At 55.5% G+C, this 113,749-nt stretch carries 111 protein-coding genes and 6 pseudogenes (1 of these 117 cut by a window edge); 67 read left to right on the forward strand and 50 right to left on the reverse strand.

The annotated features are described in order from the left end of the window. Together H9L05_RS17995 and H9L05_RS18000 are read right to left on the reverse strand one after the other, a co-directional pair. On the reverse strand, window positions 1–358 hold the beginning of the coding sequence (locus H9L05_RS17995; protein WP_187732087.1) for a diacylglycerol/lipid kinase family protein. 554 nt of this gene lie to the left of the window's left edge; 358 of the gene's 912 nt are visible here — the first part of the coding sequence; its start codon is at window positions 356–358; the stop codon falls past the left edge of the window. A gap of 99 nt (window positions 359–457) precedes the next feature. After that, window positions 458–1,216, reverse strand: a complete 759-nt coding sequence (locus tag H9L05_RS18000; protein WP_223284546.1) for a M48 family metalloprotease — start codon at window positions 1,214–1,216, stop codon at window positions 458–460. Window positions 1,217–1,456: 240 nt separating this feature from the next. On the opposite strand from H9L05_RS18000, the gene H9L05_RS18005 reads away from it, so the two are divergent. Continuing rightward, complete coding sequence (locus H9L05_RS18005; RefSeq protein WP_187732089.1) at window positions 1,457–1,651, forward strand: hypothetical protein; 195 nt, start codon at window positions 1,457–1,459, stop codon at window positions 1,649–1,651. 88 nt (window positions 1,652–1,739) lie between these two features. Here the strand turns inward: H9L05_RS18005 and H9L05_RS18010 are convergent, their stop codons facing one another. After that, complete coding sequence (locus H9L05_RS18010) at window positions 1,740–2,420, reverse strand: murein L,D-transpeptidase catalytic domain family protein (RefSeq protein WP_187732090.1); 681 nt, start codon at window positions 2,418–2,420, stop codon at window positions 1,740–1,742. A 577-nt stretch (window positions 2,421–2,997) separates the two neighbouring features. Between H9L05_RS18010 and H9L05_RS18015 the strand changes: the two genes are divergently transcribed. The 3 genes from H9L05_RS18015 to H9L05_RS18025 all read left to right on the forward strand — a co-directional run bounded on the left by H9L05_RS18015 (window position 2,998) and on the right by H9L05_RS18025 (window position 4,652). After that, window positions 2,998–3,327, forward strand: a complete 330-nt coding sequence (locus tag H9L05_RS18015; protein WP_187732091.1) for a hypothetical protein — start codon at window positions 2,998–3,000, stop codon at window positions 3,325–3,327. A gap of 495 nt (window positions 3,328–3,822) precedes the next feature. Beyond that, window positions 3,823–4,140: a hypothetical protein gene (locus H9L05_RS18020; protein ID WP_187732092.1), complete on the forward strand. Its 318-nt coding sequence runs from the start codon at window positions 3,823–3,825 to the stop codon at window positions 4,138–4,140. A 110-nt stretch (window positions 4,141–4,250) separates the two neighbouring features. Further along, the gene (locus H9L05_RS18025) at window positions 4,251–4,652 is read left to right on the forward strand and encodes a hypothetical protein (protein WP_187732093.1); all 402 of its coding nucleotides are present in this window, start codon (window positions 4,251–4,253) and stop codon (window positions 4,650–4,652) included. A 131-nt stretch (window positions 4,653–4,783) separates the two neighbouring features. Here the strand turns inward: H9L05_RS18025 and H9L05_RS18030 are convergent, their stop codons facing one another. Together H9L05_RS18030 and H9L05_RS18035 are read right to left on the reverse strand one after the other, a co-directional pair. Continuing rightward, window positions 4,784–5,089, reverse strand: coding sequence for a hypothetical protein (locus H9L05_RS18030; RefSeq protein ID WP_187732094.1), 306 nt, complete (start codon window positions 5,087–5,089; stop codon window positions 4,784–4,786). Between the two features lie 377 nt (window positions 5,090–5,466). Then, window positions 5,467–5,934 carry a DUF4199 domain-containing protein gene (locus tag H9L05_RS18035; protein ID WP_187732095.1) on the reverse strand — a complete coding sequence of 156 codons (468 nt, stop codon included), beginning with the start codon at window positions 5,932–5,934 and terminating at the stop codon, window positions 5,467–5,469. Between the two features lie 358 nt (window positions 5,935–6,292). Between H9L05_RS18035 and H9L05_RS18040 the strand changes: the two genes are divergently transcribed. Both H9L05_RS18040 and H9L05_RS18045 read left to right on the forward strand, forming a co-directional pair. Continuing rightward, window positions 6,293–7,915, forward strand: coding sequence for an ABC-F family ATP-binding cassette domain-containing protein (locus H9L05_RS18040; protein WP_187732096.1), 1,623 nt, complete (start codon window positions 6,293–6,295; stop codon window positions 7,913–7,915). Between the two features lie 17 nt (window positions 7,916–7,932). Further along, window positions 7,933–8,751, forward strand: a complete 819-nt coding sequence (locus H9L05_RS18045) for a hypothetical protein (protein ID WP_187732097.1) — start codon at window positions 7,933–7,935, stop codon at window positions 8,749–8,751. A 126-nt stretch (window positions 8,752–8,877) separates the two neighbouring features. Here H9L05_RS18045 and H9L05_RS18050 read toward each other — a convergent pair whose 3' ends face one another. Further along, a complete protein-coding gene (locus tag H9L05_RS18050; protein WP_133272977.1) occupies window positions 8,878–9,039 on the reverse strand; it encodes a lmo0937 family membrane protein in 162 nt (53 codons plus the stop codon). Window positions 9,040–9,412: 373 nt separating this feature from the next. Between H9L05_RS18050 and H9L05_RS18055 the strand changes: the two genes are divergently transcribed. From H9L05_RS18055 to H9L05_RS18065, 3 genes are all read left to right on the forward strand, one after another. After that, a complete protein-coding gene (locus H9L05_RS18055; RefSeq protein WP_187732098.1) occupies window positions 9,413–10,303 on the forward strand; it encodes a 3-hydroxyacyl-CoA dehydrogenase family protein in 891 nt (296 codons plus the stop codon). A gap of 276 nt (window positions 10,304–10,579) precedes the next feature. Further along, on the forward strand, window positions 10,580–11,119 hold the full coding sequence (gene msrA, locus H9L05_RS18060) for a peptide-methionine (S)-S-oxide reductase MsrA (RefSeq protein WP_187732099.1): 540 nt from the start codon (window positions 10,580–10,582) through the stop codon (window positions 11,117–11,119). A 206-nt stretch (window positions 11,120–11,325) separates the two neighbouring features. Next, complete coding sequence (locus H9L05_RS18065; RefSeq protein WP_223284547.1) at window positions 11,326–11,736, forward strand: DUF983 domain-containing protein; 411 nt, start codon at window positions 11,326–11,328, stop codon at window positions 11,734–11,736. A 10-nt stretch (window positions 11,737–11,746) separates the two neighbouring features. On the opposite strand, the gene H9L05_RS24140 is transcribed toward H9L05_RS18065, so the two are convergent. From H9L05_RS24140 to H9L05_RS18075, 4 genes are all read right to left on the reverse strand, one after another. Next, on the reverse strand, window positions 11,747–12,949 hold the full coding sequence (locus tag H9L05_RS24140) for an HAD-IC family P-type ATPase (protein WP_223284548.1): 1,203 nt from the start codon (window positions 12,947–12,949) through the stop codon (window positions 11,747–11,749). Between the two features lie 23 nt (window positions 12,950–12,972). Then, on the reverse strand, window positions 12,973–13,701 hold the full coding sequence (locus H9L05_RS25265) for an HAD-IC family P-type ATPase (protein WP_262892569.1): 729 nt from the start codon (window positions 13,699–13,701) through the stop codon (window positions 12,973–12,975). 8 nt (window positions 13,702–13,709) lie between these two features. Continuing rightward, the gene (locus H9L05_RS25270) at window positions 13,710–14,345 is read right to left on the reverse strand and encodes a P-type ATPase (RefSeq protein ID WP_262892570.1); all 636 of its coding nucleotides are present in this window, start codon (window positions 14,343–14,345) and stop codon (window positions 13,710–13,712) included. Window positions 14,346–14,558: 213 nt separating this feature from the next. After that, window positions 14,559–15,377 carry a 2,3,4,5-tetrahydropyridine-2,6-dicarboxylate N-succinyltransferase gene (locus H9L05_RS18075; protein ID WP_187732100.1) on the reverse strand — a complete coding sequence of 273 codons (819 nt, stop codon included), beginning with the start codon at window positions 15,375–15,377 and terminating at the stop codon, window positions 14,559–14,561. 108 nt (window positions 15,378–15,485) lie between these two features. Between H9L05_RS18075 and H9L05_RS18080 the strand changes: the two genes are divergently transcribed. The 8 genes from H9L05_RS18080 to H9L05_RS18115 all read left to right on the forward strand — a co-directional run bounded on the left by H9L05_RS18080 (window position 15,486) and on the right by H9L05_RS18115 (window position 22,329). Continuing rightward, window positions 15,486–16,355: a glycerophosphodiester phosphodiesterase family protein gene (locus tag H9L05_RS18080; RefSeq protein WP_187732101.1), complete on the forward strand. Its 870-nt coding sequence runs from the start codon at window positions 15,486–15,488 to the stop codon at window positions 16,353–16,355. Next, window positions 16,355–16,561, forward strand: coding sequence for a hypothetical protein (locus H9L05_RS18085; protein WP_187732102.1), 207 nt, complete (start codon window positions 16,355–16,357; stop codon window positions 16,559–16,561). The genes H9L05_RS18080 and H9L05_RS18085 overlap by 1 nt, the downstream gene beginning before the upstream one ends. Then, window positions 16,540–17,007, forward strand: a complete 468-nt coding sequence (locus H9L05_RS18090) for a glycosyltransferase family protein (protein ID WP_187732103.1) — start codon at window positions 16,540–16,542, stop codon at window positions 17,005–17,007. The genes H9L05_RS18085 and H9L05_RS18090 overlap by 22 nt, the downstream gene beginning before the upstream one ends. Continuing rightward, on the forward strand, window positions 17,004–17,513 hold the full coding sequence (locus tag H9L05_RS18095; protein WP_394368500.1) for a glycosyltransferase: 510 nt from the start codon (window positions 17,004–17,006) through the stop codon (window positions 17,511–17,513). Before H9L05_RS18090 ends, H9L05_RS18095 begins: the two co-directional genes overlap by 4 nt. A gap of 97 nt (window positions 17,514–17,610) precedes the next feature. Then, complete coding sequence (locus tag H9L05_RS18100; RefSeq protein WP_187732104.1) at window positions 17,611–18,621, forward strand: 3-oxoacyl-ACP synthase III family protein; 1,011 nt, start codon at window positions 17,611–17,613, stop codon at window positions 18,619–18,621. A 117-nt stretch (window positions 18,622–18,738) separates the two neighbouring features. Continuing rightward, window positions 18,739–19,398, forward strand: coding sequence for a metal-dependent transcriptional regulator (locus H9L05_RS18105; protein ID WP_187732105.1), 660 nt, complete (start codon window positions 18,739–18,741; stop codon window positions 19,396–19,398). A gap of 63 nt (window positions 19,399–19,461) precedes the next feature. After that, window positions 19,462–20,850: a tRNA uridine-5-carboxymethylaminomethyl(34) synthesis GTPase MnmE gene (mnmE, locus tag H9L05_RS18110; protein ID WP_187732106.1), complete on the forward strand. Its 1,389-nt coding sequence runs from the start codon at window positions 19,462–19,464 to the stop codon at window positions 20,848–20,850. 192 nt (window positions 20,851–21,042) lie between these two features. Next, complete coding sequence (locus tag H9L05_RS18115; RefSeq protein ID WP_133272990.1) at window positions 21,043–22,329, forward strand: citrate synthase; 1,287 nt, start codon at window positions 21,043–21,045, stop codon at window positions 22,327–22,329. 89 nt (window positions 22,330–22,418) lie between these two features. On the opposite strand, the gene H9L05_RS18120 is transcribed toward H9L05_RS18115, so the two are convergent. The 7 genes and pseudogenes from H9L05_RS18120 to lepA form a co-directional block, all read right to left on the reverse strand. Continuing rightward, window positions 22,419–22,778: a hypothetical protein gene (locus H9L05_RS18120; RefSeq protein WP_187732107.1), complete on the reverse strand. Its 360-nt coding sequence runs from the start codon at window positions 22,776–22,778 to the stop codon at window positions 22,419–22,421. Between the two features lie 321 nt (window positions 22,779–23,099). Further along, entirely contained in the window at window positions 23,100–23,468 is a 369-nt protein-coding gene (locus H9L05_RS18125) for a hypothetical protein (RefSeq protein WP_187732108.1), read from the reverse strand. A gap of 292 nt (window positions 23,469–23,760) precedes the next feature. Beyond that, a complete protein-coding gene (locus H9L05_RS18130) occupies window positions 23,761–25,719 on the reverse strand; it encodes an OmpA family protein (protein WP_187732109.1) in 1,959 nt (652 codons plus the stop codon). 16 nt (window positions 25,720–25,735) lie between these two features. Beyond that, window positions 25,736–26,338: a 7-carboxy-7-deazaguanine synthase QueE gene (locus tag H9L05_RS18135; protein ID WP_223284980.1), complete on the reverse strand. Its 603-nt coding sequence runs from the start codon at window positions 26,336–26,338 to the stop codon at window positions 25,736–25,738. Window positions 26,339–26,536: 198 nt separating this feature from the next. Then, window positions 26,537–27,447, reverse strand: a pseudogene (locus tag H9L05_RS18140) (bifunctional 5,10-methylenetetrahydrofolate dehydrogenase/5,10-methenyltetrahydrofolate cyclohydrolase). A gap of 16 nt (window positions 27,448–27,463) precedes the next feature. Next, window positions 27,464–27,652, reverse strand: coding sequence for a hypothetical protein (locus H9L05_RS18145; RefSeq protein ID WP_187732110.1), 189 nt, complete (start codon window positions 27,650–27,652; stop codon window positions 27,464–27,466). Between the two features lie 104 nt (window positions 27,653–27,756). Continuing rightward, window positions 27,757–29,544 (reverse strand): translation elongation factor 4, encoded by a 1,788-nt coding sequence (lepA, locus tag H9L05_RS18150; RefSeq protein WP_187732111.1) that lies wholly within the window; start codon window positions 29,542–29,544, stop codon window positions 27,757–27,759. A 309-nt stretch (window positions 29,545–29,853) separates the two neighbouring features. On the opposite strand from lepA, the gene H9L05_RS18155 reads away from it, so the two are divergent. The 13 genes and pseudogenes from H9L05_RS18155 to H9L05_RS18215 all read left to right on the forward strand — a co-directional run bounded on the left by H9L05_RS18155 (window position 29,854) and on the right by H9L05_RS18215 (window position 42,259). Then, the gene (locus H9L05_RS18155; RefSeq protein WP_187732112.1) at window positions 29,854–30,267 is read left to right on the forward strand and encodes a GlcG/HbpS family heme-binding protein; all 414 of its coding nucleotides are present in this window, start codon (window positions 29,854–29,856) and stop codon (window positions 30,265–30,267) included. Between the two features lie 155 nt (window positions 30,268–30,422). Then, window positions 30,423–31,616, forward strand: a complete 1,194-nt coding sequence (gene fdhA, locus H9L05_RS18160; RefSeq protein WP_187732113.1) for a formaldehyde dehydrogenase, glutathione-independent — start codon at window positions 30,423–30,425, stop codon at window positions 31,614–31,616. 186 nt (window positions 31,617–31,802) lie between these two features. Beyond that, window positions 31,803–32,156 (forward strand): hypothetical protein, encoded by a 354-nt coding sequence (locus H9L05_RS18165; RefSeq protein ID WP_187732114.1) that lies wholly within the window; start codon window positions 31,803–31,805, stop codon window positions 32,154–32,156. Between the two features lie 41 nt (window positions 32,157–32,197). Continuing rightward, window positions 32,198–32,800 carry a Uma2 family endonuclease gene (locus tag H9L05_RS18170; RefSeq protein ID WP_223284549.1) on the forward strand — a complete coding sequence of 201 codons (603 nt, stop codon included), beginning with the start codon at window positions 32,198–32,200 and terminating at the stop codon, window positions 32,798–32,800. Window positions 32,801–32,842: 42 nt separating this feature from the next. After that, window positions 32,843–33,217 carry an SMI1/KNR4 family protein gene (locus H9L05_RS18175; protein ID WP_187732115.1) on the forward strand — a complete coding sequence of 125 codons (375 nt, stop codon included), beginning with the start codon at window positions 32,843–32,845 and terminating at the stop codon, window positions 33,215–33,217. Between the two features lie 74 nt (window positions 33,218–33,291). Continuing rightward, window positions 33,292–36,789: a methylmalonyl-CoA mutase family protein gene (locus H9L05_RS18180; RefSeq protein ID WP_187732116.1), complete on the forward strand. Its 3,498-nt coding sequence runs from the start codon at window positions 33,292–33,294 to the stop codon at window positions 36,787–36,789. An 88-nt stretch (window positions 36,790–36,877) separates the two neighbouring features. Beyond that, window positions 36,878–37,903 (forward strand): HEPN domain-containing protein, encoded by a 1,026-nt coding sequence (locus H9L05_RS18185; RefSeq protein ID WP_187732117.1) that lies wholly within the window; start codon window positions 36,878–36,880, stop codon window positions 37,901–37,903. A 48-nt stretch (window positions 37,904–37,951) separates the two neighbouring features. Next, window positions 37,952–38,275 carry a transposase gene (locus H9L05_RS18190; protein WP_187732118.1) on the forward strand — a complete coding sequence of 108 codons (324 nt, stop codon included), beginning with the start codon at window positions 37,952–37,954 and terminating at the stop codon, window positions 38,273–38,275. A gap of 29 nt (window positions 38,276–38,304) precedes the next feature. Continuing rightward, the gene (locus H9L05_RS18195; RefSeq protein WP_317175007.1) at window positions 38,305–39,126 is read left to right on the forward strand and encodes an MFS transporter; all 822 of its coding nucleotides are present in this window, start codon (window positions 38,305–38,307) and stop codon (window positions 39,124–39,126) included. A gap of 17 nt (window positions 39,127–39,143) precedes the next feature. Beyond that, window positions 39,144–39,479, forward strand: coding sequence for a hypothetical protein (locus H9L05_RS26420; RefSeq protein WP_317175008.1), 336 nt, complete (start codon window positions 39,144–39,146; stop codon window positions 39,477–39,479). 389 nt (window positions 39,480–39,868) lie between these two features. Then, on the forward strand, window positions 39,869–40,099 hold the full coding sequence (locus H9L05_RS18200; RefSeq protein ID WP_187732119.1) for a hypothetical protein: 231 nt from the start codon (window positions 39,869–39,871) through the stop codon (window positions 40,097–40,099). A gap of 74 nt (window positions 40,100–40,173) precedes the next feature. Beyond that, window positions 40,174–41,705: pseudogene (locus H9L05_RS24155) on the forward strand (peptidoglycan D,D-transpeptidase FtsI family protein). Between the two features lie 149 nt (window positions 41,706–41,854). Continuing rightward, window positions 41,855–42,259, forward strand: coding sequence for a hypothetical protein (locus tag H9L05_RS18215; protein WP_187732122.1), 405 nt, complete (start codon window positions 41,855–41,857; stop codon window positions 42,257–42,259). Between the two features lie 356 nt (window positions 42,260–42,615). Here the strand turns inward: H9L05_RS18215 and H9L05_RS18220 are convergent, their stop codons facing one another. Then, window positions 42,616–43,392 (reverse strand): cupin domain-containing protein, encoded by a 777-nt coding sequence (locus H9L05_RS18220; protein ID WP_187732123.1) that lies wholly within the window; start codon window positions 43,390–43,392, stop codon window positions 42,616–42,618. Between the two features lie 39 nt (window positions 43,393–43,431). Beyond that, the gene (locus H9L05_RS18225; RefSeq protein ID WP_223284550.1) at window positions 43,432–44,673 is read right to left on the reverse strand and encodes a DUF6807 domain-containing protein; all 1,242 of its coding nucleotides are present in this window, start codon (window positions 44,671–44,673) and stop codon (window positions 43,432–43,434) included. A 218-nt stretch (window positions 44,674–44,891) separates the two neighbouring features. Here H9L05_RS18225 and H9L05_RS18230 point away from each other — a divergent pair, with 218 nt between their 5' ends. From H9L05_RS18230 to H9L05_RS18255, 6 genes and pseudogenes are all read left to right on the forward strand, one after another. Further along, window positions 44,892–45,950 (forward strand): OmpA family protein, encoded by a 1,059-nt coding sequence (locus H9L05_RS18230; protein WP_187732124.1) that lies wholly within the window; start codon window positions 44,892–44,894, stop codon window positions 45,948–45,950. A gap of 25 nt (window positions 45,951–45,975) precedes the next feature. Then, window positions 45,976–46,887, forward strand: coding sequence for a polysaccharide deacetylase family protein (locus H9L05_RS18235; protein ID WP_223284551.1), 912 nt, complete (start codon window positions 45,976–45,978; stop codon window positions 46,885–46,887). Between the two features lie 111 nt (window positions 46,888–46,998). Beyond that, window positions 46,999–47,136, forward strand: coding sequence for a hypothetical protein (locus H9L05_RS18240; protein ID WP_187732125.1), 138 nt, complete (start codon window positions 46,999–47,001; stop codon window positions 47,134–47,136). 282 nt (window positions 47,137–47,418) lie between these two features. Then, entirely contained in the window at window positions 47,419–48,063 is a 645-nt protein-coding gene (locus H9L05_RS18245) for an FKBP-type peptidyl-prolyl cis-trans isomerase (protein ID WP_187732126.1), read from the forward strand. Window positions 48,064–48,309: 246 nt separating this feature from the next. Beyond that, window positions 48,310–48,822 (forward strand): hypothetical protein, encoded by a 513-nt coding sequence (locus H9L05_RS18250; RefSeq protein WP_187732127.1) that lies wholly within the window; start codon window positions 48,310–48,312, stop codon window positions 48,820–48,822. 60 nt (window positions 48,823–48,882) lie between these two features. Continuing rightward, window positions 48,883–50,822, forward strand: a pseudogene (locus H9L05_RS18255) (KUP/HAK/KT family potassium transporter). 249 nt (window positions 50,823–51,071) lie between these two features. On the opposite strand, the gene H9L05_RS18260 reads toward H9L05_RS18255, so the two are convergent. Then, window positions 51,072–52,880, reverse strand: coding sequence for a M61 family metallopeptidase (locus H9L05_RS18260; RefSeq protein ID WP_223284552.1), 1,809 nt, complete (start codon window positions 52,878–52,880; stop codon window positions 51,072–51,074). A 203-nt stretch (window positions 52,881–53,083) separates the two neighbouring features. Here H9L05_RS18260 and H9L05_RS18265 point away from each other — a divergent pair, with 203 nt between their 5' ends. The 3 genes from H9L05_RS18265 (at window position 53,084) to H9L05_RS18275 (ending at window position 55,443) form a co-directional block, all read left to right on the forward strand. Next, on the forward strand, window positions 53,084–53,665 hold the full coding sequence (locus tag H9L05_RS18265) for a C40 family peptidase (protein WP_187732128.1): 582 nt from the start codon (window positions 53,084–53,086) through the stop codon (window positions 53,663–53,665). Between the two features lie 708 nt (window positions 53,666–54,373). After that, complete coding sequence (locus tag H9L05_RS18270; protein ID WP_187732129.1) at window positions 54,374–54,817, forward strand: DUF2147 domain-containing protein; 444 nt, start codon at window positions 54,374–54,376, stop codon at window positions 54,815–54,817. 155 nt (window positions 54,818–54,972) lie between these two features. Then, window positions 54,973–55,443, forward strand: a complete 471-nt coding sequence (locus H9L05_RS18275; RefSeq protein WP_187732130.1) for a DUF2147 domain-containing protein — start codon at window positions 54,973–54,975, stop codon at window positions 55,441–55,443. On the opposite strand, the gene H9L05_RS18280 is transcribed toward H9L05_RS18275, so the two are convergent. Then, on the reverse strand, window positions 55,440–55,907 hold the full coding sequence (locus tag H9L05_RS18280) for a hypothetical protein (RefSeq protein WP_187732131.1): 468 nt from the start codon (window positions 55,905–55,907) through the stop codon (window positions 55,440–55,442). The two genes, H9L05_RS18275 and H9L05_RS18280, sit on opposite strands and share 4 nt — an antisense overlap. Before the next feature lie 123 nt (window positions 55,908–56,030). On the opposite strand from H9L05_RS18280, the gene H9L05_RS18285 reads away from it, so the two are divergent. After that, complete coding sequence (locus H9L05_RS18285) at window positions 56,031–56,729, forward strand: hypothetical protein (RefSeq protein WP_187732132.1); 699 nt, start codon at window positions 56,031–56,033, stop codon at window positions 56,727–56,729. Here H9L05_RS18285 and H9L05_RS18290 read toward each other — a convergent pair whose 3' ends face one another. Both H9L05_RS18290 and H9L05_RS18295 read right to left on the reverse strand, forming a co-directional pair. Further along, complete coding sequence (locus H9L05_RS18290) at window positions 56,730–57,230, reverse strand: T9SS type A sorting domain-containing protein (protein WP_187732133.1); 501 nt, start codon at window positions 57,228–57,230, stop codon at window positions 56,730–56,732. It abuts the gene before it with no gap. Continuing rightward, window positions 57,188–58,771, reverse strand: coding sequence for a M1 family metallopeptidase (locus tag H9L05_RS18295; RefSeq protein ID WP_187732134.1), 1,584 nt, complete (start codon window positions 58,769–58,771; stop codon window positions 57,188–57,190). Before H9L05_RS18295 ends, H9L05_RS18290 begins: the two co-directional genes overlap by 43 nt. Window positions 58,772–58,933: 162 nt before the next feature. On the opposite strand from H9L05_RS18295, the gene H9L05_RS18300 reads away from it, so the two are divergent. From H9L05_RS18300 to H9L05_RS18310, 3 genes are all read left to right on the forward strand, one after another. Beyond that, on the forward strand, window positions 58,934–60,694 hold the full coding sequence (locus H9L05_RS18300; protein ID WP_187732135.1) for a hypothetical protein: 1,761 nt from the start codon (window positions 58,934–58,936) through the stop codon (window positions 60,692–60,694). A 38-nt stretch (window positions 60,695–60,732) separates the two neighbouring features. Next, complete coding sequence (locus H9L05_RS18305) at window positions 60,733–61,176, forward strand: T9SS type B sorting domain-containing protein (RefSeq protein ID WP_187732136.1); 444 nt, start codon at window positions 60,733–60,735, stop codon at window positions 61,174–61,176. Between the two features lie 83 nt (window positions 61,177–61,259). Beyond that, a complete protein-coding gene (locus H9L05_RS18310) occupies window positions 61,260–61,670 on the forward strand; it encodes a TonB family protein (RefSeq protein WP_187732137.1) in 411 nt (136 codons plus the stop codon). A gap of 77 nt (window positions 61,671–61,747) precedes the next feature. Here H9L05_RS18310 and H9L05_RS24160 read toward each other — a convergent pair whose 3' ends face one another. From H9L05_RS24160 to H9L05_RS18330, 5 genes are all read right to left on the reverse strand, one after another. Next, entirely contained in the window at window positions 61,748–61,915 is a 168-nt protein-coding gene (locus tag H9L05_RS24160) for a hypothetical protein (RefSeq protein ID WP_223284553.1), read from the reverse strand. Beyond that, window positions 61,915–62,391, reverse strand: a complete 477-nt coding sequence (locus tag H9L05_RS18315; RefSeq protein ID WP_223284554.1) for a cytochrome c oxidase subunit 3 — start codon at window positions 62,389–62,391, stop codon at window positions 61,915–61,917. The genes H9L05_RS24160 and H9L05_RS18315 overlap by 1 nt, the downstream gene beginning before the upstream one ends. A 231-nt stretch (window positions 62,392–62,622) precedes the next feature. Next, window positions 62,623–63,147, reverse strand: coding sequence for a GNAT family N-acetyltransferase (locus H9L05_RS18320; RefSeq protein WP_187732138.1), 525 nt, complete (start codon window positions 63,145–63,147; stop codon window positions 62,623–62,625). Between the two features lie 3 nt (window positions 63,148–63,150). Continuing rightward, a complete protein-coding gene (locus tag H9L05_RS18325; protein ID WP_187732139.1) occupies window positions 63,151–63,483 on the reverse strand; it encodes a hypothetical protein in 333 nt (110 codons plus the stop codon). Continuing rightward, on the reverse strand, window positions 63,476–63,727 hold the full coding sequence (locus H9L05_RS18330; protein WP_187732140.1) for a hypothetical protein: 252 nt from the start codon (window positions 63,725–63,727) through the stop codon (window positions 63,476–63,478). Before H9L05_RS18330 ends, H9L05_RS18325 begins: the two co-directional genes overlap by 8 nt. A 212-nt stretch (window positions 63,728–63,939) precedes the next feature. Between H9L05_RS18330 and H9L05_RS18335 the strand changes: the two genes are divergently transcribed. From H9L05_RS18335 to H9L05_RS18350, 4 genes are all read left to right on the forward strand, one after another. Next, on the forward strand, window positions 63,940–64,725 hold the full coding sequence (locus H9L05_RS18335) for a TapB family protein (RefSeq protein ID WP_187732141.1): 786 nt from the start codon (window positions 63,940–63,942) through the stop codon (window positions 64,723–64,725). Between the two features lie 44 nt (window positions 64,726–64,769). Next, the gene (locus H9L05_RS18340) at window positions 64,770–65,303 is read left to right on the forward strand and encodes a DUF4920 domain-containing protein (protein WP_223284555.1); all 534 of its coding nucleotides are present in this window, start codon (window positions 64,770–64,772) and stop codon (window positions 65,301–65,303) included. A 157-nt stretch (window positions 65,304–65,460) separates the two neighbouring features. Next, window positions 65,461–67,626 (forward strand): NAD-dependent DNA ligase LigA, encoded by a 2,166-nt coding sequence (gene ligA, locus H9L05_RS18345; protein WP_187732142.1) that lies wholly within the window; start codon window positions 65,461–65,463, stop codon window positions 67,624–67,626. 173 nt (window positions 67,627–67,799) lie between these two features. Then, window positions 67,800–68,210, forward strand: a complete 411-nt coding sequence (locus H9L05_RS18350; protein ID WP_187732143.1) for a rhodanese-like domain-containing protein — start codon at window positions 67,800–67,802, stop codon at window positions 68,208–68,210. An 86-nt stretch (window positions 68,211–68,296) separates the two neighbouring features. Here H9L05_RS18350 and H9L05_RS18355 read toward each other — a convergent pair whose 3' ends face one another. Continuing rightward, on the reverse strand, window positions 68,297–68,869 hold the full coding sequence (locus tag H9L05_RS18355) for a hypothetical protein (RefSeq protein WP_187732144.1): 573 nt from the start codon (window positions 68,867–68,869) through the stop codon (window positions 68,297–68,299). Continuing rightward, window positions 68,863–69,477, reverse strand: a complete 615-nt coding sequence (locus H9L05_RS18360) for a glycoside hydrolase family 2 TIM barrel-domain containing protein (protein WP_187732145.1) — start codon at window positions 69,475–69,477, stop codon at window positions 68,863–68,865. Before H9L05_RS18360 ends, H9L05_RS18355 begins: the two co-directional genes overlap by 7 nt. 517 nt (window positions 69,478–69,994) lie before the next feature. Between H9L05_RS18360 and H9L05_RS18365 the strand changes: the two genes are divergently transcribed. Then, the gene (locus H9L05_RS18365; protein ID WP_223284556.1) at window positions 69,995–72,379 is read left to right on the forward strand and encodes a glycosyltransferase family 2 protein; all 2,385 of its coding nucleotides are present in this window, start codon (window positions 69,995–69,997) and stop codon (window positions 72,377–72,379) included. A gap of 109 nt (window positions 72,380–72,488) precedes the next feature. Here H9L05_RS18365 and H9L05_RS18370 read toward each other — a convergent pair whose 3' ends face one another. Then, entirely contained in the window at window positions 72,489–73,397 is a 909-nt protein-coding gene (locus H9L05_RS18370) for a polysaccharide deacetylase family protein (protein WP_187732147.1), read from the reverse strand. 126 nt (window positions 73,398–73,523) lie between these two features. On the opposite strand from H9L05_RS18370, the gene dapA reads away from it, so the two are divergent. After that, on the forward strand, window positions 73,524–74,414 hold the full coding sequence (gene dapA, locus H9L05_RS18375; protein ID WP_187732148.1) for a 4-hydroxy-tetrahydrodipicolinate synthase: 891 nt from the start codon (window positions 73,524–73,526) through the stop codon (window positions 74,412–74,414). A 78-nt stretch (window positions 74,415–74,492) separates the two neighbouring features. Here the strand turns inward: dapA and H9L05_RS18380 are convergent, their stop codons facing one another. Continuing rightward, window positions 74,493–75,227, reverse strand: coding sequence for a (Fe-S)-binding protein (locus H9L05_RS18380; RefSeq protein ID WP_187732149.1), 735 nt, complete (start codon window positions 75,225–75,227; stop codon window positions 74,493–74,495). A 116-nt stretch (window positions 75,228–75,343) separates the two neighbouring features. After that, complete coding sequence (locus H9L05_RS18385) at window positions 75,344–76,219, reverse strand: hydroxymethylglutaryl-CoA lyase (RefSeq protein WP_187732150.1); 876 nt, start codon at window positions 76,217–76,219, stop codon at window positions 75,344–75,346. A gap of 283 nt (window positions 76,220–76,502) precedes the next feature. Between H9L05_RS18385 and H9L05_RS18390 the strand changes: the two genes are divergently transcribed. Next, window positions 76,503–77,837, forward strand: coding sequence for a M23 family metallopeptidase (locus tag H9L05_RS18390; protein ID WP_223284557.1), 1,335 nt, complete (start codon window positions 76,503–76,505; stop codon window positions 77,835–77,837). An 87-nt stretch (window positions 77,838–77,924) separates the two neighbouring features. Here H9L05_RS18390 and H9L05_RS18395 read toward each other — a convergent pair whose 3' ends face one another. The 3 genes from H9L05_RS18395 to H9L05_RS18405 all read right to left on the reverse strand — a co-directional run bounded on the left by H9L05_RS18395 (window position 77,925) and on the right by H9L05_RS18405 (window position 81,206). Beyond that, complete coding sequence (locus tag H9L05_RS18395) at window positions 77,925–78,524, reverse strand: hypothetical protein (protein ID WP_187732151.1); 600 nt, start codon at window positions 78,522–78,524, stop codon at window positions 77,925–77,927. 179 nt (window positions 78,525–78,703) lie between these two features. Next, window positions 78,704–79,312, reverse strand: coding sequence for a hypothetical protein (locus H9L05_RS18400; RefSeq protein WP_187732152.1), 609 nt, complete (start codon window positions 79,310–79,312; stop codon window positions 78,704–78,706). Next, complete coding sequence (locus H9L05_RS18405; protein WP_187732153.1) at window positions 79,218–81,206, reverse strand: S8 family serine peptidase; 1,989 nt, start codon at window positions 81,204–81,206, stop codon at window positions 79,218–79,220. Before H9L05_RS18405 ends, H9L05_RS18400 begins: the two co-directional genes overlap by 95 nt. A 235-nt stretch (window positions 81,207–81,441) precedes the next feature. Here H9L05_RS18405 and H9L05_RS18410 point away from each other — a divergent pair, with 235 nt between their 5' ends. After that, window positions 81,442–82,248 carry an OmpA/MotB family protein gene (locus H9L05_RS18410; protein WP_187732154.1) on the forward strand — a complete coding sequence of 269 codons (807 nt, stop codon included), beginning with the start codon at window positions 81,442–81,444 and terminating at the stop codon, window positions 82,246–82,248. A 259-nt stretch (window positions 82,249–82,507) separates the two neighbouring features. Here H9L05_RS18410 and H9L05_RS18415 read toward each other — a convergent pair whose 3' ends face one another. The 4 genes from H9L05_RS18415 to H9L05_RS18430 all read right to left on the reverse strand — a co-directional run bounded on the left by H9L05_RS18415 (window position 82,508) and on the right by H9L05_RS18430 (window position 86,438). Further along, on the reverse strand, window positions 82,508–83,053 hold the full coding sequence (locus H9L05_RS18415; protein ID WP_187732155.1) for a 2'-5' RNA ligase family protein: 546 nt from the start codon (window positions 83,051–83,053) through the stop codon (window positions 82,508–82,510). Between the two features lie 231 nt (window positions 83,054–83,284). Beyond that, window positions 83,285–83,437, reverse strand: coding sequence for a hypothetical protein (locus tag H9L05_RS26425; RefSeq protein WP_317175009.1), 153 nt, complete (start codon window positions 83,435–83,437; stop codon window positions 83,285–83,287). Window positions 83,438–83,451: 14 nt separating this feature from the next. Continuing rightward, entirely contained in the window at window positions 83,452–85,419 is a 1,968-nt protein-coding gene (locus tag H9L05_RS26430) for a M28 family peptidase (RefSeq protein ID WP_317175010.1), read from the reverse strand. A 53-nt stretch (window positions 85,420–85,472) separates the two neighbouring features. After that, on the reverse strand, window positions 85,473–86,438 hold the full coding sequence (locus tag H9L05_RS18430; RefSeq protein ID WP_223284558.1) for a DUF1028 domain-containing protein: 966 nt from the start codon (window positions 86,436–86,438) through the stop codon (window positions 85,473–85,475). 154 nt (window positions 86,439–86,592) lie between these two features. Between H9L05_RS18430 and H9L05_RS18435 the strand changes: the two genes are divergently transcribed. The 6 genes and pseudogenes from H9L05_RS18435 (at window position 86,593) to H9L05_RS24175 (ending at window position 93,095) form a co-directional block, all read left to right on the forward strand. Next, window positions 86,593–87,414 carry an ABC transporter ATP-binding protein gene (locus H9L05_RS18435; RefSeq protein WP_223284559.1) on the forward strand — a complete coding sequence of 274 codons (822 nt, stop codon included), beginning with the start codon at window positions 86,593–86,595 and terminating at the stop codon, window positions 87,412–87,414. Between the two features lie 255 nt (window positions 87,415–87,669). After that, window positions 87,670–88,721: pseudogene (locus tag H9L05_RS18440) on the forward strand (ABC transporter permease/substrate-binding protein); the annotation flags it as partial. Further along, entirely contained in the window at window positions 88,710–89,234 is a 525-nt protein-coding gene (locus H9L05_RS26435) for a glycine betaine ABC transporter substrate-binding protein (RefSeq protein ID WP_317175200.1), read from the forward strand. The pseudogene H9L05_RS18440 and the gene H9L05_RS26435, both read left to right, overlap by 12 nt. Window positions 89,235–89,595: 361 nt before the next feature. Then, entirely contained in the window at window positions 89,596–91,182 is a 1,587-nt protein-coding gene (locus tag H9L05_RS18445) for a DUF4394 domain-containing protein (RefSeq protein WP_187732157.1), read from the forward strand. A gap of 228 nt (window positions 91,183–91,410) precedes the next feature. Then, window positions 91,411–92,186: pseudogene (locus H9L05_RS24170) on the forward strand (DUF4394 domain-containing protein); the annotation flags it as partial. Window positions 92,187–92,312: 126 nt separating this feature from the next. Further along, window positions 92,313–93,095 (forward strand): DUF4394 domain-containing protein, encoded by a 783-nt coding sequence (locus H9L05_RS24175; protein ID WP_223284982.1) that lies wholly within the window; start codon window positions 92,313–92,315, stop codon window positions 93,093–93,095. An 89-nt stretch (window positions 93,096–93,184) separates the two neighbouring features. Here H9L05_RS24175 and surE read toward each other — a convergent pair whose 3' ends face one another. Beyond that, window positions 93,185–94,039 carry a 5'/3'-nucleotidase SurE gene (gene surE / locus H9L05_RS18455; RefSeq protein WP_187734335.1) on the reverse strand — a complete coding sequence of 285 codons (855 nt, stop codon included), beginning with the start codon at window positions 94,037–94,039 and terminating at the stop codon, window positions 93,185–93,187. Between the two features lie 140 nt (window positions 94,040–94,179). Between surE and H9L05_RS18460 the strand changes: the two genes are divergently transcribed. The 8 genes and pseudogenes from H9L05_RS18460 (at window position 94,180) to H9L05_RS18490 (ending at window position 101,321) form a co-directional block, all read left to right on the forward strand. Then, on the forward strand, window positions 94,180–94,881 hold the full coding sequence (locus H9L05_RS18460) for a hypothetical protein (protein ID WP_187732159.1): 702 nt from the start codon (window positions 94,180–94,182) through the stop codon (window positions 94,879–94,881). A gap of 114 nt (window positions 94,882–94,995) precedes the next feature. Beyond that, window positions 94,996–95,433, forward strand: coding sequence for a DoxX family protein (locus H9L05_RS18465; RefSeq protein WP_187732160.1), 438 nt, complete (start codon window positions 94,996–94,998; stop codon window positions 95,431–95,433). A gap of 240 nt (window positions 95,434–95,673) precedes the next feature. Beyond that, window positions 95,674–97,377, forward strand: coding sequence for a DUF4394 domain-containing protein (locus H9L05_RS18470; protein WP_187732161.1), 1,704 nt, complete (start codon window positions 95,674–95,676; stop codon window positions 97,375–97,377). A 267-nt stretch (window positions 97,378–97,644) separates the two neighbouring features. Beyond that, entirely contained in the window at window positions 97,645–99,387 is a 1,743-nt protein-coding gene (locus H9L05_RS18475) for a M14 family metallopeptidase (protein WP_187732162.1), read from the forward strand. Window positions 99,388–99,605: 218 nt separating this feature from the next. After that, window positions 99,606–100,012: pseudogene (locus tag H9L05_RS25275) on the forward strand (ATP-binding cassette domain-containing protein); the annotation flags it as partial. Next, window positions 99,998–100,501 carry an AAA family ATPase gene (locus H9L05_RS18480; protein ID WP_394368501.1) on the forward strand — a complete coding sequence of 168 codons (504 nt, stop codon included), beginning with the start codon at window positions 99,998–100,000 and terminating at the stop codon, window positions 100,499–100,501. The pseudogene H9L05_RS25275 and the gene H9L05_RS18480, both read left to right, overlap by 15 nt. A 53-nt stretch (window positions 100,502–100,554) precedes the next feature. Beyond that, window positions 100,555–101,049: an ABC transporter permease gene (locus H9L05_RS18485; RefSeq protein WP_187732163.1), complete on the forward strand. Its 495-nt coding sequence runs from the start codon at window positions 100,555–100,557 to the stop codon at window positions 101,047–101,049. Next, window positions 101,001–101,321 carry a hypothetical protein gene (locus tag H9L05_RS18490; protein WP_187732164.1) on the forward strand — a complete coding sequence of 107 codons (321 nt, stop codon included), beginning with the start codon at window positions 101,001–101,003 and terminating at the stop codon, window positions 101,319–101,321. Before H9L05_RS18485 ends, H9L05_RS18490 begins: the two co-directional genes overlap by 49 nt. Before the next feature lie 297 nt (window positions 101,322–101,618). On the opposite strand, the gene H9L05_RS18495 is transcribed toward H9L05_RS18490, so the two are convergent. The 8 genes from H9L05_RS18495 to H9L05_RS18530 form a co-directional block, all read right to left on the reverse strand. Continuing rightward, the gene (locus H9L05_RS18495; RefSeq protein WP_187732165.1) at window positions 101,619–102,437 is read right to left on the reverse strand and encodes a hypothetical protein; all 819 of its coding nucleotides are present in this window, start codon (window positions 102,435–102,437) and stop codon (window positions 101,619–101,621) included. Window positions 102,438–102,481: 44 nt separating this feature from the next. Further along, window positions 102,482–103,726 carry a bifunctional 3,4-dihydroxy-2-butanone-4-phosphate synthase/GTP cyclohydrolase II gene (locus H9L05_RS18500; RefSeq protein WP_187732166.1) on the reverse strand — a complete coding sequence of 415 codons (1,245 nt, stop codon included), beginning with the start codon at window positions 103,724–103,726 and terminating at the stop codon, window positions 102,482–102,484. 200 nt (window positions 103,727–103,926) lie between these two features. After that, complete coding sequence (proC, locus tag H9L05_RS18505; protein WP_187732167.1) at window positions 103,927–104,742, reverse strand: pyrroline-5-carboxylate reductase; 816 nt, start codon at window positions 104,740–104,742, stop codon at window positions 103,927–103,929. Window positions 104,743–104,848: 106 nt separating this feature from the next. Next, on the reverse strand, window positions 104,849–105,529 hold the full coding sequence (locus tag H9L05_RS18510) for a glycosyltransferase (protein WP_187732168.1): 681 nt from the start codon (window positions 105,527–105,529) through the stop codon (window positions 104,849–104,851). Continuing rightward, window positions 105,415–106,020: a hypothetical protein gene (locus H9L05_RS18515; protein ID WP_187732169.1), complete on the reverse strand. Its 606-nt coding sequence runs from the start codon at window positions 106,018–106,020 to the stop codon at window positions 105,415–105,417. The genes H9L05_RS18510 and H9L05_RS18515 overlap by 115 nt, the downstream gene beginning before the upstream one ends. A gap of 11 nt (window positions 106,021–106,031) precedes the next feature. Then, complete coding sequence (locus H9L05_RS24180; RefSeq protein WP_262892574.1) at window positions 106,032–106,820, reverse strand: glycosyltransferase family 4 protein; 789 nt, start codon at window positions 106,818–106,820, stop codon at window positions 106,032–106,034. Further along, window positions 106,733–107,242 (reverse strand): glycosyltransferase, encoded by a 510-nt coding sequence (locus tag H9L05_RS18525; protein ID WP_187732171.1) that lies wholly within the window; start codon window positions 107,240–107,242, stop codon window positions 106,733–106,735. The genes H9L05_RS24180 and H9L05_RS18525 overlap by 88 nt, the downstream gene beginning before the upstream one ends. 81 nt (window positions 107,243–107,323) lie before the next feature. Beyond that, window positions 107,324–108,343, reverse strand: coding sequence for a potassium channel family protein (locus tag H9L05_RS18530; protein WP_223284560.1), 1,020 nt, complete (start codon window positions 108,341–108,343; stop codon window positions 107,324–107,326). Between the two features lie 976 nt (window positions 108,344–109,319). Between H9L05_RS18530 and H9L05_RS18535 the strand changes: the two genes are divergently transcribed. Beyond that, the gene (locus H9L05_RS18535) at window positions 109,320–110,780 is read left to right on the forward strand and encodes an IS1182 family transposase (protein ID WP_187732172.1); all 1,461 of its coding nucleotides are present in this window, start codon (window positions 109,320–109,322) and stop codon (window positions 110,778–110,780) included. 92 nt (window positions 110,781–110,872) lie between these two features. Here H9L05_RS18535 and dnaG read toward each other — a convergent pair whose 3' ends face one another. After that, entirely contained in the window at window positions 110,873–112,930 is a 2,058-nt protein-coding gene (gene dnaG, locus H9L05_RS18540; RefSeq protein ID WP_187732173.1) for a DNA primase, read from the reverse strand. Between the two features lie 193 nt (window positions 112,931–113,123). Here dnaG and H9L05_RS18545 point away from each other — a divergent pair, with 193 nt between their 5' ends. Beyond that, complete coding sequence (locus tag H9L05_RS18545; protein ID WP_187732174.1) at window positions 113,124–113,744, forward strand: hypothetical protein; 621 nt, start codon at window positions 113,124–113,126, stop codon at window positions 113,742–113,744. The last annotated feature ends 5 nt before the right edge of the window (window positions 113,745–113,749 follow it).

The following is a 113,749-nucleotide window of genomic DNA, read 5'->3' on the forward strand; positions in this document are numbered from 1 at the left end:
TCACCTCCAAAGCACCGTTTATATCCTGCGGAATGCTCAGGTCTTTGGACAGCCCGTTGCCCGACCCCAACGGTAGGATTCCGAGCGGAATTTTGCCCCCCAGCAGCGCTTCACCCACTAAGTTCACGGTGCCATCGCCACCGGCGGCAAACACGGCATCGTAGGCGTTGGCGGCTAGGTGCGCCTTGAGTTTGTCGAGGTCGTTTTCGCCAGACGTATGAAAAAACCCGGCATGGCGGCCGCGCTGCGAGCAGAAATCAGTGATGGTGCTTTCTATGCTCTGCTTATCGATGTCGCCGGAAATCGGATTGAGGACAAACAGCAGCGAGTGCAGGTTGGGCGTTGATTCAGCGGCCATTGTTAAAATGTTTTAAGAATAAAAAAGAGGAGAACGAAGGCGGATAATGAGTTTCCTGAACTCCACCTTAGTTCTCCTCTCCTGTTCAGGATCAGGCAATTACTGCTTCAGTCCGCTGGGCACGCCACCGGGGAAGCGCTCCGCGATTTCCGTCTCCAGCACGCCCACGCGGTTGCCCGGGTCGGGGTGCGTGCTCATAAACTCAGGGCCGCGGCTCTGGCCACCAGCCTGCGCCAGAATCTGCATTACCTGAATCATAGCGCGGGGGTCGTAGCCGGCGTCGGCGGTGTATTGCACGGCCAGGCGGTCCGATTCGAGCTCATCTTCACGTCCGAAGCGCAAGGACACCACCTTGGCAATAGCCGCCGCTACGGCCGCTTTGCCAATAGAGCTGCCGGGGCTGTCGGGGTCGTAGGCGGCGATGGTGGCGGCACCGGCCAAGCCTTGCGTCAGCTGCGATTTAGCTAACTGCTCAGCCGAATGGCGGCCGATAACGTGGCCAATCTCGTGGGCCAGCACGCCGGCCACTTGCCCTTCCGTCTTCATGTTTTTCAGCAATCCGGCCGTGATAAATACCTGCCCGCCGGGCAAGGCAAACGCATTGATAGTCTGCTCATCGGCCAGCAGATGAAAATCGAATTTGTAGGGCGACTGGTCGGCCTTGGACGACTGCACCAGCGTGGCGCCAATGCGCTTTATGGCAGCGCTAGCCTGCTGATCGGGGTGCAGACCACCGTATTGCTGGGCCATTTGGGGAGCAGCCTGTAACCCGAGCGCAATTTCCTGCTCAGTGGTCATGTTTACGTGCTGCACCTCACCGGTCACGGGGTTCGTCTGGCGGTTACAGTAATAGGTCACAAAAGAAAAGGCTGCGACGGCCAGGGCAATCAAATAACGAAGGCTTCCTCTCATGGTAGTAGGGAGAATTAAGGGAGGGAAAAGGCGGCTTCAAAGTGGGCCGACGGGCTTCTAACGCGCACTCCGCAGTAGGGTTGCTTGCAGTGAGGCACCCTATTTGCCACGATTAGCGTATCAGGCGCAAAACTGGTCCGCAACCGGTTCCTGTTGTCCTCTTGTACCTTCTAATCTCCCTCTTCCTTGAATCAAAAACGCACCTTCGGCGCCATCCTCACCATCCTAGGTATCATCGGCATTATTTACGCCGCCCTTGGCTTTTTAGGAATAGCTGGCATAAATCTCAGCAAAATCAATAGCCTGGTGCCCTTCATTGTGGGCCTTATTTTCTTCTTCGCGGGCATCAACCTGGTCAAAACCACCAGCGACAGGGCCTAGCCGAAATTCTACTTTCGGAAAGTAACACTTCACAAAAAAAGCCCCCAGAGCAGTTCTGGGGGCTTTTTTTTATGGCTTGCATTCTTTGCTAGTTCAGGCCTTTCACCTGGGCAAAAGCCTGTAGAGCCGGATCTAGCTCGAGCCAGTCGGAATCGTAGCGGACGCCGGAAGGTGCGTGCGCAAACAGTACAGTGCCATCTTTTATGGTTCGGATGATAGCGCTGCTTTCCTTCATCGGCAGGGCGGGGCAGCCCTGGCTGCGCCCCAGACGCCCGTGCCGCTGCACAAATTCCTCACACACATATTCAGCTCCGTGCACTACCACGGCCCGGCTGGCCGCATTCGTATTATAGCTCGGGTCCACGCCGCGCAGACGCAGCGACAAGCCGTGCTTACCGGTGTAGGTGTGGCTCGTTACGTAAAAGCCCAGGCTGCTCATCTCCGAACCTACCCGATTGGAAAAAGCCTGCGCAAACTCCTGACCCGTGTTTATGCCGTGGGCAACCAGTGTATGATGCACCACCCGTGATTTCTGCAAATCAATGACCCACAGACGCTTAAGACGACTAGAGCGGTTGAAATCGATGATAGTAAGGGTATTTTTGGAAGGATTTGCCAAGCCGCGCTTTTGAAGCTGGTAATAGCCCATCAGCGCCTGCCGATACACATCAAGGGGAAGTCCGGAGGCAGGGAGGCCCGCCAAAGCGTACGTATGCAGCGTATGCTGCTCAAAAGCCGCCAAGTAAGTAGCCCGCCGATTTTCGCTCAAAACCGATTCCGGGGCGTTATCGGCAGCTGAGTTAGGTTTCGCGGCAGGAACGGCTTCTGGGGGGCAAAAAAGGGATAAAAGACTCAAGGAAAGGCAAGCGAAGGCAGTCGGTGTACGCATTATCGGCTGGAACTTGTGTTGCGGAAATAGGGTAAAACAGGGCTTACGCAAAAGTCGGGCCCTTCAACCCTAACAGCATGATGCATTAATTATTGCCTAAAGAACTCAAAAATCGCTTTGTGCCTGCTGATACTCAATTACCTGAATAGCAGAAAATCGTGTTTGATTTCAGTATCCGGAAGTCGTCAACTCGCATTTAAGCATGACTGATTACCATTTAAGGCACAAATTGCTACTACAAAAATTAATGAAATACAATGAAACATTCTATTTTTTTCACTGTATTATACAATATAGTTGCTTTCGCGTTATAAAATTCTCTTACCCTCCGCCCCTCCCACCTACTGCATCTGATTCGCTTGAGTAAGCGGGTTCATGATTTACTCTTGTCATACAGCCTCTTATGACAACGTTTAGCATTTTATCGAAACAACTGCACTGTGAGTTGCGGCCGCTGATGCATGCGGCTGAAATTTCACCCCAGATTCAGCAGCAGCTGTTGGCTCGTCTGACATTGTTCCTGCTTTTCACTTCGCGCCAGCCACCAGCTACGCTCAGTGTTCGAGTGCCCCAACCTCTGGAAGGTGCTGAGTTGACGCTTTATTACACCAACGGCCAGCAGATCACGCTGCTTACGCGCCATACCCGAGCATTAGCGCCCGCGACCGAAAAACTTTATGATACGATGGTAACCTTGCAGCAGCGTGGTCGGCAATTAATACAAAAAGCTTGTTACAGCTGGGAAATGGGACGCGTGTTTGATACTTACTGCAACCGTAGCGCTTAGAAGAACACGCAGCATAGTTTAATCTTGCCTTATCAAGCCACCAATCAGGTTTTATACTTAGAGCTTTTACCCTATTGTATGCTTGAAAGCATCAATAAGAATTATAAGCGAAACCTATTAGCAGAATGTAATCTGACTTAAAGAATTACATTTTAAAGCGGCGTCACGTATAAGATGGTCTGCTTGTTGTTTATGTAGAAATTATCCTTAAATTTAGGCGTTAAATTGTCTTTTGCTAAGCAACAATAAAGCAAATAGATACTTGCATATTGGTTTTCTTTCGCATCAAAACTAACTCTCTGACCTTTAGAAGTAGCATTTGAGCAGAATTAGGGTGTAATTTCAGCAGATTAGACGGCAAGTTATTTCCAGCCTACTGATCAGCTTCAATTATTTCTTACTTCTGACCCCTCCATCTGGCCCCCATTCGCTTACGATTACGCTTACCAGTACCTCGCCCCGCTCCCTGCTTCCGCCTTTGCATTTCTCTTATTCATGTCTTCCTTGCCGCACTTAATCGCGCGTGCTACGGCTGCCTATTACCGACAGGCCCGTGAGCTTTATCCTACTGAAACTGACTTTAACGACTGGCTCGATACGCTGGACGCAGACAACCGTCGCCGATACAAACAGCAAGGTCTGGATATGACCTGTCTGCTTCCGCAGTTTCAGCTTTTTTGTCTGGAGCGGCGTGGTATCTATCTACGCGAGTTTATGGCGGCTCGCCTTACTGCCGATCAGTTTGAGTATTGGGAGCAGGAGAAAGCTATTTCGGATTTTAAGCCGTCTGCCCCGCCCACTGACTTATTCTAAGCAACTAATTTTCTTTCGACCGGTTTCAAACAAGTAGCTTAGCGGCTTAGCGTCGAAAACCCAGTCCGTCAACGGCCGACCTATTGCCTTATCTTGGCGCTTGGCAGTATATGCACCTATTTCGATTTTTTGCAGCCGGAGCGGCTACCTTTCTGCTGACTGCCTGTGGGCATGCGTTGCCCAAAATAGAAGGGTTTGATGATGCGGCATGGCGCAGCGACCCCTACGCCTGCCAAAATAAGCGAGCCGCGCAGCTGCCCGCTCTGAATCGCTACCGCGACCAGCTCTATGGCGCGCGCATCGCCAGCATTGACAACTTACTCGGCCGCCCCGATGAGGAAGAACTGAGCGCTCAGACGGAGAAAACTTACTTCTATTATGTGGAGCCCGGTACGCAGTGCGAGCCAAGCCATCAGCGTTCCTCGGCCAATAAGCTTACCTTACGCTTCGGCCCCTTGGGAGTAGTAACAGAGGTTTTGTATGAACGTCCCTTAGCAGTGCCGGCATCATAGAATACCGTGAAAGGATATTTATGGCAGCAAGGCAATAAGCGGAAAACCAACCACAAAAAAGCCCCCGGAGATGTTTCCGGGGGGCTTTTTTGTGGTTGAAAATATCTTGTTCAATAAATAGTTAAAGCTGTTTAGCCTAATCCGCCTTCGTTGGAATCGTTTTTATTGGGTTGATCGGGCTGTTGGTTTTGCTCAGCGCGGAAGACACTTAACTGAGTGGGAGTTAGAATGCGGCTACACTCAGCTTCGTATTGCGCCTCCAGCTCAGCGGCTTTCTGACGGCGCTGCTCAGCATCCGTGTATTCGTACTCAATCTCATCCAGACGGGCAAGCTTAATCTGATTGACGGAGCGTAACCGGATGTACTGATCTTCATTCAGGCGAAGGTTGCTGCTCATACCACGCGTAAGATCATCGACGCGAGTTAAAGAAGGCATCAGGCTGCCCGGACGCTCTGCATAAACGTCACGCTTTTGGGCGGTGGCAGTACCGCAAAAACAACCTAAAATAAGTGCGAGTAAAAGTATTGATTTCATAAAAAGTGAAGGAGTCATGAATGGTAAGCTTATCCTGAAAACTAACGCTGTAACGAGTGGATAATAAAAAGGTTTTGTTTATCCCCTCTTACTTATAGTACAAATATATATGCCATTAGTATAACAAACAAAAGATTTGCAATTTTTTGTTTGCTGAGTCCAAATGAGCTTACCAGAACCAGTTATTTATTCTTTACAACCAGCTACGGTCAGACAGAAAAAGCCCCCCAGAATAGTTCTGAGGGGCTTTTTTATGTGCCTTTTTGTATAGGCATCTATTATTCAATTCCCTTCATGGGCTTATGATCAGGGCTTTTAAAGTACTGCATGGCGATGAGCGAGACAATCATGCCGCCCATTGCACCTTGCAATACAATGGCGAGGAAGGCAATGGTAACCGATAAGTCAAAGCCAAACAGATCTTGCGCCTGCGTCTGCTCCATAAAATCGCGATTAATGGAGGAATAGATAATAAAGAACAAACCGAAAGCGACGGAGGCCACGAGCGCAGTTACGATGCCCGTACCAAAACCCTGTAAATACGGCAGCTTGTCGCCTTTCTCACGCTTGAGGCGCGCAATTGCCACGCAGGCACCTATGGCCAGAATACCGGCATTCAGGAAGCTGTATTCGATGCGAACAAAGCCCAGCAGATTGGCGATCAGGAAGTAAGCCATCATCGCAACGCCCGTGATCAGGCCTACGCGAACTCCATTGTTTTCAGCGGTTAGTCGAAACGCACCCATACAGGTAAAGGGGAAAATGTGAAAAGGTGAATCAGTGATGTAGAGGAACTGCCAGGGCAACGATAACTGTTAGTCAGTCGCCTAAGATTAGCATTTCCATTTGCTTTTTATACTCTTTTACCCGGTGGGATGTTGTGCAAGCCATATATTTTTTTGGTTTCTGGCACCGCAAGGGGCTTTTTTTCGAGCCAAATTATTGAGTATGAGCAGTCCGCTGTCTTCACCTGATTGTCTAATTTACCTTATAAGGTAATCCGGACAGCACGTGCGCGGGGCATTTTGCGTACTTTTGCGCGCCGAATTGTCCTTATTCCAAGGTTGGCACCAACGATTTTTCGTTTTCAGCATCTACACCTCTATGATTAGTACCTCCAATGTAAGTCTGCGCTACGGTAAGCGCATATTGTTTGAAGATGTTACCATTAAGTTCATGCCCGGCAACGTGTATGGCCTCATTGGAGCGAATGGAGCCGGCAAATCCACGTTTCTAAAGATATTATCGGGCGAAATTGAGCCTAACACGGGCTCGGTGAACATGCCTGCCGGCGCCCGCCTCTCAGTGCTGCGCCAGGATCAGTTTGCTTACGACCAATACCCCGTTCTCCAAACCGTTATCATGGGCCACACGCGCCTGTGGAAGGTAATGGAGGAGAAAGACGCACTCTATGCCAAGGCCGACTTCACAGACGCTGATGGCGAACGGGCTGCGCAGCTGGAAGGCGAATTTGCTGACCTAGAAGGCTGGAATGCTGAGTACGAAGCGGCTGAATTGCTGTCGGGCCTGGGTATTGGCGAAGACAAGCACTATACAATGATGGCCGACCTCGGCGGCTCCGACAAAGTGCGGGTGCTGCTGGCCCAAGCCTTATTCGGTAACCCCGATGTGCTGCTGCTTGACGAGCCTACCAACGGCCTGGATGCCGAAACGGTGCTGTGGCTGGAAAACTTCCTCGACTCGTTTCAGAATACAGTGATTGTGGTCAGCCACGACCGCCACTTCCTCGATGCCGTGTGTAACTACATGGCCGATCTGGATTTCTCGAAACTCACGATGTTTCCCGGCAACTACTCCTTCTGGTACGAAAGCTCCCAGCTGGTGATGAAGCAGAAGCAGGATGCCAACAAGAAGACCGACGACAAGCGCAAAGAGCTCGAAGAGTTCGTGCGTCGCTTCTCGGCCAACGCCAGCAAAAGCAAGCAAGCTACGTCGCGCCAGAAGCTGCTGCAAAAGCTGACGCTGGAAGACATTAAGCCTAGCTCGCGTCGCTATCCGTATATCGCTTTCAAAGCGGATCGTGAGGCCGGCAACCAGTTGCTAACGGTAGAGAATCTGAGCAAAAAGGTGGACGGCCAAACGGTATTCCGCAACGTTACCTTCTCGCTGGATAAAAAGGATAAAGTAGCCATCATCAGCCGCGACGACCGCGCGCCTTCCCTCCTATTTGATATCCTGTTCGAGCAGATCCGGCCGGACACGGGCAACTTCAAATGGGGCACCACCATTACGCCATCCTACTTTCCGCGCGAAAACCACGAGTTCTTCGATACCGACCTGAACCTGGTGGATTGGCTGCGTCAGTACTCTACGGAGAAGGATGAGAGCTTTATTCGCGGCTTTTTGGGCCGCATGCTGTTCTCGGGTGAAGAGTCGCTGAAGAAGTCGAACGTGCTAAGCGGGGGCGAAAAGGTGCGCTGCATGTTGTCCAAAATGATGTTGGAGAGCGGCAACGTACTCGTGCTCGACGACCCAACGAACCACCTCGATCTGGAAAGCATTACGGCGCTCAACAACAGCCTGCGTGATTATACCGGCTCGATGATGTTCGTATCCCACGACTTACAGTTTATTGAAACGATTGCCAATCGCATTATCGAGCTTACGCCCGACGGCATCATCGACCGGCGTATGAGCTACGAAGAATACCTGGCCGACGAGACCATTAAGGCTCAACGCCAACGTATGTACCAACTTGTGTCTTAAGCTCGTTGTAGCTATCTATGAAACGCACCTTGCTCCCGTGGGCCCTGGCTGGGGCCGCCCTGTTTATGGCTCCGGCCGCTGCTTTGGCCCAAACTGACACTACGGCCCGGCCTGCTCCGGCCAAGCCGCAGTTGAATACGGCTCCTCCAGCCGCACCGGTACCTACTACGCCCACGCCTGCTCCACAGAAAGAGTACGAGGCGCGCCCCAGCGTACCCGTACCGGCCCCGCCACCCGTAGATCAGCCCTTGCCTACTCAGACTCGCCCCAACCCGGACAGCCCATCGGGGTTGGAGTTTCCGGAAGGTAGCCGGGCTTCGGAGCAGCCGAAGCCACTACGTAAGTACTTTTTGTACGCCAACTTTGGCCTCGGCTACAATGGCAGCTCAGCTTACGGCAGCCAGTTCAGCGCCAGCATAGCGCCCGCTATTGGCTACCGTATCAATGAGCGATTTGCGGTGGGCCCGGGCATATCGTATGCTTTCAACAACTACTCTATTCCGGCTCAGTTTCGGGCTCCGGGCACGCCTTCAAGCTATCAAACCAATAATATTGGGTTGAAGGGCTTTGCTCAGTTCATCTTCTACAAAGACTTTTTTGTGCACGGTGAATATGAAGTAACACGTGCGGAAGTGCTATTTCAGGACCAGAATACGGGCGTTATTTCGACCGGCAAAATAACCGTGAATACACCGCTGGCAGGCGTTGGCTACCGCAGCCGCTTCAGCGACCGGGCTGCCGCCGATATTGTAGTGCTCTACAACTTCAACGACGGCCTCGACGATATCTATGGTCAGCCTGTTATTCGTTTCAGCTTCCTGTTCGACCTGAAGTAAGCTAAAAAGCCCCCCAGCGGGGCTTGAACGCAAAAGAGCCGCTGTTCCATCTGGAACAGCGGCTCTTTTTGTTTTTAGATACTTATCAAGCTGAGCAGCACCTAACAGCTACTCACGTAGGGGCATTTAAACTGTGCCGCCCCGAACCAAACGCAATACTACAGCGATGATGGCAATGACTAGCAAAATGTGAATCAAGTTGCCTAAGCCAAAGCTATTGAAGCCCAGGAAGCCGAGCAGCCAAATAATAACGAGGATGACGGCAATGATGTACAGGAGATTTCCCATGGTATTAGGGTTGAGGTGTAGGGTGAGGGAAAAACAAATTCATCGGAAGCTAGTTGATTGTGGTTAGGAAACCAATTAGCAAGCGATTTGCGGTTTTGTACGCGCCGCTTTTCAAAAAAGATATATCTCAATAGCGCAATTAATTTATTAGGACACTTAAATATCAACTAAAAGCGCCCTCACAGGCTGTAATGCGCATTTATTAGTTCGGTTTATTTTTTTCAGATTGTACTTAATTGACTTATTAGGTAGCGAATAGTATTCTCTAGGCTGACCATTAGCGCTTACAGTTGGGGCTGGCTGCATTTCAGATTAGTTTTGCGCGTCGGCCTATTGGCTTGCACATCCATCTTCCCACCCACTTCTCTTTCGTATGCTCCACGTCGCCGTTATTGGCTCGGGCACTATGGGCAATGGCATTGCCCACGTTTTTGCCCAGCACGGATTTCCCGTTACCCTTATTGATATTTCGCAGCCCGCTCTGGATAAAGCTTTAGGTACGATTGGCAAAAATCTGGACCGCCAGGTAGCCAAAGGCAGCCTCAGCGAAGACGATAAAACGGCCACTTTAAGCCGCATCACTACTCACACCAGCATTGCTGAAGGTGTCACCAACGCCCAGCTTGTGGTGGAAGCGGCCACTGAAAACGTGGATTTGAAGCTGCAAATTTTCCGCGACCTCGACCTGTACGCGCCCGAGGGAGCCATTCTGGCTTCGAACACCTCTTCCATTTCCATTACGCGCATTGCCGCCGTCACCAAGCGTGCCGAGCAGGTAATCGGGATGCACTTTATGAATCCGGTGCCGGTAATGAAGCTCGTGGAAGTCATTCGCGGGTACGCCACCTCCGATGCCGTGACCCAGCAGGTGATGGACATTTCGCGCCAGCTCGGCAAAACACCCACGGAAGTCAATGATTACCCTGGCTTCGTGGCCAACCGCATTCTGATGCCCATGATCAATGAAGCTATCTATAGCCTGTTTGAGGGCGTGGCCGGTGTGGAGGAAATCGACACGGTAATGAAACTAGGTATGGCCCACCCCATGGGCCCTTTGCAGCTTGCCGACTTTATTGGCCTTGATGTGTGCCTTGCTATTCTGCGGGTACTGCACGATGGTCTGGGTAATCCTAAATACGCTCCGTGTCCGCTGCTGGTGAATATGGTAATGGCCGGCCGCCTGGGCGTAAAATCGGGCGAAGGCTTCTACACGCACACACCGGGCAGCAAGGACCTTGTGGTAGCTTCTCGGTTTCAGAAATAAGTTTTTGTTGTAAAAAAGCCCCCAGAAAGTGCCTGGGGGCTTTTTCTGCGCCTAAACTCAGCGGCTTCTGCGCTAACCTTCAGGGCCCTCTGCGGGCTAATTTCGTTGAACGACAGTTCCCGCAGAAGCCGCTGAGTTGTTCTTTAGAGGTGACAGGTAGGGTTTTAAACTTTTCGGGCCCGGATTCCCTTTTTAGCGTAGAACAAATCTGCTGATGGCAATTGGGCCTTCATTGCTAAATAACCGTCAGTACTTAACCTAGACCAACCCTTGATAATGGAACAAGCAACATTTGGCGCCGGCTGCTTCTGGTGCGTAGAGGCCGTTTTTCAGAACCTGGAAGGCGTGGAGAAAGTCGTGTCGGGCTACACCGGCGGACGCATTGCCAACCCGACCTACAAAGAAGTTTGCAGCGGCCTGACGGGTCATAACGAGGTAACGCAAATCACCTTCGATCCGCAGAAGATAACGTTTGAAGAGCTGCTCGAAGTATTCTGGAAAACCCACGACCCGACGACCCTCAACCGCCAGGGCAACGACGTAGGCGACCAGTACCGCTCCGGCATTTATTACCACAACGAGGAGCAAAAGCGCTTGGCTGAGGAGTACAAACAGAAGCTCAACGATGCCCACGCTTTCCCCAAGCCCATCGTGACGGAAATTCTGCCTTTAGGCACGTTTTATCGGGCCGAAGACTACCACCAGAACTACTTTAACCTGAACGGCAGCCAGCCTTACTGCCAGTTTGTAGTGAAGCCGAAAGTAGACAAGGTGAAAGCGGTATTTGGCGAAAAGCTCAAAAAAGCAACTGCTTAAAGAGCGCGTTTTCAGCACTGAACAAAAAAGCCCCCAGAACAGTTCTGGGGGGCTTTTTTAGGCCAACACGACAAAAAACTATTATTTTAAGCCTACCAACTGATAACCGGGCGCTGCACCACCAATTCCGGGGTTAGCCTTACATTCGGTTTCACTTGGCGGGCGTTGGTCTACCGCCTCTTTTTCACCTGATTTCTACTCCCAATATGGCCGCCAACGACTCAGCCCTCCTAGCCTTGCTGGCCCAAAAATGTCCGCGCTGTCATCGGGGCAACCTTTTTACGCACTCGGCTTTCAACCTGAGCAAGTTCACGGACATGCCCGCCAGCTGCCCGGTCTGCGGGCTGCAATACGAGCCCGAAACCGGTTTTTACTGGGGCGCCATGTACATCAGCTACGCCTTCTCAACGGGCATTGTGATTATGGTTGGGGTGCTGCTCTACAACTTTTTCGGCGACCCGGATACGTGGGTGTACATTGTGACGGTGTCTATTGCTGTGCTGCTGTTTACGCCTGTGCTGCTGCGCTACTCCCGCGCCGTGATGCTGTACTTCTTCGGCGGCACCCACTACGACCCCGAGAGGGCTAAGCGCCCATTCCCTGCTTCAAACGACTAAAGCCAGTTACTCATTTATTCGCAGTTGCCGGGTGGTCGGTGGGTGTGGTTTGTTGCGGCTCATTAGTCATACCCTTGCTCTCAGGGCTTCTAAGTGCTTTATAAACCTCAAACCAGCCCGTGCTCAGAGCCGCAACGCCGGCGCATGTTACTAATTGCAGCCAGGTAAGCGATTGTAGCTGAAACAGTTGCTGAAGAGCAGGCACCGTGAGGCAAAGCGCCAACAATACCAGCGTGAGGGCCAGCATAGCAGGCAGAAGCGGATTATGATAATGCAGCGAGCGGCGCAGCGTGTGGTGGCGCGAGCGGCTGACGAGCGTGAGCAGCACATTGGCCAGCACCAGGGTGGTAAAGGTGAGGGTGCGGGTCAGCGGCTCGGAATAGCCCTGCATCAGGGCGTAAGCGGCCACACCCAGCACTCCTGCGGCAATTATAAGGCCCTGCAAAAGGCTGCCGCCCAGCTCCCCAAGTTGCAGAAAAGTAGTCGTGGCGGGCCGGGGCGGGCGCTGCATGGTATCGGCTTCCATCGGCTCATTCTCGAAAATAATGGAGCAGGTGGGTCCCATGATAAGCTCCAGAAAGATGACGTGCACCGGCCCCAGCAGCACCGGATACTGCCACGCCAGCAAGGAAGGCACCAGCACCGTGAGAATCAGCGGAATATGGATGGCGATGATGTACTGCACTGCCTTTTTCAGATTGTCATAAATCCGGCGGCCGTAGCTGATGGCCGTAACCATTCCACCCAGATCATCATCCAGCAACACCAGATCGGCGGCTTGCCGGGCCAGCTCGGTGCCGCGGTGGCCCATGGCTACCCCAATGTGGGCCGCCTTGAGAGCTGGCCCATCGTTGACCCCGTCGCCAGTCATTGCCACCACTTGGCCATTTGCTTTTAGCGCTTCGATCACGCGCAGCTTGGCTTCAGGAAACATGCGGGCATACAAATCGACCTTTCCTACCTGCTGTTCCAAGGCCGCAGGTTCCAGCGCCATTACTTCAGCTCCGGTTAGCACAGGCTCTTTATGTCGAAGTCCGACCTGTTGGGCTATGGCCTCAGCAGTCAGGGCATTATCACCGGTTATCATTTTCACCTGTAGGCCTGCTTCGTAAAGCTGGCGGAGCACGGCCGCTGCTGTCGGCTTCGGTGGATCAGTGAAAGCAACCAGGCCCTTAAATTCCCAGGCAAAATCTTCCTGAGAGGCCGGATACACCTCAGGGATATCCGTGCAGCGGGCTACCCCAGCACCCGCAGGCCCGCCGCCGCCAGCTGCGTAAGCGCTGCCAACGCCTGAGCCTTCTCCGCTTCGGGCAGCTGGCACCGGGCAATAATACCTTCGGGTGCGCCCTTGCAGGCAACGATCAGGCGGCCATCGGCATGCGCAAATATATGCGTCATCATGGGGGGCTTTTCTCCCAGCGGATACTCGTGCACCATGCGGTAAGCCGGGCGCTGGTCGCGGGAAGTTGTTTGGGTATAGGCCCGATGCAATGCCTGCTCCATCGGATCGAAGGGCGAAGGCTCGCTGGCCCACATTGCGGTTGCCAGTAAGTCAGACAGCGGCGCCGGAAGCTCTTTTTGCTCCTCAAAAGGGATTGGCCCTGTCTGGCCCGGGCAGTAAAGCTGGCTCAGCGCCATTCGATTCTGGGTGAGCGTTCCGGTTTTATCGACGCAGATAACGGTGGCCGAACCCAGCGTTTCTACCGTTTGCGGCTGCTTGGTGAGCAGGCGCTGCTGCATTAGCCGCCACGCGCCCAAGGCCATAAAAGACGACAGCGCCACCGGAATTTCCTCCGGCAACACGGCCATAGCAATCGTTAGCCCATGCAACAGCCCATGCGCTAGGCTGCCCGATTCCCACCAGTTGTAGGCCCACACAACTATAAAAGCAACGCCGCCCACCATCGCCATGCGGCGCACGAAGGAGCGCACCTGCTGCTGAAGCGGTGTGGGCGGCGTTTTCACCTGTGAAATTAGCCCCCAATAAGGCCAAGCCGGGTCTGGCTGCCCACTGCCGTTATCTGTACGACGCCCGTGCCGCCAACCACCGACGAGCCCGCAAACAGCTGCTGCTCACCGGCGGCCGCTTTGCTCACCGCCAACGACTCTCCCGTCAAAAACGACTCGTCGGCTTCCAGGTCATGGGCTTCCAGCAATACGCCATCGGCCCCCACCTGCTCACCTTCCGCCACCAGCAGTATATCGCCGACCACAAGCTCGGCGGCGGGTAGCGCTACGTCCTGCCCGGCCCGGCGCACGCGCGCCAGCGGCTGCGCCAGCTGTTGCAAAGCAAGCAAAGCCCGGTCGCTGCGGGCCTCCTGATACAGGGAGATGCCCGCCACAATTGCGGTGGCTGCCAGCAGAACGTAGGCTTCGGAATAGCTGCCAATAATGAGGTAAATGCCCGCCGTAACGACCAGCAGCACAAACATCGGCTCGGTTGCAATGCCCCGCACAATGCCCCAAAATCGGTGGCGAGTGGCTGGTGCCATCACGTTTTGCCCGAAGCGCTGTCTTTGAAAAAGCACCTCGTCGGCACTCAACCCTTCAGGTATGATTTCGGACCGGGGCGCTTTGGTAGCGGAAGCAGTTTGGAGCGGAGCCAGCATAAGCAAATTCTTAAGAATCAGCTGAGTACTGCCGTGAGTAAGCAGCCGGCAAGAAAGTTACGGCATCCGACTCTTCCTGTCTCTGACGTAAATCATTGGCAGCTTTGATATAAAGCACAAAACCCGCCTTTGGCTTGATTTACAGCGCTGTAAATCAAGCCAAAGGCGGGCTTTGTGCCTTCTTCACTACGGAAGAAAGCTAGTTGTAATAAGCTAAACAGCTACGTTGTGCTCGCGGAGGGCGTCATTCAGGGAGGTTTTCAAATCCGTGCTCGGCTTGCGCTGACCGATAATCAGGGCGCAGGGCACATGAAACTCACCGGCCGGAAACTGCTTGGCATAAGAGCCCGGAATAACCACCGAGCGCGCCGGCACGTGGCCGCGGTACTCTTTGGGCTCGGAGCCGGTTATGTCGATAATTTTGGTGCTGCCGGTAATGGTAACCCCCGCACCGATTACGGCTTCCTTGCCGATGTGGCAGCCTTCCACCAGAATGCTGCGCGAGCCGATAAAAGCGCCATCTTCAATGATAACGGGCGCCGCCTGTACGGGCTCCAAAACGCCCCCCAGACCCACACCGCCACTCAAATGCACGTGTGCGCCCACCTGGGCGCAGGAACCCACCGTCGCCCATGTGTCCACCATGGTGCCCTCGCCTACCCAGGCGCCAATGTTCACGTAGCTGGGCATCAGGATAACGCCGGGGGCCAAAAAGCTGCCGTAGCGAGCCGTGGCGGGCGGCACTACGCGTACGCCCTGGGCTTCGTAGCCGGTTTTGAGGCGCATTTTGTCGCGGTACTCGAAGGGCTTCAGCTCCAGGGTTTCCATCTGCTGAATGGGAAAATACAGGATGACGGCTTTTTTCACCCAGTCGTTTACCTGCCACTGGCCGTCGGTGGTGGGCTGGGCCACGCGCAGGCGGCCTTTATCCAGCTCTTCGATTACGGTGTGAATGGCGTCGGTGGTGGTAGATTCGCGTAGCAGGTCGCGGTTGTCCCAGGCGGCTTCGATGGTACTTTGCAGGTCGGTCATGAAAGTAGAGAAGATGAATTCTAGCCGGTAAAACTACATATTTGGGCAGTAGTTCGACGTTCAGGAAAGTAAACATTCCCTGCGTTTAGAGCTCCTCTACTACAGATCATGAAAAAAATCAGCCTGTTTGTTTTCGGTATTAGTGCGCTGCTGGCTGGCTGTCAGCCCAAAGCCGACACCTTTGCCGGTCGCTTCACCCCGACCGAAACCCCGCAGGCCTTTCGGTACCGGCCGGGCCTGCCGGCGCGGGTGAGCGCCCACCGAGGCGGCGGCAACTACCCCGGCTACCCCGAAAATGCGGTGGAATCTTTCGCTTATCTCACCAGCCAGATATCCACTATCATTGAGTGCGATATCGACCTGACCCGCGACAGTGTGCTGGTGCTGCTACACGATAAAACCCTGGACCGCACGACCACCGGCACCGGTCCGCTCATCAATAAAACGTGGGCCGAATGCCAGGAATACCGGCTGGAGGACAACTTCGGCACCCCTACCAACTTCCGCATTCCTACCCTCGAGCAGGCTCTGCGTTGGGGCAAAGACAAATGCCTGTTCACCCTGGATGTGAAGCGCGGAGTGCCCTTTGCCAAAGTAGTAGACATGATTCATCGCACCGACGCGGCCAGCTATGCGGCCGTTATTACTTACAATGCCCCTGATGCGGCCACGGTGCATCGGCTCGATCCTCAGCTTATGATTTCCGTGTCCATTGGAGGCCAGGAAGACTACGAGCGGCTCCGTGCGGCCGGTGTGCCCGACCAGAACATGATAGCCTTCGTAGGTACCGCCGAGCCCGATCCGGCCCTGTATCAGTTTTTGCATACCAAAGGAATTGCCTGCATTCTGGGCGTCTTGGGCAACCTCGACAAGCAGGCCGAGGCGCGCGGCGACGAGCACTATCGCACCTTCGTGCAGGCCGGCGCCGACATTCTGGCCACCGACCGCCCCCTCGAAGCTGCCCAGGCGCTGCGCTGATGCCCACTCCTACCTCAAGCGGCCGGGTGGTGCTGCTGGCATCGGTACTTAAGCCGCTGAACGACACCCGAATGCTGGGCAAGTTTGCTCGTACCCTACTGGCCCGCCCCAACGTGGTGGTGCACGTGGCGGGCCGACGGGCATCTACTCCCAAAAATGCCCCCACAACCTGCAAACCCACGAGTTGCTGGCTGGTTCGCGCCTGAGCTGGCAGCGGCTGGGAGCGCAATGGCGCTACTGGCAGCTCCTGCGCCGCCTCCACCCCGATCTTGTTTTTGTGCACGCCCCGGAGCTGCTGCCGCTTACTTTATTGTGGCAAAAAACAACGTCTGGGGGGCATTTTATCTATGATGTGCGCGAAAATTACGCTCTCAACATCCAAACGCAGGCCGTATATCCAGCCTGGATCCGCAATACGTTGGCCGGCCTCGTACGCCGGGTAGAAACCTGGGCCGCTAGGCAAGCTGCCGCCGTTGTGCTGGCGGAGCGCAGCTACGCCGATGAGCTGCCATTTGGCAAGTCAGAGCGCACCTTCATTCTCGAAAACAAATACCAGCCTGACCAACACGAGCGAGCCGAATTTGCCCCCAGGCCCTACCCCAGCCCGGTCAGGAGCTGCGCCTGCTGTACTCGGGCACTATTTCCGAGCTGAATGGCGTATTTGAAGCCTTGGAGCTGACACGTTTGTTGCAAGCCGTCTGGCCCCAGGTCCGGCTTACGATTATCGGGTTTTGCCAGCAGCCGGATCTGCTGCGCCGCCTGCATAATGCTATGGCTGCCAGCAACAACGTAGTAACGCTGATTGGCGGCGAAACGCTGGTGCCCCACGAGCAAATTGTGGATGCTATCCGCCAAAGCCACATAGGGCTGCTTCCTTACCGCCCCCATGCCAGCACCTGGCGCTGCCGCCCAACCAAGTTGTTTGAGTATCTGGCCCATGGGCTGCCCGTTCTGATTCCGCCCAATCCGCTCTGGGAAGAGTTGGTGAGTAAGCACCACGCCGGCTTAGTACTCGATTTTGATCGGCTGACTGCGGCTACCGTGGCTGCGGCGTGTGGTGCTCTGGCCGGTCATCAGTTTTATCCGAATGGCATTCCGACCGAAGTATTTTGGAATAGCGAAGCCCATAAACTAAATCGGGTGATAGATTCTATTTAGTAACTGCTGACCTTTGCGCCCCGTTTATGGAACCGGGACCTATTTTTTCTAACTTCGGCCCCTTTTTCTCCGTTCCTCGCCCAAAATCCCCCTTTCTATGAGCACCCTCCGCCAAACCGAAATTGCCGGCGTCGGCCACTACGTACCCGATCGTGTGGTAATGAACGCTGACCTTGAACAACTCATGGATACCACCGACGCCTGGATTCAGGAGCGTACGGGCATCAAGGAGCGCCGTTGGTTCGAGGAAGGCAAAGACACTACCGCTAACATGGGTGCTCAGGCCTCCCGCCGCGCCCTTGAGCAGGCCGGCCTTCAGCCCGACGACGTGCAGCTCATCATTTTCGCCACCCTCTCCCCCGACTATATTTTCCCCGGCTCCGGCGTGCTTTTGCAGCGCGAATTGGGCATCAAGGACAATATTCCAGCGCTCGACGTGCGCAATCAGTGTTCCGGCTTCGTCTATGCGCTTTCGGTCGGCGACCAGTTCATTCGCACCGGCATGTATGATACCGTGCTAGTGGTCGGCTCCGAAATCCATTCCTCCGGTCTGGATAAAAGCACCCGTGGGCGGGCCGTATCGGTCATTTTCGGTGATGGCGCCGGCGCGGTAGTGCTGCGCCCCTGCACGCGCGAGGGCCACGGAATTCTGAGCACTCACCTGCATGCCCAGGGCGAATTTGCCGAGGAGCTCATCGTGAAAGAGCCCGGCTCGAACCGCGAAGACCGCGTTCGGGTGGCCATGGAAAATCAGGAGGAGATGTATCCTTATATGAACGGCACCAACGTGTTTAAGCACGCCGTCGTGCGCTTCCCGCAGGTTATCGGCGAAGCTCTGGCTCAGAATGGCTACCAGCCTCAGGACATCGACATGCTGATTCCGCACCAGGCCAACCTGCGCATCACGCAGTTTGTGCAGCAGAAAATGCAGCTGCCCGATAGCAAAGTGTACAGCAATATTCAGCGCTACGGCAACACTACCGCCGCTTCGGTGCCTATTGCTTTGAGCGAGGCCGTAGGCGAAGGCAAAATCAAGCGCGGCGACCTGGTGTGCCTGGCTGCTTTCGGAAGCGGCTTTACCTGGGCCTCCGCCCTGATTCGCTGGTAAGCTGGTTTTCAATTAACAATTAACAATTAACAATTAGTAATGAGCAATCAGCGGGAAAGTCACTGTTGGCTGATGCTCATTATTAATTACTAATTGCTCATTACTAATTAAATCAAAGTGCCCAGTCACACCGAGGAAAATTATTTGAAAGCCATTTATAAGCTGTCGGAAGCACAGCCCGGCGTGGAGGTGAGCACCAACCGCATCGCCGAAGTGCTTCAGACACGCCCTGCCTCGGTGACCGATATGCTGCGCCGCCTCGGCGAAAAAGGACTGTTGCACTACGAGCGCTACCGTGGCGTATCGCTCACCCACGATGGGCGGCGAGTGGCGCTGCTCACCATCCGCAAGCACCGGCTTTGGGAAGTTTTCCTGGTGAATAAGCTCGGCTTCAATTGGGATGAGGTGCACGACGTGGCCGAGGAGATGGAACACCTGCAGTCCCCGCTGCTTATGCGCCGCCTCGACGAGTTCCTAGGCTTTCCTCAACTCGATCCGCATGGTGACCCCATCCCTGCCGAAGACGGCGCGATTATTCGGCCGCAGCACCGACTCGTGTCAGACTTGAAGCCCGGCGAAGAAGGTACCGTTATGGCCGTCAAAAACACTTCCGTGCCCTTCCTGCAATACCTCGACAAAGCAGGCCTGAGCTTAGGAGCGAGAATTGAAGTACTGGATAAAGTAACCTTTGATAATTCATTGGAAATCAGAATAAACAACAACAAGGTAACGCTAATATCCAACGAGATAAGCTGCAACTTATTCGTAGCTGACTAAGTTAAATCCGGCATCAGGCTGCGGAAACCGGCGCTGTAAATTTGCCCCCCAGTACTCCCATTTATGTTGCTGCCTCCCGCCCTTTCCGATACCATCATTGCCTTGTCGACGCCGCCGGGCGCGGGGGCTATTGCAGTCATTCGCCTCTCCGGACCGGCGGCATTCTCACTTACCGACGGCTTATTTCGCGGCAAAACTCTCGCTGATCAACCTAGCCACACCCTGCACTATGGCACCTTACGCGAGTCCGATGGCCGCATCTTTGATGAGGTAGTCGTTTCCTTATTTCGGGGCCCAAATTCCTATACCCGCGAGGATGTGGTAGAGATAAGCTGCCACGGCTCCGACTACATCGTGCAGCAGGTACTGGCCGCCTTCACGCGGCGCGGCGCCCGCTTAGCCGAGGCCGGCGAGTTCACCAAGCGCGCCTTCCTGAACGGTGCCTTCGATCTGGCCCAGGCCGAGGCTGTTGCTGATCTGATTGCGGCCGACTCGGCTTTGTCGCATCAGGTAGCCATGCAGCAGATGCGGGGGGGCTTTTCGCGGGAACTGCGCGACCTGCGCGCCCGACTGGTTCAGTTTGCGGCCCTGCTGGAACTGGAGTTGGACTTCGGCGAAGAAGACGTGGAGTTTGCCGACCGCACTGGTCTGGTCGCGCTGCTGGAAGAAGTGCAGGCATTGGTACGTCGGCTGCTTCGTTCATTTGAGCTGGGCAACGTTATCAAAAACGGGGTTATCACGGTCATTGCCGGCCGGCCCAACGCGGGCAAATCTACCCTGCTCAACGCCTTGCTAAATGAGGAACGCGCCATCGTATCGGCAGTGGCCGGCACCACCCGCGACCTGATCGAAGATGAGGTCAGCATCGAAGGCATTCGCTTCCGCTTCGTGGATACGGCTGGTCTGCGTGAGACAACGGACGAGGTTGAATCTATCGGAGTAGAGCGCACTCGCCAGCGGGTAAAGCAAGCGGCACTATTGCTTTATCTGTTTGATTTAACGACCAGTACCCCAACCGAAGTTAAAGCAGAGATTGAAGCTCTAAACCCTGGGGGGCAAATTCCGATGCTCGCTGTTGGCAATAAACGTGACGTTGCTTCCGAGGCCCAATTACATGCTTTCAGCCACCAGCCGAATACCGTGCTTATTGCCGCCAATAAGGGCGAAGGCCTTGACGAGCTGCGCGCGGATCTGCTGGCCCACGCCCGCGGCACTGGCCTCGACCAAACGGGCGCGTCAACCATCGTCACTAATTTGCGACATGCCCGCAGTCTCGAAAAAACCAATGCTGCCCTGGATGCCGTTTTGGTTGGACTGGCTACCGGCGCGGGGACTGAGTTGGTGGCCGCTGATCTGCGTCAGGCCCTAGCGGCGCTGGGTGAGATTACGGGCGAAATATCTTCAGATGATTTACTGACCAGCATTTTCACTCAGTTCTGTATCGGAAAATAGCTGATTATTTCTGCGCTTTCGGGTTCCAAGCCTCTGAATCGGATAAAACCGCGTCTGGGGGGCAAATTGCCTGTTTTGAACTGAACAACATAAGTCGCCGAGTTGTAGTATAGTGTTGAAACACCGATTATCCTTTCCGGCTTGCTAGTTATTCTTTAGTTTCGCCCCGCAACCACCCTCTAACCCACGCTTATGGCAGAGTCTGCTGAACTTATCCTCGACGGTAAATCCATTTCTTTACCCGTCATTGAAGGCACCGAGAACGAAAAAGCATTTGATATTGGCAAGCTGCGTGATCAGACGGGTTATGTAACCCTCGATTCAGGCTACAAGAACACCGGCGCCACCAAGAGCGCCATTACCTTCCTCGATGGCGAAGAAGGTATCCTGCGCTACCGTGGCTATCCAATTGAGCAGCTGGCCGAGCGGTCCAACTTCCTGGAAGTAGCTTACTTGCTGATCTACGGCTCTTTACCGACGCAAACGGAGCTGGACAACTTTGCTCACCAGATCACGACTCACACGCTGGTGCATGAAGACGTGCGCAAGATATTCGACGGCTTTCCGTCGGCGGCCCACCCTATGGGCATCCTGTCCAGCCTGATTTGCTCCTTGACTGCTTTTTACCCAAAGAGCCTTGACCCAAATCAAAGCCCTGAGGAAACCAATCTGAATATTATTCGCCTGATTGCCAAAATCTCGACGATTGCGGCTTGGTCGTATAAGAATTCGGTAGGTCACCCGCTCAACTACCCCCGCAACGACCTAGACTATTGCTCGAACTTCCTATACATGATGTTCGCCTTCCCTACGGAGAAGTACGAAATCAACCCAGTAGTCGTAAGTGCGCTGAATAAACTGCTCATCCTGCACGCCGACCACGAGCAAAACTGCTCAACATCTACGGTGCGCCTGGTAGGCTCGGCTAATGCCAGCTTATACGGCTCTGTTTCGGCCGGTGTGAACGCCCTATGGGGCCCTCTGCACGGCGGAGCCAACCAAGAGGTAATGGAGATGCTGGAGGCCATTCAGCAGGACGGCGGCAACACTCAGAAGTGGGTGGATAAAGCCAAGGATAAGAACGATTCCTTCCGCCTGATGGGCTTTGGCCACCGCGTGTACAAGAACTTTGACCCACGCGCTAAAATCATCAAGAAAGCCGCCGATGACGTGCTCAAGGCATTGGGTATTGATGATCCGCTGCTCAAAATCGCTCAGGAGCTGGAGCAAGCCGCCCTCACCGATCCATATTTCGTTGAGCGCAAGCTGTATCCGAACGTTGACTTCTATTCCGGTATCATCTACCGCGCTATCGGTATCCCAACGGAGATGTTTACCGTGCTCTTTGCTATGGGCCGTCTGCCCGGCTGGATTGCCCAGTGGAAGGAGATGCGTGAAAACAAGGAGCCAATCGGTCGCCCCCGCCAGATTTACACCGGCGAGCTGGAGCGCGATTATGTCGGCATCGAGCAGCGCTAGTTGAGCCAGACTTATTCTAGCCTCACAAAAAAGCCCCCAGAATCGTCTGGGGGCTTTTTTATGACTGTTTAAAAGAAGAACTGTTAGCGTTAGTTCTTCACCGCCGTCATTGTGGTCTTAGCCTGGTTGTAAGCTACCATTTGCTTAGGCCACAGGATGGCAGCTAAGTCCCACTCATAGTGCGACTGCACTTCAGCCAAGTACTGGTCGAGAGCAGCCGGATCAGCTGACAGGCGGGTTTTGGCCTCCTCCATCTCGGCGAGCATTTGGAGGTTCAAACGCTTAACCTTCACATACTGACCTTCATCGAGGCGCACTCTCTGAGCCATCTGACGAGTTAGCTGAGTGGCCCGCGCATTCAGAGATGTTCCGTTGTCAGCCAGCGCGGTAAAAGACAGCGTTGAAGCCATGCTGATCATGACAAAAACCAAAGTATAGATTCTTTTCATAAAAGGAGGGATTTGAAGGTGAAACAGATCGGTTTAGTACGACTATTCTGCCATGGGCCAAAATGCTGCTGAGCGCTCTTTGGCTGCTGACTATTAGAACACCTAAATATAAACCGATTTAAATTAAAATCAACACATTTTCTTACTTAATTAATATTTATACGAATACGATATTAATTAGCTAATAATAACTAGCGTTTATGAAGCAGCGAAAACACTGCCCCATCCGGTTGATTTATGTTCAAACTTGATAGTGAAGCTTGAAAACAGCCCACTCATAACAAGCTGTTTTCAAGCTGGCAAAACTGTCTAAAACCAAGATTAGTCAGCAGCATTCATCAACGCCGTCATGCTACTACGCGACTGCTGATACATAGCGAACTGATTGGAGCGCATTACTCTGGCAAGCGCTACATCATATTCGATCTGAACTTCAGCCATTTTCTGATCTAAGCTCAACGGATCGGCCGCATAGCGAACCTTCAAGGCGTCCATGTCAGAGAGCATCTTTACGTTGAGCTGTTTCACTTTCAAGTACTGGCCCTCATCTAACCGTGCCTTATTGGCAATAGCGCGGGTGAGTGTAGTAGCCCGAGCTTGAATAGCTGTTGATTCGTCGGCTGCTGAGGCATTCGAAGAGGCTCCCTGTAGGCACAGGATTAAACAAGCAAAAAAGTATACTTTTTTCATAATGGTAGGTAAATGAGGTGAAAGTGGAAAATGAACATTTAGCGGGTTTTACATGGTGATCCAGCTACGATACGTGGCTGGCCACTGTAGTACCACGTCTCAAATGTATATGGAAATATTTAAAAAAAAACATAATTTTTATAACTATTCTATTGTTGTACTTTTACTACAATCTATTAATTATCTCATTAGCAGATATTTAATTATTCTGTAAGCAAGCAATACTGCAACACAAAAAACCCTGACTTTTATAAAAGTCAGGGTCATTTTTGAACTATTTCTGTCCGGAAACTTAGAGTATTCTAAACTCTATACGTCTGTTTTGTTGGCGATGGATATCTGAATCGTTCGGTTGGAGAGGCTTCGTTTCGCCATACCCCTTAAAGCGTAGCCGGCTAGCCTTCACTTCATTTGCCACCAAATAATTATACACAGCTTTTGCCCGATTTTGCGATAAAACCATGTTGTCACTGTCAGCTCCTACATCATCCGTATGTCCCGAAATCTCTACTTCTATATCCTTATACTGACGCATAAACTGTATCAAGCGGTTTAGCTCCGTTCGTGATTTGGGCTTGAGGTTGTACTGGTTGGTATCGAAAAACAAGTTGTTCAGCACAATGCTACGTCCGGCCTTTACGGGCTCCAGATAAATATCCAGAGTAAGCGGATCAAAGCGTCGCTTGTCGGTATAGTCGAAGCTCAAGCTCTTCATCAGATACTTATCTGCCACGGCATACATCGCGTATTGGCGCCCTTCGTTAAGCACCACAGTGTAGTCACCGGATTCGCTATCGGAGGTTACATACTGCACCAGCTCATCGGTTTGCAGATCATACAGCTGTACATCTGCCCGCAGAGGCTTTTTGGTAGTTGCATCGAATACGCGGCCCTGCGTGTAGGTGCTGGTTTCGCGGGCCCGCACTTCGGCTGGCACTTCGAACCCGAATAACTCAACCGGGCGGTCGCGCTCCTGCTTTACTCCCGGCTCTGTGGCACGGGAGCGAGAACAAAAGCCGCGGCGGTTGTCGGATGTAATAAAAAGGGAAGCTTCATTTTCGAAGGTATTCAACGGATAACCCAGGTTGCGGGGCTCGCTCCAACGGCCGGGGGCTTGCATTTCACAGCGGTACACATCTAAGCCCCCCATACCAACAAGGCCATCAGTAACATAGTACAGCGTAGTGCCGCTGGCATGTATAAAAGGTGCCATATCCTTTCCGGGCGTATTTACGGGCTCTCCCACGTTCCGAGCTACACTCCAGGTGTCATCGGGCTGAAGATTAGTCACGTAAATGTCTTCCTGACCTTTGCCTCCCCGGCGGGTTGAGGTATAGTACAAAGTTCGCCCATCGGCCGAGAGCGTAGGCTGCGAGTCCCACTCCGGCGAGTTTACGTTGCGACCTAGGTTTACAGGCTTGCTCCAGTTGTTGCCGGTGCGGCGCGAGATGTACAAATCGCAGCTGCCTACGGAGCCAGGCCGGTCGCAGGAGGTGAACACGAGCGTTTTGCCATCGCCGGAAATCGTGCTGGCTCCTTCGTTATAAGGCGTGTTAATAAGCGGAGAAATAGATACAGGCTGCCCGAACGACCCATCATCATTACGCTTGGCAATAAAGAGGTTCTCATCGCTCGTTTCCTCAGCGGTAGGCCGAATGGTATAAAGCAGGAAGCGATTATCGGCAGTAAGAGCCGGAAAGTACTGAAACCTATAAGTGTTCAACGGCTCGCCCAACCGCTCCGGTGTCATACCTACCGGATTGGCCATGGCCTTTATCGCAAAGTCACAGTTGTTAAGCTGACGTTGGGCCCTGGCCAGGTTTTTTTGGCTCTTGGGGGCCAATTTAAGGTAGGTCTTATAACTAGTTGAGGCTGTTTGGTAATCACCAAAAGTCATAGCCAGTTCCCCCAGGGTATAATAGTCGGCGGAACGCGTGGGGCTGGGGGGCAATTTTGCCAAGCCTGCTCGGTACGCCTCGAAGGCTGCCTGGTTTTCGCCCATAGCCTTGAGCAGGGAACCTTTCAGGACAAATGGCTCGCCCTGAGATGGAAACTTGTCATTAAGGATTGAAAGCGTTTCGAGGGCTTTCGTAAAATCCCGCTCTTTGGCCTGTTCCTGAGCTTTCTCAAATAGGTGGCGGGCCTTCGTATTTGTGGTGGAGAGTTTGGCTTGCGCCACCGCAACGGTCGTAGGAATGATAGCACCCACTAACAGCATCAACAGCACGAAAACAGGTAGCAAACGGCGCATAAGCAGAAGCTGGAAGCTACGGGATATCGAGGTATTTATGCGTCTGTAAAGACACCTGCCACTGTGGGTTTTGCTTTACATAGTCCACAATAAGTGAGGTCATCTGTGCGGCGCGGCTCCATTCGGGTTGCAGGTACAGGCGGGTGTGCGTGCCTACTTGCGCGGCGTGCTCTTCAGCCCATGCAAAATCACTCTTGTTGAACACAACTACCTTCAATTCATGAGCCAATTGTAGCACTGAAGGCAATGGAGACTTGAATTTTTTGGGCGAAACGCAAATCCAGTCCCAATCGCCGGTTAGCGGATACGCACCTGATGTTTCGAGCCAGGTTTGGCAGCCGGCTTCTTTCAGCGTAGCCGTAAGCTGCGTTAAGTCGTGCATCAAGGGTTCGCCACCCGTCACTACCACGTTGCGGCCGGGGTGCTGCTTCACCGCCGCGACCATATCAGCCAACTCAACGCGTGGGTGTTGACTAGCATCCCACGACTCCTTCACATCGCACCAGTGGCACCCTACATCGCAGCCGCCCAGGCGAATAAAATAAGCGGCCCGGCCTGTGTTATAGCCTTCTCCCTGAATGGTATAGAACTGCTCCATCAAGGGCAGCGCGGCATGCATAGGCGCCACCGACGCCGAGCCGGCCATAAGGGGAATTGTGTGCAGCAAAACAGTAAAATATGGTAAAATAAAAAGTAAGCCAGGCCCACGGCCCGGATGCTCAAACGCTATTGCGCTCGTCTTCCGTTCCGCGTACCCACTTTTAAAAGTAGTATAACCACCCGGACTTTAAAAGCTTTATTTCAGCAGAATAGGATTCTACCGGGCGTATATTTCTCCTTTGGCGGCCCGTAATGTATTGAGCAAGAGCATAGCAATCGTCATTGGTCCTACCCCACCTGGTACGGGCGTGATGTAAGAGGTCTTAGGTGCTACACCAGCAAAATCGACGTCACCCTTCAGCGTAAACCCTGACTTCTTGCTAGCATCAGCCACACGGGTAGTACCCACATCAATTACAATAGCGCCCGGCCGCACCATGTCAGCCGTCACGAACTCAGGTCGGCCAATCGCAGCCACCACGATGTCGGCAGTGCGAACAATCTCGGCCAGGTTGCGAGTGCGAGAGTGACATAAAGTAACAGTGCAGTTTCCCGTATCTAAGTTTTTAGCAAGCAGAATACTAACAGGCGTACCCACAATGTTGCTACGACCAATAACCACGCAATGCTGGCCGCTAGTTTCGATGCCGTAGCGGCTGAGTAGCTCTACGATTCCTGACGGTGTAGCCGGCAACAAGGAAGGCAACCCCGCCACCATACGCCCGATATTCATGGGGTGAAATCCGTCCACGTCCTTCTCCGGCTTAATGGTTTCGATAACCTTGTCAGCAGAGATGTGAGCTGGAAGTGGCAGTTGCACGATGAAGCCATCGATGCGGTCATCGTGGTTGAGTTCCTCAACTTTCGCTAGCAGCTCCGCTTCGGTAATGTCGTCCTCATAGCGCAACAGCGTGCTCTCGAAGCCGACTCGCTCGCAGGCCAGCACCTTGTTGCGCACGTAGGTTTCGGAGCCGCCGTCGTGGCCGACCAGAATAGCGGCCAAATGGGGAATTTTGCCCCCACGGCCTTTATCTTTTCAACCTCGGCGGCAATTTCTACTTTAATGTCTTCGGCGGTTTTCTTGCCGTCGATGAGTTTGTAGCTCGTAGCTTCGGGGGCAGTGGTCATGCGAATATCAGCGAGGTTATTCTGGTGAAACAGTCTTGGTCTTGCGTGACTCGTTGTGGGCAGCAATAGCGGCGGCGCCGGACTCCTGAAGCTCCTTCTCCATCGTGGGCCAATCGTCGCGCCACCGGAACTTGCGCTCTTGTCCTTTGATAATCTTGTCTAGCTGTACTTCAGTGGTACAGTTCTCGGTGAGTTTGTTAGCCATTGGTTTGAAGGTTTCATACAACGGCTTGTCAGGAAGTGTATGGGTGAAAAATGAAGTAAGCAAGCATAAAAAACGCGCCCCATGAGGCGCGTTTCAATCTTTAATCAGTCGAGTTTCAGTACGGCCAGGAAGGCTTCCTGTGGAATTTCCACGGAGCCCACTGAGCGCATCCGCTTCTTGCCTTCCTTCTGCTTTTCGAGCAGCTTGCGCTTGCGGCTGATGTCGCCGCCGTAGCACTTGGCAATTACGTTTTTGCGCAGGGCCTTCACCGTTTCGCGGGCAATAATCTTCTGGCCAATACTGGCTTGAATGGCAATGTCGAACATCTGGCGCGGGAGCAGCTCACGGAGCTTTTCGCAGATGCGCTTGCCCCACTCGTAGCTCTTGGAGCGGTGCACGATGGCCGACAAGGCATCTACTTTTTCACCGTTTAGCATGATGTCGAGCTTTACCATGTCCGACTCGCGGAAGCCAATCAGCTCATAGTCAAGCGAAGCATAGCCGCGGCTGATGGTTTTAAGCTTGTCGAAGAAATCGAACACGATTTCCGACAGCGGCAGCTCAAAGTTCATTTCTACCCGCTCGGAAGTCAGGTAGCTCTGGCCTTTAATGATGCCGCGCTTTTCCATGCACAGCGTAATAATGGCCCCCACGTAGTCGGCAGCCGTAATAATCTGAGCTTTGATAAAGGGCTCCTCAATGTGCTTGATCAGGTTCGGCTCCGGCATTTCGGAGGGCGCGTTGATGGTCAGCAATTGATCTTTGGTACCCGTGGCGTGAAACTGTACGCTGGGCACGGTGGTAATCACGGTCATGTTGAACTCCCGCTCCAAGCGCTCCTGCACAATTTCCATGTGCAGCATGCCCAAAAAGCCACAGCGGAAACCGAAGCCCAGAGCCGCAGAGGTTTCGGGCTCCCATACCAACGAGGCGTCATTGAGCTGGAGCTTTTCCATGCACGAGCGCAGCTCTTCGTACTCGGTGGTGTCCACGGGGTAAATGCCGGCAAATACCATCGGCTTCACGTCGGCAAAGCCGTGAATGGCTTCCTGCGTGGGCCTAGCAACGTGCGTAATCGTGTCGCCGACCTTTACCTCGCGGGCTTCTTTGATACCCGAAATCAGGTAGCCTACGTTTCCGGCACCCATTTCCTGGCGCGGCTCCTGGTTGAGGCCCAGAATTCCGATTTCATCGGCGCCGTATTCCTTGCCGGTGGCCATGAAGCGGAGCTTGTCGCCCTTGCGCATAGTGCCATTCTTGATGCGGAACAGAACCTCAATGCCACGGTAGGAATTGAAAACGGAGTCAAAGATAAGGGCTTGCAGCGGGGCTTCAGGGTCGCCTTTGGGCGCCGGAATCCGCTCGCAGATGGCGTTCAGAATAGCTTCAATGCCGATACCAGATTTGCCGGAAGCGGGGATAATATCGGCCCGGTCGCAGCCGATGAGGTCCACGATTTCGTCGCTAACCTCTTCGGGCATGGAGTGAGGCAAGTCGATCTTATTAAGCACCGGAATGATTTCCAGATCGGCTCCGATAGCCAGGTACAGGTTGGAAATCGTTTGAGCTTCAATACCTTGCGACGAGTCAACGATAAGCAAAGCGCCTTCGCAGGCGGCAATGGAGCGGCTTACTTCGTAGCTAAAATCGACGTGGCCGGGCGTGTCAATCAGGTTGAGCGTGTACACTTCCCCTTTGTAGGGGTACTGCATCTGGATGGCGTGGCTCTTGATGGTGATGCCCCGCTCCCGCTCCAGGTCCATGTTGTCGAGTAGCTGAGCCTGCATGTCGCGCTTAGAAACAGTGCTGGTGAATTCGAGCAAGCGGTCAGCCAGGGTACTTTTCCCGTGGTCGATGTGGGCGATGATGCAGAAATTGCGGATATGCTTCACTGGCGAGGGTTTTACGACTACAAAGGTAGGCAACGAGGGGCGGAAAAGCTATCTGAGCGCCGTAACCGGCCCCGAGGATAGCAGTAAGCAAGCTAGGGGGCAAATAGATAACGAAAGCTCGACTATTTAGCCTCAGGACCCTGAAGCCTGATTCATTGGTGCTAAATCCAGTGGCACCCAGGCAGAATCCATCCCTACTATCCTCTCATTTCATACCCACATCATCTCATTCTAGTTCATTGGGTATGACAAATGCCCAGAAATACTGTTGTTAGAGTAGTCAAACTATTCTAACCTCAACACCTCTCCATGAGCATTACCCTCAAGCAAGCCCAACAAGCCCTCACCGCCGCCCACGAAGCAGCCGTGCAGCACAACGTAAAAATGAACATTGCCATCGTGGATAGCGGCGCCAACCTCGTGACCTTCCTGCGTATGGACGACGCCTGGCTCGGCTCGCTCGACATCTCGATTAAGAAAGCCAAAACCGCCCGCTTCTTCGATATGAACACCGGCGAAATCGGCAAGCTTTCTCAGCCCGGCGGCCCGCTTTATAATATCGAACACTCCAATAATGGACTAATAACCTTCCCCGGCGGCATCCCGATCAGAAATAATCAAGGCGCGGTAATCGGCGCTATAGGCGTATCGGGCGACACCGTGGAGAACGATCATACGGTAGCCCAGGCCGGTGCCGACGCCGTGCAGGCAGTGAAGGAATAACACGTAGCCTTGACCTGATAATCAGCGAAAAAGCCCCCCAAGCCTGTATTTCTTACGCTGGGGGCTTTTTTGCTCTTTGTTCGATTACTCCAAGCTGGCGCGGAGCTTCTGGCGGCGGCATCCAATCTCCACCTCCAAAACCAACCTTTATAACTATGGCAGACAATCGCGGCGTCGTGTACCTGGGGCCGGGCAAAGTTGAAGTGCAAAGCATCGACTTTCCCAAGCTGAAGAACCCCAAGGGGCGCACCATCACTCACGGGGTGATTTTGAAAGTAGTATCTACCAACATCTGCGGCTCCGACCAGCACATGGTACGCGGCCGGACCACGGCACCCGCCGGCCTGGTGCTGGGCCATGAGATAACCGGCGAGGTCATTGAAACCGGGGCCGATGTAGAGTTTCTGAAGAAAGGTGACCTGGTGTCGGTACCATTCAACGTGGCTTGCGGGCGCTGCCGGACCTGCAAGGAAATGAAAACCGGCATCTGCCTGACCGTAAACGAAGGCCGCGCCGGCGGCGCCTACGGCTACGTGGATATGGGTGGCTGGGTCGGCGGGCAGGCCGAGTACGTGATGGTGCCCTACGCCGATTTCAACCTGCTCAAGTTTCCGAATAAGGATCAGGCCATGGAGAAAATCCGCGACCTGACCATGCTCAGCGACATTTTCCCGACGGGTTTCCACGGTGCTTTGAAAGCTGGCGTTGGGCCCGGCACCACGGTGTACATTGCGGGTGCCGGCCCGGTGGGCTTAGCCGCGGCCGCTTCGGCGCAACTGTTGGGGGCGGCCGTGGTGATTGTGGGCGATATGAACAAAGCTCGCCTGGCCCACGCCCGCTCCTTCGGCTGCGAAACCGTGGACTTGACCCTCGACGCCACGCTCACGGAGCAAATCACCCAGATTCTGGGCATGCCCGAGATTGACTGCGCCGTCGATTGCGTGGGCTTTGAGGCCAGCGGCCACGGCTCCGATTCCAAGAAGGAAGTACCGGCCGCCGTGCTCAACTCCCTCATGGAAATCACCCGCGCCGGGGGCTCCATCGGCATTCCCGGCCTGTATGTAACCGAAGACCCCGGCGCGGCCGACAAAGCCGCTCAAAAGGGCAGCCTTTCCATTCGCTTTGGCTTAGGCTGGGCCAAAAGTCACTCTTTCCACACCGGCCAAACGCCCGTAATGAGCTACAACCGCCAGCTCATGCAGGCTATTTTGTACGATAAAGTACAGATTGCGAAGGCCGTGAACGTGGAGATTATTACCCTCGACCAAGCTCCGGAAGGCTACGCCGAGTTTGACAGCGGAGTGGCCAAGAAGTTTGTTATCAACCCGCACAACCTGATCCCGGCATAAGGCGGTTAGTTCAGTTAGCACAAGCTCACCTAAAAAAGCCCCCGGATACATTCTGGGGGCTTTTTTTATTAAAACGGAAGCTGAGTAAACATCAGCAGAGGGCAAGCACAACTTAACCTCCCAGCTGGGGTGGCGTATCAAAGTGGGTAAATGGTCTGGTTTTTCTCACTTTACCTCACTCCCATTATGAGCCTTACCTTAAATCCAGCGGCCGTCCAATTTGCCAAGCGCCTTATTGAAGACGGCCATTATAAGAACGACCAAGCTCATTGGGGTGAGCACAACCCTAATACCAACGCCCAAAATAACTACCTCAGCAAGCACGAAATAGAGGAGTACGGTCAGTGGCACCTGGGCCTGGATATGAGTAAAGCGGAGGACACCAAAGGCCGCTACCACTTTCCCTACGGCGACTTCAAAACCGTGCACCGCGACGGCCTGATTGCGGCCAAAGAGCGCGCCGCCCAGCAAGGCTACACCGATATTGAAAAAGCGGCTGACGAACTGCTGCAAACGCTGGAGGCGAAGGCGGCCAAGTAAGCAGGGGCTTTTTCCGCGCACATTTTGCGTACTTTTAGCTTATGCGTAATCCATTTGAATCAGGCGCCATACTTCTGGGGGGCTCTTATCTAGAGCGCATGACTGACGACGAGTTTTTCGACTTCTGTCAGCAGCACCCCGACCTGCGCATTGAGCGCACGGCCAACCACGAAATCGTCATTATGTCGCCCACTGGCAGCCGCTCCGGCAAACGCAACGCCCGCCTCACTTTTTTACTGGGCAAATGGTGTGAACAGCATTCCCAGCTCGGAGAATACTTCGACTCAAACACTGGATTCACCCTCCCCGATGGCTCCGTGCTCTCGCCGGATGCTTCTTGGGTTTCAGCGGCCAAATGGAATGCTCTGACCGTGGAGCAACAAGATAAATTCGCGCCGGTCTGCCCGGAATTTGTAGTGGAGTTGAAGTCGGCCACTGATTCCACGAAAACGCTGCAAGACAAAATGCTGAACTGGCTCAGCAACGGTGCCCAACTAGCGTGGCTAATTGTACCGGAAACCGAAACCGCCTATATCTACCGCCCCGGCCAGTCGGATCCGGATGTTGTACAAGGCTTTGACAACGAGCTCTCCGGTGAAACCGTGCTGCCGGGGTTTCGGCTGCGGCTAACGGAGCTGCGGTAAGTTCGCCACCATTGCGTAATTCTTAAGTAGAATCAAAACTAGATGGATGAACCAAATTCAGCTCCTACACCTGAAGTTGTTACTCGCGTACTGGAAACACTAGATTTTAAATTACCAGATTGGTACATAAACGAGCTTTCAAAGACTCATGATCTTGTCTTCGATTTTGAAGACGGAAAGTATTTAGAATTGTGGCCAATCGTTGAGGTACTTGAACTGAATCGGGCTTACAATGCCGATGAGTTCTATCTAAACTTTATTCTGATAGGAACTGATGGAGGTGGCGAAGCTTGTGCAATCGAAAAGCAAAGTGGAAGCGTTTACTTTATCCCTTATATCGGTTGTCTTCCTGATGATGCTATCTATGTAGGAAAGTCGCTTAAGGATCTGATTGAATACTTACAAGTGCCTTGGTAACAAAGAGCCCCCGCTACCGCGCCGGGGCTTTTTTCGTACCTTAGCCCCTCTTACCCCACCCCATTCCACCCGCTATGCAAGTTGCTCCAGTAGCTCCCTATAAACCAAAGCATCACATCCGCATTGTGACGGCGGCGGCCCTGTTCGACGGCCACGACGCGGCCATCAACGTTATGCGCCGCATCATTCAGAGCAGCGGTGCCGAAGTCATTCACCTGGGCCACAACCGCTCCGTGCAGGAAATTGTGGACTGCGCCATTCAGGAAGATGCTCAGGCCATTGCCATTACCTCCTACCAAGGCGGCCACAACGAGTACTTCAAGTACATGCACGACCTGCTGAAGGAGCGCGGCGCGGGCCACGTGCGCATCTTCGGCGGCGGCGGCGGCGTGATTCTGCCCAGCGAAATTGCCGAGTTGCAAGCCTACGGAATTGAGCGCCTCTACTCGCCCGACGACGGCCGCGCTATGGGTTTGCAAGGCATGATTAATGACCTCTTGCAGCGCTGCGACTTCCCGACGGGCCAGAACCTGAACGGTGAGGTAAGCCACGTAAAAGAAAAAGACGCCCGCAGCATTGGTCGTCTGATTTCGGCCGCCGAAAACTTCCCCGAGGAGTTTGAGCGCGTGAAGAGTCAGCTCGTCGCCGAGTTTCAGCAGCAAGAAAAAGCCCCCCACAGCGGCAACGGCGCCACCCAGCAAGCTGGCAGCAGCGACACAGAAGTAGCAACGCGCACCGCTCCTATCCTTGGTATTACGGGTACGGGTGGTGCGGGTAAGTCGAGCTTGGTAGATGAGCTGGTGCGGCGCTTTCTGATGGACTTCCCCGAGAAGACGATTGCCATTATTTCCGTAGACCCCAGCAAGCGCAAAACCGGTGGGGCTCTGCTTGGCGACCGGATTCGGATGAACTCCATCAACTCGCCGCGGGTGTACATGCGCAGCCTAGCTACGCGCCAGAGCAACCTCGCCCTGAGCAAGTACGTGCAGGATGCCGTGGACGTGGTGCGCGCCGCCAACTACGACCTCATCATCCTCGAAACCAGCGGCATCGGCCAGTCCGACACCGAAATCATCGAGCACTCCGACGCCAGCCTCTATGTAATGACGCCGGAGTACGGCGCGGCCACCCAGCTTGAGAAGATCGACATGCTGGACTTCGCCGACGTTATTGCTCTCAACAAATTCGACAAGCGCGGCGCCCTCGACGCGCTGCGCGACGTGCGTAAGCAGTACCAGCGCAACCACGGCCTCTGGGACCAGCCCCTGGACTCGCTGCCCGTGTTTGGCACCATCGCTTCGCAGTTCAATGACCCCGGCATGAACCGCCTGTACCGGGCCGTGCTGAGCATGTTGGAGAAGAAAACGGGGGCCACATTTGCCTCCCAGCTCGCTACCACCACGGAGGATTCAGAGAAGATTTACATCATTCCGCCCCACCGCACGCGTTACTTATCTGAAATCGCTGAAACCAACCGCAACTATGATATTTGGGTACAGAAGCAAGCCGAAGTGGCCCAGCAGCTTTACGGCCTCGACCAAAGCCTCAACGCCGTTAGAAGCCTCCAGTCCGGCGGATCTCGTGCCGGCAGCGGGAGCAGCAGCAACGGAACCGACCCCGGATCACTCGTGGCCGGTTTGGAGAGCACATTCCAGGAAATCAAGCTCCGGCTCGATGGTCAGAACTGGAAAATCCTGGAGACCTGGCCGCAGAAGGTAGCCGCCTACAAGGCCCCCGAGTTCATCTTTAAGGTGCGCGACAAGGAAATTCGCATCCAGACGCACACCCAAAGCTTGTCGGGCCAGCAGATTCCGAAAGTGAGCATGCCTCGCTTCACGGCTTGGGGTGACTTGCTGCGCTGGCAGCTCCAGGAAAACGTGCCCGGCGAGTTTCCTTACACGGCCGGCGTGTTTCCGTTTAAGCGCGAGGGCGAAGACCCCACCCGTATGTTTGCGGGCGAAGGTGGCCCCGAGCGTACCAACCGGCGCTTCCACTACGTGAGCATGGGCCTTCCCGCCAAGCGCCTGAGCACGGCCTTCGACTCGGTGACGCTCTACGGCGAAGACCCCGACCACCGGCCCGATATCTACGGCAAAATCGGTAACGCCGGGGTGAGCATCTGCTGCCTCGACGACGCCAAGAAGCTGTACTCCGGCTTCAACCTGGCCAACCCCAGCACGTCGGTGTCCATGACCATCAATGGCCCGGCCGCTCATTTAGCCGCGTTCTTCATGAATGCCGCCATCGACCAGCAGTGCGAGCTTTATATAAAGGAGCACGGGCTGGAGCAGGAAGTTGAAGCCAAGATCAACCAGATTTATCAGGAGAAAGGCGTGGTACGCCCTAGCTACCAGGGCGAGTTGCCCGCCGGCAACGACGGCCTCGGCCTGATGCTGCTCGGCGTGACCGGCGACCAGGTTTTGCCCCCCGATGTGTACGCCACCATTAAAGCGCGCACCCTGAGCCAGGTGCGCGGCACCGTGCAGGCCGATATTCTGAAGGAAGACCAGGCCCAGAACACCTGCATCTTCAGCACCGAGTTTGCCCTGCGCCTCATGGGCGACGTGCAGGAGTACTTTATTAAGGAGAAGGTTCGCAACTTCTACTCGGTGAGTATTTCGGGCTACCACATTGCGGAGGCCGGCGCCAACCCCATCACCCAGTTGGCCCTGACCCTGAGCAACGGCTTCACCTTCGTGGAGTACTACGTGAGCCGCGGCATGGACGTGAACGACTTCGCGCCAAACCTGAGCTTCTTTTTCTCCAACGGCATCGACCCCGAGTACGCGGTTATTGGCCGCGTGGCGCGCCGCATTTGGGCCAAGGCCATGAAGCTGAAGTACAACGCCAACGCCCGGAGCCAGATGTTGAAGTACCACATCCAGACGTCGGGCCGCAGCCTGCACGCCCAGGAAATCGACTTCAACGATATCCGCACCACGTTGCAGGCCCTCTACGCCATTTACGACAACTGCAACTCCCTGCATACCAACGCTTACGATGAAGCCATCACCACGCCCACCGAGGAATCGGTGCGCCGGGCCATGGCTATTCAGCTCATCATCAACCGGGAGTTGGGCTTGGCCAAAAACGAGAACCCGCTGCAAGGCTCCTTCATCATTGAGGAGCTAACCGACCTGGTGGAAGAAGCGGTGCTGCTGGAGTTTGACCGCATCACGGAGCGCGGCGGCGTGCTGGGCGCCATGGAAACCATGTACCAGCGCGGCAAGATTCAGGAGGAAAGCCTGCACTACGAGATGCTCAAGCACACGGGCGAGTACCCCATCATCGGCGTGAACACTTTCCTCTCCTCCAAAGGCTCGCCCACGGTGCTGCCCGCCGAGGTTATCCGTGCTACGGAAGAGGAAAAGCAGTATCAAATAGCTATGCTCAACAACCTCCACGCCCGCAACGAAGGCACCACGGAGCAGCGCCTGAAGCAGCTACAACAAGTAGCCGTGCAGAATGGCAACCTGTTCGAGGAGCTAATGGAAACGGTGAAGTTCTGCTCGCTGGGGCAGATTACGAATGCCCTGTTTGAGGTTGGGGGGCAATATCGACGGAATATGTAAAAGATCGTAACGTTTTAGGTATACATTATAGGCTAATGCAACTATCGGACCCCCGGTTGCATTAGCCTATCATTATTTTAATGTTTCTATGAAAAGCTTTCGAAGATCAATTTTTTTCACAAAAGCTCCGTTGGGCGGCTATTACAGATATCAAGATATTTTTCAAGTTTTCCCAATGGATTTTGAAAGAACTCCTAAAAATAAATTACAAAGACATTTCCCTAATATATTAGAATATTGGATCGATGAAAATGATAAAGTCACTAAATTATTTGGTGATGACGATGAAGATTACGACGACAATGGATTAATGAATGAGTTAGCAACCTTGACTGCTACAACAATTACCAAGGAGGAGAAAATACTTTCTTTGCTGACCACTTTTACAAACAATATATTTTTTACCTATAAAGGAATTGATGGTTCTTGGGGTATGCCCACTGACAACACTATACCAAGAGAAGATCTAAATTCCGCATCATCTAAATGGTCTATGGGTATATTTTTTTATCCAGGCATGCCTGATGACTTAAAAATAAGCGGATTTACTGAGATAACTATTAACCCTATTCAAACAGTAGACTACCCTGATTACTATCTTGACCAGCCTCACTTAGACTCTGATTGGTACACAGATATACAGTTTCCATCTATACTTGATTACTTACTTGATTCCTATTTTAATTTAGAGGGAAATGCAGCTAATTCAGTTAATGCTGCTATTTCTTATACAGCATCTGCCGTTGAATTATTTAATACAAGAAAAACGCTTTCTTTATTATCCTCTTTTACGTCTTTAGAAACCATGGTCAATCTTGAATACGATGGAGTTGACCCATGTAGATGTCGAGAGTGTGGACAGCAAAGATTTAGTATATCCAAAAAATTTAGAGACTATCTATTAAAGTATATCGGCGACACGCAGTCAAATAAGAAAAAATTCAATAAATATTATGCCTTAAGATCTAAAATCGTACATACAGGCAAACAACTCCAAAGCGAATTATTATTTGCAGATGTTGAGCAAACAATCAGACATGAAGAATTAATTACTAGAACTGAAATTCTACAGCTCGGAAAGCTATCTATAATCAATTGGCTTTTAGAGAATTAATTTAAATAACTCACCCAACTAGCGCGAGCTTGTAGCTCGTGACTAGCTTTGAAGTGGAGTTTGAACCACTACTGCCGCAGCAGCAGCAAAGCCATTCAAGAAAATGAACAGGAAAGTCGACGTGAGTGGATGCTATGGATGTTTGAGCGGGCTGGGCAACGCAACGCGCACAACGAGCAATGTCAGTTCTGGCAGCAAGACAACCACACCATCGAGCTGCGCTCCAATCAACTTCAAGTGCAACGTCTTGGCTACTTGCACCGCAACCCAGTTGTAGCCGGTTTTGTGGACGTGCCGGAGGATTTTCTTTACAGCAGCGCCCGCAGTTATGCTGACCGGCCTGGCTTGCTAGATGTGCTGCTAATTGGTTAAAAAGCCCCCCAAACTCCACCCTCTCCCCTATGCCCCGAATTTTACCTGTCATTGTGCTGGCCCAGTTCTTATGCACTTCGCTTTGGTTTGCGGGCAATGCCATAGCGGCGGATTTGGCGGCCACCTTACAGCAGCCACCCACCTTTGTAGCCCATCTGACCAGCGCTGTCCAACTAGGGTTTATTTCCGGCACGCTGGTATTTGCTTTGCTAGCCATTGCCGACCGCTTCTCTCCGTCGCGGGTGTTCTTCTTCAGTGCCTTGGCGGCCGCGCTGTGCAACCTGGGCATTAACCTCCCTAGTGTGGAAGCGGGCAGTTTGCTCGCCTTCCGGTTTTTAACTGGCTTTTTCCTGGCGGGCATTTACCCGGTGGGGATGAAAATAGCCGCCGATTACGCGCAGACGGGCTTGGGCAAATGGTTGGGTTTTTTGGTGGGGGCGCTGGTGCTGGGCACGGCTTTCCCACATCTGCTGAAGAGTGTGACGGCGCAGCTGCCGTGGCAATACGTGGCGCTGGCTACCTCGGGCCTGGCGGTGCTCGGTGGCCTGGCTATGCTCCTGCTAGTACCCGACGGTCCGTACCGCCGCACCGGGCAACGCCTGCAACTCACCGCTTTTCTGAGCGGCTTTCGGTTGCCGCGCTTCCGTGCCGCCGCCTTCGGGTATTTTGGCCATATGTGGGAGCTGTACACCTTCTGGGCCTTTCTACCGCTGATGCTGACGACCTACAATAGCGTCCACCGCGGCGCCAACTTGCCGGTGTCGTTGCTGTCGTTTCTGCTGATTGGAGCGGGTGGCATGGCTTGCATGGGTAGCGGGCTACTCTCGCGTATAATTGCCCCCACACCATAGCTACTACGGCGCTGGCTTTGTCGGGGCTGTGCTGCCTGGTGTCGCCGCTGGTGCTGCGCAGCCATTCGGGGGGCTTTTTTCTGAGCTTTCTATTCTGTTGGGGACTGGTGGTCGTGGCTGATTCGCCCATGTTCTCCAGCCTGGTGGCGCAAAACGCGCCCGACGCTTCCCGCGGCACCGCCCTGACCATCGTGAACTGTATAGGATTTGCCATCACCGTTGCCAGCATACAGTTTACAAACTGGCTCTCTGGTTTTGTAAATTCCTACGACCTCTATCTGATTCTTGCAGTTGGTCCGGCGCTGGGTTTGTTGGCGCAATTAGGTCGCCGGCCAGAGCCAGCTACTGCGTAGTAGTGAAAGGTAAGAGGTTGCCGGGCTCGCTAGTCTCGTCCCCGAACGTCATGCAGAGCAACGCGAAGCATCTCGCGTGCTGACGAGAGGTTAGTAATCCTACATCAGCACGCGAGATGCTTCGCTCCGCTCTGCATGACCGCCTATTTTGTGGCAACAACACCACGCGAAATGATTCGTCGTTGGCTTGACGCGCAGAATATTCTAAATTACTCAACCTGAAATTTTAGGTTAGTTAAGTTTTTAATGTGGTGAGCCTTAAGGCCGATGGTGCTTCCGATGTGGTTTAAGTAACGACGAACTTAGTTTGTCGGAACGCACATCTAGGCGCTGGGTAAATTCGTACGTTCACCCTGATGCGCAATCCTTTAAATATTTCTATTTGGGAAATGAGTCTACTAACAGTGCTATTAGCGCTGGCTGCCTGTTCATCACCAGAACAGCAGCCTGGCGTATTAACTCAGGAAACAGATACGAGCGTGCGCTACATTCAGCGCCGCGTGGTATTGCCAGAAGTGCCGCAGCGAGGTCGCATTATCGACCGCAACGACTCAGTGTTGGTGGCTACGCGCACCCACTATCTGCTGAAGCTGCCGCGCCGCCCCCGCTCGATACCCTAGCGCTTGGCCAACTACTTGGCTGGGGGCCAATTGCCACCCGCAAGCGCATTGCCGATGCCCTGCCTTATGAAGACATGCCAGCCGGCTACCCTGTTGAGCTCACCCTCACCGCGGGCGAAGCCAAACGGGTGCGCCGCCAGCGCAAGGACTGGCCCCAGCTGACCCTAACGGAGCGCCCCCAGCGTACCTACACCACCAGCGTGGGCGCCCACTTCCTGGGGTACAAAAGCGACGAAGCACAGGCCTTCTTTAAACAAGCCAAGCGCTACCGACGCGGCCGCTTTTATGAGCTGCGCAACGGCGGTATTGAAACCTACTACAACGGTCTGCTCAACGGCAACCGGGGCTACCTGCACCCCTTGGTCGATTCGCTGGGCCAAACGCACGGCAATTGGGCGCCTGATACAGCCTTTCAGCAAGGCCAGGACCTGCACCTGACCATTGATGTAAAACTGCAAGCCTACGCCGAACAACTGATGGGCCGCCGCAAAGGCTACCTAGTTGCCCTAGACCCGCGCACCGGCGAGATTCTGTGCTACGTGTCGGGCCCCGTGTACAAGCCGGCCACCATCACCGCCCCTGATCAGGCCCTGGTGCGCGCCAAGCTGCTGGAACACGAAAAAATGCCGTTGATCAACCGGCCGGCTACGCTGGCCAATCCGCCCGGCTCGGTATTCAAGCTGGTAAATGCTGCGGTGGCGTTGCAGCTGGGGCCATTACCCCCACCACCGCTTTCCGCTGCGACCAGACCCTGCTCAGCTGCGTGCATCGCCACCCTCAGCCCAAAGACCTGACGATGGGTCTGCAATACAGCTGCAACCCGTATTTCTATCAGGTAATGCGGAATCTCATCAACTTCGTGCCCGATAGCCTGGGCCAGGATTCCGTGGCCGCCCGCCATGCCAATTTAGCCATGTGGCGCCGCTATGTTCGCTCGTTTGGGGTAGACTCGGTGATGGGCGTAGACTTGCCGCGCGAGGCACCCGGCTTTCTGCCCACTCCCGAGTATTACGACAAGGCCCGCGGCACCACTAAGTGGACATATCGCTCTATTTATTCCCTCAGCATCGGGCAGGGCGAAATCAACCTGACGGGGCTGCAAATGGCGAATATGGCGGCCATTATTGCCAACCAAGGCTGGTACTACACCCCCCACCTGGTGCGCAATGTGGGAGATAATGGGCCGCTGCCGCGCTTTACCGAAAAGCGCTACACTCTCATCGACAGCACTCACTTCGCCGCGCTGCTGCCGGGTATGGTGGCCGTGATGGAGCGCGGGGGCACCGCCGAAACTTCCAGTCTGGCCGATGTGGGCATTACGGTAGCCGGCAAAACCGGCACCATTGAAAATGATGGCGACGACGACCACGCCGCTTTCGTGGGCTTTGCCCCGGCCGAGAATCCGGAGATAGTTGTGGCGGTTTACCTCGAAAATGCGGGCTTCGGGGCCACGGCGGCCGCGCCCTACTCTGTTCTGGTAATGGAGAAATACCTGCGCGGCGAAATTGCCCCCGCCGTAAAAAGTGGGAAGCACGCATTCAGCAACGGGCGCGGCGCGGTTATTAACCGGCCAGCCACGCCGGCAGAAGAGAAGAAGCTTCAGTAGTTCCACCTTCCCGACTATGGCTTCCGTTTTAGAGATAACGGACGCTTTCTGGTGTCAAAAAAGCCCCCAGAACCATCCAGACCTTCCTGCGTTATTGTAGCCTGCGCCTCTGCGGAAGTGAAAAGTGACCTTCTACCCTATCTATAGTTATGATAACTACGTTGCGCCGTGGCGATGGCAGCACTTACCTCACGGTGCGGTATGACCAGGACGAAAACTGGATTCACGCGCACTGGTTTGGTCGTCAGACCCTGGGTACCGTGATGGACGGCGGCCTGACTTATCTGGACATGATGCGCCGCCAATCTTGCCCGAAGCTGCTCAACGACCACCGCGACTTGGTGGGCACGTTCCTGGAGGCCAACGACTGGATTCAGCAGGTCTGGACGCCACTGATTATGGCCGCCGGACTGCGCTCCATCGGGCAGATAGTGTCACCGGATGTGTTCGGGCAGCTATCCATCGAAGACCTTCAGCACCGCATCAGCGACCAGCTCGACATTTACCTTTTCGACGACCTAGACGCGGCCCAGAATTGGCTGCGGACACAGTAAGATTTGCCCCCAGACTCACTGTGGTCGGCGTATTACAGTTGAAATTTGCCCCCCGGCGCTAGTGGAAGCACTAATCTAGTTGACTCACCGCTTCCTGCCCAACGACCACCACGGGTTCTAAACGGACCGCACCTTGCGGTCAGCAACACAATCGCCAGCCGCACCCGTTTTCGCGTTGATAGCTCCCAGAGCCAGCACTTCGGCTTGTTTCTGTGCAGCCTGGCCCCCGCTATTACCGTCAGTGCAAGGCAAATCAGGTGCTGTTACAGTATCAGCTGATTAGCGCAGTCGATTCGAATAATATCCATTGAATTTGCCCCCAAGGCATTCTGTGGGCAGTCTAAGTCAGGGGGCAACTACTTTTCCGCGTTGCTGTGCCATTGAATGGCAAAATAGCCGCAAGGTGCTTTTCCGGTATTGGTGAAGGCGTGAGGTACGTTGGCTTCCAGAAAAACGACATCGCCCGCCGCGGCCTTGTGCGCGTTCTTATCGATCAGAATCTCGCCCCTGCCTTGTGTCATCAGAATGATTTCCTCGGTGCGGTGCGTGTGCGGCGGATGGCTGGCAATTCCGGGCATGAGCATGGTAGCGTGCACTTCGAACCGCCTGAACATGCTCGATGGCCGGTCGAAGACGGGACGCGTTTCCTTCTTATCGGTTTTCACGACTGTAAACTGGCCCCAATCCTTCATAAAGGAGCCGCCGCCCGCCTGCGCCCGCTGACGGTCTACGCCGTCTTTCGACTTGTAGCGCAGCACATAATACGTGGTAGGCGCCCCCGACACATTGCGCAAACGTTGTTTGTCGCCGGCGCCAATCAGCATGACACCGCCGGGGCCGAGGATTTTGGTGGAGTCCTGAATGGTGGCGGCGAGGCTTCCCTCCTTCACTACTATTAATTCCTCTGCATCGGTGGCCGCCGGCTGAGCCTGATTTGCCTGTCCAGCTTTCAGGGTGAACGTGTACACCTCCAGTTGGGTCAAATCAAGGGTGCTGCCTTTTATAAACTGGACCCGCTCTCTGCCTTTTTCCGTGGGGCGGCTGATGCCTTTGTACACCGCGGATGGCAGATCGGCAGTTGGCGCGGCGCTGCCCACTAACAGAGCTCCTACAATAAGTAAAGCAGTTTTCATAGGTAGATAGTTGGCAGAAGGAGTTAAGATCGGATATCATTACTTACGCTTGACGGAAACGGTGGGCGGCTGGCTGAAATACTGCCAGCTGCTTTCCGCCTGCTCGTGGGTGTAGCGGCCGTTGAACACCAGCAGCCGGTAGCGCAGCGTGTAAGTTTGGCCGGGGCTTAGGAGCCAGTCTTTGTTTTTGGTGGGCGAATAGTTCACGAATACGTCGCCCTTGCCATTCTGCGTTTCGGGCCACACGCGCAGCGGCTCCGGGTGGTTGTAGTTGGTGGGCGCCGACATCATCACGGCCCCGGCGTAGTCGTTGTCCAGCTGGCCCTGCACCATGCACCAGCGGGCCGTGGAGCCGTCGGCGTCTTTGCGGGTTTTTCCCCCCGAGGTCAGGATTTCGCTGTTGTCCTTGTTCCACTTCTCGGTAGCCCGCCAGCCGAAGCCCCCATACCGATACGTGAGCAGCCGCACCGGGCTGGCGCTGGCACACGTGAGGTTGATGGTCACGTCGGCGATGTAGTAATCGGCATTGCCGGGCTGATATACCCGCACCGATTGCAACTCGTTCAAGGCTACTTTTTCTTTGCCGCCTTTCTTAAACGCCACGTGCTCCTGCTTTACCTGATACTCGCTGAACACGGGGCCATTGGTTTTGGAAACTACGCCAGCGAAGCGCACGGTGCCTTTGCGGTCTTTCAGGTTCCAGAAATCCACGGTATCGCCCTCGAATAGCACGTGCGTCCAGGGATTCCAGATGCCGTAGTGGTGGTAATGGTCGGGGGCCTGAATGCGGGTGAGCACCTGCCCGCGGGGCGACCATAGTGGATGAATAAAGCCGCTGCGTTTAAAAGCCGTATCGATGCCGGTGGGCGGGTACACCGTGCGGTAGTTGTATTGAAGCAGGTCTTTACCGTTGGCCTGCACCTGCAAAGTGCCGTTTTTATCAACGGTTTTGACGGTGGGGGGCGTTTTTACCTTAACCCCGAGCCTGAGCTCGTAGGTGCGCTTGGTGGTTTTAGTATCAGTATTTTCAACGTTCCAATGAAGAATACGCTCCTTGGTTTTCTCAATTTGGTAAAGCACCGAGATACGGGTATTCCCCCTCACTTCTACCAGGCTCAGGTTTGAATCTGAGAGGGAAGTGAGGCCAGCAAGATTTACCTGAACCGGGGCACTTTGCTGGTGGTTGGAGCGCGGTAGGGTTACTTCCAGCGTTGCCAAGCGCTGCGCAAATCCGCTGGTGCTGAGGCCAGTGTACACCAGTAGCAGCCAGAATTTCATCATCTTCATAGTGCTGAAGTTGGAGTAAGGATTGAGAAATCAGGCAAAAAAGCCCCCCAGACAACAAAGACCGGACGAGTTTAAGCCTGTTGACAATCGGGGACACAGTATACTAAACTTGCGGTAGTCGGGCGTTAGAAGCAACTTACCGGTGCCCCTCACCTTCTTATAGAAGCTTCGTATCTATCATTCATGAATAAGCTAAACTCAGGTATACAGGCATGAAATTCAGCTTTTGGTGTGGCATACTAGCCCTCGTGCTTGCCGGGCCTGCGCGGGCCCAATCGCTGGCGGGCGAGTGGCAGGGCGTTGAAACCGACCCCAGAGAAGAAGGCAACTGGCCAGCCGTGCTTCGCTTGCAGCAAAATAAAGACGCCAAGATATTTGGGGTACTGTATCAGGAAGTAGGCAACGAGCCGGCCATGACGGTGACGTTTGAAATGCAGGGCGCGCGTACGGAAGACGGGGTCAGCCTGACCCATACCCGAAAGCTGAGCGAAACGGGCCAGACGCCCTGGACTTACTGGTGCGACGGCTCCATCACGTTTACCTACGACCCGAATCAGGAAAAGCTGGTGGGCAATGCGACCTACCGCCCGGTAGGCGACTGCGACGTGGGGACATTTACCTTGTACCGCATCAAGCTAAAATCGTCGCCCACAGTGCCGGCCAATACGGAAAGCACCCTGCGCGTATCGGGCCAGGACGTGCGCTGGTACGCCGACCCTGATTTGAAACAGCGTGTAGCTACCGGCAATACGTATCGCACCAAGCTCAGTAAGACCACCACCTTCTACCTCACGCAGGGCTATTTTGCTACCAGTCAGAGCCCGGTGGTACCTATTACTATTACCGTAGGTGATACGGAAGCTCCCAAGCCAGTAGCCGTTGCCCCAGCTCCCGCCCCGCCTGATACGGTGCGCCCAGCGGCGCCCATTCTGGCTCCCTCGGTCAAGCCGATAGTATTGCCCACTGTGTTGTTCAGGCTGGGTACGCCCGAGCTGCTGCCAACCGCCATACCGGCCCTCGATCAGTTAGCCGCCGAGCTCAAGGCCCGCCCGACACTAAAGCTGCGCGTATCTGGCCACACCGACAAAATCGGGGAGCCCCAGAAAAACCAGGTACTATCGGTGCAGCGCGCCGAGGCTGTGAAATCTTACCTGGTGAAAGCCGGTATTGCTGCCGCACGCATAACCACAGCCGGCTTCGGCGATTCACGCCCGCTTTATAAGTCACCCGACGCCCGCAACCGGCGCGTGGAGGTGGAAGCAGTCAGATAAGTTTGGAAGTACCTCCTGAGTCTGTATGCTGAGGCTTGCATACGCTCATCTTATGGCCGTCCTGGGGCTCCAGGCAATGGCCGACACCGTCAATCTAGTTGCCCAGCGCATGCGCCTATTTAAACCGTTAACCTTCGCGACTTCTCTCCTACTGGCAAGTCAATCGACCACTTTCGCCCAGTCTGCCAACAGCTGGAACAGCAAGCAATGCGCCGTGGTACTAACTTATGACGATGCTATCGACGCCGACCTGGACAACGCTATTCCGGCGCTCGACTCGTTGAAGCTGCGGGGGACATTTTACCTGATTGGCTCCTCACCCGTGGTGGGCAAGCGGCTGAATGAGTGGCGACAAGCAGCCCAGCGCGGACATGAGCTTGGCAACCACGCGCTTATGCATCCCTGCGACGGCAGCCAGCCCGGCCGCAGCTTCGTAACGCCCGACAACGACCTGAGCAAGTACACCGTGAGCCGGGCGGTAAGCGAAGTGCGGACGATGAACACGCTGCTGATGGCCATCGACGGCAAAACCGCCCGCACGTTTGCCTACCCGTGCGGCGACCTGCACATCGGCGGCGTCAAATTCTACGACCAGCTCAAAAACGATTTCGTGGCCGCCCGGGGCGTTACCAGTGGTCTGCAAACAGCCGCGCAGGTAGACCTGACCAACATAGACAGCTATATGATCAATGGCCAATCGGGCGAATATTTGATTGACCTAGTAAAAAAAGCGCAGCAGTCGCGCACGGTACTGGTGTTTCTGTTCCACGGCGTGGGCGGCGGGCACAGTCTGAACGTAGATCTGAAAGCGCATCGCCAGCTGCTGCGCTACCTCAAGGCCAATGAAAAGAATATCTGGGTGGCCCCCATGGTGGAGGTAGCAGAGCAGATAAAGACCAGCCAGCAAGCCAAAGCAGCCAGCAAGCCGCGCGGATGACACAAGAGCTGATTTGATAACAAATTAGTTATGCTTGCATAACATATTTATAGCATTTACGTATTACCTTTGTACCCAACAAACTGATAGAGTACCACATACACCATTGACATGAAAAAAAGCACCGCCACCGTTTCGTCGCTTATATTGCTGGGGGGCCTTGGTTCCCTGAGCTATTTGGCCGCGCAGGTTCGGGAGTTTAACCTGTTTTTCGACCTGCGGGACGAAGAAGAGTGCTACTACTGCTAAGCTTCTCAGCCGCGTATTACGGCGACGTTTATTTGATTAGTTGAAACGGGTTCCGCTGCACAGCGGGACCCGTTTTGTTTGGCCCCATTCAAAAAGCATCTTTCAAAATCAGGGGTTTAGTAGCGAAGAATAAAAAAACCACATCCATTCGAGCTGGTTTTCGGTACTTCACTGTAGCAACGGCCTCCGCCGGGTCGTTCGTTTTCCCTTCCACCGCTGCGTTGGCATTTCATTTCACGTTGGAATCTGTGAAATCTGCTCAATCAGCATTATCTGTGATTTATGAACTTAGAAAGCCTCAAGGAGCAAATCAGCTACATCATTGGGCGCGATTTGGCCCGCAATTTTGCCCAGCAAGGTCTTGACCTCGACATTGAAGTGCTGGCCAGCAGCATGAAAGAAGGCCTGGCTGGACAACCCAGCCGCCTCACGCAGGACCAGATGCGCACTGCTATGGAGCAGCTGCAGAGCCAAATGCAAGACCAGGACGACCAACAAGGTGACGGCAACGGCACCGTAAACGACCCTAATGCCATGAACAACAAGCAAGCCGGCGAAGACTTCCTCGCCGAAAACAAGAACAAGCCCGGCGTAACCACCCTGCCCAGCGGCCTGCAATACGAAGTGCTGACGCAAGGCTCCGGCCCCAAGCCCTCGCTCACCAGCAACGTAACCACCCACTACCACGGCACGCTCACCAACGGCACTGTATTCGACAGCAGCTACCAGCGCGGCCAGCCTGCGTCATTCCCCGTGAACGGCGTAATTGCCGGCTGGACAGAAGCGCTCCAGCTCATGCCCGAAGGCTCGAAGTGGCGCCTCTACATCCCATCGGACTTAGCCTACGGCAAGCGTGGTGCCGGTCGCGACATCGGCCCCGACTCGGCGCTGATTTTCGATGTGGAGCTGCTGAAGGTGAATAAGTAAGCTTTGCTTCTGATCAAAATTGCCCCCCAGCTGCTTGTATTAGCCAGCTGGGGGGCAATTTTGCATTTCTTATTAACATGTATCAAAACGATGTAGAGACACATACTTGTGTCTGCTCGTTGTTTAGTTGAACATCTTGGCTGCGAATCGTTTAATGTTGTCGTTCAAGAAGGAGACACAAGTATGTGCCTCTACCATGTTCTAGCTAACGCAAACAGCTCCTTAGAAACATCTATATTTCCCACCATGCTTCCTTCTGAAGAACCTACGCTGCGCAGCGCTAACGGCCGCCTGGTATTGACGGCTGACGCGCTGGAAGTAGACGGACAGGGCTTTGCCCTGCTGGAACTGGATGCGGTGGAGCTTAAGCCTATTCGGTGGCTGCTATGGTTTTTGCTGGGCGGTATTACGCTGGCTGGCTTTGCATTAGCTTTTTTACAAAACTGGCTGCGCACCGTACCCGCCGCCCTGGGCCTCACGGCGGGAGCGTTGCTTTTGGCTTATGGTAGCCGAGGCACCAATCGGCTGCGCTTGTACCGGGCGGGGCGGGAGGCGCTGCACTTTGCGTTGGCCGGCGACCCGCTGCCCTGGCAGAAACTGGCGGCTGAGGCCAACCGTCGCATCCAGCGGCGCCACGAAGAAGCGGCGGCCGCGGCCGTGGCTGCCTGGGCCACGGATTTGCCCCCCACCGAATCCGACACAGGCTCCTGGCCAGAGCCACCTGCTCCCCCAGCTCATACACCGGATCCTACGAGTTGATTTGCCTTACCTTTGGGCGTTTTTGCCTGGCATTAACTTTTCCTCTTCCCCCTCACTTTCATGGACGCCACAAAATCGCACTCGCACACCGCCGTTTCTACCGGCGGGTTGCTTATCGCGCTTGGTATAATCTACGGCGACATTGGCACGTCGCCGCTTTATGTAATGAAGGCCATTGTGCCGGGTAATATTGATCCGCGCCTTGTGTACGGCGGCATTTCCTGCGTCTTCTGGACCCTGACCCTCCAAACCTCCATCAAGTATGTATTGCTCACCCTCAACGCCGACAACAACGGTGAGGGGGCATTTTTTCGCTCTTCGCGCTGGTGCGGCGGCGGGCAGCCTGGCTTACCATACCCGCTATTATTGGCGGTGCTGCCCTACTCGCCGATGGCATTATTACGCCCCCTATCTCCGTCTCGTCGGCCATTGAAGGACTGGAAGCCGTGTACCCGGGTATCCCGACGGTACCCATCGTCATTGCGATTCTGGCGGCTTTGTTTTTAATGCAAAGCTTTGGTACTCAAATAGTAGGAAAAGCATTCGGGCCCATTATGCTGATCTGGTTCAGCATGCTGGCCACCCTGGGTATCGTCTGGATTTCGCAGCATCCTGGCATTCTGCGTGCGGCCAACCCTGCGTATGCCTACGATTTGTTGGTGCGCTTTCCCGGCGGATTCTGGCTGCTGGGGGCCGTTTTTCTGTGTACCACTGGTGCCGAAGCGCTGTATTCCGACCTTGGGCACTGCGGCAAAGGCAACATCCGCATCAGCTGGATTTTTGTAAAAGCCTGCCTATTACTCAATTACTTTGGGCAAGGCGCCTGGCTGATTGAGCATCAGGGCCAGCAGCTCAGTGGCCGCAACCCATTTTATGAGCTAATGCCCGAGTGGTTTTTGCTCATTGGTATTGGTATCGCTACGATGGCGGCCATCATTGCTTCTCAAGCTCTTATCACGGGTTCATTCACGCTGGTTGCCGAGGCTATTCGCCTGAATATGTGGCCCAAAGTGAAGCTTAACTATCCAACTGATCTAAAAGGCCAGCTTTATGTGCCCAGCATGAACCGGCTGTTGCTGCTGGGCTGCATTGGGGTCGTATTGTACTTCCGGCGGTCCGAAAACATGGAAGCGGCCTACGGGCTGGCCATCACGCTCACCATGCTCATGACCACCACACTGCTGGTGGTGTGGCTGCGCTCGCGCCGGGTGGCCATGCCTATCGTGGTGCTGTTTGCGGTAGTGTACGGCCTGATTGAAGGAGCCTTTCTGATTGCCAACCTCATCAAGTTTCCGCACGGCGGCTGGGTGTCGCTGGCTATCGGGCTGGCGCTGATTGGGGTGATGTACGTGTGGCTGCGGGCCTATTATATCAAGCGTCGCCTCACGGAGTTTGTGAAAATAGAGCCTTATATGCAGTCGTTGAAGGACCTCAGCGACGACGATTCAATTCCCAAATACTCGACGCACCTGGTGTTCATGACTTCGGCCGAGCGCGCTACCGAAATCGAGTCCAAAATCATTTACTCCATCTTTCAGAAGCGGCCCAAACGAGCTGATATCTACTGGTTTGTGCACGTAGACACCACCGACGAGCCGTATACCATGCAATACAAAGTGGTAGAGCTCGCGCCCGATGATGCCTTCCGCATCACGTTCCGCTTAGGGTTTCGGGTGGAGCAACGAATCAACCTTTATTTCCGCCAGGTGATTGAGGAATTGGTACGCAATAAGGAAGTGGACATTACGTCCCGCTACGAATCCTTGAGCAAGCAGCACGTGACCGGCGACTTCCGGTTTATTGTGCTGGAAAAGTACCTGTCAGTCGAGAATGATTTCCCGCTGATGGAGAAACTAGTGATGCAGACCTATTTCTATATCAAGCAGTTTATTGCTTCCGAAGAGAAGTATTTCGGGTTGGAAACCAGCTCCGTTAAAGTAGAGAAAGTACCTCTGGTTATAGCGCCCGTTCGCAAGGTAGAGCTAGAGCGCATCCGTTAACTATACGATTGAGTTGGTACTACTCAAGTAAACAACGACGAGACGCAAAATCTTGCGTCTCGTCGTTGTTTACTTGAGTAGTACCAAGCCTGGCGTCAATCGTTCAACGACGAGACGCAAAATCTTGCGTCTCTCCCTCGTTCTCACAGCTGTAACACAGGCAGCTTGCCTTACATTATTCGTAAGGCACAAAAAAGCCCCCCAGAGATTGTTTGGGGGGCTTTTTTGTGCCTTACGAATAATGTAATACTACTGGGCTGTGCGCAACCATTTGGCCAGCACTGCCTGCTGCTCCGCGCTCGGAGTTGGCAGCTTCTCCACGCGGTAGCGGCGACCAGTTGAGGCCAGAAGCGGGAAGGTAAGCTCCTTCATCTGGCCGTCGCGGGCTACCAGCAGCTTCACTTCGGTGCCAGCGGCTCGGCCGGTCAGGGCTTTGTTGGGGTCGTCGGAAAGACGGTTACCATCGAGGGCCAGGATTTCGTCGTTTACATTCAGGCCACCTTGCCAGGCGCTGCCATCGCGTAGCACGCTGGTCACGGTCAGTTTGCCCCCCGCGGTGCTCACATTGGCTCCCAGAGCGCCCGTGGTGGCCGCGGGCTCCGTGGCCAGCGTCAGGCCAGCGTAGCCGAGGGCCGTGGCGTAGTCGAGGGTTTGAGTATCGTACACACGAGTGCGGAAAAATTCATCGTACCGGCGACCGGCCACTTTCTCCACGGCGTCCTGAAACTCATCATCGGTGAAGCCGCGGCGCTGCTGCTCGTAGTAGCGCTGGTACAGATAGCGCATCACGTCGTCGAGGCTTTTCTGGCCCTTGGTTTCGTTGATGATCATCAGGTCAAGCACCGTGCAAATCAGCTCGCCTTTGTCGTAGTAGCTGATGGTGGAGTTGGCGGAGTTTTCGTTGGGGCGGTAGCCTTTAATCCAGGCATCAAAGCTCGATTCGCTGGCTGATTGGAGCTTATTGCCCGGCTGGTTTTCTACGCGCGTGATGCCGTTGCTCAGGCTCGCCAGATAGTCATTGGGAGTCACGAAGCCGGCCCGCTGCACGATGATGTCGCCGAAGTAGCTGGTGCCGCCTTCGCTCAGCCAGAGCATGCGCGTGTAGTTCTCGTGGTCGTAATCGAACGGTCCCAGCGCCACGGGCCGGATGCGCTTGACATTCCAGAGGTGAAAATATTCGTGGCCAACCAGCCCCAGAAAGCCTTTGTAGCCAGCATCGGTGCTATAGGCATTGCGCGAAACGGATAAGGTAGTCGAGAACAGGTGCTCCAGGCCACCGGTACCGCGCTCAATGTTGTGGATGATGAATACGTAGCGGTCCAGCGGGTTTTTGCCTACTACCCGATGTGCTTCCTCGCACACCCGCTTCATATCGGCCAGCAGTTTGGCCTCGTCGTAGCGCGCATTGCCAAACATGGCAATTGTATGGGGCGTGCCGTTGGCTTCAAACGACAATACTTTATGGGTCCCTATCTCGATGGGTGAGTCAGCCAGCTCGTCGTAGTTGCTGGAGCTAAAGATGAAGGGCGCACCGCCAGCCACTGGCTTCAGGCTGGTTGTCACCTGGTTCCAGCCAGGGGCGGGCTGCACGGTGATAGTGCTTGCCAGGGCCTTGCCTTCGGCCGGATACATGAACACGCTGGTGCCATTGAGGTAGCCGTGGGCGGCGTCCAGAAAGCTGGTGCGCACGCTCAACTCGTAGGCATACACGCGATAGCGAACGGTAAAGTCCTTGGTGCGCGGATGATACACGCGCCACGTGTTTTTATCGATTTTCTCAGCACGCAGCTTATTTGAGCCGGCCGTGGCCTCAAAGCCTTCCACGTGCTTGGCAAACTCGCGCACTAAGTAAGAGCCGGGCGCCCACACGGGCATTTTGACATCGGTGAACTGTTTACCAAAGCCACCCAGCGCCATTTCTACTTCATAAAAATGGGTTTGCGGAGCTGGCATAGCCAAGGTGTAGCGCAGCGTAGGCGCCGCCAGAACCGCGCTGAATTGACAAAAAAACAGTAGCAGTGCTGCGACCAGCACCAAACGAAAGCGAAAATGAGGCATGAAGTAAAGGGGTGTGAGTGAAGGAAGCAGTAGTTGGAGGGCTAGACTCAGGAATACCTCCAAGGTTGCAAAGTAACGCTGAAATTTGCCCCCCAGCTTACCCTTTAGCACACGGCCATGCTCAGCTCACCGGAACCCACACCCAACCTGCGCCGTTAAGGCGCACAGGAGGGCCGTTCACCCCACGGCTCGTCTTATCTACTATGCGCTACGTCTGGATCACCTTTATCGGCTTAGCTGTGCTGATGCTCAGCTTGTTGGTTTGGCAGCGCCAGCCTTCAGAAGCTCCTGTTGAGGCAGCTTCGGTTGCTGCGCCCACTTCGCCAGTTTCTCAAACTCGGGCCCGCGCCGCCGTGTGGGTCAGCAATAAGCCCGTGCCACGCGCCGATAGTGTGGTGCGCTTTGCCATGGAGCAGTTGGGCACTCCCTACGTGTATGCAGGCGCCACCCCTACCAGCGGCTTCGACTGCTCGGGCTTTGTGATGTACGTGTACGGCCGCTTTGGCATTGATGTGCCCCACTCTACAGCCATGCTCATCAATACCGGCCGCCCCATTCCGCGCAGTCAGGCGCGCCCCGGCGACCTGGTGATATTTACGGGCACCGCAGAGACCTCTACCGAGCCCGGCCACGCTGGCATTATCATCTCAAAGGCCGGCGAGCCCATCCGCTTCATTCACTCGTCCTCGGCCCGCCGCGAGTCGGGCGTGAAAATAAGCGCGGTGGATAATACTGGCTATGAGCGCCGCTTTATGGGCGTGCGCCGCGTGCTCGATGCTGAATAAACTATTTCTTATTCAATACAAAGCAAAAAAGCCCCCAGACCAAGTCTGGGGGGCTTTTTTGTAAAAGGAACTCATCAACACAATGCACAGTATTGAACCATACTAAAAAAACGATGCCCAGCCGCCTGTGCAGAACCTATTGAAAGGCTGCTGGGCGAACCGGGCATCTAATCCTTCAAATCTTACCAAGCGACGAGTCTGGGGTTCAGCCCCGTCATCCTTTGTGTAAGACCTTGCCAGAATGCGGGAAAAAGCCCTGTTGGGGCATAATTCCGCGCGAAAGCTGTTGTTAAGCGCGTCCGGCGGTGAAGCAGACTACATTCGACAGGCTTGGCAGGATTTGGTTGGGACTACTAGACATTTTGTACCTCCTTTCTTTAGATCCAACATTCCTCATTCGCGTTTCCCAGCACCTTAGGGACCCTTGATAGAGGCCGTAGCACTCACTACTGATCGGTAAAGTTAAAAGGACCCCGGATGGTTCAAAATAAAAAACCCTTTTTTTAGCTCAGTGGCTAATATTTTTGGTCAGATAGCTGAGGATCAAGCAGTTTTTCATTGAATAAAATTCAGGCTTTGCACCTGGGGTAGCCGAAAACGGGGCTGGCCTCAAACTTGCAAAGCCCAGCATTAGCAGAACCTCTTGGGTGATTACCATAATTCAGGAGTTTTCTTCTATCTTTTCCCACAAATCCTACCCTTTACCTCATGAAAAAAACCTTGTTCCTCTGTCTAACCCTACTGTTGGGTTACTCTGGATTGGCTTCGGCCCAGTCACTTTCGCCCTTGGGCACGTGGACCAACTCTGAAAAGAAGGCCACGTTTGAAATCTATAAATGCAACGGCGACAAACTCTGCGGCAAAATTGTGTCGCTAACGGTACCCAACGATCCGGCCACGGGCAAGCCCAAAACCGACTCGATGAACCCCGATCCGAAGCTGCGCTCCAAGCCGCGTCTGGGCCTCGTGTTCATGCAGGGCTTCGAGTACGACGAAGGCAACAAGTGGGACGATGGCAAGATCTATGACCCCGAGACGGGCAAAACCTACTCTTGCTACATGAAGATGGAAAACGCCAACACCATGGAGGTGAAAGGCTACATCGGCTTCTCCATGATTGGCCGCTCCCAGACCTGGACCCGCGTAAAATAAACTGCACCTGCTCCTGGCACGTAAAAGCGACGCCCCCAACCGGGGCGTCGCTCTTTTTTGTACCTTAGAGCTTCCTGAACGTAGGTTTGACATGTGCGGCGGGTTCTTCTTCTCAACTTCTTTTTCTTGAAACACCTTTTCCTTACGCTGTTGCTGTGCCTAGCAACCATAGGGGCGCAGCCGCCCAAACCCATTCCCCGCTGGGCGTGTGGAAGGATGATGCGGGCGAAACCCACGTCGAGATTTATCGGTGCGGCAACTCAAAGCAGCTGTGTGGGCGGCTGGTGTGGCTAAGCGAGCCGCTGGATTCGACGACTAATTTGCCCAAAACCGACCGTCGCAACCCCGAGCTAGAAAAGCGCAATCAGCCCCTGCTCAATCTTGTGGTCATACAAAATCTTAGCTATGACCCCGATGATGACCGCTGGGAAGACGGCCGGATTTATGACCCCATGAATGGGCGCACCTATTCCTGCTACCTCAGCATGGTCAGCAAAGACCGCATGGAGGTGAAGGGCTACATCGGCTTCTCCTTAATTGGGCGCTCTCATTATTGGTCGCGGGTGAAGCCGCAGGTCATGGGGCTAAATAAGCGAGCAGCTTCCGCGGAGCCATACGGCCTTTAATACACCGCCTGAACCTGGTACGATTTGCCGCGGAAGGTGAAAGCGTCGCCGGGCCGGGCAGACGTCATAGCCTGATAAATGGGCGAAAAGGCGGAAATAACGCAATATGGCTGCCCCTCGACTTTGATTTCGCCTAGGCTCAGCGCGATAAAGAAGGTCTGGCTATCGGTGACTACGACGGAGCCCAGGCTGGGCTTATCCGTGGAAGGACGCACATCCGAAACGCGCTGTAGCACTTGTAAGCCCGTAAGGGCTTCATCCAGCTGACGAGCGAACAGGTCGCGCTGAATATGGCAGGCTTCCCGAAACGACTCAAACTTATCTTCGATTGCGCCCTGGGTTTCGTGGGCGCTTTCTTCTACCAGCAGCATGGCTTTGCGGGCTGTATCCGCTTTTTGCTGTTGGGCCCGCCGGCATTCGGCCAATAGCTGCTGACGCAGCGCAGTGCGTTGTTTGGCAGTCATTTGCATAGAATAGCTTAGAGATAAAGAGGTAAAAGATGCCTGTTTTGAGCTGTGCGTTGCACCGCGCCGAGAAAACTATTTCAGACGGGTAATGTTGCTCCCTATAATCCCTCGCTATCGCTCTTGTTTACTTTTTTAAAACAGCTTTTAAGTCAACGCTCGGCTCCCAACCGGACCGACTGGCAGCCGGCCGTGCGCACGCCGGCTCAGGTGAAACGGCACGAGCAGTGGCTCGCCGACCGCGTTTACCTGAACTGGGCTGGTCCGTACTTTAAAGCGTATCACTTTCGTAAAGCCGGAGTAGGCAGCAGCCAGGGTCTGCGGGTGCAGCTGATCACTGACTGCGGCCGACAGGGGGCCATTTTCTTCTTCGACCCCAGCATCGGGCCGGGTAACTTCCGCCATTTCTTCGACTTCACCTGCGAACGGGTGCTGGAGCTCGGCTACAACCTCTCGACCTCCGACCAACGCAAGTTGGTGCACCCCAGCTACACCGAAACGATTGACAAGCATTTTCTGAAGCCTCAGCCTAAAGACTGCTCGGAAACCGGCCGGTGCAACCAGCGCTACGGCAGCATTACCATCGATCTGATCAGTATTAATGAGCAGCCGGGGTTCATCCGGTTTTTTGCCAATCCCTACCACGACGACATTTTCACCCCGGCGCACTCCTTCGATGAGCTGATAGCGGCCGTCTACCAGCTGCCCCCGCCGATGAGCAGGTGCAAGCCCGCATTGCGGAATACGCCCGTGAATAGGCAACAAAAAAGCCCCCCAGCGTGTGCCTGGGGGGCTTTTTTGTTGCCTGTTCGATGTTTATAGTTATTCGCGTACAAAGCGCAGCCGCTTCTGCTCGCCGGTAATAGTGCTCGTTAGCAACAAATGGTATAGCCCGCTGGCTAACGGGAGCGTATTCAGCTGACTAGCGGCCGGGCTCAACTGTTGGCGCAGCACCCGTCGGCCCACGGCATCTAGTACCACGGCTTCCACCGGCTCCGGCAGATCGGCCAGCGCCAGAAAATCGCGGCAGGGATTCGGATAAGCGCTGACGCTGGCCAGCATGCGGCCCGCGCTGCCAATGTCGACCAAAGCAGTATTGCGTGAAATCGGGCCGGTGGCATTCAGCACCCATTGATCCGGGTCAAGCTCGATACCGGTAACGATGCCCGCGACGGGTACGCTATAGGCGGAAACCAACTTGCTATGCCGCAGCCGCACCACCTGGCTATTGCCCGTGTCGAAGGTGATTTTGTAGTCCAGCTCAGTTTCAAAAAAGGGCGTCACGGTGGGCATGGAGGCAGCTTCGGTGGTTTGCAGCAGCAAATTGCCCCCACCTGATTCCAGCGAACGCTGAATATCGGATAGCCCTCACCGGCGTACCATTGCTCAAAAAAGCCCCCCAGCGAGCGGCCGGCCTCCGCCTCAAACACGCGCTGCAGATCGGTGGTGCGGGCGGTGCGGCCAGCGTAGGTCGTCTGAAACGTGCGCAGGGCCCGAAAGAACTTGACGTCGTCGTGGAGCAGGTAGCGGAGCATGTGCACCACCGCGGCCCCTTTCTTGTAGCTCAGGCGCTGATCGAAAATGCGGCCGACGCTGGTGGTATCGGGTACGCGCACGCTGCCGCCGGGCGTATCCGTGCGGTTGCCCGTTATCCGGTCTATCCGAAACTGCACCTGCTCATGGGCCTGATCGAGCCATAGTCGAGCGGCTTCGGGCGTGGCAAGGGCCTGCAACGACAGGTATTCGCCGTAGGAAGCAAAGCCCTCGTTCAGCCAGATATCTTCCCAGGAAGCGCAGGTGACATTATTGCCAAACCACTGGTGAAACAGCTCGTGGGCAGTGAGCGTGAAGTTGAAGCCGTCTTGGGTGGTCATGGTTTGGTGCTCCATGCCCCCGCCGATGGGCGCCATACTATGGCCGTATTTTTCACTGGCAAATGGATACGGCCCCACCAAAGCCGAGAAGTTCTCCATAAAAGCAGGCGTCCGGTCTATTTCCGTTTTGTTATCGCTGAGCGCCGTCTGATTGTAAACGTAATTGACGATAGGCACCCGCACGCCGCCAGGCAGATTGGCAAAGTTCACATACTCCAGATACGGCCCTACGGCCACCGAAACGAGGTAATAGGCAATAGGATGGCGCGATTTCCACTCGTAGCGGCTGCGGTTATCGGGCAGCGGCACCACGCGCGTCAGCACGCCGTTGGAGCCCACTTTATTCGGATTTTTGGTGGTAATCCAGACGTCGGTGGAGTCGGCTTTGTCGGTGAGTACCTGCTTGCAGGGCCACCACTCGTATGCGTGAAAAGGCTCGCTCAGGCTCCAGGTCACGTTCACATCGTAGCGGGGCACATAGCGCGTGTCGAGGGCATTGCCGATGGCGGCTGAGCTGCCGTTGGGAGCCGTGCCGTGGTAATAAATAACCGCGTCGAACAACGAATTAGCCGCCACTGCCTGCGGCAGTGTCACGCTCACATCGCCGGCCTCGCGGCGCGGCGCGGGGGTGCGGCGCCCGTTCACCAGCACCGAGTCGAGCAGCAGCGCCGGGTGCAGCTCGAAGGCCAGCACATCTAAAATTTGCCCCCCAGAGCGCGCCCGCAGCCGCACGGAGCCGGCCACGGCGCGGGTGTTGTTCTCCAGAGCCAGGTCCAGCTTGTAGTACTTCACGTCGTAACGGTCCATGAGGCGACGGTGGGCCGGCGTGGTCAACTCTTGCCTGACGCTGGTACGCAAGCGCGTTTCGGCGCACCCACGGGCCGCCGAGCCATGCAGGTCGGCTGCTACCGGGCGGTAAGCAGGGCGTTGCGCCGAGGCTTTATGGCCCATTACCAGCAGGCAAACCCAGAAAAGCAGAAAGCGCGTCATGGAGGAAAAGTGAGGGCAAATGGCGCCTGAAGTTTACGCCCTTTTCAGTGGGCCAAGATAGTGGCGGGTATGCTAAAAACTCTGGGCTGGTAAAGTGGGTTCCAGGGCCGTAAGTTGTATATTTAGAGACAACTCCGCCCTGATTACCAAGCTATTCGACTAATGCTTACACCTCTACGCATTTTTACAGCTCCCAACCGACTGCGGTTGCTGCTGCTTCTGGTTTGCAGCTTTTTGGCCCAACAAGCGGCGGCTACTCATATCGTAGGCGGCGAACTGGATTTGCAGTACCAGTCGGGCAGCACGTACCGCATCACGCTGAACCTGTACTTTGATGCGCTGAATGGCAACCCCGGCGCCCTGGACCAGGATCTGACGGTCAGCATCTTTGAGAAAGGCTCGAACCGCCGCCTGCAAAATGTAGTGCTGCCGCTTTCTACCAACACGTTTGTGGCCTACACCAACCCAGCCTGTACGCAGCCTTCGTTGGTCACCCGCAGCCTGGTGTATAGCCGCCTGGTGGAGCTGCCAGCCAGCATCTATAACAGCGCTGGCGGCTACTATGCGGTGGTGGAGCGCTGCTGCCGCAACAACGGCATCAACAATATTGTGCTGCCTGGCAATGCGGGTCAAACTTTCTATCTGGAGTTTCCGGCCGTGGTGCGCAACGGGCAGCCGTTTGTCAATTCTACGCCCCGCATTTTCCCCCCGCTAAGCGACTATGCCTGCCGCGGCGACTTGTTCTACTACAACTTCAGCGGCCAGGACGCCGACAAAGACTCGCTGGTGTATGAGCTAGTAACGCCGCTCAACGGCAGCTCCGACCCCGCCGACCCCAAGCCTGTAGTGGCCGCGCCCGCCCCGTATTCCTCCATCAACTGGAACCCCGGCCTCGGCACTCTCAACCAGATTCCGGGCGCGCCCACGCTTTCTATCGGGCGCTTTACAGGCCGGCTGGAAGTGCGGCCTACCCAAATTGGGCTATTCGTGTTTGGAATAAAGTGCTCCGAGTACCGCAAGGGCGAGAAGATTGGGGAAGTGCGGCGCGATTTTCAGTTGAAAGTGCTCAACTGTCCCAGCAATATCCCGCCCGAAATGGTGGTGCTCATGCCCAATGCCCCACGCGCCTACCAACCCAGCCGCGACACGCTACGCCTGCAGCCCAACGCTGACCGTTGCGTCCGCCTGCGCTTCACTGACCCCAACCCTACTTCTCGCCTGACTTTATCGTTGAACCCGGTAAACTTTACCGGCCCCCTACCCACTTTCGCGAGCATTACGCAAGGCCTGGTTCGTGCCCCCGGCGCGCCCGATACGCTGGTGTCGCAGCTGTGTTTTCCGGCCTGCCTGGACACAAAGGGCAAAGTGTTTTTCGTGGATGTTATTGTGGCTGATGATGGCTGTGCCCTACCAAAGCGCGATACGGTGCGGGTAGCGTTTACGTCCGCGCCGGTGCCCAATGGTGCGCCGCGCATCACCACTACCGCCAACCCGCTTCCCCTGCGCGCCCGCCCCGGCGACCTGGTTACGTTCGATGTAGCCGTCACGGACCCTGAGAACGACCCGATTACGCTCACCTTGGCCGGGCGCGGATTTCAGGCGGCCGCCGTGGGCGCCCAACTTACTCAGGGGATAAGTGGCAATCAGGTACAAGGCCGCTTTAGCTGGCGCGTGCCCTGCCCTACTACCAACCAGCGGCTTTTCGAGTTTGAGCTGGTCGCCACAGGCTCGCCCTGCGCCGAGCGGCAGGCAACTACCATAGTGATACCGGTACAGGTGGAATACAACAACCGGCCGCCCACGCTCACCTCCGATTTTCCGGCCGCGCTCAGCGCGGAGCCAATCGTCATTCGGCGGGTGCTGGGGGCTTTTTTGAGGCGACGCTGGAAGGCCTTGACGCTGATACCGACCAGCTTACCCTGACGGCGGCGGGCAATAACTTCGATCTGGCAGCGGCGGGCATGAGCTTCGTGCCGACCAATGGCGCGGGGCGGGCTACGGGCATTTTCCGGTGGGAACCCAACTGCGACCAGACCACGCTGGCGACCCCTTTGGAGGTTACGTTTCAGCTACGGGAAGCCACTTGCGTGCCCGTGGGCCAACAAAGAACGGTGCGCTTCGAGGTGGCAAGCGCGGATACGCTCACCTTTTTGCCCCCCAACATCTTCACGCCCAACACCGACGGCACCAACGACTTCTTCGAACTGCGCGATTTGCCCCCCAACTTCTGCAACGCCGAGTTCTCTGACATCAAAATCTTTAACCGCTGGGGCAAGCAGGTGTACACTTCCACCAGCCGCAACTTCCGCTGGGACGGCAGCAATATGCCGGCCGGCGCCTACTACTACCTGATCGTGTATACCGATAAGCGGCGCTACAAAGGCAACGTTACGATTGCGCGATAGCCTCGGCGGGGGCGGTAGCGGTGGTGCTGTGCTACTCTAGCATTACTTTTGCACAGCTCCACCCGTCTTCTCTTCGCTTCGATATGATTTTTACCAAGAACGCTGGCTTCCTGCTGGCCTTGCTTTTAGCCGCTACCGTTCCCAGTTTGGCCCAAACCAGCCCGAAAGCCGCCCCAGCCCAGGCCGCGGCATCAGTCCGCAAGCCCACTCCCTTTGATGGCTTGCGGAAGTACATGGCTGAAAATACCCGCTACCCGGAGCAGGCTCGTGCGAAGGGAGTTGCAGGCACGGTGCACGTACGCTTCGAGCGCGACGATGCCGGCCGGATTATCAATCCCAGCATCGCCAAGTCGCTGGAGCCCAGCTGTGACGCCGAGGCCATCCGCGTGATTAAAACGATGCCGCCGCACCTGCTCAATGTGTTTCCGCCCGGCATGAGCATGCTGCTGCCGGTTGTTTTTCCGGCTCCCGGCTCGGAAGTCACTAAGCAATAGCCGGTCGTCAGCAGACTTAAACATAAAAAAAGCCCCCAGAAAGTTTCTGGGGGCTTTTTTTATGTTTTAAATCGAGCCTAATACAAAAACAGGAACAGGGCAAACAGCGCTATCCATAAGCCATCCAGAAAGTGCCAGTAGAAACCCAGCATCTGAATCTGGCGGCGGCGGTACGGGTTGCGGATGAATACCAAGGTTCGCACGCCGTCGCGGGCGGCGTGGGCGGTGCGCAGAAACAGAATCATCAGAAACAAAACGCCCCCAGCAAGTGCAGAATGTGCAGCGCCGACAGCAGATATACGTACGTGCCGCTGGCCTCACCATTGAAGAAAACGCCCTGCGCAATTAGCTCGCGCCACCCTAAACCCTGCAAACCCACAAAAATGGCTGCCAGCAAGAGCGTAGCGCCTAGGCAGCGGGTGAGCATTGCCACATCGTCCTGCTGGTAGAGCCGGCGGGCTTGGCTAATGGTGTAGCTGCTGACCAGCAACACGATAGTGCTGATGGAGAAGTAGCGCGGAAACGGGTGAATGCCCTGCGGCATGGCGCTATTAAAGCGCGTTTGGGCATAGGCCACAGCAAGTACCACAAACAGCACTGTGCTGGCTATCATGCTCAGATACAGCAGCATCTGCATGGGTGGCATACGCTCCATGCGGGAAAGTGTGGATGCTGGCTGGCCCGCGCCCACTTTATTTCTAGAGTCTTTGTCAGAATTCATTAGCTGGAGGTGGCAGCGTGTGCTTGGGCAAACCAATCCGGCGGCCTTTAGTTCCGAAAAAGTGGGTCTGAAGCCGCAACTTGGTTTATCCAAGATACGCAAATCAGCCGCCGCCGACCAGGCTTTTTTAGTGCTAATTTTTGTGCCGGCATACTCGCCTCTAAGCAGTTAGGCTTTGCCCGTAGGCCGCGCGGCCTCTCCCCCATCGGCCTTACCCCTTGCTGAAGCCTGTTACCCAAACAACGGAGCGTGCCAGGCCATGGGAATATCGGCCTCATACTGCCCTGACGTGACGGAAACGCGCCCCAACAAACGTCCTTCCCGCTGAAAGCCGAGCTTTTCGTAGAGCGCAATGGCGCGCCCGTTGCTTTCGCGCACCAGCAGCTCTACGCGCCGAACGTGGGGATATTTCTGCTGAATGATAGATAATAAGGCACTGAACAATCGGTGCCCGAGATGCTGCCCCTGATGCTGCGGGTGCACGGCCACTGTCAGCTCGCCCAGCACGTGCGCAAAGATCTGCAAGCCGCTGGAGCAGGCATGGATTTCACCCGCCAGACCGGCGCCATTAGGCCGCTCCACTACCAAGGCCACTCCCGTAGCCAGGCTGCGCGTCAGAAAAGTATGCACGTACTCGACCGTTATTTCGGCGGGCTGCCGCGCCAGGCCGCCACCCTGCTCCGCTACCGCGAGGTAGAGAGCCTGAATGGCGGCCGCATCAGCAGCGACGGCAGAACGTATCAGTAGTTCCGGCATAAATCAGTTTCCGCGGAAGAATGACCCGATTTTGCCGAGAACAGCGTTGAAGTGGATTTTGGGGGCGCCGCCAACGCCAAACGTAACGTGGGTTTTGCCGGCCACCCGCAGCTCCAGCACCAGGCCCAGCGTGCGCGCCAGATTGTGGAGCTGCTGCAGCGGGTCGAAGCCGGGCGGCTTGGGCTTCTTGGGGCCGGGCGGACCGCTCGTGGCCGCGTCGAGCACGCGCTGACTCGGGAAGTTGACAATGAGGTAATTGCCCGTTCCCGCCACCTGCACGTGGTCGTCGTTGTAGGAGATGACCAGGCGTGCGTCTATTTCTAGGCCCTTAACCAAGGCTGGAAGGGTTGCTGGGGGGCAATTGTTGGCCGCTGCCGGGGTTTTCGCCGCGGGTACGAATGCGCAAAGAGCCATTCAGGCGCCAGGTAGCGGCGGGTGCGGCGGGGTTCTGCGCGTTGGGCACTTGCAATTCTATCTGGTCGAAGGCGCAGGATAGCTCCACACCGCCAGAAAGCTTGGAGAGCAACGAAGCAGCGGTATCGGCCCAGTTTGGGGCGTTTTGTGAGGAAGAGTCAGCCATAAGTTGGGGCGGAATAGAAATGAGAGATACGGCTCCCTACAGGGGCCAAGTTGCTAAACGTGCGAGGTGAGGCACGGTTTTGTATTGGGTTCGAAAGCTACCACCTGCCAGGGGCAAACGCAATTTTGTGCATTCGGCTATTATCTACTATATTCCATATAGCGTATGGAAGCTCAGCCGTAGCCGCATTTGCTGCCAAAAACCTTACTCTCATGCCCCAATCCTATTGCTCTCTGCTTAGCGCATGCGCCCTGGTTCTGTTGAGCCTCACTACCCAGGCCCAGGATTCGCTCCCCGCACCGGTTGTTTCTACCTCTCTCGACTGCACGCACCCGTTTGGTCTTGATAGTTACATGGAGCTGGTGTATTCCATCACCGATGACCGCGGCAAGCCTGCCGGCACCATTCGGCAGCGCGTGGTAAGCCTGGGAAGCCAGACCAACAAAAAGGAAACCATCACGACCAACACGGCCTTGGTTAAAAGCGGCTTGTATGACGGTAAAAACCGCCTGGTCCGCATTCAGGATCTGACTTACGGCTGCCGCCAGGATACTACCTTCACCGACGGCATGAGTGAGATAGAATTCAAGAATATGTCTTCCTTCCGCGACCGTCGCCTTGCCTACGCGCCCGTAGGACTGGCGTGGCCCAATGAGCCCACCGTAGGCTCCATGCTGCCCAACGGCGGGGTTTCGGTGCAGGTGAGCAGCTCCGCCGTCGATATTGCCCAGGTAAATACCACCGTGCGCCGCCGCCGGATCGTCAGTGGTCCGGCTACGCTGGTCACGCCGGCTGGCACCTTTCAGTGCTACAAAGTAGAGTCGGAGCGTGAGGCCAGCGTAGCGCCCCGCGAGGACATGGTGATGCGCACCCGCACCCGCGTGATTGATTATTACTCGCCGGCCGTGGGCATCGTCAAAACGGAGGTTTACAACAAGAACGGTAAGCTGGCCGAAACACGGCTTCTCACCGCTCGCAACCCCGGCAATCAGCCGTAAGCACTACCTTCGGGAGCTGTTTCTGACCTTTAACCTAAACCGTCATGTCTAAGCCTTTTTTGCTGGTAGCCAGCCTGATACTATTGGCCGCTTGTCAGTCTTCTCCTTCTTCCGACGCCACCGCTACTTCGACCCCGGCTGCCACCGAGAAAATGCCCCCTAGTGCCGCAGTTGAGGGTGGCAAGACATACGGGGCGCCAATCACAGCCGCCAATGCAGTGCCCGTCGCTCAGCTTACCCAGTTGCTGGGCACCAAAGATTCGGCGCAGGTAAAGCTGGTTGGCAAGGCTACGGAGGTGTGTCAGGCGAAAGGCTGCTGGATGACGATGGCTATTGCCGACGGCAAACAAATGCGCGTCCGCTTCAAGGATTACGGTTTTTTTGTCCCGAAAGACATCAGCGGCAAAACCGTCGTCATCAACGGCTGGGCCCACCGCGAAACCGTTCCCGTTAGTGATTTGCGCCACTACGCCACCGATGCGGGCAAATCAGAGAAGGAAGTTGCGGCTATCACCAAGCCCGAGCAACAGCTTAATTTTGAGGCCGATGGCGTATTGGTTATGGAAAAAAGCCTTTAGATTTTAGTAGCTAAGAAAAAAGCGGAACTGAGTTGTAGCCATACGACTCCGTTCCGCTTTTTCTTTGGACCCTGTTCAAATTCACAAGCAACAATCGCACAAGAAGAAACGGCATCTGCTCAAATCCGTAGCTTGCAAAGCCAACGCACTACGTTCCATGACTGCCATACAAGACCAGATAAAGGACCTCACTGAGCGCCTCCACCACCTCAATTACCAGTATTATCAGAAGGATATTTCTGAAGTTCCGGACCCGGAATTCGACCGTCTGCTGGCCGAATTGCAGCGCCTGGAGCAGCAGCACCCGGAGTTCGCGCTACCCAACTCGCCTACTCAGCGTGTTGGCGGCACCATTACCAAGCAGTTTCCAACGGCCCTGCACCGCTACCCTATGCTCTCGCTCGGCAACACCTACTCGGAGGCCGACCTGCGCGAGTTCGATGAGCGGGTGCGCCGCGGCTTGGGCGGCGACGAGTTCGACTACGTCTGCGAGCTGAAGTTCGACGGTGTGGCCATGAGCCTGACTTATACCGATGGCCAGCTTACCCAGGGCGTAACGCGTGGCGACGGCACCCGTGGCGACGTGGTCACCAACAATGTGCGTACCATCAAAAATCTGCCGCTCCACCTACGTCCCGCCGCTAATCAGCCGGCCGAGTTTGAAGCCCGTGGGGAAGTATTTATGCCCCTGAATGTATTTGAGGAGCTAAATAAGGAGCGTGAGCAAAATGGGGAAGCACTACTAGCCAACCCGCGCAACGCCTGTAGCGGCGCCCTCAAACTGCAAGATTCGGCCTTGGTAGCGGCCCGTCGCCTGCGTTTTTTTTCCTACGGATTTCTCAGTCCGAACCGGGGGGCTTTTCCGACACACAGCGCTTCGCTCGAAGCCTTGCAAAGCTGGGGCTTGCCCGTGTCGGATAGCTGGCGGCGGTGTCATTCTATTCATGAAGTGCTCGACTTCATACATGAGTGGGAGAAAAAGCGCTTTACCCTACCCGTTGCTACCGATGGCATTGTAATCAAGGTCGATAATTTTCGGCAGCAGGAAGTGCTGGGCTACACGGCCAAGAGCCCACGTTGGGCCATTGCGTATAAATACCCTGCTGAGGCCGCCCGTACCCGTCTGCGGGAAGTGCAGTACAACGTAGGCCGCACCGGCGCCGTGACGCCCGTAGCCCATCTAGACCCCGTTCCGCTGGCCGGCACTGTAGTTAAACGCGCCTCCGTGCACAATGCCAATCAGATTGCCGCCCTCGACTTACGCCTCGGCGACATGGTATTCGTGGAAAAAGGCGGTGAAATCATACCCAAAATAACCGGGGTAGACCTCACCGCCCGCCCCACTGACAGCCAGCCTATCAGCTTTCCGGCCACTTGTCCGGCCTGCAACACGCCCCTTATCCGCCCCGCCGGTGAGGCCCATTATCGTTGTCCGAATGAGCGCGGCTGCCCGCCGCAGCTAAAGGCCCGCCTGGAGCACTATGTATCGCGCAAAGCCCTGAATATCGACGGCCTAGGAGCCGAAACCGTGGGCCGCTTTTTCGACTTGGGTCTTGTCATTACTCCCGCCGACATATACGACTTGCCGCAGCGCCGCGATGAGTTGGTGAACCTGGAGCGCTTGGGCGAAAAGTCTATCCAGAACTTGCTGGCTGGTATTGAAGCCAGCAAGCAGGTTCCCTTTGATCGGGTGCTATTTGGGCTGGGCATTCGCTACGTGGGCGAAACTGTGGCCGATAAACTAGCCACTCATTACCGAAACATTGATGCTCTGGCAGCCGCATCGGCCTCCGAGCTGGCGGCCGTACCGGAAGTTGGCGGCGTGATTGCGGAGTCGGCAGCAGCGTGGTTTCAGGATGATTTTAATCGCCAAATCGTTACCCGCCTGCATGCCGCAGGTGTTCAGATGGCCCTGACTGGTGAAGCACCTAAGGCCGTTAGCGACCGCCTTGCGGGCTCGACCTTCGTGCTATCCGGAGTTTTCGAAGACCATAGTCGTGATGAGTTGCAGCAGCTAATAGAACAGCATGGTGGCAAAGTGACGGGGTCAATCAGCAAAAAGCTCAGCTACCTAGTGGCCGGCGACAAAATGGGCCCGGCCAAGCGCGAAAAGGCAATAGAGTTAAAAGTACCAATCATCAATGAAAACGATTTAATAGCCATGTTACCGACTCCGGAAACGATTGCGGAGCCAGACATTTTTGTATCTTTGCCCGTAACCCCGCCGGACAATGAGCCGGTGGAGCCGCCGACTTATCCCGCCCCTGCTACGCCTTCACCGGCGACGGGCGGCGGAGCAGGTCAACAGGGTTCGTTGTTTTAGCGCTTGCGCTCACGCACCCAGCCGGCTCCCGGGCCGCCTTCTATACTGTGGGTCACATTGGCCTTCCACCCGGGGCCAGGACCTTCCCACCCTAGCCCACAGTTATACAAGGCGGCCCGGTCGAGCCGGAGTGAGCCGCTGGCCACTTTTCTTCTCCTTTTTGACTTCCTGTTATGAAAACCCTTTTTCGGGGCTTTGGCCTGCTTTGCGCTATCACTGTTCTGGTTCCTGTTGCTTCGGCCCAAAAAGCCCCCCAGCAGGTTTCCGCGCCAGCAGTGGGAGCAGTAGATGTAGCTACGGCAGCCAAGCTTATCAAGCAGCCCAACGTGGTGGTACTGGACGTTCGCACACCTGCCGAGTACGCGACAGGCCATGTGCGGGGTGCTAAAAACGTCGATTTTCGGGCCCCTGATTTTGCTCAGCAGATAGCGCAGCTTGATACTACCAAAACGTACATCCTTTATTGCGCTTCCGGCAACCGGAGTGGGCAGGCCAGCAAGCTTATGAAGGCAAAAGGTTTTCCAAAAGTGGTGAACGCAGGCGCCTTCAAAACCTTGCAGGCTGGCGGCTTGAAAACCGAATAATGCTGATCCGGCGCTTGAAGGTGAAGTGCTTGCGATGAGTCTAACCAGCCACCTAGAATTCGTATGTATATTTTAAAAACAAGCCCCTAGTGTACTCCGGGGGCTTTTTTCTTGAAGTTACCCTGCGAAATATTCTTTATATCCGCCGCTGTGAGCTTTCCGACATAAAAAGGGTAGCTATGTGTTGCTACACTGCCTTTCCCGTCATTTGCTGTTACCAACAATCGGTACGCCCCCTTTTTGGCCGGCGCTTTCACCAGCGCCCGTGTACCCTCAGACTTAATGATGGCGCCCGGCAAAGCTTCGCGAGCCGTACGATGTTGGGGGAGAATAAAATTCTCATTGACATCGGGCACTACTTCCCACGCTATAGCCAACAAGTCGCCTTCGGGGTCGGATGCAACAACGCTGGCCTCGTAAGTGCTATCTGCTCGCAGGAAAGTGCTTCGCAACTGCGTTTTACCATTCAGCCGAAATGACCTCAGGCCCGGAGCCTTGTTCGGCAACGATTTGCCCGTCCACAAATAGTGAATCATGTCCACTATGGCAGTCTTTTCGCCGCCCTGCGTGAATAAGCTAAACCACATGGACGTCTGCTCAAACCGCTGCCCCCAGTACAGGACGTATCCGCCCAGACAATGGTCTTTGTCACCTACCATTGTTTTCTCGTATCGGGTTCGGATGTACTCAGCTTTCCTGTCGCTGCTTTGGTCCATGGGCGCCCTCCATTTGGTTTTGGGGCTTCGCCTGTCCACCAGCCTCGCGCCCCAAACTCACCGACAATGTAGGGTCCTGACCAGCCGTTCCCAACTAGGTGAGAGCGGATGTGACCCAACTGACTGAATACGTTCACCGTCAGCACATCCAGATCGGGGCAAAAGCGCTCCACAGCCGTTACCATATGCAGACTACTGGTCATCGTAGTCGTGACGGGATGATAAGGATCCAACTCATGGATCATCTTTACCACGTCGTTCAGAATCTGGAATGCTCGCGGGTTATTGGTATGGTTGTCCAACTCATTCCCCACATTCCACATTAATAAGGCGGGATGGTTGCGAAACCGGAGAACTTGTCGGCGAATCTCGTCGTTCTGCAACGCCACTGCCTTACGGTCATAATAGTCAAAATCTTCATACTCAGGTTTCATCCACAATCCCAGCATTACCGTCAGGCCCTGCTCCTGGGCCTTGTCCATAATAGCGTCAGCGTAGTTAGTCGTGTAGAGGCGAATAGAATTGCCCCCCAGCTCCTTTACACGGTCCAATTGTTGTAACCCGGCTACTCCTTTGATAAAGTAAGGCTCACCACCTCGCAATAGCTGGTAGCCCGTTGCCGTCTTTTTTATCTGTACGGGTAGTACTCCTGTCGGTACCTGAGTTAAAGCATCTGCTTTGTTACCATCTGAATGACAGCTAAAAAGCATGATACATATGCAGCTCAACCATAAAAAATAATAAGAACGATTGTTGAGAGGCATGTTATCGGAAGCTATTTGTAATCTGACTTTTTATAACAAAAAGGAGTCAGCGTAAGTAAAGGAGCAGGACGCAATTTCAATTAATTTTATCCAAAAACATCAAACAGTACTTGGATTTATCGTACCAATATTGAGCTTGATCAGAGGCTGAATTCAAATGACTGGCCTTTCCAAGAGTTAATTTTCGATGCCCCCAGATATCACCCGCACTACACTTATACCAGCAAAGCCTTTGATGCCAAAGCACGTGCCTGTTTCAGAGGAACACAAAGTTAAATACAACTTTGTGCAGGGGGTGCGACAAATGCGCATTTTAGTTCTGATCGGGGTACTCCTGACAGGCCACTTCCTGTGGTGGTTTGCCGACTCTGACCATATTGGCTATCCGCTTTTGTTCTGGCTGCTCACCGTTTCCTTGGGCTTCAAGCTACTGCGCATGCTGCACGAGTGGTACCACTACGTGCAAGTCAGCAAGCCAATTCTGCCGGCGCGCACAAACCACCAGTACACGGTTGATGTGCTTACTACGGCCTGCCCCGGCGAGCCGCTGGATATGATTGAGCGTACGCTGCGGGCCATGCAGGCCATTCGCTACCCCCACACCAGCTACCTCTGCGACGAGGGCGATGATCCGTATCTGCGCCAGATCTGTCAGGAGTTAGGGATAGTTCACGTTACCCGTACGCAAAAAATAAACGCCAAGGCCGGCAACATCAACAATGCGCTCCGCCAGGCGACGGGCGAGCTATGTGTAGTATTGGACCCCGACCACGAGCCCACCCCTGACTTTCTGGATAGAGTGGTGGATTACTTCGCTGACCCCACAGTGGGTTATGTGCAGGTTGTACAGGCTTATGGAAACCAAGAGGAAAGCCTGATTGCCCGCGGCGCGGCCGAGCAAACTTACCACTTCTATGGCCCGCTGATGATGGGCATGAATTCTTACAATACGGCCCAGGCCATTGGGGCCAACTGTACCTTCCGACGCACGGCCCTGGACAGCATCGGTGGGCACGCGGCTGGCCTCACGGAAGATATGCATACGGCTATGCGCTTGCACGCGCAGGGCTGGAAGTCGGTGTACGCGCCTGTGATTGTGAGCCGGGGCCTGGTGCCAGCTTCATTAGCAGCCTACTATGCGCAGCAATTGAAATGGGCCCGAGGTAGTTTCGAGCTGCTTTTCCGGGTGTATCCAACGCTTTTCTCGCGCTTTACCTGGCGGCAGCGTCTGCACTATCTCACGCTGCCTCTGTATTTCTTCTCCGGTGTGGTGGCCCTCATCGATCTGTTGGTTCCGATTCTGGCACTGTCACTTGCTGAGTTCCCGTGGCATTTGTCGCTCCCCCAGTTTGTGCTGCACATGACGCCCATCGTGGCTATTTCCATGCTGATTCGGTACAATGCGCAACGCTGGCTACGGGAACCCCATGAGGCCGGACTGCATCTGACGGGGGGCTTTTTGCGAATAGGTACCTGGTGGATTTATTGCCTGGGCCTTCTCTATACGCTGCTCAGAATACGCGTTCCTTACATCCCCACCCCCAAAGATGGCCACGCCGGAAATGAGTGGCTGCTTAGCCTTCCCAATCTGTTGATGGCTGTTGTCTGCGTAGCAGCCGCGCGTTATGGGCATTACCTGATACAAACACCTTACGCGCTGCTCATGATGGCGCTGGCCATGAGCAACGCTGCTATTCTGGGAGTTTCGGTGCTAATGGCTCAGCATAATCTCCTCAAGGGTTTGCTGCGCTTTGCAAACTCGTTTAGTCCCGCTCGTTGGCTTGTGGCTAAAAGCCAGCAGCTCATTACCGGGCGAGACGGTGAGCTTTTCCCCCGCTTTCGGACAGCCGCCGTCTACATCGCCTTCTTTGTGTTCACTGCCCACTCTTTTATTAGCCTGGGAGTTGGTTTGTGGCTGGATAGCACTGCTCCTTCCCCCGACCTTATCTGGACGCGTTCGGGTGTAGGCGAAGTACGCATGGGCTACGCTGCGACTTCCTCAGCATCCATGTGGTCAGCTTCCACTTCCTTGCCTTCTCGTGCAGGAGCCGATTTAGCTTCACCGATTCAGGAAATACGCCTGCCCCCGGCATTAGCTCCGCAGATATCGGCGGAAGCTCTCCAGAAAGCAGATACACAAGGTAATATCCTGGTACTAAGCTGGGAAGTCCGAAACGGCTCCTTTAACGATACTAACTGGAAGCAGGCGGTAGCCGCTATTCGGGATAATAATAAGCCTGTGATGCTTCGGCCCATTATTAAAGCTAGTAATCCTACGGCGTATCGTCGTACTTGGCAACGCTTAGTTACTAACTTCAGAGCCTCTGGCGATACCAGCGCGGTTTGGGTCTGGACGCCTCCCTCTTCCGATTCGATTGCCGCGTATTTTCCCGGTGCCACTTACCTCGATTGGGTTGCGGCCGATTGTATGACATCGGGGCCGGATGCAATGGCTAAATCACTGCGAAAGTACCGTTCCCTACGCTTGCAGCTCGCTGAGCGAGCCGAACTGACCAGCATGCCTATTATGCTGCTGGCTCCTTTACAACCGAGTCAGTCCCTGCAGGCACAGTCCGAGCACTTAACCAGTACCTTCCTGGAAATAAAAGCCCTTCTTTTTGGTTCGCTTTCCCATACCAGTCGCCCTGATTCATTGAAGCTGAGCGCCTTTATTCCAATTAAGAGTTAATTAACTAACTGTAGGAAAGGCGGTTATAGACATTACAAAACGCAGCATTAGCCCATAAAAAAGCCCCCCAGGTTACTTCTGGGGGCTTTTTTTACAAGAATCCAGCCTACTAAAAGCTGTTCTTCATGCTGTTGTGCAGCGTCCGGGGCGACCAATAGCCGCTGGCAATAATGCGACGAATAGTAAACAACGGGTCCTGCTGGTCGCGCTTCTCAGCCAGCACAAAGGCGCTCACAAAACCGCGCTTTTTCAATTCCGGAATGGCCTCCGGATTCCACAGGCCAAAGGGATAAGCGAAGTAGTTGATCTTCTTGCCCGTTATTTCCTCCAGCGTCTTGGTGGGTTTCTCAATCTGCGTTACCCAATCCTCACCCTGATACTTTTTCACGTTGTGATGGTCCCAGGTGTGCGAGCCGATGACGTGCCCCTGGTCGGAAAGCTCTTTTACCTGCGCCTTGCTCATGTAGCGCGGGCGGCCCAGCGAGACGGTCATGATAAAGAAAACGCCCTTGAAACCGTACTTGTCCAGCTCCGGCTTGGCCACCGTGAACTGATCCAGGTCGGTATCGTCGAAGGTGAGCATGACGGGCTTGGAGGGCAGCGGGGCGCCGGTGGTCAGGTAAGCATACAGCTGATCGGGCAGGATGGTGTGGTAGCCGCTGTCGGCCAGCATCTTCATCTGGTCGCGAAACTGAGCCACCGGCACGATGTAATCCTTGGCATTCTTGGAGTCCTTCGGCTTCCAGTCGCGGACCTGGTGGTAGCAAAGGATGGGTACCTGCGGACGAGCCAGAATCTCGGCAGCGGTGGCAATTTTATTCGCCGGAATGGTCGTCGGATCGGGAGCCGGTGCGTTCGGATTGGCTGGCGCAGCGGCGGCTGGGGCAGTCGCAACAGTATCGGCAGCAGCCTGTTCCTTCGATTCTGAAGCAGCAGCCGATTTGGTTTCGCAGCCAGACAGGGTAAGTGTGGTGGCCAGAATGCCAGCCACTAAAATGGGGGTACGGGTAAGCTTCATTCGGGGTGTAAGCTGGAAAAGGAAACCGATATTTTAGACGAAAGAAAAGGGCATAATAAAGCATTTGACGGTAGTCACTTACCTTCACGCAACTATTCCAATTACAAAACAACGGCTTATTCCCGCATGGACCAACAAGATTCTCACCTTTCTGCCCTGCGCGGCACGGGGGTCGCTTTAATTACTCCTTTTACCTCCGCCCCCGACCATGCCGTGGATGTGGAGGCCCTGCGTCGCCTGGTCGATTTCGTGGTAGATGGCGGCGTTGAATACTTGGTTATCAATGGCACAACGGCCGAGTCGCCGACCGTGACGGCATCGGAGCGCGCTGATATTCTGCGCGTTGTGCGGGAGCAAGTGGCTGGTCGGGTACCACTCGTGTATGGCATTGGCGGCAACGATACGGCCGGCGTTGAAAACCTACTGCGCACCACCGACCTGACGGGCGTAATGGCAATTCTCTCGGCCAGTCCTGCCTACAACAAGCCTTCCCAGGCCGGTATCGTGGCCCATTATGAGCGCCTGGCCGATGCCTCTCCCCTGCCTATTATCCTGTACAACGTGCCCGGTCGCACCAGCTCCAATATGACGGCCGCCACGACCCTGCGCCTTGCTCAGCACCCCAATATTATCGGCATCAAAGAAGCCAGCGGCAACCTGGAGCAGTGCATGGCCATTGCCGCCGGTCGGCCCGCCGGCTTCCTGCTCATCAGCGGCGACGATATGCTGACTGTGCCGATGATTTCCTTCGGCGCCGAGGGCGTTATCAGTGTGCTGGGCAATGCCTTCCCCGACCGCATGAGCCGCATGACGCGGGCCGCGCTGGAAGGCAATTTTGCCGAAGCCAGTGAGCTGCTGTTCGGCTTTCTGGATCTGAATCCCTTAATGTATGAAGAAAGCAACCCGGTAGGCGTAAAAGCGGCCCTCGCGGCGCTAGGTGTTTGCTCCGATGCCGTACGCCTGCCTCTCGTCCCGGCTTCGGAGAGCCTGACGGAACGGGTGCGGCAATTAATTTAAGGAACCATCAGTGCAGCAATAAAAAAGCCCCAGACTTGGTCTGGGGGGCTTTTTTATGAAATTAAATGTAAAAATCAGTTACCAGCCGCTCGCCAGCACATCGGCTACGTGCAGGGTTTGGATGGGCTTTTTTTCCCGCCGAATGTAGGCATCCAGGTGCATAAGGCAGCTTGTATCGGTGCTTACGATGTAGCGCGCACCAGTGGCCAGGGCATTTTCTACCTTTTGCTCGGCCATGGCTACCGAAATGGCTTCAAACTTCACGGCAAACGTACCGCCGAAGCCGCAGCAGGTTTCGCTTTCGTCCATTTCCAGGCGCTCCAGGCCCTGCACGGCATCGAGCAACATGCGTGGCGCGGCTTTAATACCACATTCCCGCAGGGCCGAGCAGGAATCGTGGTAGGTGTATTGGCCGGGCAGCTTGGCGCCCGGTATGGACTTGATACCCAGCACATCCACCAAAAACTCTGTCATTTCAAAAATGCGCCGCTGCACCCCGTGGTAGCGGGCCTGGTCGGCGGAGCCTTCAAACAGCTCGGCGTAAGCGTTGCGCACCATGCCCACGCACGACGCCGACGGACTCACGATATACCGATTTTGCCCCCCAGCCGGAAAATCGTCCAGAAACTTGGTGGCCACCTCGCAGCTTTCGGACTTGTAGCCGGCGTTGTAAGCCGGCTGCCCGCAGCAGGTTTGGTTGGCATTATAGTGCACCTCGCAGCCCACGGCTTCCAGCACCTTCACCATGTTCATGGCGGTCTGGGGAAAAAGCTGGTCTACGAAGCAAGGAATGAATAAATCGACGATGGGCATAGCGAAGAATGAAGCGCAAATCGAGGAGGAAAACGGTCGGCGCTTCGCTCAGCGAGCTGACATGGCGCTGGGGGCTTTTTATAGAGCAAAAACGCCGGTTAAAGCAAGTTTTGACCTCAAAACGCTCCGTTTAAGTTACTTTTTACCGAAACCAAAGACTTCCCGGCCGCTGCCTGAGCAATCCGGAAAGCGTCCCGATCAAGGCCCAAATCTACGCCAGTCTCGTCAAAGTAGGCTACCAGTTTTTCGGTGGGCATGTTGCCGGTGAGCTTATCGGTGGCCATCGGGCAGCCGCCTACGCCGCCAATGGCCCCATCGAATCGGCGGCAGCCAGCGCGGTAGGCAGCGTCTACTTTCTCGCGCCAGTATACCGGTGCCGTGTGCAGGTGGGCGCCAAACTCAATTTGGGGGAAGGCCGGAATCAGCTCGCCAAATAAGGGCGTGATGGTAGCGGGCGTGGAAGCGCCGATGGTATCGGAAAGGGCCACGATACGCACGCCCATATCGGCCAGCTGCTGGGTGAAATCGGCTACCACTACCGGGCTCCAGGGGTCACCGTACGGATTACCAAAACCCATCGAAAGGTAGGTTACGAGCGTTTTACCGGCTTTTTCGCATACATTATGCATCTCGGCCAGCTCCGTCATGGCTTCCGCAATAGTCTTGTTAGTGTTGCGCCGCTGAAACGTTTCGGACACCGACAACGGGAAGCCGATGTACTGAATCTGAGAATAGGCCGCAGCCGTTTCGGCACCGCGCAGGTTGGCTACGATAGCCAGCAGCTTGGTGCGGGTGTTGCTCAAATCGAGACCGGCCAGCACTTCTTCCGTATCGCGGAGCTGGGGAATTGCTTTCGCCGACACAAAACTTCCAAAATCCAGGGTATCGAAACCGACGCGAAGCAGAGTATTGAGATAAGCGATTTTGGCCGAGGTGGAAATAAACTCTGGCAAGCCCTGCATGGCATCACGCGGGCATTCTATAAGCTTCATAAAGGAAAGAGCAGAATTGGGTGGGTAGCCTGGGGTGGGCAGGAAACAAAAGTAGAAGGAAATCGGCGGGATTGGTACGAAAAATCCCTGCCCACGCCTTAGCTGATAAGTCTGACTAAGGTCAATTAGTTGCCAGCCTGAATGGAAAAAGGTGGCCATCCCAACATCATTGTCACGTCAGGCTGTGGTTTAGGGTGCCAGGCACACTACCGAACCACTCGGCGGGCTCCGGGGTTGTCTATGCAACTCGTACATCTAACCTAGTCCGCTGCTATTACGCTCCATGCGCACGCCGTTTTATCTGTTGTGCTTTCTAGTGTTGCTTTCTGCCTGTAGCAAGCAGCAAACGTTGCAGGCCATCTTTCAGAAAACCACTCCCCACGAAACCTACGCGCGCCGACTTCGCCAGAGTGGCCTCGACCAAACGGCACTGGGCCGTGACTGGCTCGCCGCCGCCGACCGTGCCCTGCGCGATTCGCTGGTGGTAACACTTCCCTTCCAGGAAACCGGTTTTTTTCGCGCCGACCAGGCCCGGGCGGCCGCTTACCGCTATGCCGTGCGCGAAGGCGAAACCGTGCGCATCAGCCTGACCCTGGATGCCGGCGCCGATGTGCGCGTCTTCCTCGATGCCTTCGAGCTTAGCCCCGACAACACTCCTCCCCGCCTCATCACCTCCGCCGATACGGCCGCAGCTACCTTTAGCTACGTGGCCGAGGACGACCGCCAGCACTTATTGCGGGTGCAGCCTGAGCTGTTGCGCACCGGGCGCTACACCCTTCGCATTCAGCGCGAGCCGTCGCTGGCATTCCCAGTGCAGGGCAAAAACGACGTGGCCGTGGGTAGCTTCTGGGGCGTAGACCGCGACGCCGGCGCCCGGCGCCACGAAGGCATCGATATTTTTGCCAAGCGTGGTACGCCCGTAGTAGCAGTTGCGCCGGGCCTTATTACTCGGGTAAACGAAACGCCCAGAGGCGGCAAAGTGGTCTGGCTGGCCGATACCAAGCATGGCCAGCACATCTACTACGCCCACCTCGACCAACAGCTTGTGCAAGCTGGTCAGACGGTGCAGATTGGGGATACGCTGGGCTTAGTGGGCAATACCGGCAACGCTCGTACTACACCTCCCCATCTACATTTCGGCATTTATAGGGGCGGGCGCGGGGCCGTTGATCCTTTTCCTTTTGTGCGCCGCGCCGATGCATTGCCGCCGGCTCCTCGCACCAGCGCTGAGCGCCTGGGCCAATGGGTGCGCGTGCGGGAGAAGCGTGCCGACCTGCGCTTAAGCCCCGCTGCGAAGGGCGCAACCACCGTGGCAAGTCTGGTGCGCGACACGCCGCTGCTGGTAGTAGGCAGCCAGGCAGATTATTACCGCGTGGAGCATCCTGGGGGGCAAATTGGCTACATCGCCGTCCGTTCAGTAGTGTCGGCTGCGGCAGAACCGCTGCGCCAGGAGCTGCTGGCCGCCGCCACCGATTTGGTAAAGCTGCCTCAAGCCGGTGTCGTGCCTTTTGATACTCTGCCCGCCCGCAGCAGCGTGGCCGTTTTGGGCGAAGTAGGTGGGTATCAGCTGGTGCGCAGCGCGGCAGGTGTGGTAGGCTGGGCCGCTAAAGCAGGTTAAAATAACCATCACTCTTTTAAACACTAAAAAGCCCCTAGAATATCTCTGGGGGCTTTTTTATGACTGCTGTTTATTCCTTTTAAACTTTTACTGGGCAACTACTACCGCGCGCTGCAATTCCTTGGCATACGCAATACGGCGCTCGCGGCCACCCGCCCCGATATAGTCGAAGCCCACGGCCTTGTTGTCGCCCTGAATGGCGGCCCAGACTTGCGGCTCTACATCTTCGGGCTGGTCGGCGTTGCGCGGAATAGCGGGCTGCGTGAACCGATCGTTGCTAAAAAAGGTGTTCATAGCCTTCAAAATAGCTATTTCTTTATCGCGCACCGTGGCCGCGCTGGGGTTTTCCAAATCCCGGTCGCTGAGGAGCGCCGTGGCGGGCATTACCTCATTGCGGATGGTATCGCCGGTGGCATTAATGATGATAAAACGAGCCTGTGCGTTCAGGATTTTTGGCCCCTGCAACAAAAGCACGAAGCTGTCCTTCTCCTTATTGCTGGTGAAGTTATGGCTGGCCCGAACGGTATTCAGAATGCTGCGCTCAGTGAGGCGGGCGCGCTGATTGGGAGGCGTTGGGGTAAAGATTTTACCGTCGCTTTTAGAAGTAGCTGTTTCGCGCTCAGTCGTGATACACGACGCTTGAAACAGTAAAGTAGCCACTGCGGCAGAGAGAAAAAGTTTTTTCATTATAGGCTAAGGAAGTATGCAGGAGTAGTTCGACGACACTACGGATTTGAAACATATAGTGACCAGCTTTCACAGCTAAATTTGTACCAAAGGAAGCATTTTAAAGCGATTTAAACATAAAAAAAGCTGGATTTATCTTAGAATATGGATATTTCATTAGAACAGCCCTAACTCCAGACCTACCACCAGCCGTGGGAACTCCGGGTAACGCGGCGCATCAGCCAGATCCTTAAAGCTATCGGCGAGCCGGTAGCGAGCAACCACAGCGTAGCGGCCCGAACCCAGCCGAGCCCCACCCCGTACGACCAACGGTTTATATAGTTTAGTTTACGCTCCGTTACCTCTATTAGCCCAGCGCCGTTAGTGCCGGGTTTGTCGACGTAGTGATGCGCCGAGCTGATAATCCAGCCGCCCCAGCCCGTCAGGTCGAGGTAGCGGCCCACCACATTACCGCGCCGACCAATGTTCAGGCGGCCATATACTTCGACCTGAGCCTGAGGCAGGGCAATGGTTTCGCGTTTGTGCTGATCAGGGGTAGGCAAAAATTTCTGGTCATTCTGGGCCAGATGATACACTAGGCGAGCATAGCGCAAATCGAGGCCGACTGCCGCCGTCTGCGACAACCGATATTTCTGCCGCATTCCTACAAACACCTCCCCTGATCGACCATAGCGCAACTCAGCGCCGGGACCGTCAAATTTGCCGGCCACGGCCGCATAGCCCAGGTAGAAATGAATGAAGAAAGTCCGATTGGGGCCCGTGTTGGAGCGGAGCGTATCGGCGGCCACATTGCCGCGCAACAGCACACTTTGGGCCTGAACAGCAGGTATGCCCTTGAGCCACATAGTCGCGCAGGCCGCGACCGTCAGCAAGCGCAGAAGCTTCATTGGGCGGAATAAGTAGAAGTGAACCCCGATAATGCACCTGCACCGTGTCGCCGGCGTGCAGGTTGCGCAGAGGTATTTGCAGCACTGCACGCTGTTTCACGTCCAGCACCTCGTACGTGCGCAGCACCCCGCGGCGGTCGGATACGTGCCAGTACAGGTAGCTGGGTGGGTCGGGCAAAGCAGGCGTGGCACCGGCCGGGGGGCTTTTTTCGGCGCCGTCGGATACGGGCGGAGCCAACTCTTCGCGGCCGACGGCCGGCACTGCGGCTAGCTTATCTTTGCTGATGGATGGCGCCTTTACATCCACGGAATCAGAATACAGCGGCAAAGCCCGTGCGGCCACCTGCCCAACACCCGGCCGGATAATCACGGCCAGCATACTATCTGCCTGCGCTACAAAGTCGAAGGTTGCGGCCGTGGGGGGCTTTTTCGGGCCATCTGCCGTGAACCAGGAAGCGCGGGGCATCCCATATCCGTGAGCATAGTCGTAGTAAGGATATAAGTTGGCCGAGGCCTGAAGTTTTTCGAAGAGCTGCATGGCCGTCAGATTGCGGTTTTGCTGCCACGCGCAAGCTGCAAAACCCGCCATCAACGGACTCGCAAATGACGTACCCTGGGTGCGCACATAGCCGCCCGGCGCGGCCGCCAGCACCGTTCCGTAGGCTGTTACATTAGGCTTCAGGCGTCGATCAGCCGTCGGGCCATAGCTGCTGAAGCCGATATGCAGGTAGTTGTCAGGATCGAGGCCACCCACAGCCAGCACGGAGTCACCATCGGCAGGCGTGCCGATGGTGCGCCACTCCGGGTCGAGACCGTCGTTTCCGGCCGCGTTTACCACCAATATTCCCTTGCGTACGGCCATGGCTGCCGCGCGGGCCACGAGGCTATTGCGGCCATTCATCTGCTCAGGGAAGTAGCGGCGGCTAGTGTAGCCCAACGAGGAATTGATAATATCCACTCCTTGGCGGTCAGCCCACTCGGCGGCAGCAAGCCATGCTTCTTCCTCAGCGAATTGCTCGCGGTGCAGCTGCTCGGTGCGAGCCAGCAAAAATTCGGCTTCGGGGGCCAGACCCAGTGCCGTGCCGTCGGGCAAAATGCCGGCTATACACGAGAGCACCTCCGTGCCGTGGCTGCCGCCCGCGTACACATACGGCAGTTTTTTTAGAAAATCATAGGTCGCCAGAATACGCTTACCAGTGCGTAAATGCTGGAACGCCGCGTGCTGGTCGGCCCCAGAAAAGCCTACATCGAAGATAGCAATGCGCAGCCCCCGACCGTCGAGCTTGGCCCTGCGGAAGTCGGCCGCACCAAGGCTGGCCGTTTGGCTGAATGCCAGCTGATGATCAGCGGCTGATACTTCCGGCGTACCACGCTCCGGCGCTCCAGGTTGGGCGGCGGGAAGCATAGGCGCATCGGGGCATCTTTCTATGCTTCGCACACACGGCAGGCGGCGCAAAGCGGCTGCCTGGGCCGGCGTTGCGCGGCAGGAAACAGCATTAAACCAGCGACTTACAAACGCAACTGAATCAACCCCAGCCTGCACTTGACGCAGGTAGTCGGGGCGCACGGGAAAATCGGTGCTGTCGAGGAGGGGCAGCTGCTGGCGTTGGCGGCGAGCCAGGGCCTGGGGGGCAAAATAGGTGGCTGGGTTAAAGCGGACGCCGGCTTTATCGCGCAGAACCACCCAGTAGCGGCCCGTAGAGGGCGGGGCAGCGTAGGCAACATGGCAAACCCCACTCAGCCCCAAACTGAGAAGCAGAAAAAAAGCCCGCACGAAGGAAAAATGAATACGCAAGTGATGCGGCCGTAAAATAGGTAGCTGAAGCAACCACGAAGATACGATAGTAGCGAATGGTGCGTGCTGTCTGGGGGGCTTTTTTACTTTTCCAAACGAAACCAGTACAACGCTTTGCGCTGAAGGTAGCGCGAAAAAGATTTCCCGCTACCTTCAACCCAGCAAGCTCAAGGGTTACCGTAAATGCCTGTTCTGAGCTTATGCTGGTCTTTACTTTCTTCTTAAATCCTTTTTTATGAACTCTACTCTTTCCCGAACCGCCCTAGTGGCACTTTGGAGCGCCGGCACCCTTATGCTCGGCGGCTGCAATAAGAAAGAAATAGCAGCCCTGCAGCAGCAAAACGCGGAGCTGCTCAGCTCCCGCGAACAATTGCAAGCCCAAAAATCGGCGCTGGAACAGGAGAAAGCTCAAACGGAGGAAGCTTTGCGCTCCAACCTGTTGAGCAAAAATCAGGAAGTCAACCAGTTGAATGAGAATCTGGGCACCACTAAGGAGCAGTTGCAGGACCGCGAGCAGCGAATCGCCGAGCTGCAGCGCGTGCTCGATCAGAAGGAAGCGGCCGTAAAGGCCCTGCGCCAAAAGGTGGGCGACGCGCTGCTGGGCTTCAATGCCAATGATCTGACGGTGAACGTGAAGAACGGCAAAGTGTACGTTTCGCTTTCCGAGCAGCTGTTGTTTAAGTCAGGCTCCACTGTTGTTGATCCGAAAGGTCAGGAGGCGCTGAAGAAGCTCGCCACTGCCCTCAAAGGCAACCAGGATGTGAACGTATTGGTGGAAGGCCATACCGACAATGTGCCCATTGCCCGTGGCACGGCCGGCATGAAAGACAACTGGGATTTGAGCGTGCTGCGCGCCACCGAAATCACCCGCATCCTGACCACGGCCGGCCTCACTCCTGCTCAGGTCACACCGTCGGGTCGGGCCCAATATCTCCCCATCACAGCCAATGCCACACCCGCAGAGAAGGCCCAAAACCGTCGCACCGAGATTATCCTGACGCCCAAGCTCGATGAGCTTTTCCAGATTTTGGAAGCTAACTAAGTCGCCTGTTTGCTCGTTGTTCAGCCTGCTCGCTGCATGGAATATTAAGATGACTGAAGCTAGTCTTATCGGTCGTTTTTTATAGAAGATTAACAACACAAATGGCTCAAAAAGAAACGGCTGCCCCAAGCGAGGCAGCCGTTTCTTTTTGAGCCATTTGTGTATTTATTCAGACGAGTGCTTGCCGTTTGATGATCATTTATACAGTCTTAAATTGCAATCATAAATTATTCATTATAAACAAATTCAAGCCAACATGTTAAACCTGTAGTTTCAAAGTAAATTCTTCAATTGCCAGCCAGTGCTGGCCGTCGTGGCGAAAGAGCTGCAGGCTGCTCGCAAAGAAGGATGCGGCATAGGAACGGGCCTGAAAAAGCTGACGCAACGCCGACACCTGGCTGGGGGGCAAATCGCGGGTGGCCAGGGTCATATGCGGAGTAAAAGGCCGCGTTTCAAGCGGGATATCTGCCAGACGCGCCGCACACCAACCAGTTAGGTCTGCGTGGAAAGCCTGCAAGGCCGCAGCCTCCGTCACGCGCACAAACAAGGTGCGGTTACCAAACCAATCGAAACCATTTAAGCCTACGCTGAACGGCTCCTCTAGGGCGGCAAAATCACGCAGCTCTATGCGCAGTGCCGCCTCCACTTCCGCCGCTTGCCGCCACGGCGGAATGAGCGTGATGTGCGCCGGCAAACGCACTGCATTGCGGCTGCCCGTCAGCGTGTGCACCTCCTGCTTCATCGCCCAGACCTCGGAAGAAATCGGCTCGGGGGGCAAAATGGCGACAAGGTATAGCGGGTCCATATTTCCCTTACGTATGTGGCCATACTACCGATGAAGCTCTAAAGGCAGATTTGCTTTTAGTCGTAAAATGATTGTTGTATACCACCCAGTTGTCATGCTGAGGCCCGAAGGACCTTCTGCCAGTGGAACAAATCGTTCTTCTGGCAGAAGGTCCTTCGGGCCTCAGCATGACAGACGGGCGGAACACAGGCTACACAACGCCTGCGACGATTGTGACGCGAATACGCTTCTCTACAAACCGTATTTGCTTAGCAAATACACCAGCGCGGCCATGCTCGCGCCGCCAAGCTCCAGCTCGCGGCGGTTTACTTTGTCGAAAGTATCGGCGGCGGTGTGGTGAATATCGAAGTAGCGCTGGGAGTCGCAGTCGTAGCCGATGAGCACTTTTGCCTGGTCTTTCAGGGGCCAATATCGGTGCCGCCGTGACCGACCACGAACTCGCCGCTGCCGTAGGGGACAAATAACGAGCGCCACTGCTGCATCCGGGTCACGGTCTCCGGGTTTGTCGTTTCCAGGGCAAAGCCACGGGGCGTAAAGCCGCCACCATCTGATTCCATGGCCGCTAAGTGCTTCTCGTTAGCCGCTTTAGCCAACTCAGCGTACTTTATACCGCCCCGGTTGCCGTTCTCTTCATTCATAAACATGACGGCGCGCACGGTGCGCTCCGGCTTCAGGCCAGTAGCTTTCAGCAGCCGCAGCACTTCCATGCTTTGCACGCAGCCCGTGCCATCATCGTGGGCACCTTGGCCCATGTCCCAAGAGTCGAGGTGGCCGCCAACGGTGATAATTTCGTCGGGGTACTTAGAGCCTTTAATCTCGCCAATTACGTTGTACGATTTCACGTCGGGCAACGTCTGGCAAGCCATTTCAAGCTCAAAGGTTAGGTTTTTGTCGGCTTTAAGCAATTGACTGAGGCGGTCGGCGCCGTTGGTGCTGAGAGCAGCGGCGGGCACTTTAGCCACATTGTCTTCGTAGCGCATGGTGCCCGTGTGGGGGAAGTCGTCGTGGGCTAGACTAAGCGAACGGACCAAGGCGCCCACAGCCCCGCGCTTGGCGGCGGCAGAGGCACCGGCGCGGCGCTGGTCACCGGCTTCTCCGTAGGCCTTGCCGGTTTCAATATAAGTAGGGTTCATGGGACGGTTGAAGAACACAAACTTGCCCTTCACTTTCTCTTCCGGCATAGCCGCCAATTCATCCAGACTCTGCACCTCCACTACCTGAGCGCGCAACTTGCCATTGGTGCCCACCGAGCCACCCAGCGCGCAAACCGGTACATCTACTCCTTTGCCTTTTGCGGCCTTAATCTGCCCTTTTTCCTTCGCCCCGCGCACCCAGTGCGGCACTATTACTTCCTGCAAGTATACGCGGTCGAGGCCCAGCTTTTCCATCGTCACTTTGCTCCAGTCTACTGCCTGTTGGGCCTGGGGCGAGCCAGCCAACCGTCCACCAATTTGGCCGGTGAGGTGGCGCAGGTTTTCGTAGCTCTGCCCCCGCAACAGGGCCTCGTCATAAATGCGGCGAATATTCAAAGAATCGGTTTGGGGGGCTTTTTGGGCCAGCGTGGGCGTAGTCAGCAATAGGGAAGCAACGCCCGCAAGCAGCGGGTAGCGAGAAACGAAAGAGGGCATAAAAAGCAAAAATGAGGAGATAAAAGCAGTCTGAGTAGCTAAAGTACAAGGAAACGCTACATGGGTTGCAACCACGCACTCGGCTACACAGCAAGAAAGCCCGGTCATCGAATGATCGGGCTTTCTTGCTGTTGTAATTTTTCTAGCTGGCAGGCATGAATCGCCCACTGAATGAAAGATTCTAATGCTCTGCCCCGAATCGGTGCGTAACCACCGTTGCTTCGCCTGTGGGGGCACTTTTACTTCGAATAGATAATCATACTCACCATCCTCAACCGTGGTAATCTCCGATTTGGCCCCCAGCGCCGAAACCAAAGGCAGCAGCGTATTCGAGTGGCCCACAACCAGTACCGTTTTGCCCTTCTGCTCCTGCAGGATGCGCGCGGCCAGGTCGGCGGGCTTATCATAGACTTGGGGCGTACGCTGCAAGGCGGTAGCCAATGGAGCGGCCGTAGCACGGCTACGAACGGTATTCGTCACGTAGAGCGTCTCGATATTGCGGCTGCCCAGGGTGTCGCGCAGCGTGAGTGCCCGCTGCTCACCGGTAGGCGTCAGGGGCGGATCGGTGAGGGCCGGATCAGTTTCTTTTTCGGCGTGGCGCACTACATAAATCGTGGTTACGGCCGCGCCGGGGAGCTTTTCAGCAGTAGAACCAGATGCAGTTGGTCGCTCCGACGAGCAGCCGACGACCGCACTTAACAGCAAAGCCAAGGAGGGAATCAGGTGTAAAAAGCGCATAGAGAATGGAGGAAAGTGTGAGGCAATAACGCCGAGCTAAGCGCCAGGTTGCATTATTTGAGCGCCATAATCTGCTTTAGCTCAGCCTCGGTCACGGTGAGCAGCCCTACTTTGGGCAAACGAGCCGTGAGCGTGCGCCAGTCGGGCTCCTGCTTGAAAATGGGCTGAAGCAGCTTCAGAGCGGCAGGTACTTGCTTATTGTTGGCGAGCGTGATGGCATGCCAGTAGCGCATTTCTAGGTTCTCCGGAAACATCTTCTCAGCGGTTTGGTATTCGCGCATGGCGCCGGCCATGTCGTTTTTCTCTACGGCTAAGTCGCCGGCATTCATATGGTTATAGGCACGGTGCAGGCGCAGCAGGCGGTCCAGCTCTTTCAATGGGGCTGGGTTATCATCAACGCGCAAATCAATTAGCCTATCCTCCCACGGAGCATTGGTAGCTTGGCCACGCACCACCAGCAGGGCCGCCGACTGCTTGCCCCGAATGTCACCACCTACGGCTTGAGCCGCATTTAGCGCCGCCATCACGCGCTCAGCCAGGGGCAGATTAGCGCTTTGCTCAAATGCTTTGGCCATGGCCGGCCACACCTTCTCGCTGAGCATCATATTGGCCTGCACCGAAAACTCTTTGCCGGTGATATGGCCCGCGTAATCCACGCATTTCTCGCCGGTATGAGCGGCCACATTGCCTTTCGCATCCAGAATGGCTACCTGGCGCACGGCCTTGCCTTCATCGGTGCTGAGCAGCTCGTCGAGGGTTTGCTGGGCAGTTTTGCCGCTTTTCATCAAAGCCAAGCCCCGCATTCCGAAGGACTTATTGGTAAACGACTGCGTAGCAACCACGCCTACCCCGGCCTCGCCCCAGCTTACCGACGTGCCCACCGAAAACCAGTGGCTTTGCACAGCCACGGCCATTTCGCCCGTTTTGGGGTCGCGGGCCACGATGGAAAACGTGTGGGCCAGCGGCTCGGTGGCCGAATATACCTGAGCGGAAGCGTTGGGCAACAGACTGAGCAGCATAGGCAGTACTAGTAAAACTGTGTGTCTGAGGAGCATAAAAAAAGTAGTTTTGGATGGTTCGCGGTTCAAGATACAGCCGTTTCCGACTCAGGGTGTTTTCACGGGCACTTTGTTGTTAGCGCCCCTTCCCAATAACTGCCTTACTCTCTTCCCTTTGAGCATCGCCCCTGCCCCGCCCGTTATCCGCGTCCGCGACCTGAGTAAGCACTACCCCGGCCATGTGGCGGTGCAAAATGTGTCGTTTGAGCTGGCGCTGGGCGAAACCCTGGTGCTGCTGGGTCCGAGCGGGTGCGGCAAAACTACGTTGCTCAAAATGCTGAATCGCCTCATCGAGCCGACCTCCGGCACGGTGGAAATCAACGGTGTGGTGGTGGGCCGGCAGCAGCCGGAAGTATTGCGGCGCGGCATTGGCTACGTGATTCAGCAAGTGGGCCTGCTGCCGCACTACACCGTGGCCGAAAATGTGGGGGTGGTGCCGCGCCTGCTGGGACATGCGCCGACGGCAATTGCGGAGCGCACCAACGCCTTGCTCACGCGCCTGCATTTGCCCCCCAAGCGCTTTGCTCACCAGTATCCGCACCAGCTCAGCGGCGGGCAGCAGCAACGCGTGGGACTAGCCCGCGCCCTGGCCGCCGACCCGCCCATCATGCTCCTCGATGAACCCTTCGGCGCCCTCGACCCGGTGACGCGGGCCGGCATCCGGCGGAAGTTTCGGGAGCTGGAAGAATTGCGCACGAAAACGATGGTGCTGGTAACCCACGACGTGACCGAAGCCTTCGAGCTGGCCGACCGTATTGCCCTGCTCAACGGAGGGCAAATTCAGCAATTAGGCACGCCGCACGAACTGCTGTTTCGGCCGGCCAATGACTTCGTCCGCGACTTCTTCGCCGCCGAGCGGCTAGCTCTACAACTGCACACGTTGCGCCTCCGTGAGCTACTCCCATTTTTGCCCCCAGCACTTTATCGGCTTCATTAGACAAGCTAAACTCACATGAAACAACTAGCTCATTATCAATTGTTAAAACCATATCACTTAATCATACAGTTCAAGATACATTCGAGATACTGACAGAGCCGCTAGCAGCTGCTGCACCTACCGATCAGCAGCCAGCAAATGACTCCATACGCCACGTTATCATCACCGAATCGGATGAAAATGCCCCCAGCGCCGGGTCACTTTGCCGGAGCTAATGGCCGCTTTTGCCCAAGCCATTCACCAAGCCGAAACCGCATGGAAGTCCTGACTGAACTGCTGGCTTTCTGGCAAAATCAGGCCGGGAAGCTCGGCCATCAAACCCTGCAACACATCGGCCTGACGGCAGCTTCCCTCCTGCTGGCGGTGCTGGTGGGCGTGCCGCTGGGGCTGCTGCTCACGCGTCGGCCGCGGCTTGCGCCTGCCGTGCTGGGTTTCACCGGCATACTTCAAACTATCCCCAGCATTGCCCTGCTCGGCTTCCTGATTCCGGTGCTGGGCATCGGGCCGCAGCCGGCCATTTTTGCGTTGTTTCTGTACTCTTTATTACCCATTGTGCGCAACACGTTGGCGGGTGTACAGGGCGTGAGTCCGGCCGTAGTGGAGGCGGCTCGGGGCTTAGGTCTTACCGATGGGCAGGTGCTGCGCCGGGTCGAATTGCCGCTGGCTTTGCCGGTGCTGTTTGCGGGCATTCGGACGGCTACTGTCATCAATGTGGGCGTGGCTACGCTAGCCGCTTACATTGCGGCGGGTGGCTTAGGCGAGTTCATTTTCGGCGGAATTGCCTTAAATAATCCGGCTATGATTCTGGCTGGCGCCATCCCGGCCGCTGCGCTGGCCCTGGCCTTCGATGCGGCACTGGCCAGGCTCCAACGCCTCAGCGCCCGCCGCCTCACACGCGTGGGGGGCTTTTTGCTAGTGCTGTTGCCTTTGCTGGCGGGCTTGTATCTGCTGCCCCGCGCCACGGGCAAGCTGCTGGCCGGCTTCAGCCCTGAGTTTGTGGGCCGGGCCGATGGGCTGCCGGGTCTGCAAACGAAATATGGGCTGCGGCCCCTGCCCAGCGTGATTCTGTCGCCCGCCTTGGTCTACGAAGCCGCCCGCCACCGCGACGTGGATGTAATTGACGGGTACTCCACCGACGGCCGCATCAAGGCGTATGATTTGCGCGTGCTGCGCGACGACCGGGGGCTTTTCCGCCCTACTTTGCCGCGCCCGTGGTGCGCCAGGCGGTGCTGGCGGCCCACCCCGAGCTGCGCCCGGTGCTGGAAAAGCTCGCCGGCCGCATCAACGACTCGGTGATGACGGAGCTGAACTACCGCGTAGACTACCGCCACGAAACGCCCCGCGCCGTGGCCCACGACTTTCTGCGCCGCCTGGGCCTGTGGCGCGCACCGCAACCTGCTACTGGTGGAACTATTACGCTGGGCTCCAAGATTTTCGCCGAGCAGTATATTCTGGCCGAGCTGTACGCGGCCCTCATTCGGGGCTACACCAACCTGGATGTCGTCACCAAAACCGGCCTGGGCGGCACCAGCATTTGCTTCGAGGCCCTGCGCTCCGGCGACATCGATCTGTATCCGGAGTACACGGGTACGGGCCTGCTGGTGCTGCTCCAGCCTCCTCCCGCCACCGTCGATTCGCTGGGGGGCAATCCGCGCGCGGTGTTCGACTACGTGCAAGCGCGTTTTCGGCAGCGCTACGGTCTGGAATGGCTAAGCCCTTTGGGCTTCAACAATACCTATGCCCTGCTCATGCGCCAGCAGCAGGCCGAACAGCTGCAAATAGCCTCCGTATCGGAGCTGGGAGCTTATCTGCGCAGATAATTCAAACTACGAAATAAATGCCCCCAGAGCAATTATTGAGGGCTTTTTGACTCTTAGAAGCCGTGGAAATTCGTTCGGGCAACCAACGATTCACTCAATCAGGTCCGCAAGAATTCCGAGTCCGGAACGGGCTCCATCCCATTGACTATGCTCAACAGACAGGCTTCAGCTATTATCAGATCAATAACCTGTCAATCAGATCGATACAAACAACTACCGTCTGCATTTTTGTCCTAAAGAATTAACCCAGAATTAAATCGTGGCGGAATCTCAGATAAAGCAATCCGGTAGAGCTGGCAAACCGTAGCTAACCTTAATCAAATACTAGTCTTTCATCCTTTTATACCAAAGTCCCACGGAAATGAGAAAACCGTCTTACCTCGTCAAGTTTAGTGCGTTTGCCCTTGCTTTAGCCTCGCTTACCAGCTGCGAGGATGTGCTGGAGCAGTACTTCCCCAAGAATGGCAATGGCGACGACAATCCCGTTCCCAGTCAGGATATCCCTTTTTATGCCTTATCGGGTGGGGTGAAGCTTGATCTGTTTTCCACCAAGAACCCTGCTCGCAGCTCTGCCTCAACCTCGATTACGGGTTTGCAAGCCGGCGAAAAACTGCTGGGTATTGACTTCCGCCCCGCCACGGGCCAGCTATATGGCATCGGCAGCACCAGTCGTCTGTACGTCATCAACCTCGCCACCGGCGCGGCCCGTGCTATCGGCAGCGGCCCTATTACGCCCGCCTTGGAAGGCGATATGGTGGCCTTCGACTTCAACCCGACCGTTGACCGCATTCGTGTGGTGACCAGCACGGGCCAAAACCTGCGCCTCAATCCCGAAACCGCAGCCGGCACTATCGTCGATGGCGGCATTAATGGGGTACCCGGCGCTGGCATCACCGGCGCAGCTTACACGAACAGCGTAGCCGGTGCCAGCGCCACCGTGCTCTACGACCTCGACCCAGCCACGAATACGCTGTATCGGCAGGACCCGCCCAACAACGGTACGCTGGTAGCCGTCGGCGACCTGAAGCTCGATATCAGCGGCAACGGGGGCTTCGATATTGATGCTAAAACAGGCACGGCCCTGGCCCTGTATGATGTGAATGGCAAGCCCACCCTTTTCACGGTTGACCTAGCCACCGGCAGCACAAAAACGCTGGTAAAGTACGACAACACCGCAGCTTACACAGGCCTCGCCATTCCAACCCGGCCAGTAGCCTATGCGTTGAATCTGGCACGGGGCATAAGAGGGGGAACACTGAACGACCTGTTTATATTCGACCCTACCAATCCGTCAACTGCTGTAACGAAGAGCGTTACAGGCCTGAAGGAAGACGAGGGAATTACTGGCATGGATTTCCGACCAGCCACGGGCCAGCTTTATGCCCTAACCAACACCAGCGAGCTTTACATTCTTAACCTCGCCACGGCTGCGGCCACGAAGGTAGCTACCCTCAGTATTCCTCTAGAAAGCGGGCCCGTAGGCGTATCAAATGGAATTGGGTTTGACTTTAACCCCGTCGCTGACCGCATTCGCATTGTGAGCGAGTCGGGCCAGAACCTGCGGGTAAACCCCACGGACGGTGTGACTATCGCGGATGGCCGTATCAATCCGGGTACGCCTAGAATTCTGGCGGCGGGCTATGATAATAGCTTCGCGGGGGCGACGGCGACGAATTTATACGTTCTTGATGGCAATGGTAAACTATATCGGCAGAGCCCGCCCAATGACGGCACCTTAGTGGAAGTAGGCAACACTGGCATTGCCAACGTAGCAAACTTTGATATTGGCGGTAGCACCAACACAGGTTATCTGTTCACGGGTAATGGTGGTGGCTCACCTACCCGAGTCTCTACCATCAATGTAACGACGGGAGCGCTTACCTCGTCCACCGAGAGCTTTAACGCGGGCGGAAATCCCACGGCATTTGCTGTTGGCTTAGGTTTCTAAGGCTTATTAACTTGTTGCAAAAAAGCCCACCAGACAACCTCTGGGGGGCTTTTTTGCAGTAAGTAAATATGTTAGTAATAAGCAAGGCTACTGGCAGAAGTTCAACAGGCTGCACTATGCGCCTCGTTGAAAAACTGGAAATCAAATCAGCTTGCAGTAGTCATTATTGACGCAAAATTTTATATTTAATCATATATTTTATTAGTTAAATCTAAAACTCCTGTTTCTATGTTTAAATCCTCTTTCCTCGCCAAGTGGGGCGTGGCTGCTTTGCTCCTGGCCTCGCTCACGAGCTGCGAAGACATCCTGGAGCAGTATTTCCCGAAGCCCAACCCCACGCCCCCCACCTTTCCATCGCTAGGAATAGATATTCCGTTCTATGCTTTGTCCGGCGGCACGCGGCTCGATGCCTATTCCACGAAAGATGCCGCAACGCGTACGGGCTCCGTGGCCATTACCGGCCTGCAAGGCGGGGAGCGGATTTTAGCTATCGACTTCCGGCCCGCTACGGGCCAGCTCTACGGGGTGAGCAGCGCCAGCCGCCTCTACGTGATTAACCAGAACACGGGGGTCGCTCGAACGGTTGGCACCGGTGCCTTCACGCCCGCGCTGGGGGCAATTTGGTGGCCTTCGACTTCAACCCCACCGTGGACCGGATTCGCCTCGTCACTTCCACCGGCCAAAACCTGCGTCTGCACCCCGAAACAGGCACGGTGGCCGCCACCGATGGTGCTATCAATGGGGCGGCAGGCGCAATGATTACCGGGGCCGCCTACACCAATAACGTCGCGGGGGCTGAGACTACCGCCCTGTACGCCATCAATCCGCAGAGCCAGCAGCTCTACCTCGTTAATCCACCCAACGACGGCACCGTTACGCCCGTGGGCGCTCTGAATCTGAACGTTGCCGGTGACGGCGGCTTTGATATTGACGCCAAAACCGGAACCGCCCTGGGCTTGTATTCCGTGCAAGGCAAGCCTACGCTTTTTACTGTCAACTTAGCGACGGGAGCTGCTCGCTCCTTGGCTCAGTACGCGGCCAGCCTGAACTACAGCGGCCTTGCCATTCCTACCCGGCCCGTAGCCTATGCGGTTGGTAGCATTACCATTGGGGGCCGATCAACGTCGAACGTGCTACATATTTTCGACCCAACGGATACGTCCGATCCGGCGGCTCGGGTAACCAAATCCTTTTTGGGACTGGCTCGCAATGAGGCTGTTCTGGGCATGGACTTCCGACCAGCCACGGGACAGCTCTACGCGCTAGTATTAGGCAACGGTGGCCCCTTCGTAGACGGCAGCGACTTTCCGGCCAGCACCCGACTATATACGATCAATTCGGCTACGGCCGAGGCGACCCGCGTGGCCGATATAAGCATCCCTCTGGATTTTGGGGTCTTCGGGCTCACGCATGCGTTTGATTTTAATCCTGTTACAGATGAAATCCGCATTGTGAGCCCTACGGGTCAAAACCTTCGGGTAAATCCCACAACCGGCGCCGCTACTGTTGAAAGCCTCATCAATCTGGCCTCCACAACGGTTCGGGCAATAGCCTACACAAATAGCCTCGTGCCGGCCCCGAGCACCAGCCTGTATGCCTTAGGCTCAGAAACAAGCACCACAGCCCGAAAGCTGTATCTGCTTAATCCGCCGAATTCAGGCACCTTATCAGAAGTTGGCACCCTGGACGTAAGCGGATTCCCCATCGCATTCCCTACGGCGACAGTTCAGATGGTGACCTTTGATATCGCGGGCACCACCAATACCGCCTACGGCATCGCTTCTCTGGGCACTACCACGGACTATGGAATTGCAAGAATCAACCTTGCAACCGGTAGCACCACATTGGCTCGCCAGCTGACTGTCAATGGTGGCCCCAGTATCACTGCCTTAGCGGTGGGGTTAGGATTTTAACCTCCCCACTTTACCCTCCTAAATCGAAGCAGAAGCAAAAAAGCCCCCTAGAAATGTTCTGGGGGCTTTTTTGCAAATATTCTTTAACCTTACGGATTCACTACGCCATAATCTTCCGACTCCACGGGGTGAGCGGCCGGAATACTGGTGGGCGCGGGTTGGCCGGGCAATTGCATTTCCCAGCCCTGCCGCATCTGCGTGAGGCCGGCGCGGGCGGTGAGGTCGAACTGGCAGGGCACGATGGACACGAAGTTGTGCGCCAGCGCCCACTCGTCGGTTTCGTCGCCCTCATCGAGGTTCACGAAGCTGCCGATCAGCCAGTAGTACGGGCGCTGGTGCGGGTCGTGGCGCAGATCGAACTCTTCCTGCCACTTCGCGCGCGCCTGACGGCACAAGCGGGCCCCCAGAATAGGCGTATCTGACTTTTTAGGAATATTCACGTTCAGGGCCGTGCCGGCCGGAATGCCATGCTCCAGCGCCTGACGCGTGACGTGCTCCACCCATTCTTCAGTGTGCGAAAAGTCGGCGGAGTGGCCGTAGTCGCACAGGGAAAAGCCGATGGCGGGCAGCCCTTCAATGGCCGCCTCAATAGCCGCCGACATGGTGCCCGAGTACAGCACGTTTACCGAGGAGTTGGAGCCGTGGTTGATGCCCGACACCACCAAATCAGGCTGACGGTCTTTGAGCACATGATGCTTGGCCAGCTTCACGCAATCGGCGGGCGTACCAGAGCACTCGTAGGCTTCAATGCCCTCGAAAATGGTGCTGGCATCGAGCCGTAGCGGGTGGCCGATGGTAATGGCATGGCCCATGCCCGACTGGGGCGAGTTGGGAGCCACCACCACCACTTCGCCGATGCGGCGCATGACGCGCACGAGCGTAGCGATGCCGGGGGCCGTAATGCCATCGTCGTTGGAAATCAGAATCAGGGGTTTGGAAGGTATAGCAGCCACAGGAAACAGAATTTAAAGTGAGTAACCGAGCCGCAAAGGTAGGCAAGCCCGGCGGCATACGCCCCGGAAGCCATTCTCCGACTGCTTTTAAGTCAACGACGAGCGCACCGCTACCGTATGGCATCGGTACTATGTTCAACTTCTCTGCTTCTGCCCGGGCCGCAGCATTGCTACTGGCCCTGACTGCCGTTAGCGCCTGCGACTCCTCCCCGACTCAAACCTCCGTGGCTTCGGGTGGCGAACAGCCATTTCAATCTTCGCCCCCACCTACAGCATCTGCCCCATCGGCTTCGTCGCCACCGCCACCGGGCACCCCCGAGAAACCCGTATCGGCGACCAACCCCACTACCCCCGACTCTCTGCATTTGATCAGCTCCGACCGCGTCGGGCGCCTGCGCCTTAATACCAGCGAGCAGGCTGTTCTGCGCCTGATTCCGGCCAGCCGCCGCCGCAAGTCCACGCGTACCGTCGAGGGCATTACGTACCCCGTGTATGAGGTAACCGATGCGCAGCAGCTCACCGCGCCGCCCATCATGCTGGAAATGGCTGGCGATGAGCAGGATGGCTTCCGTATCTGGCGCATCCGCGTGACCGACCCGCAGTACCGCACCGCCGATGGCATTGGCGTAGGCTCGCCCTACGGTGCCGCCCGCCAGCAGTACGGCATCACCACCATCGAGAAAACCGATGCGGGCCTGGTAGCCGTATCCGACGCGGTAAATATGTCATGGGTTCTGGATGAGCAATCTCTGCCCGCCAAGGGCTCTGGGCAGTTGAGCCCTACTGACGTGCCTACGGCCACGCGCATTATCGGGGTATTGGTGTCGAGGTAGGGCGGGAAGAGTGCAATTGCATTACGCTATATTTCCTGTACTTTGGCAATGTCGAGCTACCTAAGGGTTTAGCAGCCCACAACCACTCACGGTTCTATCATCTATCTATTGCCTATGCTTCTGTTCGAAAACACCTATCGTACGCGTGATTTTGGGTTGTTGATACTGCGCGTGGGTCTGGGTATGATGTTCACCATTCATGGCTATCCGAAGCTGATGGGTGGTCAGGCCGCCTGGACCGAAGTAGGTAGCGTGATGAAGCTGGTCGGTCTTGATTTTGCTCCTACTGCCTGGGGCCTGCTGGCCGCCGTAGCGGAGGCTGTTGGGGGGCAATTATTAGCCGTAGGACTGTTCTTTCGAATCACGTGCGTGGCCTTGCTCATCACCATGATTATGGCCGCCATTATGCACATAAGCAAAGGCGATGGTTTTGGCGGCTATTCCCACGCAGTTGAGTCGGCATTCGTGTTTTTAGGGCTGCTGTTCATCGGGCCCGGCCGGTATAGCCTCGATAAACTGCTGTTTCCGGGTCCGCGCCGGCTGTATCAATAAACGGCTACAGCATCACTTAATACATGAAAAAGCCCCCCATATCATAATCTGGGGGCTTTTTCATGTATCAGCTTTTCTAAAAGCTTGTTATCTCCTATTCCAGGCTCATCTCTATCAGGGTGAGCATATGTTCTATTTCAACTGATCCTTCTGCTATAATTAATTTATAAAACGCTGTAAATCTGATATTTAATTTGAAAATATTATTATACTAATAATTATTTATCTACTACTTCAATTTTGAAGAACAGAACTAAAGTAAACGACGTAAGGCGGAAAGCCTCTGCGTTCAATTATTTCTTCTTTCCATCCTATCATCCCGTTTCTATGCTAAAACCCTCTTTACTCGCCAAATGGGGCGTGGCTGCTCTGTTATTATCGTCGCTGAGTAGCTGCGAAGACATCCTAGAGCAGTATTTCCCCAAACCTAACCCTACGCCTCCACCCACCTTTCCTAGCTTAGGGCTGGATATCCCATTTTATGTTTTGTCCGGTGGGACGCAGCTGGATGCTTATTCCACCAAGGATGCGGCCACCCGCACTGCCTCCGTGGCTATTACTGGCCTCCAGGGCGGAGAGCGAATATTGGCCATTGATTTCCGCCCCGCCACGGGCCAGCTCTATGGCTTAGGCAGTAATAGCCGTCTGTATGTGATCAATCAAATTACGGGAAGTGCCCGCGTCATAGGTACCCAAGCCTTCTCGCCTGCGGTAGTTGGAGGCATAGCAGGCTTTGATTTTAATCCTACCGTCGACCGCATTCGAGTAGTATCGTCCACTGGACAGAATCTACGGCTGAACCCCGAAACGGGCGCCGTTGATGCCACCGATGGAGCTATTAATGGCGCTTCTAACGGTGCCATCCTAACAGGAGTAGCGTACACAAATAATACGAATGGGGTTTCTACGACTGCACTGTACGCCATCAACTCGCTCGACAAGCAGCTCTACTTAGTAAACCCACCTAATAATGGTACTGTAGCTCCGGTGGGAGCGCTCAACCTTAATATTGCCGGCGATGGCGGGTTCGATATTGATGCTAAGTCTGGTGCTGCATTAGGATTATATGCAGTTAATGGCCAGCCAACGTTGTTCACCGTTGATCTTACTACAGGTACAGCGCGGCCTTTGGCTCAGTATAGTGCCAGCCTGGGTTACACGGGGCTAGCCATTCGGACGCAGCCTATTGCCTACGCCACTGCAAACGTATGCTCGGCCAGCGGCTGTCCACAACAGCTATTAATTTTCAACCCAACCGATCCTACTACATTTATTAATAAGCCCATTACTGGCCTACTCAACCAGGAGATTTTAGAAGGTTTAGACTTCAGGCCGAGTACAGGGCAGCTTTACGCCTTTGGTCGGATCAACAATTGGCTATACACGATTAATCCAGCTACTGGAGCCGCAACCTTCATAGCCAGATTGAGCACAAATTTGCTTGGTGGAGCAGCAGGGTTTGATTTTGACCCATTAATTGATGCCATACGTATGGTAAATACTAATAGAGACAATTTGCGGGTGAACCCAGTCACGGGAGCTGTTACCCGAGATATACCTTCTTCTGTCATCCCAACTTACATAATCGCAGCAGCCTACGACAATAATTTCACAGGTACAAATGCCACTAACCTGTATGTTGTTGACTACCTAACGGACAGGCTGTATCAGCAGAATCCGCCTAACACAGGCAGGTTGACCGATATTGGTAGACTAGGTATTGATGTAGGGGGCGATACTCATCTTGACATAGGCGGGCTTAGCAATACGACTTATCTAATGCATACCCCATCCGGTGTTTTTAATGTCTCGCGGCCAGGTCCAAGTGGGCTTTACACCATTAAACTGTCTACGGGAGTAGCTACCTCTGTCGGCGACTATGACTTTCTCCGCGCATTAGGGGATTACCAACTGGGTGGTTTTACTATAGGCCTAGGTTTCTAAGCTTTCCACGCTTAGCTCTATTGCCCCATTGAACCTCTAAATACAGGCCTGGCTCATGAGTCAGGCCTGTTTCGCTTTTAACGATCTGCTGAGCCGTGTCGCAAACTCTATCAACCGACGACTCTGCTCACTGTTTAGGTATCCTGTTTTGTAGCTGACGCGCATATAAAGGAAAGGTAGAATAACTCAATGCCAACCGCCTCTAGTATTGTCAGCGTTGGGGTTTTCTTTTTTTAGCGTTGATTGCAGAAAATTCTTCGCTGCTGCATGCTCGCATTTCTCCTCTCTGCCTCCCTGCTTTTCACCGCACCTACCGACTGGCGCACACCCTTCGAGAAAGGCAACGGCAATACCACCGCCACCCACACCGAGTGCATCGACTACTACAAACGGCTCGACGCGGCCTACCCCGAAATCACCTTGCGTGAGGCCGGCACCACCGATATTGGGCAGCCTTTGCACGAGGTAGTCGTGTCGCTGGATGGTGACGCGGACCCGGCTTCGGTGCGGGCCAAAAACCGGCGCGTGGTCTTTATCCAAAACGGCATTCACCCCGGCGAGCCCGAAGGCATCGACGCCAGCATGATGCTCGTGCGCGACTACGTGCAGAAGAAGGAGCTGAGGCGCCAACTTGAAAATGTAACATTAGTACTTATTCCCATTTACAATGTAGATGGCGCCCTGAACCGCAACAGCACTACGCGCGCCAACCAAAATGGCCCCCAGGAATATGGCTTCCGCGGCAACGCCCGCAACCTCGATCTGAACCGCGACTACATCAAGCAGGACTCGCGAAATGCCCGCAGCTTTGCCCAGCTTTTCCAGCGCTGGCAACCGGAAGTATTTGTTGATACGCACACCTCAAATGGTGCTGATTATCAGTACACGATGACCCTGATCGATACCCAGCGCGACAAGCTGCATCCGGCCATGAGCCAGTACATGCAGCAGCGGCTACTGCCGGCTTTGTACGCGGGTATGGAAAAGAAGAAATGGCCCCTCACGCCCTACGTCGACTTTGAGGGCCGCACGCCCGAAAGCGGCCTACGCGGCTTCCTGGAAACGCCGCGCTACTCCACCGGCTACACGACATTATTCAATACGCTGGGCTTTGTAACGGAGACGCATATGCTCAAGGAATTTGCCCCCCGCGTGCGCGTCACCTACGATTTTCTGGATCTTCTGATTCGTACGGTGCACCAGGATGCAGCCCAGATTAAGCAGGCCCGCACCACCGCCGATCAGCAAACGCGCACCCAAACCGACTTCCCTCTTACTTGGCAGCTCGACACGATGCAGGTAGATAAGTTCAGCTTCCGGGGCTACGAAGGCCGCACCAAAACCAGCGAAGTAAGCGGGCAGCCGCGCCTGTACTACGACCGCAAAGCGCCTTTTACGCGGCCCGTCAACTACTACCATACCTACCGCCCCACTACCACCGTGCACCGCCCCGTTGCCTACCTTATTCCGCAGGCCTGGGGCGAAGTGCTGGAACGTCTGCGCCTGAGTGGTGTGCAGCTTCAGCGCCTTCGCCGCGACACCACTCTCACAACAGAAGTGTACTACGTGGAAGACTACAAAACCTCGCCGCGGCCCTACGAAGGCCATTACTTGCACTCACAGGTGAAGCTGCGTCCTGAGCAGCAAGCGTTAGCCTTCCGAAAGGGCGATTATGTGGCCGTAGTTGATCAGGCGGCGGCGCGCTACCTTGTCGAAACCCTGGAGCCTCAGGCTACGGACTCATTCTTTAACTGGGGCTTTTTCGACAGCATTCTGCAGCAGAAAGAGCACTTTTCCGACTATGTATTCGAAGACCTAGCCGCCGAGCTACTCCGCCGCGACCCGCAACTGCGCCAGCAGCTCGAAGCCCGCAGGAAAGAAGATCCGACTTTTGCCAAAAGCGCCAGCGCCCAGCTCGACTTCATCTACCGCCGCTCTCCGCATTATGAGAAATCATACCAGCGCTACCCCGTAGCCCGCTGGCTGGGGGGCAAATTGCCGGTAGAATAAGGCATTTATCTCTAATGTGGTATACAATTCCACAATTGTCATGCAGAGGCGAAGCCGAAGCACCTCGCTCGCGGTAGTAGGATTACTAACCTCTCGTCCGCACGCGAGATGCTTCGTCCCTGGCTTGATGCGCCACATGCTCTGCATGAAAATTGTAAATGTTCAACGGAGCTTTCAGTAAAGTTTTAAGCCTTTTACCACCATTCTAATACCCATACATGCCCATCCTTGAAATTGAGAACCTCTCCAAAAACTATGGCAGTACGCAGGCGCTTAAGGGCCTGAACCTCACGGTGGAGGCAGGCAGCGTATACGGGCTGTTGGGGCCGAATGGCAGCGGAAAAACTACCACACTCGGCATTGCGCTGGGGGTGCTGCAACCATCGGGGGCACCGTACGCTGGTTTGGGGGGCAAATTTCAAGTGCCAGCAAGCGTCGGGTGGGGGCTTTGCTGGAAACTCCCAACTTTTTCCCTTACCTCTCCGCCCGCCAAAACCTCCAGATTGCCGCCGAGGTGAAGGGTGCCGACCCCGCCACCATCGCGGAAGCGCTAGAAATAACGGGCCTGGCGGCCCGCCAGCACGATGCGTTTCGGGGCTTCTCCCTGGGCATGAAACAACGGCTGGCGCTGGCTTCTACCCTACTGGGTCGCCCGGAGGTTCTGGTGCTGGATGAGCCCACCAATGGCCTTGACCCTCAGGGCATTGCCGAAGTGCGTGCTTTGGTGTTGCGCTTAGCGGCCGAAGGAAAGACGATCATTCTGGCCAGTCATCTGCTTGATGAGATTGAGAAGGTTTGTACCCACGTGGCCGTGCTTCAGCGTGGCGAGCTGCGGGCAGCGGGGCCCGTCAGCGACATACTGGCCGTTGCCGACCGAGTTGTGTTGCGTCTGGCGCCAAATGCTGCGCCGGCGGCGCTACTGGAGGCGCTGGGGGGCTTTTCCTGGGTCACCGATGTACGGCCCGAGCCGGGCGGCGCGTTCAGCGCAGTGCTGGGCACTGGCTATCAGCCCGCCGAGCTGAACCAGGCTCTTTTCCTGCAAGGCTTGGTGCTCAATAGTCTGGAAATCAGGCACCGCAGCCTCGAAACGCAGTTTCTGGAGCTCACTAAATAGCGCCTATCCTCCTTATTTCTTTCTCAACAGCCTCATTTTCTTACTATTGCCCCATGCTCGTACGTACTGAACTCCGCAAGCTCCTGCCCTACCGCACGGTCTGGATTGTGCTGGCGCTCTTTGTAGGTCTGCTGGCTTTCTTCGTGTCGGTGGGCGGCAACATAACCATCAATGGCCAGACCGTAGGCAACACCCTGTATGCATTTCCGGGCTTGTGGACCAAGCTGGCATACGTCGCCAGCTATTTTCATCTGCTGCTGGGCATTCTGCTCGTCATTCTCATCACCGACGAATTCCAGTTTCGCACCTTCCGCCAACAGCTCATCGATGGCTTATCGCCGGCCGGACTGATTCAGGGAAAACTGGCTGTATCGGGCCTGCTTACGCTGTTTGGGATGCTTGTAGTGCTGTTGGTCGGGCTTTACTTCGGGCTTACGCATGCCGGCGAGTCCAGTACTTCCCCGCAGAAGGCCTGTTCGACGCCCTGCTTCGCTACGGCGTGCAGGCCCTGGGCTACCTCAGTCTGGCTGCCCTGTTTGGCTTCCTGATTCGCAAGAGCGGACCAGCCATTCTGCTTTTCCTGCTGTATTCCTGGGTAATTGAGCCCCTGCTGCGGCTTCCCGTCGACGACCAGATTGACCGCTATTTCCCCACCAAAGTATTTTCCAGCCTCACGCCCAACCCGTCGCAGGCCATCCTCGAAACCATGACCGGCCCCACCAGCGCCCTCACCGCCACCCAAGCTCTCCCGCTGACGCTGGCTTACGCTGGTGTATTCTGGCTGCTGAGCTACCTACTGGTGCGCTATCGGGACTTGTAGATTTTGCTCATTAAGACTCCTGGCGGGGGAGTGAGGCCCCCGCCGCACCTTCCACTTCCGCTTCAGGTATGGCTACTAGTTCTATAGGCTCAGATTAGCATAAAAAAGCCCCCAGATATTTTCTGGGGGGCTTTTTTATACCTTCTAAACATTATACTCAGTAACCGCACCTTCCGCTCTCGCTCCAGGTACGGCGTAGGCCGAGCGTGAGGCTCCCCCTCTTTTTGGGAGAGGGGGTCGGGGGGTGAGGACACTCGTCTGGGGGCTTTTTTAATGCTGACTATTGAAACCGTACGACTAAGGCTGCTTTTCCTCCGTCAGCGAATTAGCATAATTCACGATGAAGGCCAACTCGCGGGCAATAGTGAAGTTCAGGTTGTTCTGCTTCGCGTACTTCTCGATCTGCCGGGCCTGCTGCGGGAAGGCGGCCAACAGATCCTTCTTCGGATTGCGCAGCGGAATAATATTGCCTGTTGGTGTACCCAGGTAGAAATTGTCCTTTATCTCCGAGTACGAGCCCGCATAGCGCGAAGGCCCAGCCGGATACCCACCAAAGCCGCCCCCATAACCATAAGGACCAGCGGCATACACAGGCCGCTCGATAAGAGCTTCGCGGCGCAGCAACACTGTGGGCCCGCTGCTCAGCTGCTCAAAAAACGCCGGCGATTTGTAGTCGCTGTAATCGTTGTCGCGGTTCCAGCGGTAGGTCCGGAATACGCGAACCAGGCTCGTATCGGGCCGCTCCCGACGCTTGGGCAAGGGCCCGTTGAAGAACGCGGGACTACCGTAGTAGTAGCCCCGGCGCGCATCATAAAAGTCGTCGTAGTAATAAGCGTCGCGGCGCCGGTCAAACTGCTCGCCTTTCACCGCAAAGCTCTGCACCGCCACCGCCGAAAGCGTATTTATGGTATTATTGGGCATGGTCATGCGCACCACGTCCTCGTTGCGGTGCAGCACAAGCGGCCCTTCCAGCGTATCGCCGTTGGCCAGCAGAATGGTGCTGCCCGCAAACTCCTGCACGAAATTGCTGCGCTGCGCCAGGGCAGCCGAAGTCGGAAGCAAGCTAAGCACCAGGGCGGCCGCGCCGGCACTCAAAACGGAACGCAGGATTTTCATAGCCAGAGTAATATAGCCAAAAAACGCGTTTTTCGGCCTTCAGGCTATAATTCTTTTTCGGCTTCTACCGTCGTTTTACCGGGGTGCGGCTTACTCAGAATCATATGACCGAGCTTATCGCGCTTAGTAGTCAAATAACTCTGGTTGTGTTGGTTGGGTTCAATTTCGATGGCTACGGTTTCTACAATTTCCAGTCCGTATCCCATCAGGCCGGTACGCTTGCGCGGGTTATTAGTCAGCAGGCGCATCTTGCTGATTCCCAGGTCACGCAGAATGGAGGCGCCTACGCCGTAGTCGCGCTCATCCATGCCAAAACCCAGTTCCACGTTGGCTTCCACCGTATCGCGCCCCTGCTCCTGTAGCTTGTAGGCGCGCAGTTTATTGAGCAGCCCAATTCCACGACCTTCCTGATTCATATACACTACTACGCCACGGCCGGCCTTGTCGATCTGCTCCATGGCGTGGTGCAATTGAGGGCCACAGTCGCAGCGGCACGAGCCGAAAATATCGCCGGTTACGCAGGAAGAATGCACCCGTACCAGCGGTGGCTCCGCGCCGGCTAAGTCGCCTTTTACCAAAGCCAGGTGATGAGCCCCGTTGGAGCGCTGAGTAAAGGCATACAGGTCGAAATCGCCCCACTGAGTGGGTAATTTGACGGTGATATCGCGGGTAATCAGGCTTTCCTTGGCCAATCGATACTTGATCAGATCCTGCACCGAAATCAGCTTCAGATCCCAGCGCCGAGCCACTTCCTCCAAATCGGGCAGACGGGCCATTTCGCCATCTTCCTTCAGAATCTCCACCAGCACCCCAGCCGGCTCAAACCCCGCCAGACGCGCTAAGTCTACCGCCGCCTCCGTGTGTCCGGCGCGGCGCAATACGCCTTCTTTGCGGGCCTTAAGCGGAAAAATATGCCCCGGCTTACCTAGCTCTTCCGGCTTGGTAGTGGGGTCAATCAGGGCCAGAATGGTCTTGGAGCGGTCAGAAGCGGAAATACCCGTCGTGACGCCGTGGGTGAGCAAGTCAACCGATACGGTAAAAGGCGTAGCGTGCAGGGCCGTATTGCGCCCGACCATCAGCTCCAGACCCAGCTCCTCGCAGCGGTCTTCGGTAAGGGGCGCGCACACCAGGCCGCGGCCGTGGGTGGCCATAAAATTTACGATTTCGGGCGTGGCGCAGCGGGCAGCACAGATAAAGTCGCCTTCGTTTTCGCGGTCTTCGTCGTCGACCACGATAACTACTTTGCCGGCGCGGATATCGGCAATGGCGTCTTCTATTGAATTAAGCATGAACGTAGGTGATGCAGTTTAAAGGATGTTGCGGCGGTCGGCTTTTCAGAGAAACCATCGGCAAAGCTGGTGTAATAACCGCCAACGGCAGCACGAAGTTACGGGGCTTGAAGTTATGGGGCTCCGGGAGGAAATGGGCGAACGAGCAACGCTCCTCCTGGGTAAGGAGGAAAGCTGCGCGTTCACTCACTTATGCTGGTTTATTCTTTTGCCAGCTCAGTGGCACGCTGTTGCGCTGCCTTTATGCCATCCACCAGCGTTTCGGCCAGGTGGCCCGCCCGGAACGTGCGCAGCGCCGCCTCCGTAGTCCCGCCTTTGGAGGCCACGTTGGCAATAAGCTGGTCGATGCTTTGGTCGGAGTTGTTCAGCAAATGAAAGGCCCCCAGCATGGTCTGCTTCACCAGCAGCCCCGCCACCGATTCTGAGAAACCCATTTCCTGCCCGGCCCGCATCATGGCCTGCACGATATAGTAGAAGTAGGCTGGCCCGCTGCCACTCACGGCCGTAACGGCATCGAGCAAGCTCTCATCTTCCATAAAAATAGAGCGACCCGTGGCGTTGAGCAGGTTTTCGACCTGATGCAACCGGCTGCGGCTTACCTCGGCAGAGGCCGAAAACCCCGTAATTCCCATTCCCAGCAAGGCCGGCGTATTGGGCATGGCTCGCAGCACCTGCCGGTGATTCAGCTCCCGCTGCAAGCGCGCAATCGGGATGCCGGCCATGATGGATACTACCACCTGCTCGGGTTGCAGCACCTGACGCAGCCCATCGGCTACCCGACCAAAATCCTGGGGCTTCACCGCTACCATTACCACATCGTAGCTGCCCACTTCGGCCGACAGCAAGGCAGTTGGCATCCCCAGTTGGGTGGCATTCAGGCGCGCGCAATGCGCGTCGTCGCGGCCCAGCAGGAGCATATCGGTGCGGGCCACGAGGTTGTATTGCAGAAACGCTTTTGCAAAAGCCTGCCCCATGTTGCCGCAGCCCAGAATGGCAATGCGTAAGTTCGTGTTCATGAGGTTGAAGTGATTAGAAGCTTATTCTGGCGTCATGCCAATCAGCAACTTTGCCGGCAGTCCCCGTTGCTGTTACAACTAAATTCAGGAATGCGATGTGCTTATCCTAGCGCTTTTCCAACAGGCGCTCCAATCGGCTGGTAGCCGTGGCCCAGTTATAGTTGTCGCGCACGAACTCCAGGCCCCGTTGAGCCAATACTTTTGCCCGTTCGGTCTTCGTGAGCAGGTCGCTGATGTGCGCGGCCAGCTCCGCCGCCGTTTGACCAACCAGCAAATGCTCTCCTACCGTACCGCGTAAGGCATTGTTTGCCAGCGGCGTAGTCACGCAGGGCAAGCGCATGGCCATAGCTTCGAGCAGTTTGTTTTGCAGGCCCGTGCCCACGCGCATGGGCGCCACAAAAACGCCGGCCGCCGCATACGCCTCCCGAATGTCGGAGAGCCAGCCGCTGACCGTAACGGCCAGTGAGGCCAGTGCCTGCACCCGCGCCGCTGGGGTGGTGCCCGCAATCAGCAGGCGAGCTTTCGGGTGGCTTTGGCGAACGAGGGGCAGAATTTCCTCGGCCAAAAACACGGCAGCATCCACGTTCGGATGGTAGTTCATGTTGCCGCAAAACAGAATCTCGTATTCTTTTTTGCTTTGCACGGGCCGAAAATAGCTGGTATCGATTCCGTTCAGCACCACCTCAATCTCGGCCCGCCGTGGGTGGTCGATGAGTTGGCGGTCTTGGTCGGAAATGATGGTGTGATGGCGAAACCACTCAAACGCCGCCGCCTCGTAGGTACGCAAGCGCTGGGCTTCAAGCTGAAACACCGGCCGCTGCCACTGGGGGCTTTTTCGGCCCGGCGCAGCATACCAGCCGAAAACACATCCATATAATCGAGGGTGCAGGGCAGGCGCTGCGTGTGGGGGCGCAGGTATTCGGCCATACGTATCAGCTGGCAGTAGGCGTGGTCGGGCTGAAACTGGGTGATTAGCTGATTGAGGTGGCGCTGGGCGGCAGCATTGTGAAAGTAGCCCACCTGCAATGGCAGCCCACTGGCCAGGGCGCGGGTCATGTTCAGACCGATGCGAGGCCGGCGCAGGTGGTGAACGTGCAGCCCACCGGCGCAAAGCGGCGTTACGGCTGCCAGCGCCGACGCCGATGCGGGCTCATCGGTGAGGGCAAACAGGCAAATCTCATGGCGCTGAGCCAGGTAGCGGAGCTGGTGGAAGGCACGCAGCTTGTCGCCCTTGTCAAGCGGGTAGGGAAACCGGGACAGCAGGACGAGCAGCTTCATGGGGGGCAAATTTAGACGCCGGAGGCAGCCAAGCTGCGATACAAGTCTACAAAGTGGTTTACTACCTGAAGATTATCATACGTGCTCAGGATGGTTTGGCGGGCGGCCTGCCCAATTTTGACCTGATTCAGCTCGCCCTTGTAATAGCTCTCGATACGGTTGATCCACTCGCTGGGCTCATCACAGAGCACAATATCGTGGTCGTTGCGCACGCTGATACCTTCAGAACCCAGGCCGGTACTGATTATACACTTCGCCAACGCCATGCCCTCAATAATCTTGATGCGCATGCCGCCGCCGCTCAGCAAGGGCACAATCATGATTTCGTAGCGCTGCATAAACTCCGCTGCCGACTCCACAAAGCCATGCACAAACACGTTGCCGCCCTTTAGCCGCATGATGCGCTCGGGTGTATCCTTGCCGGCAATATGTAGCTCCAGCTCCGGCATTCGCTCGTGCACGTAGGGCCACACATTGGTCAGAAACCAGTCGAACCCTTCCAGATTGGGCAGCCAGTTCAGCGAGCCAATCATAAACAGGGTTTTGGGTTTGGGCTGAATCGCGGAATCAATCTGAAACCGACTCAAATCTACGCCGGCCGGCACGAACACAACCGGCTCAGGGCAGCCCATGGCCCGGAGGCGGCGCTGGTCAGGAGCCGTAATAGCGGCCACGGCATTAAAGCGCGGCAGATACTTTTCCTCGAAGCGCTTCAGCCCATTGGCCAAATGGTGCAGATACACGGCTTTAATAGGATTGCGCTCCCGCTCAGCCAGCATCTTCCAGATGGTATGCTCCACATTATGAGCGCGTAGCACCACCGGCAGGTTGGGGCTTCGGCCCGGATAACATCCACGTACCAGGCTACAAAAGTGCCTTCTACCTGCACCACGTCGAAGCGTTCTGTGCGGAGCAGCTGTGTTAGCTCCGCTACCATCTGCTGGCTTACAAAGCGCTCCACATTGTAAGGCAGGTTGCCCAGAAATAGGTTTTTCAGCGCTTTCACGGGGTTCAGACGCGTATCAACGGGTACTGTGAGCAGGCGCACGCGGGGCAGGTGGCTTAATACTTCCGCAGACTGTTGGTGCTTAGGCGTGTTGGCGGCCAGCACCGTTACCTGATGTCCGGCCCGGGCCAGGCCAGCAGCTACGTCGTACATGGCAATAGCGCCTCCATCATGAGGCGGAAACGGCACGCGCGGACAAAGCTGCAGGATATGCACAGGAAGTATTATGAAAATTATATATTAATCAGAAGTCGCAAAGCTACAAAGAACCCACAGGCGGCCAAGCTGGCAGGTGGCTTAGGCCCGAAACAGGCGAATAAGCTCGTACACCTGCTCATCTGTACCCAAAACCAGCAGCACATCACCCAGCGTGGGCACGATGTCGGGGTTGGGGCTTACTTCCATCTTGTCATTGCGGTGTTTGAGCCCGATAACCGTAGCACCCGTCTGGGCAAAAATGTCCAGCTCTCGGATGCTACGGGCGTGCCATTCTGGCTTAAGGTCTTCCAGACGCAGCTCTTCCAAACGCAGCTTATTAGGCCCCAAGCCCGAAATCATGTCCAGAAACCGAATGACTTCGGGGCGAATCACAAGATTGGCCATATGCGAGCCCCCTATCTCATCAGGCATGACGACCGAGTTGGCGCCGGCGCGCAACAGCTTCCGCTCACTGGTTTTGGCACTGGCCCGGGCAATAATGCGAATGTTTGGGTTCAGTTCACGGGCCGTAAGAGCCACAAATACATTATCGGTGTCTTTGGGAAGGGCCGTAATGAGAGCCCGAGCGCGGTCTACGCCAGCGGCGCGGAGCGTATTGTCGTCGGTAGCGTCGCCTAAGACGGATAGCAGGGTTGTTTTGCTAATTTCGGCAGCCGTTTTAAGTAGCACTTCATCGAGCTCAATTATAACTACTTGCGTACCGCTGGCCCTCAACTCATCATATGCCTTGCTCCCATTGCGGCCGAATCCACACACAATTACATGGCCTTCTAAATGACTAATCTCCTGGTCGGAACGAAACATAGCAAAGGCATTGAGCAACCCACCCTCGAAAATGTAGGTGGTGAGCACCGACAAAAGGTAGGCAACAACCAGCAGGTTGAAGAATATGTAAATCGAAACAAATAGCCGCCCGGCCGATGACAAGGGATGCACTTCGCCATAACCAACCGTTGATACGGTGATCATCGTCATATAGAGGGCATCGAGCAAGCTATACCCCTCGATGGCAATGAAGCCGATAATGCCGGTACCCAAGCTGATAACTGTCAGCAGCAAGGCGAACAGTAATCGGTTCAGGTTAAGACGCTTCCACATGCACAATAATAAGTCCGCAAAGCTACACAGAACGCCCCGCCGACCAAGTGCTTCCGATGCCCTTCGGTAGTTGTTCGTAATTGGGCTTCTCCAGTATCGACCTACGCGGAGAGTGTATGTATGCTTTCGTTCCAGCAGATGACTTACAGCAAGAATAAAACTGGTAGCTTTCTATTTTTGAGTGTGGCTTTAATGAGTTTGCAACTATTGTTAAATTGAGACGCTGGGTATAACTAGCATTACGTTAAGCGAATTTTCCGCGAATAAACAAGGGAAGTAAGGCGAGCACTCTTCTTCGTTAAATTCAAGGACGAGAAGGTAGAAAAAGGAGAAGGCCTGTCCTTTTTTGGTTGGTAAATTGTGAATGGCTAAGTCATTTTTCACTACTACCAGCCCTATGTGGACGCCTTCTAGCCAGACGGCGATAGGACAAGACTAATGATACTTACTATTCAATCCATTTAACTAGGTGTACGGCTTCTTATTTTATACCAGCTACCAGGCGGCTATCCGCTCGAATAGTTGGGCGGGTGTTCCCGCACTAGGAGGCTGCAGTCCCGTGGCCACGTGCGTCTTTATGAATGCGCTTTCCGTGACGTTCGTACTGGAGCGCCTCCTAGATTGGGATGCCAGTCCCTGGTTCCGACCGGAATATAAATGGCTCTTTTCAGCGGTTATAGTTCTGGGCACGATAGCCTATTACCTGCTGAATAAGAGGTATGAAAAGATCCTTGCTAAGTATGACCGGTTTCCAGTTAGTAGGCGGATCCCAGCAGTACTCGTCTTTCTGGTTTATTACGCCCTGACCGTCTGGCTGCTGTTTATAGCTGCTTTTTATAGAAACCATGATTGGATTTTTAGATAGGTTAGAATCAAGCGTCAATTATGGCTAACCTTCTAAACACCCTTAAGGTCGTATAAGGTCTGTGGCTGTTGCAAAAGTCAACTTCCTGAGAGTGTGCGGGGTTGGTAGCGTATGCTCGGCTTTCACCCCATTCGGACTTCGCTGATGAAGTTGGTGCCCGCGCGCCATTTCTACCAGCAACTGCTGCGGACCGTCGATTTCAGCTTCGTGCGGCCCCTGTTCGCCCCTTTTTACAGCACGGGCGGGCGGCCCTCGCTCGATCCCGTGGTGTTCGTCAAGCTGCTGCTGGTCGGGCACTTAGAAAATATCACCTCGGATCGGAAGCTCCTGGAGCTGGCCCAACTGCATCTAGGCATCCGCGCTTTTTTGGGCTATGACCTGGCGCAGCCGCTGCCCTGGCATAGCACCGTCTCGCGGACCCGGCAACGCCTGCCCGTATCGGTTTTCGAAGCCTGCTTTACCCACATTGTCGGTTTGTGTATTCAGCAGGGCCTGGTCAGTGGCCATACCCAAGTCATGGACTCGGCCTACATCAAAGCCAATGCCTCGATGAGCCGCCTCCAGCCCAAGCGTTCCCGCGGGGCGGCCCAGGCGGGCCCCACCAGGGATGATGAGGGCCAAGCGCCGCGCATCACGGCGACGCCCGACCGGTTAAAGCATATCCAGCGCTTCCACGCCGCGATCCTCAAAGCCGCGCCCAACAAACCGGGGCGACTCGTCAGCAATCTCACGCACTACAGCCCTTCTGATCCCGAGGCACGGATTGCTTTCAAGTCGGGTAAACCCCGCATCTTAGCCTATACGGCGAGTGTGAGCGTCGATACGGCGCAGCATGTCATCACCCACATCCATGCCGACCTAGCCGACTGGCGCGACAGCCGCTATCTGCTCGCCATGGTCGACGCGACCCAGCAGCGGTTGAACACCCTTGGGAGGGGAATGACCATTGTTGTGGCCGATGCCGGCTATTGCTCGGGGGAGAACTACGAGCAGTTGGAGGTGCGGGGCCTGACGGGCTACATTCCGGCCCATGGCGGGTATAAAAGCGAGCACGCGGGCTTTACCTACGATGCCGCTACAGACAGCTATACCTGCCGTCAGGGCAAACAACTACCGTTTAATAAGATCTTTGTCGATCCGCAGGGTAACCCGAAGAAACGTTACATGGCCCAGGCCAGGGAGTGCAAGATCTGTCCGGTAGCCGAGCAGTGCAAGGGCAAAAAGGCCAAGGAGAAGCGGCTGCATCATACGCCCTACAAAGCCCACTACGAGCGCATGTTGGAACGCCTAGCCACTCGAGTCGGCAAAGGCATGCGGCGGCTTCGCTCCGCGACCGTCGAACCGGTCCTGGGTAGCTTGATCACTTACTATGGCCTGCGCCACCTCAGCAAGAAAGGCCAAGCCGGGGCCGCGAAAGTCATGTATCTGGCCGCCATGGCCTATAACCTGAAGAAGTGTCTGCGCTCTAGCTCCTGCCAGCCCGGCGGGTGGGGAATCGCGCTCCCAGCACCTGCGCCCTTTCGTTGGCTCCTGCTCTACTTTTGCAACAGCCACGGCCATTATGATAAATAAATGACTCAGAAGGAGAATGTCATTAGTAACGGTAATACTCCAGAGCCCGCGCTGCATCAGCAAAAACTCGATAAACCTTGTAAACTACTCGCCTACCCGCTGCGCGGAATGACCGTGCCCAGCATGCCGCCCAGCTGGTTGTCCATCTGCTTGAGTAGCTTGATAGCGTGCAGGGTTTCCATCAGGTCAGCTTCGTTCATGGGCTGGCGCAGGGCGTCGAGGCGGGTGGCCAGTTCGCGCTGCACGGTGCATTTGTTGAGGCGCAGCACAGCGTTGTCGCAGGCTTGCTGAAGCAAGTCAATTTCGCGGGGCACGTAAATTTGGTGGGTGGTCCAGTTGGGGCTCAGCTCGTACTTTTCAGTAGCTAAGTCACTCACCAGTTGGCGAATATCGCCGCGACCGTGCTGAATGAGGGTGCGTACGTCGGGCCAGCGACCCTGCTCCATCTCGGTACGGCACAGGTGCAGCAAATCGGCGTAGATCGGCGTGAGGAACACGTTTTCTTCCAGCTGCCCAAACAGGTATTGGGCCACGCTTACCTCATTGGCCAACTGCTGCGGCGCATACAGCAGAATCAGGCGCACAATTTCCCGCTCGCAGGCTTGCAGCACGTCGGGCACGGGCTCCAGCTCCTCGGCCGGGCCTCCATCCAGCGTCTGGGGGGCAAATGCGTCGGGCGGGGCGCCGTACATGGCTGCCTCGGCTTCCTCCTCCAGCGAGAGTGGGCGAAAGCTAGTCGGTGCCGACTGGTTTCGGGGTGCCGAGGAAGTAGCCGGCGCCGCAGTTGCCGCGCCCGCACCTTGGGGGCCATTTTTGCCCACCGCGCCTTTCACCAGCTTGTTGTACTCCGTGATAAGCACCTGCTCATCAATGCCAAACGTGCCTGAGGTCTGCTGCAAGAACACCTGCCGCTTAATCGGGTCGGGCACTTTGGCAATGCTCTGGAGCACGTCGCGGATGGCTTCGGCTTTCTTCACCGGGTCCTGGGCAGCTTCGCGGGCTACGAGATCGGTTTTGAAGCTGATGAAGTCCTTGCTGTGGTTTTCGAGGTGCTCGCGGAAGCGCTGGTCGCCTACTTTGCGGATGTAGCTGTCGGGGTCGTCGCCGTCGGGGAAGAGCACCACGCGCACGTTCAGGCCGCCTTCCAGAATCAGGTCGATGCCGCGTAAGGACGCCCGGATGCCGGCCGCGTCGCCGTCGTAGAGCACCGTTACGTTATCGGTGTAGCGGGCAATAAGGCGTATCTGGCTCTCGGTGAGCGAGGTACCCGATGAGGCCACCACGTTCTTGATGCCGCCCTGGTGCAGACTGAGCACATCAAGGTAGCCTTCCACCAGATAGCACGTTTCCTCGGCCCGAATAGCCTGCCGCGCCTGGTACATGCCGTACAGCACATCCGACTTATGGTAAATATCCGACTCGGGCGAGTTTAAATACTTGGCCGTCTTGTCGTTGGCCTTGAGCGTGCGCGCTCCGAAGCCAATGGTGCGGCCCGCTACATTATGAATCGGGAACATGACGCGGCCCCGAAACCGGTCGTAGCGCCGGCCGGTGTCCTGGCCCTGCTCGCCCTCTTTTTTGACGGCGAGGCCCGTTTTTTCCAGATACTTCCGCTCAAAGCCGGCTTTTTCGGCCGCTTTCAGCAAGTCGTCCCACAAATCAAGGGAGTAGCCCAGCTCGAAGGTCTGAATGGTCTGCTGGTTCAGGCCACGCTGGCGCAAATAGCTCAGCCCGATGCTCTGGCCCTCCTCCGACTCCAGCAGGAGCTTATGGTAGTGGTCTTTGGCCCAGTTGGAAATGATGTATTGGGAGTCTTTTTCGTTCTGAACAAGCTGCTGCTCCGGTGTTTTCTCTTCCTCCTGAATCTCAATCCCATACTTTTTCGCCAGATACTTGAGGGCCTCCACGTAGCTGCTGCCCTCAATATCCATGATGAACTGCACCACGCCGCCGGCCTTGCCGCAGCCGAAGCACTTGTAGAGCCCCTTGGCCGGCGCCACCGAAAACGAGGGCGACTTTTCGTTATGAAACGGACAGCAGGCCCACATATTCTGGCCCTTGCGCTTAAGGCTCACAAAGTCGCCGACCACCTCCACGATGTCGGCTATATGCAGAATTTGATCAATCGTTTCTTTGGGAATGCGAGCCATGAAGGCAAAGATACTACTGCTCCGTTCCGGAAGTAATACGCTGCGCCGGCTTGGGCTCTCACCCGGCAATCATAGCTGCCGCCAGCCGCCGTTTCACCCTTGGCCAGAGTCTGTTAAGTATAGATTTGCCCCCCAGAAAGTTTGCTTACTTTTAAAGGAGCTTTGGAGGTTAAAGCGTCTTTACTATATCTATATGTTCAGAAGGGTATTTATCGGTTTATTGCTGCTCGTGTTCACAGGACTGGTGCCAACCAGCTGCTTTTTCAAGTGTGACTTACCCGACTACGCTCTCTTGCGAGAGTTTAGTTTTGATTTATCAGAGCCCAATCCGAACATGCCGCCCTTTAATGTACCAGCACTTACGAGTGGGGCGCGCACAGCCGCGCCAGAGTTATTTGCCAGCATGTGGTTGCGCTATGATTACGTAGCTGTCGCGCCCATGAGGCCTCTATTTACGCAGCAGGCATTAGCCTTCTCTTGCGTGGAAGACTACGGCAGCAAAGGCGTGAAAGATCCGATAATAGACGTTACGCTCACCAGTACTGGCCTTTTCAATGGCATAGCCGCCGGGCAGTCGCTCAACCAGTTTGCGCGCTGCCGCAACCACCGCAACGTGCGTGACACGCTTGAATTTTCAGTGGTGCAACTCCCTGATTCAATTAACAGGTGGAAGGGCGATGATTTAAGTGGCCCCGTCAGCCTGCGCATCAGTCCCAAGCCCCGCGACAACGCTCAGCAGCAATTCGAGCTGCGCATCCGTCTGGAAAGCGGCAAGGAAGTGGTGCAGACTACGCCGGCAATAATCTGGGAGTAACTGGA

The sequence above is a fragment of the Hymenobacter qilianensis genome (genome assembly GCF_014489555.1).
Classification (GTDB): domain Bacteria; phylum Bacteroidota; class Bacteroidia; order Cytophagales; family Hymenobacteraceae; genus Hymenobacter; species Hymenobacter qilianensis.

What these genes read in the sequence shown, in the direction of transcription:
- H9L05_RS18225 (WP_223284550.1), bottom strand. Translation starts at nt 44,673, where the DNA reads ATGATGAAATTCTGGCTGCTACTGGTGTACACTGGCCTCAGCACCAGC.
- H9L05_RS18040 (WP_187732096.1), top strand. Translation starts at nt 6,293, where the DNA reads ATGATTAGTACCTCCAATGTAAGTCTGCGCTACGGTAAGCGCATATTG.
- H9L05_RS18300 (WP_187732135.1), top strand. Translation starts at nt 58,934, where the DNA reads ATGCTTACACCTCTACGCATTTTTACAGCTCCCAACCGACTGCGGTTG.
- H9L05_RS18030 (WP_187732094.1), bottom strand. Translation starts at nt 5,089, where the DNA reads ATGCCTTCTTTAACTCGCGTCGATGATCTTACGCGTGGTATGAGCAGC.
- H9L05_RS18125 (WP_187732108.1), bottom strand. Translation starts at nt 23,468, where the DNA reads ATGAAAAAAGTATACTTTTTTGCTTGTTTAATCCTGTGCCTACAGGGA.
- H9L05_RS18430 (WP_223284558.1), bottom strand. Translation starts at nt 86,438, where the DNA reads ATGCTGCTCAGTCTGTTGCCCAACGCTTCCGCTCAGGTATATTCGGCC.
- H9L05_RS18380 (WP_187732149.1), bottom strand. Translation starts at nt 75,227, where the DNA reads ATGCCCATCGTCGATTTATTCATTCCTTGCTTCGTAGACCAGCTTTTT.
- H9L05_RS18355 (WP_187732144.1), bottom strand. Translation starts at nt 68,869, where the DNA reads ATGGTAGGTGACAAAGACCATTGTCTGGGCGGATACGTCCTGTACTGG.
- H9L05_RS18475 (WP_187732162.1), top strand. Translation starts at nt 97,645, where the DNA reads ATGCTCGCATTTCTCCTCTCTGCCTCCCTGCTTTTCACCGCACCTACC.
- H9L05_RS18220 (WP_187732123.1), bottom strand. Translation starts at nt 43,392, where the DNA reads ATGAAAACTGCTTTACTTATTGTAGGAGCTCTGTTAGTGGGCAGCGCC.
- H9L05_RS18170 (WP_223284549.1), top strand. Translation starts at nt 32,198, where the DNA reads ATGCGTAATCCATTTGAATCAGGCGCCATACTTCTGGGGGGCTCTTAT.
- H9L05_RS18385 (WP_187732150.1), bottom strand. Translation starts at nt 76,219, where the DNA reads ATGAAGCTTATAGAATGCCCGCGTGATGCCATGCAGGGCTTGCCAGAG.
- H9L05_RS18020 (WP_187732092.1), top strand. Translation starts at nt 3,823, where the DNA reads ATGTCTTCCTTGCCGCACTTAATCGCGCGTGCTACGGCTGCCTATTAC.
- H9L05_RS24160 (WP_223284553.1), bottom strand. Translation starts at nt 61,915, where the DNA reads ATGATTCTGTTTCTGCGCACCGCCCACGCCGCCCGCGACGGCGTGCGA.
- proC (WP_187732167.1), bottom strand. Translation starts at nt 104,742, where the DNA reads ATGAACACGAACTTACGCATTGCCATTCTGGGCTGCGGCAACATGGGG.
- H9L05_RS26430 (WP_317175010.1), bottom strand. Translation starts at nt 85,419, where the DNA reads ATGCGCTTTTTACACCTGATTCCCTCCTTGGCTTTGCTGTTAAGTGCG.
- mnmE (WP_187732106.1), top strand. Translation starts at nt 19,462, where the DNA reads ATGTTGCTGCCTCCCGCCCTTTCCGATACCATCATTGCCTTGTCGACG.
- dapA (WP_187732148.1), top strand. Translation starts at nt 73,524, where the DNA reads ATGGACCAACAAGATTCTCACCTTTCTGCCCTGCGCGGCACGGGGGTC.
- H9L05_RS18015 (WP_187732091.1), top strand. Translation starts at nt 2,998, where the DNA reads ATGCATGCGGCTGAAATTTCACCCCAGATTCAGCAGCAGCTGTTGGCT.
- H9L05_RS18320 (WP_187732138.1), bottom strand. Translation starts at nt 63,147, where the DNA reads ATGCCGGAACTACTGATACGTTCTGCCGTCGCTGCTGATGCGGCCGCC.
- H9L05_RS18035 (WP_187732095.1), bottom strand. Translation starts at nt 5,934, where the DNA reads ATGGGTGCGTTTCGACTAACCGCTGAAAACAATGGAGTTCGCGTAGGC.
- ligA (WP_187732142.1), top strand. Translation starts at nt 65,461, where the DNA reads ATGACTGCCATACAAGACCAGATAAAGGACCTCACTGAGCGCCTCCAC.
- H9L05_RS18215 (WP_187732122.1), top strand. Translation starts at nt 41,855, where the DNA reads ATGATAACTACGTTGCGCCGTGGCGATGGCAGCACTTACCTCACGGTG.
- H9L05_RS18335 (WP_187732141.1), top strand. Translation starts at nt 63,940, where the DNA reads ATGCCCCAATCCTATTGCTCTCTGCTTAGCGCATGCGCCCTGGTTCTG.
- H9L05_RS18365 (WP_223284556.1), top strand. Translation starts at nt 69,995, where the DNA reads ATGCGCATTTTAGTTCTGATCGGGGTACTCCTGACAGGCCACTTCCTG.
- H9L05_RS18515 (WP_187732169.1), bottom strand. Translation starts at nt 106,020, where the DNA reads ATGAAGCTGCTCGTCCTGCTGTCCCGGTTTCCCTACCCGCTTGACAAG.
- H9L05_RS18195 (WP_317175007.1), top strand. Translation starts at nt 38,305, where the DNA reads ATGCCCCGAATTTTACCTGTCATTGTGCTGGCCCAGTTCTTATGCACT.
- H9L05_RS18395 (WP_187732151.1), bottom strand. Translation starts at nt 78,524, where the DNA reads ATGAAAAAACTTTTTCTCTCTGCCGCAGTGGCTACTTTACTGTTTCAA.
- H9L05_RS18465 (WP_187732160.1), top strand. Translation starts at nt 94,996, where the DNA reads ATGCTTCTGTTCGAAAACACCTATCGTACGCGTGATTTTGGGTTGTTG.
- H9L05_RS18235 (WP_223284551.1), top strand. Translation starts at nt 45,976, where the DNA reads ATGCTGAGGCTTGCATACGCTCATCTTATGGCCGTCCTGGGGCTCCAG.
- H9L05_RS18185 (WP_187732117.1), top strand. Translation starts at nt 36,878, where the DNA reads ATGAAAAGCTTTCGAAGATCAATTTTTTTCACAAAAGCTCCGTTGGGC.
- H9L05_RS18065 (WP_223284547.1), top strand. Translation starts at nt 11,326, where the DNA reads ATGGCCGCCAACGACTCAGCCCTCCTAGCCTTGCTGGCCCAAAAATGT.
- H9L05_RS18295 (WP_187732134.1), bottom strand. Translation starts at nt 58,771, where the DNA reads ATGACGCGCTTTCTGCTTTTCTGGGTTTGCCTGCTGGTAATGGGCCAT.
- H9L05_RS18155 (WP_187732112.1), top strand. Translation starts at nt 29,854, where the DNA reads ATGAGCATTACCCTCAAGCAAGCCCAACAAGCCCTCACCGCCGCCCAC.
- H9L05_RS25270 (WP_262892570.1), bottom strand. Translation starts at nt 14,345, where the DNA reads ATGCTGGCTCCGCTCCAAACTGCTTCCGCTACCAAAGCGCCCCGGTCC.
- H9L05_RS18415 (WP_187732155.1), bottom strand. Translation starts at nt 83,053, where the DNA reads ATGGACCCGCTATACCTTGTCGCCATTTTGCCCCCCGAGCCGATTTCT.
- H9L05_RS18460 (WP_187732159.1), top strand. Translation starts at nt 94,180, where the DNA reads ATGTTCAACTTCTCTGCTTCTGCCCGGGCCGCAGCATTGCTACTGGCC.
- H9L05_RS18130 (WP_187732109.1), bottom strand. Translation starts at nt 25,719, where the DNA reads ATGCGCCGTTTGCTACCTGTTTTCGTGCTGTTGATGCTGTTAGTGGGT.
- H9L05_RS18100 (WP_187732104.1), top strand. Translation starts at nt 17,611, where the DNA reads ATGAGCACCCTCCGCCAAACCGAAATTGCCGGCGTCGGCCACTACGTA.
- H9L05_RS18085 (WP_187732102.1), top strand. Translation starts at nt 16,355, where the DNA reads ATGCCCACTCCTACCTCAAGCGGCCGGGTGGTGCTGCTGGCATCGGTA.
- H9L05_RS18305 (WP_187732136.1), top strand. Translation starts at nt 60,733, where the DNA reads ATGAGCTTCGTGCCGACCAATGGCGCGGGGCGGGCTACGGGCATTTTC.
- H9L05_RS18080 (WP_187732101.1), top strand. Translation starts at nt 15,486, where the DNA reads ATGAAAAAAATCAGCCTGTTTGTTTTCGGTATTAGTGCGCTGCTGGCT.
- H9L05_RS18535 (WP_187732172.1), top strand. Translation starts at nt 109,320, where the DNA reads ATGCTCGGCTTTCACCCCATTCGGACTTCGCTGATGAAGTTGGTGCCC.
- H9L05_RS18330 (WP_187732140.1), bottom strand. Translation starts at nt 63,727, where the DNA reads ATGGCTGACTCTTCCTCACAAAACGCCCCAAACTGGGCCGATACCGCT.
- H9L05_RS18410 (WP_187732154.1), top strand. Translation starts at nt 81,442, where the DNA reads ATGAACTCTACTCTTTCCCGAACCGCCCTAGTGGCACTTTGGAGCGCC.
- H9L05_RS18350 (WP_187732143.1), top strand. Translation starts at nt 67,800, where the DNA reads ATGAAAACCCTTTTTCGGGGCTTTGGCCTGCTTTGCGCTATCACTGTT.
- H9L05_RS18120 (WP_187732107.1), bottom strand. Translation starts at nt 22,778, where the DNA reads ATGAAAAGAATCTATACTTTGGTTTTTGTCATGATCAGCATGGCTTCA.
- H9L05_RS18485 (WP_187732163.1), top strand. Translation starts at nt 100,555, where the DNA reads ATGCTCGTACGTACTGAACTCCGCAAGCTCCTGCCCTACCGCACGGTC.
- H9L05_RS18075 (WP_187732100.1), bottom strand. Translation starts at nt 15,377, where the DNA reads ATGACCGACCTGCAAAGTACCATCGAAGCCGCCTGGGACAACCGCGAC.
- H9L05_RS18025 (WP_187732093.1), top strand. Translation starts at nt 4,251, where the DNA reads ATGCACCTATTTCGATTTTTTGCAGCCGGAGCGGCTACCTTTCTGCTG.
- H9L05_RS18545 (WP_187732174.1), top strand. Translation starts at nt 113,124, where the DNA reads ATGTTCAGAAGGGTATTTATCGGTTTATTGCTGCTCGTGTTCACAGGA.
- H9L05_RS18340 (WP_223284555.1), top strand. Translation starts at nt 64,770, where the DNA reads ATGTCTAAGCCTTTTTTGCTGGTAGCCAGCCTGATACTATTGGCCGCT.
- H9L05_RS18180 (WP_187732116.1), top strand. Translation starts at nt 33,292, where the DNA reads ATGCAAGTTGCTCCAGTAGCTCCCTATAAACCAAAGCATCACATCCGC.
- H9L05_RS18230 (WP_187732124.1), top strand. Translation starts at nt 44,892, where the DNA reads ATGAAATTCAGCTTTTGGTGTGGCATACTAGCCCTCGTGCTTGCCGGG.
- H9L05_RS18500 (WP_187732166.1), bottom strand. Translation starts at nt 103,726, where the DNA reads ATGCTTAATTCAATAGAAGACGCCATTGCCGATATCCGCGCCGGCAAA.
- H9L05_RS18260 (WP_223284552.1), bottom strand. Translation starts at nt 52,880, where the DNA reads ATGCCTCATTTTCGCTTTCGTTTGGTGCTGGTCGCAGCACTGCTACTG.
- msrA (WP_187732099.1), top strand. Translation starts at nt 10,580, where the DNA reads ATGGAACAAGCAACATTTGGCGCCGGCTGCTTCTGGTGCGTAGAGGCC.
- H9L05_RS18055 (WP_187732098.1), top strand. Translation starts at nt 9,413, where the DNA reads ATGCTCCACGTCGCCGTTATTGGCTCGGGCACTATGGGCAATGGCATT.
- H9L05_RS18175 (WP_187732115.1), top strand. Translation starts at nt 32,843, where the DNA reads ATGGATGAACCAAATTCAGCTCCTACACCTGAAGTTGTTACTCGCGTA.
- H9L05_RS18165 (WP_187732114.1), top strand. Translation starts at nt 31,803, where the DNA reads ATGAGCCTTACCTTAAATCCAGCGGCCGTCCAATTTGCCAAGCGCCTT.
- H9L05_RS18240 (WP_187732125.1), top strand. Translation starts at nt 46,999, where the DNA reads ATGAAAAAAAGCACCGCCACCGTTTCGTCGCTTATATTGCTGGGGGGC.
- H9L05_RS18265 (WP_187732128.1), top strand. Translation starts at nt 53,084, where the DNA reads ATGCGCTACGTCTGGATCACCTTTATCGGCTTAGCTGTGCTGATGCTC.
- H9L05_RS18200 (WP_187732119.1), top strand. Translation starts at nt 39,869, where the DNA reads ATGAGTCTACTAACAGTGCTATTAGCGCTGGCTGCCTGTTCATCACCA.
- H9L05_RS18050 (WP_133272977.1), bottom strand. Translation starts at nt 9,039, where the DNA reads ATGGGAAATCTCCTGTACATCATTGCCGTCATCCTCGTTATTATTTGG.
- H9L05_RS18250 (WP_187732127.1), top strand. Translation starts at nt 48,310, where the DNA reads ATGCTTCCTTCTGAAGAACCTACGCTGCGCAGCGCTAACGGCCGCCTG.
- H9L05_RS18445 (WP_187732157.1), top strand. Translation starts at nt 89,596, where the DNA reads ATGAGAAAACCGTCTTACCTCGTCAAGTTTAGTGCGTTTGCCCTTGCT.
- H9L05_RS18310 (WP_187732137.1), top strand. Translation starts at nt 61,260, where the DNA reads ATGATTTTTACCAAGAACGCTGGCTTCCTGCTGGCCTTGCTTTTAGCC.
- H9L05_RS18495 (WP_187732165.1), bottom strand. Translation starts at nt 102,437, where the DNA reads ATGAAAATCCTGCGTTCCGTTTTGAGTGCCGGCGCGGCCGCCCTGGTG.
- fdhA (WP_187732113.1), top strand. Translation starts at nt 30,423, where the DNA reads ATGGCAGACAATCGCGGCGTCGTGTACCTGGGGCCGGGCAAAGTTGAA.
- H9L05_RS18245 (WP_187732126.1), top strand. Translation starts at nt 47,419, where the DNA reads ATGAACTTAGAAAGCCTCAAGGAGCAAATCAGCTACATCATTGGGCGC.
- H9L05_RS26435 (WP_317175200.1), top strand. Translation starts at nt 88,710, where the DNA reads ATGACGGAGCTGAACTACCGCGTAGACTACCGCCACGAAACGCCCCGC.
- H9L05_RS18135 (WP_223284980.1), bottom strand. Translation starts at nt 26,338, where the DNA reads ATGCATGCCGCGCTGCCCTTGATGGAGCAGTTCTATACCATTCAGGGA.
- H9L05_RS18145 (WP_187732110.1), bottom strand. Translation starts at nt 27,652, where the DNA reads ATGGCTAACAAACTCACCGAGAACTGTACCACTGAAGTACAGCTAGAC.
- dnaG (WP_187732173.1), bottom strand. Translation starts at nt 112,930, where the DNA reads ATGGCTCGCATTCCCAAAGAAACGATTGATCAAATTCTGCATATAGCC.
- H9L05_RS18270 (WP_187732129.1), top strand. Translation starts at nt 54,374, where the DNA reads ATGAAAAAAACCTTGTTCCTCTGTCTAACCCTACTGTTGGGTTACTCT.
- H9L05_RS18390 (WP_223284557.1), top strand. Translation starts at nt 76,503, where the DNA reads ATGCGCACGCCGTTTTATCTGTTGTGCTTTCTAGTGTTGCTTTCTGCC.
- H9L05_RS18480 (WP_394368501.1), top strand. Translation starts at nt 99,998, where the DNA reads ATGAAACAACGGCTGGCGCTGGCTTCTACCCTACTGGGTCGCCCGGAG.
- H9L05_RS18115 (WP_133272990.1), top strand. Translation starts at nt 21,043, where the DNA reads ATGGCAGAGTCTGCTGAACTTATCCTCGACGGTAAATCCATTTCTTTA.
- H9L05_RS18530 (WP_223284560.1), bottom strand. Translation starts at nt 108,343, where the DNA reads ATGTGGAAGCGTCTTAACCTGAACCGATTACTGTTCGCCTTGCTGCTG.
- H9L05_RS18370 (WP_187732147.1), bottom strand. Translation starts at nt 73,397, where the DNA reads ATGAAGCTTACCCGTACCCCCATTTTAGTGGCTGGCATTCTGGCCACC.
- H9L05_RS18045 (WP_187732097.1), top strand. Translation starts at nt 7,933, where the DNA reads ATGAAACGCACCTTGCTCCCGTGGGCCCTGGCTGGGGCCGCCCTGTTT.
- H9L05_RS18315 (WP_223284554.1), bottom strand. Translation starts at nt 62,391, where the DNA reads ATGAATTCTGACAAAGACTCTAGAAATAAAGTGGGCGCGGGCCAGCCA.
- H9L05_RS18280 (WP_187732131.1), bottom strand. Translation starts at nt 55,907, where the DNA reads ATGACTGCCAAACAACGCACTGCGCTGCGTCAGCAGCTATTGGCCGAA.